Source organism: Nocardia sp. NPDC056000, from assembly GCF_042269265.1.
Classification (GTDB): Bacteria; Actinomycetota; Actinomycetes; order Mycobacteriales; family Mycobacteriaceae; genus Nocardia.
On sequence record NZ_JBHJXS010000007.1, the window covers coordinates 341,685 to 457,027 of the forward strand.

Consider the following 115,343-nt stretch of genomic DNA (forward strand, 5'->3'; position numbering starts at 1 on the left):
CGAAGGCGTGGCCGAAGGTCTCCGCCCGGTCCAGGTCGGGCTTCTCGAACTCCAGCCACGCCAGGTCCAGCACCTTGACCACGGGATTGCGCGCCCGCCCCGGATGCTCACCCGCTCGCGCCCCCTGGTCGCTGTGCAGCCCGGTGTGCACGTCATGCTGGCCGCTCATCGACCACTCCTTCCAGATACTGACGATATCGTCACTTACGAGCAGCACGTCAGTCAAGAGGTTCTGACGATTCCGTCAATATTGATTCGAGCGGCTACGATGATGAGCCGGAACAGCAGGAGAGGTGCATCGATGACCGCGAGCAACGCGTCCGGACCCAATCGACTGGAACGCCGCAAGGCCCGCACCCGCGCCGCACTGGTGAGCGCGGCCCAATCGCTGCTGGCCGAGGGCAACCTCAATGTGCCCATCCTGGAGATCACCCAGGCCGCCGACGTCGGCATGGGATCGTTCTACAACCACTTCCAGAGCCGCGAGGAACTGTTCCAGGCCGCGGTGGAGGAGGCGCTCGACCGCCACGGCGCCCTGCTCGACCTGCTGTGCGAGGGCATCGAGGATCCGGCCCAGGTCTTCGCGCAGAGCTTCCGCCTCACCGGCCGCCTGCACCGCCGCCACCCCACCCTCAGCAAGGTCCTGCTCAATGACGGCCTGCGCCTTACGAGTTCGGATCGCGGGCTCGCGCCCCGCGCCCGGCGCGACCTCGAGGCCGCCGCGGCGGCCGGCCGTTTCGATATCCGCGACCCGGAACTGTCGATGACCATCGTCGCGGGCGCGACGCTGTGCCTGGGGCGACTACTGCACGACCATCCCGAACGCGACGACGCCGAGGCCACCGATCAGGTGGCCGAGGACCTGCTGCGCATGTTCGGCCTGCCCGCCGACGAGGCCCGCGAGATCTGCCGACGCCCACTGCCCGCTCTCGACCTGCCGCGCACCGCATCGACCGCGTAGCCCGCGAACCGAAAACCTTTGCGCCGGTGGCCATCCGGCCAATGATCAACGCGTCACATCTACCTAAATGAACAAATCGTCAGTATTGACCCGATCGTTCAAGTGACTTAGGGTGCGAGAACCTTCGCTGACAGGATCGGGTTCCAGTGCCGAACGACAATGCTGCACACAGCATCGGATTCATCGATGTCCACGCCCACTACCTCACCGACTCCTACCTTCGGCGCGCGCGGGCGGCGGGGCACGAGTTGCCCGACGGCATGCCGGAATGGCCGACCTGGTCGGCCGAAGCGCACGTGGCGGTGATGGATCGCAGCGGAATCGCCACCGCGATGCTGTCGCTGTCCTCGCCCGGAGTGCACTTCGGCGATGATCGGCAAGCCCGCGCACTGGCCCGCGAGATCAATGAGGAAGGCGCACAGGCGGTTCGCGATCACCCCGGCAGATTCGGATTGTTCGCGTCACTGCCGCTGCCCGACATCGACGGATCCCTCACCGAACTCGCCCACGCCTTCGACGTCCTGCACGCCGATGGGGTGATCTTGATGACCAATGCGCACGGCGTCTACCTCGGCGACTCCCGCCTCGAACCGGTATTCGCCGAGCTCGACCGCCGCAACGCCACCGTCCTGCTGCACCCGACCTCACCGGTGTGCTGGGAACACACCGCGCTCGGGCGACCACGGCCGATGCTCGAATTCCTCTTCGACACCACGCGGACGGTCACCGACCTGGTCTGGGCCGGGATCGTGGAACGCTATCCCCGAGTGCGCTTCATCGTCCCCCACTGCGGCGCCGCCCTGCCCGTGATCGCCGATCGCGTCAACGGCTTTCGACTCCTACTGGGTGACCCCACCTCCCCCGACGTGGTCGATCAGCTGCGGTCCCTGTACTACGACACCGCCGGAACCGCGTTCCCCCGGCATCTGGAGGCACTGCTGCGGCTGGTCGACCCGAGCCAGCTGCTCTACGGCAGCGACTACCCGTGGACACCCGCACCGATCGCCGAACTACATACTGCGGCTTTCACCGCGATCCCCGGACCCTCGCCCGCGCAGTCCTGGCTCAACCTCACCACCACCAACGCGTCGCGACTCTTCCCGCGACTCGCGAATCCCGAATCCCCTCGCGCGGAACGGTTCTCATGATCTCGCATGTCACATGCCGACGGTAGAGGGCTGACGTAGTCGCCCTATTTCCGGTCCGCGTGCGCATCATTCGGCACAGAATCGGCCGCATAGTCGAGAGTGTTTTCACCTCGGATACGCGAGCGATAGTTAACCACCGGATTCCCTCCGGTCAGCCCATGACGACGCAGGTCCCGGCTCAGGGGATGGACAACCGCCTCCCGGTGTCCGCCGAGGCGGCAATGGTGTCGAGCAGGCGGTGCACGCGGACCCCATCATCAAAGGTCGGGACCGTTGTGGTGCCGCTCCGAACGTCTCGAGCCAGCGCCGCATACAGCCGTGCCACAGTGCCCGCCTCGGTGCCGAGCGACATGTCGGCCAGCGGATCCACACTCGGCAGCGACTCCCATTGACCCGCACCCCGGGAACCCGACAGGACCAGCTCGCTCAGTGAGATACCGCTGGGGCCGCCGGCGGCGGAGACGATCGCGAGATCCCCTGCGGTACCGGAGATCTCGATTCTGGTGCGGCCGTTGCTGACCTTGGAGTCGTGGATGTGAGCCGAGACCACGACTCCCCGCGCCGTGATGGCGTCGAGCAGCAGATGATTCGGGCTGGTGACCTCGATCGTCGCTCCGGTGTCCTCGATGAACGCCTGGCGATGAGGAGTGGCGAGCCGTGCCGACACATCGATGACATCGCCGATCAGGTACTCGACCACATCGAGGGTGTGCCCGCCGAGAACCTCGACCACTCCGGCACCGGTGTTCCGGTCGAGGGTGTAGGCCGCCCAGCCCGGCACATGGGTACCCGCGCCCAATTCCCGTGCGCTGTACACTGTTGCCGAAACAGGCTCTCCCACAAAGCCTTCCGCGATCAGCTGACGGGCCCGCACCACGGCGGGCGCGTATCGGGTCTGTAGTCCGACCACGTGCTGCACCCCCGCGTCCTCGGCAAGCCGGGCCAGCGCCTCGGCTTCAGCTACGTCGAGCGCAAGCGGCCATTCGCAATAGACGTGTTTCCCGGCCGCCACCGCGGCGCGGATCAGCTCCGCGTGCGCGGGCACCTTCACCGTGATCGCCACGAGGTCGACCTCGGGATGCGCGGCCAGTTCGCCGGGATCGGTGAACGCGTGCTCCGCGCCGAACAACCGTCGTGCCCGCTGCGCGCTGTCGGCGCGGCTGGTGCCGACCGCGGTGATCCGGAAGTCCGGGAGTACCCGCAGCGCGGGCACATGCGCACGCGCGGCCCAGCCACGGTCGGGACTCGCGCCCACGATGCCTACTCGAATGGGATCCACCGCGTACTCCTCACATAAACGGACCATGCGAGTCCGTTTATACCTAAACGGACTCGATGAGTCCAGTTGCTAAGCTGACCCGCGTGACCAGCGCCGTAAACCGACTCCTTTCCAGCGAGGGCGGACCGACCCCTCGCGCCGACGCGCGCCGCAACCTGGAGCGCCTGATCTCCGCGGCACGGTCGGCTTTGGCCGAGGTCGGGGTCGAGGTGACCGCGCAGGAAATCGCCCAGCGCGCCGGAGTCGGCAAAGGCACCTTCTATCGGCGGATCCCCTCCCGGGAAGCGCTGCTGCAGGTGGTGCTGGAGGAAGTGCTGAATGAGATCATCGGCACCGCCGATAACGCACTCGCCGACCCCGACCCCTGGCACGGTTTCGCCGAATTCGCCTCGGTCTATGTACGACTGCGCGCGGAGAGCTGCGGCGTCAACGACGCGCTGGGCGGCGCCGGTATGCCAGGTCTGGATCAGCTACTCGCCGAAATACGCACGCGGATAAAGCTTCTGGTCGAAAGCGCACAGTCCGCCGGGCAGTTGCGGCGGGATATCGCGTGGCCGGATGTGGCATTTGTGCTGGCCGGGATCTCCACCGACGCGGGCACCATCGGCCTGCAGCCCGACAGCGATCAATGGAGCCGCAACCTTCGCATAGTTCTGGCGGGACTGAGCACGCACGACAGGTGAGCGCAGGACCCGACCGGGTTCGTCGATGCCACCACCACATCCGGCGTTCGATGCGTGAGATGCGCTGTGCCACAACGTGAGTGCCCCGCGCGGGCGACGGCAGACGAGGTCATCGGTGCGCGCCCGGACGCGCCGCGCGAACCGAGTCAATCGGCGCGGCGGTCGTATTCGGCTTGCGCGGCCGCGATGGCGCCGCGGTGCCGAGTTGCCCACCCGGTGAGCATCAACAGCGACTCGTGCAGCTCCTGCGCCATCTCGGTGAGGGTGTATTCGACCTTCGGGGGCACCGTCGGATAGACCGTGCGCGTCAGCAATCCGTCGCGTTCGAGTTTGCGCAAGTTCAGCGTGAGCATGCGCCGACTGATGCCCTTGATCGATTTCTCGAGTTCGGTGAACCGGACCGGCCCCTGCGCGGCCGCGACGAGGATCCCGATACTCCACTTCCCCGACACGTGGTCGAGGACCTCCGAAACCGGGCACGCCTGATCTGCCAGGACTGACACATCAATGTGACTGTGGGACAAGAAAGTGCCTCCTTCCGCGCGTGTCCATGGTGACCGAACCTATACCCCGTAACAAATCGTGCACTCAGAAGACGAGGTATCCACCGTGTCCCCCTCCCTCGAACGGATCCAGCAAGTCATCGATCGAGCCGACATCTCCGATGCGGTGGTGCGGTACGCGACCGCCGTGGACACCCGGGACTGGAGGTCACTGGCCGCCCTGTTCACCGACGACGCCTACTGGGAATACAGCGCCTCCGGCGAGCGAGTCGACGGCCCCGCCGCGATCACCGACCGAATCCGCAGCAGCATCGAACGGCTCGATGCCACGCAACATTTCAACACCAATCACGTCGTCGCCCTGAGCGGCGACGAGGCCGAGCACATCTGCTACTACTACGCACAACACATCCGCCGCGGTCTGGCGAACGGAGCGACCTTCCTCGCCGGGGGCATGTATCGAGACCGATTCCGGCGCACGGCACAGGGGTGGAAGTTCACCGCACGCACGCTGAACTCCAGCTGGAGCGAAGGCAATCCCGCTGTCATCGGGCGGTAGGCAGCCGGTGCACGGCGACGATATGTGGTGCACGGCACTAGGTTCGGGCCACTCGATGCCATCGGCCAGCCGTCGCGGGTCACGGAGGTGGGGTAAAGCCACGGCTACGGACGAGCTCGTGGGTAAGCCTGATGAAGGCGCGGGTGGCCGCACTCCGGTATGCGCCCTCGCGATGTAGCAGAGCTGCGGAGACATGGTCTGCGGTGGTGCGGCCACCACCAACTTGTTAGCGCTGTACGAGTGCGCTACCCCGGAACCCCTAGTGGCGAAATCAGACGCGAAGTGAGCCGACCAGCATCGCAATCCCGGCCCCGGCGGACAGGACGGTGGACCCCGCCAGAACGAAGAACTCGAAATTCGGCTCCGCCCCGTTGGCAAGCACGGTCGGCACGAACACCCCGAGCGGCATGACTCCGGCGAAAGACCACGCCCCCAGCCGGAAAGCCCCTATGAACACCCCCGGCATCTCGAACCCCGCTGCCAACGCCACCCCAATCCCTATGAACGCCAGCCACAGCCACCTCCCCAGCTGCCCGGTCTGACGCGGGTTGTACGAATCAGACTGCCCGTCGATGACGATTCCGACGACCTGCCCCTCCCACATCCGCAGCGTCGCCTGCCCGCCTTCACGGGCCTTCCCGAAAAGCTCGTCGTTCACCTCGTGCAAGTGCTTCTGCCCGTCGCGCGCCCAACTGATCTCGAAGTGATCCGTCGTGCTCGTGCTGATGGTCCCATCGCTGTTGTGATCAGTGGAAGTCGTTGTGTACGTACGCTTCTCGGTTATGGTGACGACCTCTTCGTCGAAGCAGTTCCCTACGTACTTCTCACACGCCACCTGATGCCGATACTCCCGCGTCTGATGAAACGGATCCACGGTATGCACCAGCGCGAATACCGCCAGGCCGACTCCGACCAGGAACACCAGCACCCGACCAAACATCGCCCCTCCGAACAGCTTCCGATGACGCGCCTACAGCAAGCTTGATCCCGCGCTCTCCCGAAGAGCCTCCAACACTACCGCCAAGCAAGGACCTTGCCGAGAATCCAACGGTGTTCGCCATAACAAGACCTCGATCTCCCCACCGACCAACTGCTCGCCCTCGCAATATCACCGGAGCGGCAATTTGTGCTGACCACAACGAAATTCGACCGATTCGCGCACAATCTGGCCGAGGCCGGCGAGATCCTGACCGGTCCGCGCCAGCGAGATGTCCTGTTCGGGCTCGGCAGCCAAATCTACGACTGGGCTGCCCCTTCGGCAAACCGTTCCTGAAAACCTCGCCATGGTCGTCGAATTCGAGGCCAACCCGAACCAGTTCGCCGAAATCGCGAGGGGGTTCAAAGGTTCAGTGCGAGTTGATCATTCATGTCGCTTCTCAGCGCTGGCCGTTCGGTCAGCACGGTATGCGGCATACGCTTGCGTTGGGAAGCCGCTGTCGTCCAACCGGTGCGGATGGCCGACCAACGCACGGGTCGCGGCAGTTCAGTGCGTTCGGTCGGCTGCGGTCGGTCCGAACGGCCTTGTAAGCGGCAGATTAGTACGTTCACCGGATCAGCCAGGAGCCGAGAGCGGTTCTGTAGCATTCGTTGTGTGCCCATAGATTTCAGCGATCAGGCTCTGGTGCTGAAATTCGTCGTTGCATCAATCTTGTTGTTCATGCTGCCGGTCACCGTCGGGAGTGCTGCACAGGCGATGGCTGCGGCCGTAGTGATGCTTGTCGTGGCGATCGCCGTTGCGCTGATCGGTGGTTCGACTCGATCCACGAGTTCTTCGCAGGTCGGAGTCCGCGATGGCGCGCTGACGACTGTTTCATGTAGGCACAATGATCCCGATGCAGCCGGACATGTTCGAGCGCGCGCTCCAGGTCTGAGCACCGCGGCGGCCTAGACCTTCTCCGGCAGAGGCTCGGAGAGGATCGGTGGCGGCCGGATTCAGTTCCGTACCTGTTGTTCTGCACCAGCTCTGATGAGTATCGGCGTGTCTGCCGCGGTGCACATTCCTGGGGTTTCTGATGCTTTTGGCGATCTTGTCTGTCTTTGCACGATCCATGCGGTATCTGCGCACCGCAGTCACCCGCACGATTGGACTCCTCTCCGTTGCCTATTACTCTGCTGCCCAGGCGATCTCGTCGATCAGTCTGTGGGCTGGCGCGTTGTTACTGGTTGCACTCCCGATCGCCGAGATCGCCATCGGCCTGGATGTGATCACGATGGCCGCACTCATCGCACCCGGCTGGGGTGTACTGATGGTGATCGTGTCGGCAGTGGTTTACATGTATCGCCGTCGGCGGCGCCGCAACCCAGCCGAGTAACTAGTCCCGCATCCTGACCGCCTCCGTCAGCACGACCAGCGGCTGAAGAGGGCATTTCAGGGGTGGCAAACTCCTGGGTCGCATGATGTTGCGCTCCATCGCCTGATCTGCGGGTTGAACCAGGTCTCTCCTGCTCCGTCTCACCTCCAGCCCACCCTTGTGTAAGAGTGGAGTTGGATCATGAATCCGGCTCCGCTGGTATGGATCTGAGTCTGTTCGAAAGATGATGGGGAGGCATGATGGACACTGCGCTCGATATAGGCGGACTGGTCGGCTACCGATACCGTGCCGCCGACTACTACGAGGTCGGCAGGGAGAAGATTCGCGAGTACGCACGCGCGGTTCAAGACTTCCATCCATCACACTGGAGCGAGGACGCCGCGCGCGAATGCGGGTACCTCGGGCTGCTCGCGCCGACCACGTTCACCTCAATCGTGGCCATGCAGGCCGATGCCGTTCTGCTCGGAAACGTGCTGACCGGATATGACACATTCGTGCACACAGACCAAGTTTTCGAGATGCACAAACCCATCGTGGCCGGTGACCGCTTGTTCATCGATGTCGAATTGACTGCGGTTCGCCGTATCGCGGGCAGAGATCTGCTGACTGTCACCAACACATTCACCGACCAGTCCGAGCGCGTCGTGCAGAGAACGCACACCACACTGGTCGGGATCACCAGTGATGACGCCGATGTTGCCATCGGTGATGCCATCGGGCGCGTGGTCATGAGCGGGCTGGACGTCGCGGCCCCCGCAGAGTCGGCACGGTACGCCGAACATGTGACGACCCAGCAGGATCTGCAGACCGTCCCCGATTCGCATTTGTCACGAACACGGTTGCCACATACCGCGATCCGCTTCCAGGACATCGCGATCGGCGACGAACTACCGGCGCGGACTGTCCAAGTGACGCGAGGTGACCTAGTGAACTACGCAGGAGTGGCCGGTGATGTGAATCCGATCCACTGGCACGAGCAGGTGGCTACACTAATCGGCCTTCCTGATGTGGTCGCGCACGGCATGCTGTCCATGGGTCTCGGGGCCGGGTTCGTCACCGACTGGCTCGGCGACCCCGGCGCGATCCTGAGGTACGGAGCCCGGCTGTCGAACTACGCCGCTGTCGACGCTCTCGCTGCGGGAGAGGTGGAGTTCGGCGGTCGGATCAAATCCATCGACGCAGAGACCAGAACCGCCACCGTTGTCCTGGTCGCGAAATCTGCTGGCCGCAAAATCTTCGGCCTGGCCACGATTGACGTCCGCTTCAGTTAGTCAGGCGCTGCAAGAGCAAGCTGGGCGACCGCACGGATCGTCGATTGATCCGAACATCGGCAGTAGCGGACACCGGAACGGCCCGATTCGCCTCGGGCCGTTGATCTTTCGAGGGTCCGCGATGGCCGTTTCGGTCCGCCAGGTATGCGGCAAGAGCGGACGTTCTCGTGAGCGGACTACAACGCCTTGATCCGCACGTCAAACCAACAATCTGCCGGGTAAGAGTCGGAGTCCATCGGATACACGCAGACACCGGAAAACGTCACCCCGCGCGATCGATTGGAACGCGCGGTTGTGGCAATGCAGGACGTTTGGTGTGGTCAGGGCAACACCGCATGGCGCTTGAGCTAGGGCAGGAACTGTCCTAGCTGGCTTCTACGGTGGTTGATCACCAGCAGTTGGTCGAGCCGCTAGCGTGAGGGCTGTTCCACTGCAAGCTGACTGGTTCGGTCCCTGCGGTATTCGGCAGACGAACACGTTCACTGGATCGGCGGCAGCGGAGGAGTCGGCGCGGCCTCGAGGTTCCAAGTGTCCTAGGAAAACCTGAGGTGCGGGTGCTGGTCGACGATGATAATCTCCACGCCCATGGGTGGAGTGGGAGACTCGGGGGGCCTGTTAGTCATCCCCGAAGATGTGCAGGCATTCGGCAAATACGCGTTGGATGTGGCCGATACTATGCGCTCGGCTCTGAAAGCTGTTGAACGGGAAGTGGATTCGCTGACGACTGCGGGCTGGACTGGCGCGGCGGCGAAATTCTTCAGCACGGGTTGGAGTGAATGCTCCGAGGGCGGGCATTCGACGATCGATGCACTGACAACCTTGGCGGGCAAACTCGGTGTCACCGCTGAGACGTACACCAGTCACGACCTGCTCTCCGCGGACGGCTTCACGAACCTGGATCGTGCATGACCTCCGAATTCGGTGTGAACCTCGAACAGCTCGATCAAGTCGTATCCCAGCTCGGTAAGTTGGCCGACTTTCTGCGAGGCCATTTGGATGATCTCGACCAAAGGGCCAAGACCCTGACCGGAGGCAGTTGGGAGTCGGCCGCTGCTTCCGCATACGCTGATGCGCATACCCAATGGGTCACCAGCGCACAAGAATTCGCTGACGGGGTTGCCGATATGAGCGAGGCTGCCAGGCTGGCCCACAATAACTACACCGCAGTGATCGGCCTCAACAGCATCTCCCAGGGCTGACGTGGTCAAGGTCAACACGGAGGCGTACTACCACGCCGCCAGTGAGTGTCAGTCGATCGCAACCGCTTTGGCGACAGCGGTCAAAACGCTGATACCGGCGCTGATCGGTTCGAACCCGGGGATGGCTGGGGACGGTTCGGCCGCGACGTGGGCGTCGAAATGCGATCAAATGAGCATCGACGTGCTCAATACCATCGGGGCACTCGGCAATGCCTTGACCAAGTCGGCTGACGTGTTCAACGCCTGTGGCTACAACTGGGACTTGGCCGAATGGATGAACGCGGGAAAGGCCACACCACAACCCGACAAACCCGCCGCTAGTGGTGGATGGGCTTTCCTGTCGGGCGATCTGAGCCTGATATCGCCCTCCGGCGGAAACAACGGCGCGGGCTTGATCGCTCCGCCGTCGATGGCCGATATGGTGCGGGCGGCCGGTCAGGTTCCCAACGGGGACACCCAGAAGCTCTCGGCGATGGGCGCCGCGTGGAGTGGCTTCGGCTCGGCAGAGGTCGTCACCGCGGCCGGTGGACGCCTGGATCAAGCCGCCGGCAAGTTCCACGGTGTCGAAGCCCCCGAAGTCGGTGACCTTCTCGCCGTGCTGAGCACCCTAGCCAGCGGTGCGCGGGCCGTCGCAGGTGTATCCGCCGCGATCGGGAAGGCCGTGGACAGTTACGCGAACGACCTTGGTGCCGTGCGTGAATTGATCGCCAAGAACCTCCAGCCGCCGTTCATCGAAGGCGTGACGGCGAGCATCGGGAACACCTCGGTACAGGTGTCGTTGACCGGTGCCGTTCTCAACACCGCCACGCTCATGGCCATGGGTGCCGTTGTCGCGAGCGATATCGCGGTCAGCCCGGTCGCCACCGACCTTGCGAAGCCGGATTTCGGCAGCACAGACGGTCTGGAAACCCAGCCCATGCTGCTGTCCATCGCCGCACTGTCGATTCCGAAGGAACTCGGCAACACCGATGACAACAAGCCAGTCTTCGCGGTCATCGATTCGAAACGGTACGACTCCGCGCGCGTCCACGCATCGGCCATGGCCTTCGCGCAGATCTTCGGTCATCCGCCGCAGAGCGGGACCGACTGGGAAACCGCCGAAGTGCTCAATCCCAATAGCTACGACCCGAGGTATCACGGCAAAGGCCCAGAGATCCAGGTCGTCCGAATCAATCCGGTCCCCGGTCAAGGAGTGGTGCGCTCGGATCAGTTCATTGCCCAATACGATGTCAGCGACCCACAGTTTCACAACCCGTTTGAACGCGACCTCGGCAACAACCGCACATTCGACCCCAACTTCGACCCCGAACACGCAAAGGTAGCAACGTACGTGGATTACGAGAACGGGATCGTCGTCATGCGGCAGGATCCCTCTGTACGGCAGGACACCGGGGAGACGAAGGTGGGCAAACCCACCGGCCAGGTGACGCAGGCTGGCGACGGCTCGGTGAGGGTCACCTACGACGCGGGCAATCCGCTCGCGGAGACGACATGGATGCCCGGCAACCACAAGGTCACCGTCAACGGCGATCTTGTGTTCACGCCTGGAGCCGACGGCGTCTCCATCAGCGGTACCCGCACGGACTACCCCTCCATGGAGGCATACCAGGACCACGGTGTCGGCACCCCGATACGCACCGTGGGTATCGATCCAGCAGCGTCGGGAAGCTCACTCGGACCCGCGACGAACCTACCGTTCCATCACAACATCGGTGCTGGGCCAACCGCATTCGACCGGTTCAACAATTTGCCGTCCACCTCGTTCGGGTCGGTGCAGAACCCGCCGTCGGTTCCGGGACGATGATGAATACTGCTCAGAAACGCGGATTGAGCCGCACCTCGTCAGGGGTCGCGGTGGTAGTGGTTGTACTCAACATCCTCCCGATCGCGGTGCTGCTGGGTGCTGCTTACATCTTGGTCCTTCCCTATGCCCTGGAGCTTGTGATCGCAGGCATGCTGTGCCTGTTTCGCGGTCGAGCTCGGCAGATCGGGATCGGCATCCTGATGGCGCTGGGCGTGACAGCAGCCGTGATCGGCCTGGCGATTGTGGTGGTATCCCTATGGGGCTGAAAGATACTCGGACGAATGATCGATCCCTGGCGGACAGTCGATGAGCGCTGAGGCTGAACACATCGCTGCCCGTAGCGCACGAATCCAGAGCGCACTTCTGCAGGTTCGAGGTCGAGCCCAAACCTCCGGTGGCGCGGTAATGGTAGAGACCGATGTGAACGGGACGATCACCGACCTGCAGATCTCGCAGGCTGCGATGTCCGTCGATCCCGGCCGGCTCGCGCAGACAATTGCACAGTGCCACGGGACTGCCGTCGAACGGGCCAAAGATGAAGCCCTCAAAGCCATCGAAGACCTCCAGGATTCACCGCACCTCTCGCCACACCAAGCCATTCACGGCCCTCACACTGCACCGAGTTCCGATGACTGGGAGGAACCCACACCGCTTCGCATCACCCATTCGATGTGACCGTTGGAGCCCATCCACACCCATCTAGCGCTCGCTCCTTAGGCCGTAGTCAGGTTCGATCACCGGCTTGCCAGTGAGAAGATGCTGGTCATTCCCGTTCGAACGATGAGGCCGCGCTGAACGGTGCGGCACACGACAACTCGCGATGTATCGGAGAATCGAGGTGACCAGCTGGGACGAATTCGCACGTGGGCTTGCCTACCAGTTGGCCATCCTCGCGGACGGGGCGATCCTTCTGATCGATACCGACGAACCGAACGTTCAGCCAGGTTTCGCCCAATTCGCTCAGGACGGAGACAATCTGCACGCCGAACTCGTCGGATACGCCGACCTGGACCGTAACGCCGGACTGCACAATCCCGGCCACCAGCTGTCACTGCGAGCGGGCTGGCACCCTCCTGACAACGACTGGGAAAACTGGTGGTTCCAGATGCCTCGAGCGGAGCAGCCGACCGCTGGTCCAAAGTTGGCCACCATGGTGAGATAGTCGGTCTGCGGGACGCGTTCCGCGTTCCCAGTCCCGATCGGCTGGTGTACACCGCGTGGAATGCAGACGCTGGCAACCGTCCACTGGATCTTCCCTTTGCTGGGGATCGCCAAAGGGTAAGCACCAGACTTTCACCACAGCGCGTCGGTCGAGCATTCATACTTCACGGTCGCTCATCGGCATTTCCGCGCACTGCTGAGGCCGAGCAGCGCTCAGCCCGTTGATCTTCCGGTGCCACGCGCTGGCCGGTTCGGTCAGCGCGGGAAGCGGCAGGAGAGGATGTTCTCCACCATGCCGCCATCCGGCTGACCGGTGCTCAAGTAACAGCCTTGCCCAGCCAATGATGGGCGTAAGGATCGAGCGGCTTGCCAATGATTGTGGAGACCGGGTCGAGGTGTGGTGGCTCTATCCGCATCCCCAGCGCACGTGGCTGCGGATTGCCGACGATGGCGTGGATCCTGGCGATCAGTTCATCAGGGATCTGCCATATCAGACGTTTGATGGTCTCGCCGTTGATCGTTCCGTCCGCGGTGTAGGTACTGGTCATCTCCCATACGAATGGCGCGTCGGTGGGTTGAATCGAGGGATCGCACAGACGGCATCCAGCCTCACCCTGAAAGACCATGTGCCAGATACACATTTCGAGGAGATACGGCTTCGGCGCGATGGTCCAGTCTCCCAGGTAAGAGTCGGTCGTCGGACTGGCACGAAACGTGGTGAGCATCTGCATGAATGCACCGAGGTTGTAGTCGGCCGTGGGGGTGTAATGCAGTTTCTCCCAGCCGGTCCGGTGAATCGCGCGGTCGAGCATAACGATGAAGAAGTCTTGCTCGGCTTGGTGGTCCCGGGTCCACGGAATCTCAGCCAGGTCGAACCCGCCCATTCCGAGGGCGTATCGCACCAGGTCGCAGAAATGCAGCACCAGGTTCTGCTGCCATGCTGTTCTAGCCACCGAAGAACCCGCCAGTGCCATCACGTCGCAGAACACCTCGGTGCTGCCGTTGGTCATATAGACGTCCAGGCCAAGCGCCTTCGCGCTGAAACGGTTGCCCACGGCCACACCCTAGCGGCGCTCAGATGCCCGACATGTCGCGACACTTTGCACGGCATTCGGCAATTCAGGATGTTCCATCGGCCGCAGATCGCCTCGGCCGCTTGATCTTCGAGAGCGTCGCGTTGGCCGCTTGGGTCAGCGCGCCATGCGGCATGACAGTACGTTGGAGGCCCGGGCGATTTTCCATGCTCCATTCGCCTGCGGATGATCGTTCGGGTCAACGGAACTGCCCGACAAGATCATTCGACACCGGAGGCTGCGATGCTGAAGGCCCGGACAGCCCTGTCGTACTGGTCGCGGTCGAACAGAAATGGACCGAAGGTGCGGTAGAGGTGATTGGTGTCGGTCCGCGAGCCGAAGTTGTCCCACACAACCAGGTTGCCTGTCGGTGTGATGCGTGCCCACAGCCCGCCGCCGCACAATTCTCCGCAATTACACATGAGCACGGGCGTCCTATGGTCTGGAACGAGGTCCAATGACCCATGGAAGCGGGCCATACCCGACTCGGACCGCAGGGAACGACCCGCAAGCCCGATATACCAGCCGCCCGCGGGCCTCACACCCGCGTTTATCTCGCACGTGTCGACGAGATCGGTCAGAGGAATCGCGTCGATATGGGGGACGACCCGGAAGACGCCGTCAGGTCCACGAACATAGTCGAAGCTGATATCGCTGGCAGCGGGTACGTTCCTGTGCTGTGGGCGCTTTCGATCCCGGGTGACCGACCGAACCGCGTTCGTACTACAGGACTTTCCGACGGTCGGGGGCCGTCCGGGAGTCACCGGCTATGGCGCACGGCGCCCTTCCCACTCGAGGTGATCACGGCCTCACCGTAGTCTGCTGGCCACACCTCGTAAAGGCGATTCCGCACAGCACCAGTCGACCATTGGTCGCTCATCGGCCTCGTCGAGCGTCGGAAAGTGCTGTCGGCCAGTCGGTTCGGATCGATGTCGAATGTGCCGGTCGCAACAAAGCGATGTCGATTGAGATCGTGTCTGCCGTCGGCCGCGAACCCGCACTTGCCGATTTCCCTGCCCCGGCTTCGAAATCGAGTCGCGTTGGCCAGTTCGCCCTGCGATGGTGTGGACGTGTCAGAGGATGTGCAGACCGAGTGGCCCGAGGACCGGAAATGGACAGCGGGCACGATTCTGGTGAAGAGCCGAACGGTGAGCGCGAGCGAAATCTCAGCGCGCCTGGGGATCACCCCGGACAGGCAGTTCGAACGAGGCAGCCCGGTGAGTCGCCATAATCCGACGGGTGCCCGACGAAAGAACAGCGTGTGGGCCCTGAAAAGTGGACTCGCCAACGACAGCGATCTCACCGACCATGTCCGGGCACTGATCGGTTTGGTTGGCGGGTGTCGTGACGAGTTGGCGCAGTTGGCCACCGACTGCGAACTGACGTTGTCGCTGGGCTTCGGCAGCGAGAACGGGCAAGGAGGCTGTGTGCTTCCCGCCGACCTCCTCGCCGATGTCGCAGGGTTGGGGCTTGACCTTCTGCTCGATCTTTATCCACCCCGAGCGCCGGAATTCCGGTGAGATCGGTACCCCGAGGCCGAGCGACCTTCAACCCGTTGATCTTTCGGGGTGCCAGGCTCGCCGGTCCGGTCAGCCCGCCATGCGCCATGAGCGGACATCCTCGCCCCCACCCCCCTCTAGGGAAGCAGGTATGTTTCTGATCGGGCTGCCCTCGTAGCTCAGGGGACAGAGCGACGCTCTTCTAAAGCGTGGGCCGCAGGTTCGAATCCTGCCGGGGGCACCGTCAATGCAGTCTTTCACTCAGATCGGCTGAGCCGCTAGATCTTCCATCGCACTGCTCGGCCGCTTCGGTCAGCGTGGTATGCGGCAAGTAAGGGAAACGTGTGTTCGTGGAGACCTACTCTGGTGCCAGCCCTGTGAACGTACCGGTTCTGCTCAGGTCGCAGTTCACGTCTTAGTGACACATCATGTGCAGGTGGATCTAGATCAAATCAGCACGCAGGCTGAGCAGTTGGCGTCGCGACTCGGAGTGCTGACTCCGCGTGCCGAGTCGGGCAGAACGCCTGACTGGTGTGCTGATGGTGTGCTTCCCCGCATCAGGAAGGGGCGGCCGGTTCTCATCATCGGGCCTGCCTTCGATTCCCTCTCGCCAATGGAACAACAAGGCGTACTCGCGGAGGCGATGCTCAGCGTGGATCTCCAATGGGTTGGCAGATACAAGCCCTTGATTGCCGTCGTGCTTTTGGTGCTGGTGCCCTACCTGGCGCTCAGCGTGTTTGCGGCCGAAGCGATCATGTCTCGCATGGCGTCCTGGCAGTGGGGACTTCTAGGCCTGACGGCCTACATAGTGGGCCTCGTCGTGACGCGGATCGTGTGGGCTCGACACATCATCTACGCTCTCGATCGCAGAATGATCGAGGCGTTCGGGCGCGACGTGGTCGACGTGATGTTCGATCTCGATGATCGCAGCCGAGCCCGAGCACGGGGCTTGCTCGGGGTTCTCGTGAAGTGTGGAATGCCCGACAAGGCTCGACGAGCCGAGCGCCTCGGCGCGGATCAGTGAGGTTTCACTGAATTCGACTAGATAGAGACTGGTGTCAGGATCGGATCGCCACCGCCAGTTGGTCTTCCATTGCTCGCGCTGGCCGTTTCGGTCACCGCGGTATGCGGCAAATAGTGCGCTTCTGCTCGGACTAACGCCACGTCGACCGATCACGATCGTGCGACCGACCACACTGCAGAATGTCAACCATGTACCTTCGTGGCGGTCTCCCTTTTCGTGGCGAGATCAGCTGACTCACTCCCGAACAAGGTGGTCGCTCCTCGGGCCCACCGGCCACACCCGCCGACCAGGACTGCGCCGCAACCGCATTCGTGCCTCCGTCCACCATGGACGATGGTCCGGCATCGTTCGTCCTGCGCGTGGACGATCGCACGGCATGGCCTTCACCCACAAGCTCAGGATGGTTGGTTGTCGACAACCGTCTAGCCTCGAACTCTCTGGTTCGTCATCAAGCCGGTCGATCCAGCAGGATTCTGGGATCGGTACGGACTCTCACCGGCCATCCGTCAGGTTCGATAGGCGCGTATCCGGTTGCAGTGCGTGTGGTTTCGTCAATGGTGCAGGCTGCACAGATGTATATGGGGCGATCGGTGACGGTACGTGTGCGTCCGGGCGCGAACCGGCCCCAGGGCTGCTCACACCGTGGGCACTGTGGTGCGGTGACCCCGACCCCGAAAATCGTGTCGTTCACCCGTTTGCCCATCCGGTGATAGGGAATCTGCGCGATGGCGTACTGCGGGATTTGCATCGCCGTCAGCGCGGCGACTGGATCGTTCACCGCCACAGCTATTCTGCGTCCGCTGATCAGGTACACGCGCAGGATAGGGCCGCTGCGCGGAGACAGGGACCATCCGCGCTTTCGTGACCAGGACGCCCCGTGTTGGTCTCCCCACCGGTGCATGATCTCGACGTGGACGATGTTCGCGCGGGCAAGACTGATGCGCGGCAGGCCGAACCATCCCAGATTCACCGTCAGACCGGCAAGACCAGCGCTGATGCGCTGATTGGACTCCATCACCGCTTTGACGAAACTGAGAAACAAGACGACGACGAGGACATGGTCGATCACTCGCCCCTGATAGAACGTCGCGAAATTGAATGTCTGGATCGCTACGAGGGAGAGGCTCAGCCCCAGCATCCTCCAGTTGGTGACGCGGCAGGTGTAGACCGTCGCGGCCGCCATTTACATCAACTCCTCGATCATGCCGAGTACCTCGGCCTTGCTGTACCCATGGCTGCGTGCGGCGTCGATCAGCTGGCGCACGGCCTGTTCCACCGGCGCCGAGGCCGGCGCGGTCGCGGTGACCCGCACGCCGCGTCCACGCCTGAAGTCGACGACCCCTTCCGTGCGCAGCCGCCGGTAGGCGGCCAGCACGGTATTGCGGTCGACGCCCAGGGCAGGCGCCAATTCCGTTGCCGGTGGCAGCTGTTCGTTGACCGTCAACTCCCCGGTGGTCAGCGCACGCCGGACACACGCTGCGATCTGGTCCTGCAACGACTGACCGGAAGTCTGATCGATATGCCACAACATGGTGACAATGAAACTAGCACCATATCCGAAGGATGTCGCACCAGAAATCATGGCGCGAAGCCAGCGAGGTCCGCTGCTGTCCGACGCTAGCGGCGCGCCGCCGATGCTGTGACGCCCCTATTCGCCGACACCGCAGCGTCGGTCTGTATCCGCCCGGGCCACCGGCGGATCGACAGCCCAGATACCCGAATCGGCGTAGCTTCCGGCCTCGCCAAATATCGTGCAATCGGCATTATCGTGCACTGCCGAAGGCCGGACTGTGTTCAGCCCGCTGATCTTTCGGGGTGCCGGGCTGGCCGTTCGGTCCGCGCGGTATGCGGCTGGTTGATACAACGGGCTGGTCCCTGACGTTGGTACGCGATCCGCGTTCACATGGCCGATTATGTGCAGGTGGATGTGGATGAGATTCGTCGTCGCAGCGAGGAACTCGCGGCGCGGCTTGGTGTGCGAGCTCCCGACGTCGAGTCGGGCGGTGTGCCGCCGTGGTGTGTGAACGGATTGCGGTTGCGTCGGAGCAAGCGGCGCGTCGTGCTGGTGGTCGGGGACGCGTTCGATGGTTTGTCCGCCTTCGAGCAGGAGGGCGCGCTCGCGTATGTGGTCGCGGCAGCGGGCGATGTCGCCGCGGCGGCGGGCAGCAGGAACAGTGGGTTCAATCGGGTATTTCGACTCATCGGTTTCGTTGTCGGGGTGACGATTTCGCTGACGTTTTTTCTCGCTGTGATCGGCTCGCCGGCGGTGATGGGGGCTGCGGCGGTCCTGGCGTTGTCGGGGTGCGCCTTTGTCGTGGTGAGCGTGGTATGGACTCGTCGAATGATCTATCGGACAGATCAATTGATCATCGAGGTGATGGGTCGGCCGACGATGGACATGTTGTTCGCTCGCGAACGCCGTGGACCGCGCCCTCCGGGGGTTCGTGGTTTGTATTCGAGGGTGGCTGTTCCGAGCGATCGGCAACGTCTAGAACGTATCGACGTAGGAGTGCGTTAGTCGAGCGCCCTTGGCCGGTGGGCCGGGATCAGACAGTCGTCGGCCGGGGTGCTGGCCCAACGAATACCTCTGACGACCCTCGACCGCTACGAAACCATCACCGAGTGCACGGAGAAAATTGAGCTCGTCTATGCCGCAACATGTTTCACCGCCTTCGGGCCTTCCCGCACGGTTCGACCGGACATTCGTGGTTCTTCGTCTCGGGCCAGGTCATTCGCGGCTGGTGCTGCGAAGCACCGGCTTCGACACACCCGACTGTCTCGAGATCACCTTCGGTGGCGTAGCCGCAATGAAACTGCACACCTCCTACACGACCCTGACCGTCGATACCGCGGACGCGGCACAGACCGAGGAGATGTCCAGGTTTTCGGATGCGGGTCCGCGAGCGCGCGATAGGCAGCTCTGTTTCGCACTCAAGTCCGATCGCGAAGACGGGCTGGTGTTGTGTGAGAGCCTCGGTATCTGGTCCCATCCCCGAAGCGCGATAGTCGAAGGGCAATACACCGTTCCTCATCCGGACTCGGAGTTGATCCACTCGAGAGTTCGCTCGTTCCATTGACGCTCGAGCCGTCGATGGAAGTGCGTGGTGCCAAGTATCGAGGCCAACTCACGGCCGCATTTCGCCCGTTGTCGCGACTCGCAGACGCTACTCGACGAGCCTGGCTGAAGGTCCGGCCACCAGCCACCCGAACTAACATCGCCCCGGACCACATGTCACCGATCCGATCAACCCTGTGGTGAATGTCGTTGGAATACAATGATTCCGACTGCTCGGGCGTGAAGGTGCAGCGCGCGCTCGAGCAGATGCGAGGAGTAGGTGCCGTCAACGCAATTCCGTGCGATGGTCGATGCCGAGGATCGGCTGCTGCCAGTGACGGTCGACCAGGAAGCCGTCATCGTGTCCGCCAATCGAACGGCGGTCGACGACAAGCGCCCCAAGACCGACGAGGTGTTGCGGGAGTCATTGGCCAATACGACCTTCGAGACTGTAACGAGCGATAACCGGCATGCCGGTACGTTGGCGCCATGTGCGGGGGTTCCGATCGGCACGTCCAGTTGATCGTCCGTCCTCTCGAATTGCGGATTGTGCATGGTGCATGGTGCCTACAACCGCTGGCAAGACCGGTTCGTGCCGAAGGGACGTATGTCGGTGGTGCTGTGCAGGATAGGCCCCGTGGGATACGACCTAATAGTCTGGGAAGGCGAGCAGCCGATCACCGATGCCGCACTCAGTCAGAAGCTCAACGACATCACTGAGATGCGTGACAACCGCTACGAGCGGAATGAGGAGCCCGAGCCGCCAACCCCGACGATTGCAGATTTCATGCGGGTTCTACTTCGTCGATGGCCGGAGGACGATCAAGACGGAGGCCCCTGGAAAGTCGGCGGCGGTGGCGATGCCGACGGCCCGACCGTCCATATCGGCATCATCGGAACCAGGGCCGGGGAGGTCGTTCCATTCATAGCGCTTCTGGCGCAGGCATATGGATTAGTCTGCTTCGACCGCCAGACAGGATGTCTCATGCCCTAGGCCTCGCGGCGACCTTTCAGCGCCGGCCTCGCCGCTCTCCACCTGCTGGTGACCACCACGGTCGGCAGCAGATGACGCGGACGCGGAGTGACATCCGGAAATCGTGCGGTCTCAGGCGGTCATCGTGACGGCCCCGGGATCATTGACCTTCGACTAGGTCGCGTTGGCCGCAGCGGACCGCCTGAGCCGCAGGCAGCGACGGATATTCAGCGCATGAAGAGCCGGATTACTCTGGCCACCCTCGTGCGAAAGATCAACGGAACGAACACAATACGATGTCTGAACTCTGGAGGTCGAGGTGGTCTAGTGGGCGGCTTCCAGGAGTAGTTCGCCGAGTTCGGCGGGCATGGTGATCATGCAATCGTGCCCGGTCGGCAACTCCCGGACCCGTGCGGGAGAACCGTTGGGCTGGATCGCCGCGATCGGGCGGCGGGCGATGCCCTGCGGTTTCGCGCCAACGCAGTGGATGTGTGTGCGCGCCACGGCATCTGCCGCGGGGTTGTCGAGGTGGACCGGTTGTTGCAGGCAGCGCACCGGATGATCGGACAGCATCGTGCGCAGCCATGTGGTGTCGGCCGGGTCGGTGACTCCGAACAGGCCCAGCGGCGCCGGGAGTTCGGGCAGCGGCGGGATGCGCCAGCTGATGCCGGTGTCGGCGGCGGCATCGATCAGCTGCTGGGTGATGGGTTGGACATCGACGGCGGTCTCGCCGTCGCGCGGGACCATCGCGTCGAGATAGACCAGGTGCCCGATCCGGTGCGGAATCTCGTTGGCCACCACCGAGATGACCAGGCCCGCATAGCTGTGTCCCACCAGGACGACGTCGGTGAGGTCCTCGTCCTTGATCAGCTCGACGATGTCCGCGACGTGGGTGTCCAGGCCCACCCCGGGTGCGAGCAGATGCGCCTTGTCGCCGTAGCCGCTCAGCGAGGGCGCGTACACCCGATGCCCGGCCGCCTCCAGGAGCGGGACCACTCGATCCCAGCATCGGCCACTGTGCCACGCGCCGTGGACCAACAGAAATACAGACATGTTCACCCCTTGTCGATAGGTGCCGAGGCGCCCCAGCCGAGCTGGTTACTTTTAATGCCTCGGTACACTTCAGGAACCACAGCCAGTGTGGTGCGCTCGATCCGAATCGGGCAATACGGCACATTCATGTGCCTCGGTTCCCAGGAGGTAACCATGAACGTCGAGCCCGGCGAGCTTCCGCCGAGCGCGGCCGACGCGTGCCGGACACGAGAAGTCCTCGACATCGTGGGCGACAAATGGTCACTGCTGGTCGTACGCCACCTCAGCCAGGGATCGCGCCGCTTCAGCGAACTCAAACGCGATATCGACGGCATCAGTCAACGCATGCTCACAGTCACCCTGCGCGCCCTCGAACGCGACGGCATCCTGACCCGCACCGTGCGCAATGTCATGCCGCCCCACGTCAGCTACGCACTCACCCCGATGGGGATGAGCCTGCGCACCGCGACATTGCCGCTGCTGGAGTGGAGCATCACGCACGTGCCCGACATCGATACCGCCCGTGCACAATTCGACACCCGCACCCAACCCGACACCTAGCCTCACGGCGGATACCTGGATGAAAGACGCGTCCATCGCAACCTCGTTCAATCAGGGATTCCACGAACACTGGGCCGAAGACATCCACGACCGCGGCGTGGTGAGCGGCGTTACGCACGGCTTGGGCAATACGTTCTCCAACACCGGCCACGACATGGCTGATCTCGGCGGCAGCGCCTGGAACGCAACAAAGCGCGCGACAACCAGCCTGTGGCACAAGGCATTCGGATGAGCGTGAACGATCAGACGTGGAGCGTGCCACAGGTCGAGTCGATCAAGGGGCTCGGGACCTCGTGGTATCGCCGCGGACCGAGTTACTGGGCCAGGCGGGTACTCGCCTCGGTTCTGTGGGCAATCGTCCTGTGCATCGGAGCCCTCCTCGTCGGCGGCCTGGTCATGGCAATCAACAAGGACGCGAACTCGATTGGGCGGATTATCCTGTGGGTCGTGGTGGTCGTGGTGGTCGCAGCCAGCCACTACCTCGGCTTCCGTGACATGAACCCCACACGACAGCAAATCCCTCCTCGGGATCGGCATCCCGGTGTCACTGGCACCGGACTGGGTGCCGGGGTTGCCGCGTTCGGTGGTTCCACGCTGGGGGCCGGGCTGCTGGCGATCGGCATGTTCGTCGGGGTGGGCTGGTTCACGGCCATGTTCGTGTTCTCGCTGGCTCGCTACACCTCCGCCCCCGAACACCAAGCCGCACAGAAGATGCGCGAATGGTATTCACAGCACCCGGAGATCCCCGATAACCAGCGACCACGCCAATTCCGGCGCAAAGCGCTCGGCGCAACAGCCTGACGAAGCGACCTGACCGCCTGTCCGTTTGCGGGAACGCGAGACGGGCGACATCGAGAAACGTGCATCTGGCAGGCATCAGCGCAGAAGCGAACAAACCGGACCTAGCGCATCAACACGGGTGAAGCGTCGCCTGGATCTCCCGGTCGCTGCATGCTCGCGCATTGCGCAAACAGCGTGTATTCGCGACTTACAACGTTCTGACTGGACCGCTGGCACTGGGTCAGCGGAATCACCATCGTCAACCCATTGTGGCTCCGATCCGGTCCCTGGCACGGATGACTTCGCTGGTCATTCTGCTGGCCGATTCTCGCCTGCAACGTACAGGCTCACGACAAGCGCGTTCGATCATCATCCAGGGAAGGCGCTGAAATCTGCTGGTTAGACACTTGCTGTCAGGATCGGGTCCCGGTCGAGGCTATCCGTACCTTCGACCTGTAACCGACCACGATCCACGGCGCCACGATGGACATGGACCGGATCGGCTTCGACGCCGGGATAGATCAGCGATTCTCGACATAGGATCGTGACAATCGTCTTGAAGGGGTCAAGGTGGATTCATCACGCACAAGGGTGCCGGGCTTCGACGAGTCGTTGGCTACGAAAATGGATCGGCTCGCGGATGCCTTGGGTAATGCGCGCGCGGAACTTCGGTCCGATGGCGTCTATGTCGACGTGTACGCCAACGGCACAGTCAGAGCCATTGTTCTCGATGAGCAGCTCTTTCCGGGTGCAGGCCGACTGGGAGGGGCGATCGTCGATCTCATCAACCAGGCTCGCGAACAAGCCCAGGCGCACACCGCCGAGCTAGTGGCTGAGGTACAGAACGATTCACGGATCGCCAGCGTGGTCGAAAGGCTCGGCGATGCCCCCGAGCGCGCCGAACCACGACCAACTGGCGCAGATCGATGGGATTACGACGACGACCCTTACCGCCTCAGGTCGCGAATCGCTGATTGAGAAACCGGCAACCACTTGCCGGTCCGTGGACGCGAGTGGGGAGTTCGGCCACGCCGCAATCCGCACCGCTGAGAGGCTGCCACGCTTGAAGTAAAGTTTCACGAAACACCAAGATCGGCACTGACCCATCAGGGGGATCAGCCAGTGAGCGATGACTATCTATATGTGGAGCCCGACCGGGTGCGCGCGTTGGCTACCACGATGAGCAGCGGCGCCGATGCCGTCGGCGCTATTCATGTCGACCAGCAGGCCGGTGCGGTATCGGGCGCGGTTCCGGGCACCGGAGTTGGTGCGGCGTGTTCCGAGGGCGCGTTGTCCGCGGCCACCGCGATCGAGGCGACAGTCCAGCAGGTCCGGGCGATGGCGTCGGCCACGACGACTGGCCTGGCCACTGTGGTGTCGACCGACCAGCACAACGCGGTTCAGTTCCCGCCGGGGAAATAAGAGTATGGGCGAGGCGGCGACACCGACGGTGTCTCAGATCAGCAGCTGGCAGCTCGGCACTCTCGATACCCAGGCGACGACGTGGAAGCAGCAGTCGGTCACTCTCAAAACCGAACTCGACGGCATATCCACCAACGTCGGCAACTCGGTGGACTATCTCGTGGGCAAGTTCGGTAATGGCCTGCGGGACAAAGGTGTGGTGGTTCGTGACGACGGCTACAAAACTGTCGGTGCGCTCGAGGCCGCGGGCACCGCGATCGCGGTGGGATCGCCTGGAATGCGTTTCGCGCAACAGACGGTGAAGCACACCCTGGCCACCCTCACCGCCGAGGGATATCTCCACGGCGAGGACGGAACGGTCACCCTGTCGCTCGCACAGACGGCGAATGCGTTGTCGGACAAGGACAACAGCAACGCGGCAGTCAAACTCGCTGCGCTGCAACGACAAGCCGACCTCTATTCAACCACTTTGAAGGGCGCTCTACACGCGGGCGGTGTTGCCGCACAAGGAGTCTCGGACGGAGTAAGCAAAGCGTTCGAGGAACTACCCAAGGCTGCACAGGGCGCCAAACCGGGCTCGTTGACCGACCCGGGCGCGGCCAAGCAGCAGGGCACTGACGACGGCAAGCTGGTCGCCGGCGGAAAGGCCACCGACGAGCAACTCCAAGCGATCTCTGCCCGGCTCGCTGCGGCGGGCATCACCACCGACGATGTGCAGGCGATCAACGCTGGCAAGCAAGTACAGCTATCCGAGACGCAATGGAACTATCTGCACGAGTTCTACAACACTGCCGGTGTCAACGGGCTGACCTCGATGACCGATCGCCTCAGCGGCATTCACGACACCAACGCCGCAGCGACCGTGGCCAATCAGTTGAACACCTTGGCGAACCCGAAAGTGCACTCCGCGGGCACGGAAACGGTGCAGGGCAAGCAATCGCACCCTCAAGGCGGACTGAATCAACTGCCCGCTGACCTGCAGACCGTGCTGACCAAAGAGTATGAAGTCCGTCCCGGAAGGCCGTACAACAACCTCAATGCGTACGGCCTGTCCCAGGTGACGAAGATGATGGGCTTTGCCGATTCACGCTCGGCCCCCGGCAGTGACATCAACAAGCAGTTGCTGCTGCAAGCGACCAACATCGCCCCGCAAGCCAACTACGGGGTCAATGTCGACACCGACTACCGCCATGGCTCCGGGGAGGGACTTCTGCAAGGGTTGGTCGATGTCGGGGGACGCGACAAGATCGCGGTGCACGACCTGCTCACCAATACCGGTGTTCCCGCGGGTACCGCCGACACCGCGATGACCAATCTGCTGCACCATCATTGGGCCAACGATGGTGCCGGCGTGCAGAAGATGTTGTCGTGGGTGCAGTCCGATGCCACCTATCTTGATCCCACGAATACCGACAACCCGATCGCCTCGCGTGCGGGACAGACAGCATCGACCCTCGCCGAATACGTCGCGACGCACAAAGACGCCCTCCTGAACATGGACGGCGGTTCTCTGGGTGCGGTCAATCCGCTTGCGGCGCAAGGAATCGGTTCCGCGCTGAGCCCATACATCGCAGACCTGGCCGGTGTCGATCACAAGTACGTCAACACTCACGACTTCACCGCACCCAAAGGCGATCTCCACACCCCTGACCGCGATGGGGCCCGCGCGATATTCACGGTCATCGATTCGGACAAGAACGCGGCCGTCGCGTTCAACACCAAAGCCCTGGAAGTGTCCGAACAACTCCAAAGCACCTGGGTACATTCGCTTCTCGCCGACCCTGCCAACCCGGACTGGGGGCTCGCGACCAAGTCGGGCACGATCATGGGATTGGTCGATCAAGGACTCGCTGGAGAGACCGACGCACGCAAGGCCACTGAAATCCGTGCCGCCATCAAGGACTTCGCCCAAGACGGCGCGAACTGGGACACCGGTAAGGGGATCCTGACAACCGGACTCAAAAATATCCCGTTCATCAACCCGATCATCAAGGATGTGTTCGCGCCGGTCATCGACGTTTCGAATTCATACGCCAAGATGAACATGGTCGGATTCGCCTACACCGCACCCGATCCCGCCCAGACCAACCTCGACACCTCCCATGAGTACGCTCCCGCCCGCGCGTTCTACCAGGTCGCACAAGTACTCCAAAATGGCGACGGGTTCTTGCCCCATGACCCGCAATACAGCGAACTATTCACCGACGGCAAGCTCAAAAGCTACGACGAGGCCGTCAACACCTCCGGCGATCCGACTCAGCTGGAAGGCAAGCTCGAAAACATACTCAACGCCTACCGAGGAGGAGCGCTCAAGGCCGACCTTCAGAGCCTCAAACTCCACATCTTGGAAGGCAGACTCGCAGTCAAATGAACATCCGAAATCACCTCCCCCAGCGCCTTATTCGACCAGGCATCCTCGTCTCAGCCCTACTGATCATCGCTGCGGCGACCACCGGGTGCGGGAGCGATCACTCCCAGCCCGCCAAGGCCGGCCACACCGCGCAAAGCTTCTGCGCACCGTTCCTGGACTACTTCCATTCCGGATTCCCGATCGACGGGGTGGCACTGTCCTATGTGGGCGGGGCAGCTGACCAGTCCATCGATACAGGTGTCACCTGCGCCTTCTCGCAAACTGGCGCGCATTCGGGTCCCTCGCTCAGCGCGTCGGTCACCGTGCGACCGACAAAATCCGACGAAGACCAAAACGGTTTGCAGGTCGAACTGAAGCAAATGAACTATGTCCTCCTGCCCGGACATGCCAAGGAGATCTGGATCAAGGACTCCCGCGTCAAGAACGGTCCTGACCAAACCAAGGGCACCGTCGAATTAGCTACCCGCATCGATCCCTGGGTGAGCGGAATGGACATCGTCAACAACAACGACACCCTCGCCATCACTGACGCCCAGGTCGGTGCAGCTGCAGACGTGCTCATTCAGAGAACAGAAGCCCTGCGCCAATAAGGTGTCCTACGACAAGTGCGAACACCGAATACAGCGCCGTATGCCCGACCGCGTTCGGCGTCTGCCCGCACCCAATGCGAACTCGGGCAACTCACGGTTCACCTGAGGTCTACTCATCCCCTGGGCATGGATTGCCAAGCACGTCGCGCAACCGCTCAGGGGGCATTTCCTGCATCGCACCACATGCTCTACGGCGTACTGCACTCGAACGATTGAGGACACAACGCTCACCGTGCAGTTCTGTCACGGAGGATGGCGGTCAGCAGGGCGGCGGATGCGGCGATGGCCGCGGTGACGGTGAACGCGGTGCCGTAGGCGTGGGCGAGGTGCGCCGGTGTCGGGTGGTCGCCGGAGTCACCGGCCGAGGTGGTGACCGCGAGTAGTCCGGCCAGCCCCAGTGCCCCGCCGATTTGACGGGTGGTGTTGATCAGCCCGCCCACGAGTCCGATGTGTTCAGCCGGTACGCCAGTGGTGGCGTGTGCGGTGAGAAGAACGAATGCGATACCCAGCCCGGCGCCGATGAGTAGTGAGGGAGCGGTGATGTCGGTGAGGAATCGACCGTCGACGGGAGTGCGTGCGAGCCAGGCCAGCCCGGCTGCGAGCAGCGCCAGTGCGGTGGCCAGCAGAGCGCGCGTGTTCAGGTGGCGAGCCAGGGTCGGGGTGATCGTGGAGGCGGTGGTGATCATGATCGCCAGTGGCAGTTGGGTGAGGCCGGCTCGGATCGGTGAGTAGCCGAGGACCTTCTGCTGGTAGAGCGGCAGGAAGAAGAACAGTCCCAGCCACACCGCGCCGAGCAGTGTCATGACGATGTTTGCGGTCAGTACCTCGCCGGTGCGCAGAATCGCGGGTGGAACGAGCGGGTGCGAGAGCCGCCGCTGTGAGTCGGCGAAGAGTACGAGCAGTAGTACCGCCGCGATCAGCGGGGCGATGACGCGCGGTGTGGTCCAGCCGTACTGTCCCCCCACCGACAGTGCGTAGGTGAGTGCGGCGAGTCCACCGCTCACGGCGACCGCGCCCCAGAGATCGATCCGACCGCCCGCCGGAGAATCCGCGGGCACCAACGCAATCGTGGCGGCCAGCACCGCGATTGCTACCGGTGCGCCGATGAGAAATACTGCGCGCCAACCGAATACGCCGGTTACGATGCCGCCCGACACCACACCGGCGACGCCGCCGATTCCCGAGACCGCGCCCCATACCCCGATTGCCCGCGCGCGGCCCGCGCCTGCGGGAAAGAGTGTCAGTACCAAGGCGAGTGCGGTCGGGGCTAGCAGCGCCGCGCCCACCCCCTGTCCGACTCTGGCAGCGAGCTGCACCACGGCGGTGGGAGCCAGTCCGGCCACGATCGAACCGGCCGTGAAAACCGATGTGCCGATGAGGAATACGCGCCGACGCCCGAATACGTCGCCGAGCCGACCGCCCAGCACCAGCAGGGCACCGAACGCGAGTACGTACCCGTTGACGACCCAGGACAGCCCTACAGGCGACAGCTCGAGCCCACGCCCGATATCGGGCAGGGCGACATTGACGATCGAGGTGGTCAGCACGACCAGGAACTGCGCGGTGGCCAAGACGGTGAGCCCGATCCATTCCCGGGCAGTCGGCGTATCGGTTCGGGTGTCGGGAGCGAGCGGTGGTTGGGTGTTCATGAGCCCTCTCCAGTGCACAGGCGGTCATCCGACGGCTCGCCGGCCATCGGACGACCACGCTGTTCTGACGAATTCGGTTGTGCCGCAGGCAGAAGTGACGATCAGTCCGCGATCCAGGATCCGTGGATGCCGCCGGGCACGTGCCGGGGCAATTCGACCGCTGCGACCGGCGGCGCGGTGAAGTCGCGGGCGTCGAGGACGAGCAGCTCCGACGCGGTGCCCGCGCGATCGCCGACGAGGGTGAGCAGATAGCCGTCGTCTTCGCTCGTGGCGTCGGTGGCGGCGACGAACACAGCTTCCCCGGGGATGCGGCCCGCACCGGTCGGGGCCAGCAGGCGGGCGCCGGTGTCGTTGTCGTACTTGACGATTCCGACGCCGTCGAATCCGGAGCCGGGGTAGGCGACCGCGTAACTGTACCGGTTGCGCCGCCCGGCATAGTCGTCGTTGATCGTCGGGAACTCGGTGACCAGCGAATCCATCATTTCCTCGCGTGCGGCGCTCTGACCGGGTTCGAGGACCCAGCGGTGCTGCAGGGCCCCGGCGACCGGATCGGCCGGGTAGCCGGGTGCGCCGATCCACCACTTCCACGATGTCTCCCAGGCCGACCGGTCCAGCCGCGGGCCTTCCACGACGACCCGCCCGGCCGCGTCCTCGTAGGCATTCGAAACATGCAGCATCGCAGCGGGTTCCACGTCGAACCAGCGCACCGGGCCCGCGGCGGTGCGGGGCAGGATGCCCATGCGCGCCTGGTAGGTGTCGTCCCACCGGTAGGGGATGCTGGCGGTTTCGGCGGGGTTGAAGGTCACCGACAGATCCAGCCACACCGCGTAGTGCTCGGTGATCGCGAAGTCGTGCATCATCGACGGCCCGGCCCCCTCGACAACCTGCTGGTGACGAAGGTCGCCGTCGGCGGAGGCGATGTAGTAGATCAGGTGTGGCGCGACCGGCGAGTAGGCGAAGAAATGCAGCTCGCCGGTGACCGGGTCCACCTTCGGGTGCGCGGTCATCGCGGTGGTGAGCTTGCCGCCGAAGTCGGAGGCGCCCAACGTATCCAGCTCCGGGGACACCTCGAATGGCAGGTTCGCCTCCTGCAATGCCAGGATGCGTCCGGCGTGCTCGATGATGTTGGTGCCCGCCACACTCGCGGTCAAATCGATGCTGCCGTCCTCGCGGAGGTAAGGCGCGCCGTCGAGTGCGGGCGTCTTCACCCACCGGTTGCGATACCACTCGGCCTGTCCCCCGCGCAATCGCAGGCCGTGGAGCATGCCCGCACCTTTGAACCAATGTGTCGGTGTGTCACCAGGTTTCGGGTTGTGGCCGTTGCGGAAGTAGCGGCCGTTCAGTTCGGGCGGAATCGTCCCGTGCACCGGCAGGTGGTGTGCGGTCACCTCGTCCGGCACAGGTTGGTAGTGGCCGGTCAGATAGGGCTTGGCGAGAGTGATGTCGCTATCCATCGGGGTACCTCGCGATTCGATCGTGCGGCGGGTCGCGTTACAGGAATGCTTCCCTGCCAAGGGGTTTCGTCATCAGTTCCACCGGGCGGGGGACCGGGATTCGCTGCATTAGATAGACTTGTCTTTCTTACTGCGCCGACGATAAACCGATACAATAAGAAAGGCAAGTCTATCTAAATGGAGGTTGGGTGATGGTTCAGCGCCGCAGAGGAGCCGAATTGGAGAAGGCGCTCCTCGATGCGGCCTGGGAGGAACTGGCCGACAACGGCTACGCGCGCTTCACCATGGACGGTGTCGTCAAGCGAGCGGGCACCAGCCCGCCGGTGCTGTATCGACGCTGGTCCGACCGGGACGAACTGGTCCGGGCCACCATCGTTCATGTCCTGCACGAGTCGCGCCCCGCGCTACCCGACACCGGCAGCCTGCGCGGAGACATCCTCACCCTCATGCGCCAAATCAACACCGCGCACGTGGAATTGATCACCGTCATGTACTCACACCTGGCCAGCTACTACCGCGAAACCGGCCGCAGCCCCGCCGAACTGTTCGACCCCAGTGCGCCCAGCCGCGACGCGTCCCTGGACACCCTCTTCGACCGTGCCGTCGCCCGCGGCGAGATCCCCGCCGATCTCCCCACCGAGCGCATCAAGACCTTGCCCTTCGTCCTGCTCCGCCACGAGATCCTCTCGGCGTTCGCCTCGGTACCCGAACACGTCCTCGAAGAGATCGTCGACACGATCTTCCTGCCGCTCGTGCACTGACGCACCCCGGCCTAGGGTGAAACCCGGTCGACACACCTAGCGAAGATCGGCTATCCAAGGGCAACAAAGGAATACACGATGGCAATGCATGTTGTGGTCAGCGTGGGCACACGCTGCCTGCGGTCGTATGGCGCTCGGCTTGTATATCTTCCGCTGCTCAGCGCTGGCCTTCTGGGGACTGCCCGCCGTGCGACCGATGCGTGGCGTCACCCCGGGAGTCTCTGACATACACCGCGCGGCGTCAGCCGCTACGCCACAATTCGACGCGGAGGCCGAGCGCCGCGGACAAAGTATCCAGCCGGTCCACGGCCTGCGCGTCGATGAGCGCGGTTCGACCATGACATCGTCAGCGGCCGAGGTGAATTCGGTGAGTTCAACCAGCGCGGTACCGACTCGCCAACAACGATCACCGATCTCACGCAAGAGGTCGGCGCTCTCTCCGACCCGTCATCCGGCATCACTGAGAGGCTCGACGAAGCCCGAAACCCATTCCCACGTCAGCGATTCCGGACATGAGCTCAGTGCCTGAAGTCCACGGCGGAGGCCCTCTGAGGGCTGTCCAGCGAAGGTTTCGGCACCGACCGGTGCGCTCATCGCCATGCTCGCGCACCACAGCCGGCCATAGGGTGTACTGCCCTTTTGAACAATTGGACCTAAGGGGAACCCGCAAAGTCAGAGCGCAGGAAAGCGCCCTGCCGCAACAGTTCTCGTTGGACGGCGGTCGCGCACCCGTCGGAACCGGCGGCGATCATCCCGGCCGCCACGCCCGCGGCCTGTCCGGTCACGAACGCGGTCCCCATCACGCGCAACGACGCACCCGCCATCCGGTCGCCGTCCACCGTCCGCCCGGCGCTCAACAGGTTGACGGTGTCGGCGCTGCGCAGGGCGCGCAGTGGGATGTCGTAGTGCCCGTCGCCATCGATGAAATGCCATTCGGCGCTCGCGCCGGGTGTGGTGTGATACTCGACCGGCCAGGCGCCGAGTCCGATGACATCGGGGAATCGCTTGCTACGCAGCACTTCCTGACCGGTGAGCTGACGTCGGCCGACGACATGCCGGGACTCCCTGGTGCCCAGTTCCGGACCGGTGCTGATGATGTGCGCACCTGCCCACCCCCGCACCTGGCGCACCGCCGCCAGGTAGGACCACGCCCGCGCTTGGGCCCGGGCCTGCGCCCGCGAGGTATCGCGCGCATCGCGCGCATCGTAAGCCTCGTCGATCAGATAGGCGACCACATCGCCGGAGACCGGCAGCCGGGCAACAAGGCCGCAGGCCGCACCGAGCGCGGCGGTGACAGCGTCACGGGTGAGGTCGGCGTCCGGGTCCACACCGCCGAACCGGACACCGAGCGTGCCGTTCTGCACCCGGCCTTCGTTGCCGTAACGCACTCGCGCCGAACCGAATTGAGCAAGATCAGCCTCGCCGGTCGCGTCGACGAACGCGGCCCCCGCAACGGTGTGCACGCCCTGGTGATCGGCCACCGCGGCCGAGGTCAGAGTTGCGCCGTCACGCTGTGCCGCCATCAACTGACTGTGCAGCCGCACTTCCACACCGGCCCGCGAGCACAGGTCATCGAGCACGATCTTGACGGCTTCGGGATCGAAAACCACTGTGACCGAGGTGAAGCGGGTCGCCTGGGTGACCGCGTCCAGTGCCCGCAGGCCGTGCAACACCTCGTCGGCCACACCGAACGCGACCTGCTGCGGTGGGTCCGCGCGGGTGAATATGCCGCAATAGGTCAGCACGTTGCGCAGGGTCGCCGCACCGCCAAGACAGGGGCCGCGCTCGATGAGCAGGGTGCGAGCACCGATCCGGGCCGCTCCAATCGCCGCCGCGACACCCGCCGATCCGCCACCCGCGACAACGACGTCATAGCGTTCGCCCATCTACTCGACATCCCTTCCGGGACTCTGTTCGAGCACGATATGGGCATTGGTGCCGCTGATACCGAACGACGACACCGCCGCCCGCCGCGGTCGGCCGGTGCTCGGCCAGGCCATCGGCCGGGTGGCCAACTGAATAGTGCCCGCCGACCAGTCCAGATGCGCGGACGCCGGTTCAGCGTGCAGCGTGGCGGGCACCAAGGCGTGGCGCAGCGCCTGCACAAGTTTGATGGCCCCCGCGACTCCGGCCGCCGCCTGGGTGTGCCCGATATTGGATTTGACCGAGCCGAGCAGCAACGGCCGTCCCACCGGCCGAACGCGGCCGTAGGTCGCCAGCAGCGCCTGCGCTTCGATCGGATCGCCCAGCGATGTGCCCGTGCCATGTGCTTCGACCACATCGACGTCCACCCCGCTGAGTCCGGCATTCTCCAGCGCCCTGTGAATGACCCGCTGTTGGGCGCTGCTGCTGGGTGCGGCGAGACCGTTGGAGGCGCCGTCGGAGTTGATCGCCGAACCTCGAATCACGGCGAGAACCCGGTGGCCGGACCGCCGCGCATCCGAAAGGCGTTCCAGCACTATCATTCCCGCGCCCTCCGCGAACGCGGTGCCGTCCGCCGCCGCGGCAAACGGCTTGCAGCGGCCGTCCGGGGCCAGACCGCGCTGCCGGGAGAACTCGATGAATACCGTCGGTGTCTTCAGCACGGTCACCCCGCCCGCCAGCGCCAAGGCACACTCGCCTCGGCGCAGGGATTCCGCGGCAAGATGGATCGAGACCAGCGACGAGGAGCACGCGGTGTCCACAGTGAGCGCGGGCCCGTGCAAGCCCAGCGTGTAGGCGATCCGGCCGCTGGCCACCCCCGCAGCGCGCCCGGTGGACAAATAGGTATGGACGCCGTGTGGTAGCTCGAAATCGGCGACGGAATGATCCTGGTGCATCAACCCCACGAAGACGCCGGTCTCCGAGCCGCGCAGCGTGGTCGGGTCGATTCCGCCGTGTTCGATTGCTTCCCATGCTGTTTCGAGCAATACCCGGTGTTGCGGATCCATCACCAGCGCTTCGTGCGGTGAAATACCGAAGAAGTGAGCATCGAAACTCGTTGCGGTGTCCAGGAATCCGCCGGACCGGACATATGCGGTGCCTAGATGATCCGGGTCGGGGTGGTAGACATTTCGGTCCCAGCCCCGATTCTCGGGGAATGCGGTGATCACGTCCCGGCCCTCGGTCAGCACCTGCCAGAACCGCTCCGGCGAATCGATGCCACCGGGGTAGCGGCAACCGATCCCCACGATAGCGATCGGCTCGGTGGGCGCCATGCCGGACCGCGCCGACCGACGTGGTGCCGCCGACTCGACAGCGGCTGGACTGTCCAAATGTTCGGCCAGGCGGGCGACGGTCGAGAACTCATACAGCGCGGTTCGGGGCAGGTGCACTCCGAGGGCTTCGTTGAGAAGCCGACTCAGCTCGACCGCCGCCAAGGAACCAAGGCCCAGCTCCGCGAAAGGAACGTCCGGGGAGATCTCGGTCGGGGAGCAACTGAGCAGTCGCGCAGCCAGTTCGGTGATGACCTCGGCCGCGGAGCGCCGGGCGCCGACGGTCGGCCTGGCCGGGCCGGGCTCGGCAGGTGCAGCGAGGTCCCCGCTGGTCAATGCCACCCGCAGTGCGACCTTGTCGACTTTGCCGGTGACAGTGCGCGGCAACTCGGGGATGTGCACGACGCGGGTCGGCAGTTTGTGGGTGGCGAGCTCGCCCTCGCAGAATCGGCGTACCTGGCTCAGTCCGGGGCGCGGGCCGGCGTCGCAGCGCAGCACGGCGACTACTCGTTCGCCCTCGATCGCGTCCGGTATCCCGACAATGGCCGCTTCGAGCACACCCGGGTGACGGGCAACTACCCGTTCCACCTCCGCCGAGTACACGTTTTCCCCGCCGACCAGGATCATGTCCTTCAATCGGTCGACCAGGTGGACGTAACTGTCGTCGTCGAGATATCCGACGTCGCCGGTCCGGAACCAGCCGTCATTGTCGAGGGCCGATTCGGTAGCGGCGTGATCGCGCCAGTATCCCGGCGTGACGGTCGGACCCTGTACACAGACTTCGCCGCGTGCACCAGGCCGCCGTAGTACCGCGCCGTTTTTCGGATCTACCAAGCGCAGCCGCGTGAACGGCAACGGAACACCGACAGAGCCGCTCGCCTGGGTGGCGTCGGCCAGCGGCACGCAGGTGGCGAACAGGGTTTCGGTGAGCCCGTAGGCCTGCCGGATCGGCAGGCCGCGCAGACGGTATCGGTCGATGAGGACCGGGTGCGCCGGAGCGCCGGCGGTGACCGCGAGCCGGACCGCCGAGAGGTCCGCGCTGTCGAACTCAGGCAACGCCGCGACGGCCTGAAACATCGCGGGTACCGCGAAAACCGTGGAGATCCGCCCATAGACGAGTTCGGACAACATCTGCTCGGGCTCGAAGTTCGCGTGGATGAGGCAGGTGCCACCGCGCAGCAGACTGCGCAGCACGAAGCAGCCGAAGGTGGCGGTATGAAAGAGCGGGGTCACCACGAGGGTGGTGTCCTCGGCGGTGGTCGGTATCAGCAGATCCAGATTGGCGCAGTTCCACCACAGCGCACCATGGGTGATCATCACACCTTTCGGCTTACCGGTGGTACCGGAGGTATAGGCCAGCATCGCGAGCTGGTCCTCGGTCAGCCGGACCGGGCCGGGGAGCTGGTCTTCGGCCCGAATAGGCGGGGCCGCACCGATATCCAGCACCGCAGGACGCGGCCGGAGGTCGGTGATCGCGGCCCGCGCCTGCATGCCGCGATCGGGTTCGATCACCAGGGTGTGTGGCGCGCTGTGCTCGAGTACGTAGCCCAATTCCCCGGCGGACAGGCGTGCATTGAGCGGCACGAAGACCGCGCCGAGCCAGGCGCAGGCCAGATATGCGGTGACGAAGGCGCCCCCGTTGGAACCGAGATAGGCGACGCGCACACCGCTGTGCACACCACCGCCCGCGAGCACCTGGGCCAGGCCCGCGGCGCGATCAATCAGGCTGCGATAGTCGACCGACTCGGCATCGTCGGTGACGGCGGGGCGGTCACCGGCGTATCCGGCCAAGGCCAGGACTCGTCGGACCGGATTCACATCAGTCACGGTGTCCTCCGGAGACTTCGGACAACAGGGTCGACATCCGACTGTGCGGCGAGCCCCACGTGGTCGGCGAAGGCGTCGATGCCCGCCTGCTGGCGCGCACCCAGGTCGTAGCTGAGCGCCTCGGTGTAATAGCGGTGCAGGACACTGGCGTCGAACTGACACCACCGGGCGATCCGGTGGCTGAGCTCCTCGATCTCGCGCAAGGCCAGGTCGCGTGCGTCTATCAGAGCCTCGTGCACCTCGGCCACCGCGGCGGGATGGGCATCGGCGAAGTCTCTGCGCGCGGCCATCACCGCGAAGACGAATGGGTGGCCGGTCCATTCCCGCCACATCTGACCGAGGTCGTGCACGGTGATGCCGAGCCGCTCGGTCTCATAGGTGGCCGCGTGCAGTGCCGCATCGCCGATCAGCACTGCGGCGGGGGCCACCGCGAGCATCGCGTCCAAGTCGGGAGCGCACCAGAAATAGTCGGCTTCGACGCCCACCAGTTGTTCGAGCAGCAGTCTCGCGAGCCGGATCGAGGTACGGCTCTGTGAGCCGAGCGCAACCCGGGCACCATCGAGTTGATCCAGCGGCAGTCGGCTGACGATGATGCAGGACATCACCGGACCATCGCTGCCGATCGCGATATCGGGGAGCGCGACGAGCTCGTCACGATGCTGTAGAAATTCGATCAGACTGACCGGGCCGACGTCGATGCGACCCTCGATAATTGCTGTAGCGAGCACATCCGGGGTGCCCTTTATCAACTCCATATCGAGCAGGCTGCCGTTGCGAGCCAACCCCCACAGTAGTGGTGTGCAATTCAGGTATTCAATGTGCCCGACACGCGGACGAAATTGCTTAACCGCTGTTTCTGACAATGGTTTCTCGGCCATGGTTCCTCCGTTGAAAAAGGTGCCGCAAACGGCCATTGAGGGGAACCCCTATCCGACCCCTAGCTACGCGAACCCCGAGAACCGGAAGGCGACTCGGCGGTCGCCGAGCCGCCGCGGCGCTTGCCCCCACAAATGGGGGCAGGCCGCCAAACCTGCTGTTGTCCAGCATTCTTGATACGATCTGCCGGTCGGTAGCGGTCCGCGAACCGACGGTGGCAGGCCGGTTGACACCGATCCTTCCCGTCGGTACAGGACCCTCATCGCCTGTCCGCTCTGCCACCTCACGGCGGAGTGGCAACACAATGGTTATTCTCTCCACAGAGGGGCGGCGCGTGTCGAAATTATCATCTGAGCGTTACCCCATCGACCGCGTAAGGACGACTCCGGGCCGAGGCGCTAAATCGTCTGCAGAACTGATCCAAACCTTGCCTCGGGAGCATTTGAGGATATGTCAAGCACTTGCGATCCTGGATGAACCAGCAACCCTGGATTTCATCGCCGAACTTACAGAAAAAGAAGACCAGTCGGTACAAATTATGCTGGAGCATCTTCAGCGTACCGGTGTACTTCGCGGGCTGCGGTTCCGTAACCCCGCAGTTCGGCGCATGATCCTCAACCGCACCGCACCGGAGCTGATCGCCTGGTTGCACCATCGGATCGCCGAATTGCTGCACAGTCGGGGTGCCGAATCCCGCGCGGTTGGCCGCCATCTCGTGAAAGCCGGTTACGCGCGCTTTCCCGGCGCAGTGACGATTCTGCGAGTGGCCGGTGACGATGCCTTGGTCCACGACGAGCCGCACGTGGCGGTCGAATTTCTCGAACTGGCATATCGCGCCTGCGCGAACACCACCGACCGCACCACCATCGCCGCCGCGCTGGTGTCCACCGAATGGCGGTTCAACCCGTCCACTACAACCCGCAGTTTCACCCGCCTGCTGACCGTTGCCCGCAGTGATCGACTACCCGTGGGCTACCTCCCGCAACTGATCAATTACCTGGCCTGGCACGGGTGCGAAGCCGAGGCCCGCCAACTATCGATCGCCTTGGCCCGGCGCAGCGATCAGGCCAATGGGCCGATCGTGCCGCAGGTCCAATTCATCTGGAAATGGATGACATTCACCCATCCGGAGGTACTCGACGGGCTCGGAGTCGTGGACCTCACGCACGCACCCCCCGCCTCCAACGCCTCGCCGTACCTGCTGGCCACATCGGTCCTCGCGGGTCTGCTGCCGGGCGGCGGCACCGAATCAGCGGTGCTTGCCGCGCAACGTGTGCTGAGCGGCCATCGGCTGGGCACCACCACGGTGGCCGCACTCGTGGTCGCGGTCGAGGGGCTGATCTATCTGGATCGGCTCAACGACGCCGCGGCATGGTGTGACACGTTGCTGGCCGAGGCGAGCGCGCGCAGCGCACCCACCTGGCAGGCGCTGTTCGCGGGCCTACGCGCGGAGGTGTTCCTACGCAAGGGCGATATGTCCAACGCGGTCCAGATGGGCTTGGCCGCACTGAATTACGTGCCCGCCCGCCATCTCGGTACCCGGATCGGCCGCCCGCTGGCGTGCCTGATCATGGGCCTCACGGCCGCCGGAGCGCACCAGGAAGCGCGCAAACAGTTGGAACGGCAGGTGCCCTACGAGCTGTTCCAGTCCCGATTCGGCCTGCACTATCTGCACGCCCGCGGCCACCACTATCTGGCGACCGAGCAGTATCGGGAAGCGCTGCTCGATTTCCAGCGCTGCGGCGAGTTGATGCGCCGCTGGCGACTCGACCTACCGCACCTGGTGCCGTGGCGCAACGACCTGGCCCAGGTGTACCTGGCGATGGGTCGGCCCGACCGCGCCCACGAACACGCCGCGGCTCACCTGCGCCAGCTCGACGGAGCTGTGGAAACACACCGGACCACCGGTGTTTCGCTGCGACTATTGGCGTTGGCCGCAGAGCCCGAATCCAGGGTGCGACTGCTGACCATGGCCGCGAAGGTGGCCCGTCGGCACGACGACAAATACGAACTGGCGACCACGCTCGCGGCGCTCGGCGCGGCATATCAGGACGACGGGCGCGGCGCGCAGGGAAAGTCCTTGCTGCGCACCGCGACCCGGCTGTTGCGAGAAGCCACCGCGGTAACCGCCCACGGCGTCGCCGAGGCCGAACGACCCTCCGCCGAGAGCGATACCCCGGCCGAGCCTCGCGATCTCAGCCCGGCCGAGCGGCGGGTCGCGGACCTGGCGGCGCTGGGCCGGCGCAACCGGGACATCGCGGATGAGCTCCGGATCACCACGAGCACCGTGGAGCAGCACCTCACCCAGGTGTACCGCAAGTTGCGGGTCCGGCGGCGGGCGGAGCTGCAATTCCTGTTGCGGCCGACGGGCAGCATGGAACCGCGTTCGGCGGAGATCACGGGGTGAATTCCCCGATCACCTCACCGGGCGAGCGCGGCGACGGTGGCGCGCAGCACCCGCGCCACCGGTCGGACCCGTTCGGCGAGATAGAAATGACCACCGTCGAAAGTCCTTATGTCGCAACCTGATCGAGTGTGCCCACGCCATGCTTCGAGGTCGTCGACGCCGACTCTCGGGTCCTGATTGCCGGCGAATACACTGATCGGACAGTCGAGCATCACATCGGCACCGCAACGGTAGGTTTCGATCGCCCGGTAGTCGCTGCGAATCACCGGCAGCAGCGCACGCGCCTGCTCCTGGTCGTCCAATATCTCACTGTGCGGGCCGCCCAGCTGCCGCAGTTCCGCCAGGAGCACCGCGTCGGACTGCTGGTGCAGCACCTCGATGCGGTGCCGGGATGGGGCGCGGCGGGCCGAGGCCAGCAGACGCCGGACCGGCGTGCCCTCCTGTTCCAGTCGTCGCGCGACCTCGAATCCGACGACCGCGCCCATGCTGTGCCCGAACAGTGCCACGGGCCGAGATGTCCAGCGCCGCAAGGTGGGAAGTACCTCGTCCACCAGCTCCGCGATCGATTGCAGAGGTGGTTCCGCATGCCGATCCTGGCGACCGGGCGGCTGCACAGCAACCACCTCGACCTCACCCTCCAGCGCGGCCGCCAGCGGCCGGAAGAATCCGGCAGAGCCGCCGGCATGCGGGAAGCAGATCAGTACGGGTGCGTCAGTGCGGGTGGCCGGAAAGTGGAGCATCGCCGAACCCTTCGGGGTAGTAGAACGAATCCGTCGCCGCGGCACCGTCGATCGGCGCTACGTCGTCCATCAGGCTGGTGACCGGTGTGCCACCTGCGGGATCGAGCCAGATGTGGGCATCCCACATGCGCGGATGCGGAATGCCGAACGGGATGGGTATGAGCGACTCGAGCGCACCGGGATCCTGCCCGCGCGCCGATTCGGTCGGCGGGTCCATCCGCATTTCGAACGAGGGCAGCACGTGCACGCCACGCTCGTGCACCGCCCAATCGCGGGCGTCCAGACACATGTCCGAGGCAGGCAGGACACCGGGCGTGTACTTCGCCAGATGCGCCCATCCGGCGAGTTCGTACGGAAAATGCGGTACATAGGGATCTGCGAGATCGCCGCTTTGCGCCAGCGAGCGATAGAACAGCACGAGCGGGCGACCCGCGAAAACCGTCTGGGGTGCGGGCAGACCCGAGGTCACGCCCGCGATCGAGGTACCGACGATCTCCGCCGACAAGATCGGATCGGCCATCGTCATGCCCATTCCGGAGTAGGTCACCATGCCGTGCGAGGGCACCGCCCATCCTGCGGCGACCAGCGACATCATCTCGGCTGGATTCCGCAGGGTACGAAGCGGTCCCAGCCGTGCGAGCAACAGGTCACGATCCCGTTCCAGTGAACTCGCGCGTGCTTGATCCGAGCAGGGCACGGGTGCCGGGTCCGCCGGCCCCGCCGTGCCGGTGCCGGACTGCATCGCGGTCAACGCGGCACCTGCCGCGACGACGAGGGTTGTTCGCCATCGGCGCCCGCGCGTTCGGGAGATGGTCATTCGACGCTCCTTTTCATAGTTTGTCAGCGACCCAGCAACGCGGCCAGCACATGCCGTAGTTCGGCGGCGGGGTCCGGGTGCGCAGCCCGTGCGCGCCAGCACACGTGTTGATCCGGGCGGACCAATATCGCTCCGTCATCGGCGATTTCACGGATCGAGGTCCACGTTCCATCCACGTCGCACCATTCGGTCTCCGGTCCGACGGCTACGGTCCGCAACGGAATCGCCAGCTCGGCGGCAAGCCGCTGCGCAGCCGCGGTCCACGGCTCCGCATCCGGTCCTGCGATCAGGCAGAATTCGCCGGGACGAACGAGATCCAAAGTGGAGCAACGCTTTCCGGAGTGCTGCAACCAGGCGTGTGGGAGCCGGTGGCCGGGCCGAGTGGTCGGCGCGTAGTGGTCCCCCATAGGTGCCGTGGGTGGCGCCGGGCTGTCGTCCGCGACCAGGGCTCCGTCCGCGTAGGCAACACCCAGCTCCAGATCGATTGCCTGGCAATCGGATCGGCAGGTGTCCAGGATTTCCGCCGCGCGGGCCCGCGCGCTCGCCCCGTATCCGTTGTGGGCGAAATAGTTGCGGAAGAAGGCCGGGCGCGCGATCCGTGGCACCCGAGGTCCGATGCCGATGGCCGCGTCGAAGACCGCCTGCGAGTTGGTCAGGATGCCCAGTGCCCAGTCGAGATTTCGACGCGCCACCGGCTGGCGTTCGGGTTCGTAGCTGTCCAGCAGACCGGGACCAGCACTGCCGGCTTGGATCGCCGCGATCTTCCACGCCAGGTTGTGTGCGTCCTGGATGGCGGTGTTGAGGCCGAGTCCGGCGGCGGGGGGCATGCGGTGCGCCGCGTCACCTGCCAGCAGTACCCGCCCTGCCCGGAATCGATAGGCGATCACCGCGTCCAGCTCCCAGTGACTGACCTTGTGCACTCGCAACTCCAGGTCCGCGATCCCGAGTACGGCACGGATCCGCTGGATCGCGTCGGATTCGTCCAGCGAATCCGGTTCGATCGGAGTCGAAATGGTGTGCAGGCCCCACTCTTCGGAGAATCTTCCCCAGGTCGGTCCCATCTGCACCAATACCGATCCGGTGTGCTCCGGATTGTCCGGGCTGATGAAATACGTCAGCAACGCGCCATCGTGTTGCCACTCCGAAAGGTCCGCGGAGAAGTGCACCGTCGTCATCGTCTGAATGTGTTTGAGTCCGTCGAGGTGAATACGCAGACGGCGCCCCACCGTACGCCCGCCGTCGGCGGCGATCAGATATTTCGCGTGCACCCGCACCGTGGCGCCGGTGCCGAGATCACGAACCTCGGCTTCGATTCCGGCGTCGGTTTCCAGCCAGCCGAGCAATTCATGGGAGTACCGGACCCGACCCGGGTTGCGCTGTTCAGCCAGCTCCCGCAGGATCGGCTCCAACCGGATCTGCGGCAGATTCGTCGCGGCGACCGGACTCGCCTCGGCGTACCGCTCCGACAGCGCACCGGCGCCGAACGCGTCCATCTCGTGAATGAGGCGGCCATCGAAGGGGCCGCGCCCGGAAAGTGAGGTTTGCCAACAGACTTTCCCGAATTTCTCCAAAGGCGCGCCCGCGGCGATGATCGGTTCCGCCGCACCGTATTGGCGAAACACTTCCATCGAACGCTGGCTCAGATAATGCGCTTTGGGCAGTGCGGAGGTATTTTCCCGGCGTTCGATCAACAGATGGTCGACACCCGATCCGGAAAGAAATATCGAGGCGGACAAACCACATCCGCCGCCACCGACAACGAGCGCAGTCACTTCGATCGCGGTCATCTTGTTTCCCTTTTCGACGATGACGCCAATTCTCGCGACCAACGTCCGGGGCGGGTACCCCTAGCTACCCCTAGGGCGTTCGCACCTTGCCGTCCACCATTTCGATGGTGCGGTCGGCCGTGGCCGCGGCGTCCTTGTCGTGGGTCACCATGACGACCATGCGCGGCCGGTCGGTATCGTGCGCCAGACTCGTCAGCAATTCCAGAATCAATTGTCCCGATTTGGAATCCAGATTTCCGGTGGGCTCGTCGGCCAGGATGAGCGGCGCGTCGAGCATGAGAGCCCGGGCGATCGCGACACGCTGCATCTGCCCGCCCGAGAGTTCGGTGGGGCGGTGCTCGGCCCGATCGCCGATGCCGACCAGATCCAGCAGTGCCAGCGCGTCCTTTCGCACCCGGCCGATCGGGGATCCGTCGAGCACCCGGGGCAGTGCGACGTTCTCCCACGCCGACATGGTCGGCAGCAGGTTGAAGAACTGGAAGATGAAGCCCACACTGCGCAAACGGAATCGGGAGCGTTGGTCCTCGGTGAGTCCGGCAATCTCCGCGCCGTCGAATTCGACCGAACCCGAAGTGGGCGCGTCCAATGCCCCGACTATGTGCAGCAGGGTGCTCTTCCCCGCTCCGGAAGGCCCTACTACCGCGGTGAATTCGCCGAGATCCAGATCAAGGCTCACGCCGTCCAGCGCCCGTACCAGTTCGCCACCCAGCCGGTATTCCCGGACCACGTCGCGTAGTTTTATCATCGGTCGTCCTATTCGTCGCGTGGAATCATTCGAAAGACACGGCGGCGATGATGTTGGTTCGCGCCGCGCGCAGCGCGGGCAGCAACGCCCCGAGGAAGCAGGCGAGGATACCGCCACACAGCGTGTAGCCGACTACCACTGCGGCGGGCCGGAATCCGACGGTGATGCCGATCGCCTGGTCGCTGATCACGCCGGCGAGGTAGTGCACGCCGAGGCCGAACACCGTGCCCCACGCCGCACCGACCAGTCCGATCGCCGCCGCTTCGGCCAATACCATCCCGGTCGTGAGCTTGCGGGAGGAGCCGATGGCACGCAGCACGCCCAGTTCGCGCCGCCGTTGCAGGACCGCCAGCGTGAAGATGTTGGTCAGTGCCGCGACCACGACCGCCGCGATGATCCACTGCAGCGCGACCGTGAGAACGCCTGCCTGCTCGATGTTTCCGACGGCGTCGCGGTAGGCCTGCTCGCCGGTGAAGACATAGGCGGACTTCGGTAGCGCCGCCGCGACCGTATCGCGAAGGGACGCGGGGTCGATACCGGGTGCCGGGGTGAGCGCCAGATAGGTGGCGCCGGGGCGCGCGAACCAGGACTGCATATCAGACAGACTCATGGCGATGGTGCCCGCGTCCAGGGACAACACATCGACGGTGCCGATGATCCGCGCCGGGTGCGGACCGGTGGGCGTGCCGAGGGTGATCTCGGCACCGACGCTGTAGCCGAGCCGCTCGGCCAGCTGTCGGGACACCGCGATCCCTTCCCCGCGGTCGAGTTGCCGACGTTGGTCGGGCGAAAGACTATGTGCGGTAGCGCTTCCCGTGGACGGTGAGACACCTTCGACGGCGACCCGCAACTCCCCCACGGTGACATAGGCCCACTGCCCTTCGCCGACCGCGGCCACGCCCGGCACCGCCTGCACCCGCGTGCGCCAGTCGGCGGGCAGCGGGCCGACAGAAGGTACGGCCTCGCTCGGGGTGTTTGCGACTATCACCTCGGCGTCGCGCAGACCCTCGCTGGCCGCTACGGCGGCCGCGGTGGTATCGGTCAGGGAGCCGTGGATACCGATCGCGACGGCGACCGCGATCGAGGTGGTCACCGCCGCCGCCCACGCCCGGCCCGGGGCCCGCCGAATCGCCGCTGCCGCAAGCAAACCCGGCCGCCCCATGCTCTCGGCGATCCGAGCAGCCAGCCGTGTCGTCGGCCCCATCGAGGCGATGCCGAAGAGGATGCCCCCGACCATGAAGATCGCCGCCGCGGCGAAAGCGAGCGGACCGTGCAGCAGGCCGGCCATCACGAAAGCACCTGCCAAGCAGGCGATAGCGACCGATCCGAGCAACAGCGCGGTCCGTCGGCTCAGACTGCGCGAGATGGTGATGGTCGCGGTCTGCAACGCCTCCAACGGCGACACCCGGTAGACGTCGACCGCGGCATGCGCGGCCGCAGCGACACAAGCCAGCACACACGCGAGAAACACGATCGGGAAAATCGCCCACGGTACCGACAGCGTGAGTTCGGCGGTCAGCGACTGCACCAGAATCGGCGGCACCTGACCGATGGCCCAGCGCCCGGCCAGATACCCGATCGGGCTGCCGATCAGTGCGCCGATCCCCCCGATCAACACCGCCTCGAGGATCAGATCCGCGGTGAGCTGTCGGCGGCCCGCGCCGACCGCCCGCATGACCGCGATTCGCGATCTGCGTTGGGCCACCATCATATTCATCGAGTTGAAGACCAGGAATCCGGCGACCACGAGTCCGATCGTGGCGACGAGCAAGGTGGAGCTGCGGCTGATCGCGACCGCGTTCTCCGCCTGCGCGGTGCGCAGATCCGGCCCGGAGACAACCGCACGCTGGCCCACCACCGCCACCAGGTCCGTGCGCAGCCGCCCGAGGTCGGTGCCGGGACGTGCGGCGACGAGCACCATGCTCACCCGGCCGGGCTGCGCGGTCAGCTTTTGCGCGAAACCCAATGGGGCGGCGATGAATCGGCCGCCATTGAGTTGCCCGCCCGCGTCTGCGGAAAGCACCGTCGCCACCGTCGCGGTTTCTCCACCGAGCGAAATATGGTCACCCACAGCGAATCCGGCGCGATGACCGACTGCTACACCGTTGTTCGTATTCAGTAGCGGGCCTACCGCAGCCTGCAAATCCGTCTGCAGGGCAAGGATGCTCGCGTCGAATCCGAGCAGCATCAGCGATTTGCCTTCGGCATTGACCTGCTGCTGCAACACCGGCGCGGCAGCGGCCACGCCGGGCGTCTTCGCGATGTCTCCGGACGCGGCCACTTCGAACCCGGAGTCGGTATATCCGGTGACGATCAGATCAGCTTTTCCCGCAATGCTTTTCGAGAGCCGGTCGACCGAGTCGGTGATGGAGCTGTAGGTGGCGAGCACCGCCACCACCAGTGCCGCCGACACCGCCACCACCGCCAGACAGGCGGCCACCCGGCCCCATTGCGTAACCAGCTCCCGAAGGCTGATCAAACGGAATCTGCTGATGCCGGCGCCCGCCATGCCAGTCCACCCTTTGTTTCGGATGGCCCGCGGCGGCAACCGGTATCGGTCGGCAGCGAGACCATCATGATCGTACCGATCAGTCGCACTCGGCGGTGCGGTGTTCGGCGTATTGTTCTGCGACGCAACGACGTAACCGCGTATCGACGACGCCGAGCGCTGTCTGGACGAGCGGCGCCATCAGTTTGCCGACGGCGCGGTCCGTACCGCGCAACCGTGGATGCCCGGTCTCGATCAGCAAAGTCGAATCGGCGGCACCGACGGCGGCGAACCGCAGGCCGAGACACAACTCCGGTTCCGTAACGCCGGTGACCCGGATCAGTTCGTTCCGAACCCACTCCACGCAGACCAATTCCAAGGTGCGGATCAGCGGCCCGAAGGAGACCGCGACATCGAACACCGCGCCGACCCCGTATTCGGGCGCGCCTACCGGTTGGAACCGGGAAATCCCCACGGCCCACTCGGGCACATTCCGATAGTCGTTGACGAACTCGAAGGCGAAATCGACCGGAACCGCCAATTCACATGTCTGCTCGATGGTGGCCACGACTCAAGCTCCCCGCACACTTGCCAGCAGATACTGACGATCCACCTTCAGTTCGTCCGGGCACAGCAGGTCCAGGTCGGCCAAGCCGGAAACCTCGTAATTGCGTGTCATCGTGGCCCATCCGACGTATCGGCTGAGTAGCTCGTCGTAGACACCGAAATCGTGGGCGGCAGCGAATTCCTGAGACGAGAACGAGCCGACACCGCTGGGCCCGAACTTGATTCCGAACACGTCGCCGAGCACCTCCGACAGCATGGCCAGCGGAACGTCATCCTGATTCACCAGATGATAGAAATGCAACCCGGTCGGCGGGCGGCGCTTGATCGCCTCCACCATGGCGTAGGCGGCGTGCTCGACCGGGATCAGATTCGCCCGCCCATCATCGGTCACCAGCGGCAACGGCAGCATGCCGCCTCGCTCGCCGATGAAAGCACTGAACATTTCCAGAATCGATTTGCCGATGCGGACCGCCATCTGCAGCGGATGCTCCGGGCAGCGCGGGTACACCGGACCGCGCGAGATCAGCCCGCTGGGGCGGAAAATCACTGTTGGGCGCTCGTGCTCCTTGGCCCACGTGCACACCACGCGTTCGGCCTCGAATTTGGACTGCTCGTACACGGTCTGGAAGCGCGGCGTGTCCACCACTTCCTGCTCCAGGACCATGCCGTGCTGTTGGTCACCGACCACCGCGATGGTGCTCACATGGCACAGAAGCGGTTGGCGCGCACCGAGTTCCGCGAGTGCGGTCATGCTGCGCGCGCCGGTCACGTTGGTCCGGATAATGTCCGGGTCGTCGCTGAACGCGATGTTCGCCCCGCAATGCCAGATCACCTCCGCCAGATCGGCGAGCCGCCGAAATCGCTCCTCGGACAGGCCGAGTCGCGATTCACGCAGCTCGATGTCGACGGTGCGAACCCGCGCCAGGGTCGCGGTCAGTCGGTCGTCGTCATAGCCGGAATGGCGGAGGAATTCCGCGATCCGGACCATCGCGGGCCGTGCGTTCGGGCGGGCCAGCACCGTGACCTCGCCGCCGCGTTCCAGCAGTTCCTTGACCAGCCGCAGGCCGAGAAAGCCGGTAGCGCCTGTCACTACGTTCGTCATTGTCGGGTCCTCATCAGTTGGGGTATCGGCTCGGGCCGGGCAGCTGTCGCAACGGTGGTCGACAGCTGCCCGGCATCGCTGGGTTGCCGGACTACACCGGCTCGGGACGGTCGCCGTCGATCAGCGCGAACAGATCGCTGTCCTCGGCGTTGAGGATCTGATCCGAACTCGGCAACCCATCGGATCCGCCGCCGGCCGCCTCCTCGACGCGGCGCAGCTTGCGGGTCGCCGAATCGAGGCGGATCAGCACGTCCTCCCCGACGCCGTCCGGAACCACCTCCGCCAGGCGCGCCAGCAGCAGTTCCACCTCAGCGACAATCGGATCACTCAGCGAAGCCTCTTCCGGTGCGATCTGGGTACGCAGGAATTCCGCCAAACCCGCCGGTGTCGGGTAATCGAAGATCACCGTGGTCGGCAGATTCGACGAACCCGCCACCGACTTGAGCCGGTTGCGCAGTTCCACCGCGGACAGTGAATCGAATCCCATATCCATGAACTTCTGTTCCGGATCGACCGCATCGGTCGTGGAATGTCCCAGCACTGCGGCGATGTGGGTGCGAATCAGATCCAGGACGATCGCACTCTGCTCCTTTTCCGTATGTCCCGCAAGCTGTTTCGCCAGCGCCGAGGCATCGATGCCGCCCGACTCCACCCGTCGCCGGGTGTGCACCAGTGACCGCAGCAGCGGTGGTAGCTCCGCCGAGCCCGCCATCGACTTGAACATCGCCGTGTCGACCCGAGCGGTGACGAAATGCGGTCGGCCGTTGGACAGACCCAGATCGAACAGGTCCAGGGCCAGTTTCGTCGACATCGCCTGGAAGCCACCGCGATTGAGCCGCGCCAGGTCCTGCTGATCGAGGGTGCCGGTCAATGCGCTGGCTTCGGCCCACAGGCCCCAGGAGAGCGAGGTGGCGGGCAGTCCGAGGTGGTGGCGGTGGTAGACAAGCGAATCCAGGAACACATTCGCCGCCGCGTAGTTGGCCTGACCCGGCGCGCCGAGCGCACCCGCCGCCGAGGAGAACAACACGAACGCGGACAGGTTGTGCTCGCGGGTCAGCTGATGCAGATTCCACCCGGCGTCCACCTTCGCCGGCATGACGGTGTCCAGTTGCTCGGCGGTCATGGTGGTGAAGACCCGGTCGTCGAGCGCACCGGCCAGATGCACTACCGCGGTGAGTGGATGTCCGGCCGGAATCGCCTCCAGTACAGCCGACATCGCGCCGCGGTCGGCTGCATCACACGCGTGCACCGTCACTGTCGCACCGAGCCCTTCAAGCTCGGCCGCCAACTCCGGCGCACCAGCCGCCGCGCTACCGCTGCGGCTGGTGAGCACCAGATGCCGGGCGCCGTGCGCGGTGACAAGATGTCGGGCCACCAAACCGCCGAGCGTTCCGGTGCCGCCGGTGACCAGCACCGTGCCGTCCGGATCGAATGGAGCCGGCCAGGTGAGCACCAGCTTGCCGATATGGCGGGCCTGACTCAGGTGGCGCAGCGCCGCCGCGGCCTGCCGGACATCCCAGGTCGTAATGGGCGGCGGCGTAAGCACTTCCGCGTCCATCAGCGGGCCGAGCTCCTGCCAGATCTCGCGCAGCCGGTCCAGACCCGCTTCCCACAGCCCGAAGCACCAATAGGTGACACCCGGATACTGCTGGGCCACCGCCCCGGGATCGCGCGGCGCGGTCAAACTCATCTCCGCGAACCGACCGCCGCGCGGCAGCAACCGAAGCGAAGCGTCGATGTAGTCGCCGGTCAGCGAGTTCAGCACGACATCCATGCCCCGGCCGTCGGTGACCTCACGGAACTTGTCCTCGAACTCGAGGGTGCGCGAGTTGCCGATGTGGTCGTCGTCGAACCCGTTGGCGCGCAGTACATCCCATTTGGGCTTGCTGGCGGTCACGAACACTTCGGCGCCGAGATGGCGGGCCAGCTGTACCGCGGCCGAGCCCGTCCCGCCGGTCGCGGTATGCACCAGGATACGTTCGCCGGGCTGCAACTTCGCCAGGTCGACCAGGCCGTAGTACGCGGTCAGGAACGACAGCGGGACCGAGGCGGCCTGCACGAAACTCCATCGGTCCGGCTTGTGCGTGATCAGCCGGTAGTCGGTCACCGCGGTGGCGCCGACGCCCGGGAACAAGCCGAAAACCGCGTCGCCGGGGGCGAATCCGGTCACGTCGGGCCCGACCTCGACGACGATGCCCGCGGCTTCGTTGCCGACCGGCGCCTCCGGATCCGGGTAGGTACCCAGGCAGATCAGCACATCCCGGAAGTTCAGACCGATCGCCTGCAACCGGACCAGCACCGTGCCCGAAGCCAACGGCTCCGACTCGGTCAGCGTCGGGTCCGGGGTCTCGATGATGGACACATTGTCGAAGGTGCCCTTCTCGGAGATCTGCAACTGCCAGTGCCCGCGGGACGGATCTGGCTGTGCGGAGGGCGCGGACCGGATCAGTCGGCGGCCGAGGAAGCCGCCGCGGCGCAGCGCCAGTTCCGGTTCCTCACTGGACACCGCGGCAGCCACGGTCTCCACCGTCAGCGGCCCACCATCCAGGTCGACCATGCTGATCCGGCCCGGATTCTCGGAATTCGCACTGCGCAGCAGACCACGCACGGTTGCCGCCACCAGGTCGGACACATCCTCGGACGCATCCACCGCGACCGCTCGGCGGCTGACGAAAAGGATTGTCGCCGCGCTCAATTCGGGCGCCATCAGCAGTGCTTGCACCTGGCCCATCAGCCACGCGGTTTCCGCGCGGATCTGCCGCGGCCGGTCGGCGTCGTCAAGATCGCCTGCGGTCGACAGCACGATCACCGACGGGGCGGTCGTGCCTGTGGACACCGCCGTGACGAGCGCCTCGGCATCGGTGTGCCAGGGAATCTCCACCCCGCTGGCCATGGCCGGGAAGCCGCGCAGCGGATCGTCCGCATCGGTGCCGACGACGACCCATTCACCCGAATGCGTCGGCACTCGAATACCGCTGGCAGACACCGGAACCCAGTCGATGGCGAACAGCGATTCGGCGGCCTGGCTGCCCAGCGCGGCCATACCCGCCTTGATCTTCTCTTCCGATACCGGCAGCAGCACCAGCGAGTCGACGGTGGCGACGACGGCCCCGGACGCGTCCGCGAAGATCGCCGAAACCCGGTCCCGCCCAGCGGGCTTGAGCCGCACCTTGAGTTCGGTCGCGCCCACCGCGTACAGCGACACACCTTCCCAGGCGAACGGCAGGCGCAGTCCCGGCCCGTCCTCGTTGGGCAGCAGCGAGGTCAAGCCGCCACAAGCCTGCACGCCGGCATCCAGCAGCGCTGGGTGCAGGCCGAAGCCGGACACGTCGATGTCGAGTTCCTGCGACAGCGAGATCTGCGCGAACACCTCGTCACCGCGCTGCCAGAGCTTGCGCAGGCCACGGAACACCGGACCGTACTGGTAGCCGAGGGAATCCATCTGCTCATAGGCATTGGACAGATCGATCTCGGTGGCACCGACCGGCGGCCACACACCCAATCCGACGGCCGCGGTGGGGCTCGCGGTATCGCTACCGGGGATCAGCACGCCCTCCGCGTGCGCCGTCCAGGGCGCGCGCACATCGCTGTCCTCGCCCTGATCCGGCCGGGTGTGGATGGCGATCGACCGGGCGCCGTCCGGGCCGGGTTCACCGACGGTGATCTGCAGATGCAGCGCGCCCTGCTCCGGCAGGATCAACGGTGCCATGATGGTCAGCTCCTGCACCCGGGTGCAGCCTGCCTTGTCACCGACGTGCAAGGCCAGTTCCACCAGGGCCGCGCCCGGAACCAGGACGGTGCCCATCACCGCGTGATCGGCAAGCCACGCATGGGTTTGCAGCGACAACCGACCGGTGAACGTAATGTGGCTGCCGTCAGCGGATTCCACGACCGCACCGAGCAGCGCGTGCTCGGCGGCGGTGATGCCGAGGCTGCCCGCGTCACCGTATCGGGGCGGCACATCGAGCCAGAACCGCTGCCGATGGAAGGCATAGGTCGGCAGATCCACCGGCGCACACCGCTGTGGATAGCGGGACCGCCAGTCCACCTCGATCCCGCCGACGAAGGCCTCGGCCAGCGAATACAGCATGCGCTCCCAGCCACCCTCGTCGCGACGCAGCGAACCGGTGATGGTGCACGCGTCGACGTCCACGTCGGCGCTCTCCAGAGACTCCTGCACCGCCATGGTCAGCACCGGATGCGGTGACATCTCCAGGAAGGCCCGGTAGCCACGGCTGTGCATATTCTGCACGGTTTCCTGGAAGCGCACCGGCAGGCGCAGATTCCGGAACCAGTAGTCAGGGCCGTACAGGTCGGGGTCGGCCGCGTCGGCGACCACCGCGGAGAAGAAGTCGATCCCGGTGCCGCTGTGCCAGCTCAGGTCGGCGAAATCGGATTCGATCTGCGTGCGGATCTGCTCCACGTGCGCGGAATGCGAGGCGTAGTCCACCGGAATCCAGTGTGTTCTAACGCCGTTCAGTTCGCAGGCGGCGGTGAACTCGCGCAGGGCATCGGGATCGCCGGAGACGACAGTGGCGGACGGGCCGTTCATCGCGGCGACGCTGATGCGGTCGGCCCAGGGCGCGATGCGGTCGCGAACCTCCTCGGTGCCTGTCGAAACCGACACCATCGCTCCGGTTCCGGCCAAGTCGAGGAGCCTGCGGCTGCGCAGGCACACGACCTTCGCCGCATCCCGCAGGGAGAGCGTGCCCGCGATGCAGGCCGCGGCGATCTCGCCCTGCGAATGCCCAACCACGCCATCGGGCGTCACACCGAACGATTGCCACAGCCGCGACAGCGAAACCATCACCGCGAATAGCACCGGCTGCACCACATCTACGCGATCGAGCCCTGGCGCGCCCTCGACCTGGCCGACGACATCGAGCAGTGACCAGTCGACGAATTCGTCGAACGCCGATGCACACTCGCGCATACTGGCCGCGAAAACCGGCGCGGTCTCCAGCAATTCGGTCGCCATGCCCGCCCACTGCGCGCCCTGTCCGGGAAAGACGAATGCCACCTTTCCCTTTGGACCGGCTTTTCCGGAAACCACTCGGGTACTCAGTGATTCGCCCCCCGCCAGCGCGCGGGCGCTCTCGGTCAGGCTCGCCAGGTCGGTGCCGAAAAGCACGGCCCGGTGGTTGAATCGGGCCCGGGTGGTGACCAGCGCGCAGCCCACGTCGCGGGGATCGAGTTCCGGATCGCGTTCGACGAAGCCGGCGAGCCGTTCCGCTTGCCCGGCAAGGGATTCCGGGGCACGGGCCGAGACGATCCACGGCAGCACCACATTCGATTCCGGTTCGGCGTCGCTCACCGGCGCTTCGGGAGCGCTGGGCGCCTGCTCCAGGATGACATGCGCGTTGGTGCCGCTGATGCCGAACGAGGACACCCCGGCGCGGCGCGGCCGGTCGCTGGCCGGCCACTCCCGCGACTCGGTGACCAGCTCCACATTGCCGACCGACCAATCCACGTGCGGTGTGGGCTCATCCACATGCAAGGTCGAGGGCACCACCCCGTGTCGCATCGCCTCGACCATCTTGATGACACCGGCCATCCCGGCCGCGGCCTGCGCGTGACCGATATTCGATTTCACCGATCCGAGCAGCAGCGGCCGCTCCTCGCGACCCTGCCCGTAGGTGGCCAACAGCGCGTCGGCCTCGATCGGATCTCCGAGCGAGGTCCCGGTGCCGTGGGCTTCGACCACGTCGACGTCCTCCGGCGCGAGCGCGGCAGAGGACAGGGCGTCGTGGATGACCCGGCGCTGGGCCAGACCGTTGGGCGCGGCCAGCCCATTGGAGGCGCCGTCCTGATTCACCGCGGAGCCCGCGACCAGCGCGCGGACCGGATGCCCGTTGCGTCGGGCATCGGAGAGCCGTTCCAGAACCAGCACGCCGACACCCTCACCGACGCCGAACCCGTCCGCGGCGCTACCGAAGGCTTTGCAGCGGCCGTCGACCGAAAGTGCTTGCTGCTGTGAGAATCCCGCGAATACGCCCGGCGTCGCCATTACGGTGGTGCCGGCCGCGATGGCAAGGGAACTCTCCCCGTTACGCAGGGACTGGCAGGCCAGATGCACGGCCACCAGAGACGACGAGCATGCGGTGTCCAGCGACACCGACGGCCCCTCCAGCCCCAATACATAGGAAACCCGTCCGGAGACAACGCTTCCCGTGATGCCGAGCATGAGATGGCCGGGATCGGCGTCCTCGATCTGGCCGCCGGAAGAGAGGGCGGCGTAGTCACCAACCACAACGCCGGCGAACACACTGGTCTTGCTGCCGCGCAGGCTGTGCGGGTCGATGCCGGCGCGCTCCAATGCCTCCCAGGTCACTTCGAGCAGGATTCGCTGCTGCGGATCCATCGCGACCGCCTCACGCGGCGAGATGCCGAAGAACGCCGGGTCGAAACCGCCTGCGTCGGATAGAAACCCGCCACCGCGCACATATGATTTACCGGCTTTGCCAGGCTCCGGATCGTACAGTGCGTCCATATCCCAACCCCGGTCGTCCGGGAATGGTCCGGTCGCTTCCTTTCCCGCGGACACCAGAGCCCACAGAGCCTCTGGTGAGTCCACGTCACGCGGAAATCGACATGCCATACTGACGATGGCAATCGGGTCATTGTTGCGAGATTCCAATTCGCGAACCTTGCGTCGCGCCTCCGTGAGGTCGACTGTGGCTCGCTTCAAATAGTCTCGCAGTTCCTTTTCCGTTGCCATCGAGGTTTCCTCCTGAGATCGCTTGTGCGGCCGATTGTCGACCGGACAAGCGCGGATGGAATACCCCTAGTTCCCCCTAGTACATCGGTCCTCCCGATACCCGTCCTTCGCCACGCGGACAGGTCGCCGGCCTCGACCGGCAGGAGTCCGGATCATGTAGTGGCCCAATGTATCTAGTGATTCGACACACCGGCTTGTCCCCCATGCCGAGTTCCGCTTTCGCTTGGACACCGCACGGTTCGAGCCGGTAACATCCGAACTCATGATGAACGGTCCGGCGCTCTCGGATTGTGGTCCTGCGCCACGAGCCGTTCATCCGCGCCAACGACAACCGGCCCGCAGACGAGCGCGCGAAGCCGTTTGCGCATGAGACGGTTCGCTGACAGCGCTATTCGACGCGCCGGCATGGCCCGATACGCGCAACGCCGGACGTTGACCGCGGTACAGCGACACACCGCCCAACTGCATCCGTTCACGCTGCCGAAATTCGCTCGAATCCTGTTCGAGGCCAGTGGAATTCCAGTGTGGATTGCCGCCAGCACCACGCTGCCACCCGCAGTCGCGGGTCAGTGGCTGCGGACCGATGGGGGAGATCTCATCGAATACGACGCCGCCCTGCCGACGATCGCTCGCATCAATACGGTGCTGCACGAGGCCGGTCACATTCTGCACGGCCACACCGATATCGATCACCGGATCGAGACGGGATCGGCGCTGTGCTCGGTGCTCGGACCCGATGCCGTCACGAACTTTTCGCGGGCCAGATACAGATCCTCGTACGACATGAGCAGTGAACGTGAAGCCGAGGCGTTCGCCCGCCGCACCCTGCGCACCATACTGTGGAGTGACAGCGGAACCAGTGAACGAGCGAAAGTGCTTACCGCGCTCGGCTTCCCGCACACCCGGATCGAGTAAGTCGGTGGTGCAGTTCAGCGCCGTGGTGGGCATACTGCTGTTCGCCGGTATGTTCGCGGCGATATGGCAGCTGCCACCGCAGGGCGCACGCGGGCAATGGACGCCGATCGTCGTGCTGGGGCTGATCGGACTCAGCTACCTCCTGACCGCTCCGACCTCGGAGGCTTTGTTCGACGCGGTCCGAGTCAACTCCGCATACCTGTTGAGTCATCTGTGTGTCTTGACCGCACTGGCGCTTTCGAGCCTGTACTGGCTGCACTACCTATCGGCCGATCCGCCGACTCGACGGCGGGCACTCGCGATGCGACTGGGATACGGCGGCGTGGCGGTGACCCTGCCCGTTCTGTTCGCCGCCTCGCCACAGCGACCGCACGGAGTCGGCTTCGGATGCGAATTCGCCGGGAGCCCAGGTATGCGGATCTACTGGGTCCTGCAGTCGGTCATGGTGATCTACGCGCTGTCCCCGCTCGCCCGCGCGGCGTTCCGCGCATACCGCCAAGAGAAGTCATGGCGGCGCAACCTCTTGGTGATGTTGTCCGGCCTGACCATGGTTTTCATCGCGTACGAGCTGTGGGTGATCCTCGTGGTCGCGTTGTGGCCGACGATGCCGCCGCCCTGGGCGCAGACCGCCACTACGCTGCTTCAGGTCACCGTGGGCGTACTGCTGGTCGCCGGCGCCTTCGGTCCGGTCGTCTCGGGAGCATTCCACAACACACGGCTCGCGCTGAACTATCTCGAAAGGCTTGCGCCCCTGCATCATTGGCTGATGCAGCGCTATCCGCACATCCGATTCCGGGCGCGAACGAGCCTGCGTTTGGAAACCCGCGTCACTGAAATGCTGATCGAAATCAGCGACGGCCTGCGACTGCTACAACGCGACGAACCCGCGCTGGCGGCCGCTCTTCGACTGGATCACAACACCATTCGCACCATGGGATACGACCGGGACCATCACGCCGCCTACGAATTGGCTGCCGCGGCAACGTTCCGCTCTCGAAATCCGGGACCCACGTTGCCCACTCGGGTTCTGCCGGCGCATGTCACGCCGGTCAGCGGTCAGGCGCGCTGAGATCTCACTGGCGTGACTCGGGGATGGCCGGAGGGTCGGCCGGCAGACCCTCCTGCACGCGTAAGAACTTGAGGTAGTCGATCAGCGAGGCCAGAGACTGCTGCGACAGATCGATCGCCCGGAATGCCAGAGCTTCGATATCGGGCGCGGTGGCGAGCCGGAGATATTCGATCTCCTGACGACCGCGCTGCCACGTTTCGTCATCGGTGAAGAATCGAATATCCACGTCGAACGCGGCGGCCAGACCGGCGGCGTGCTTGAGTGAGGGATTCTGTTTCAAGCCCGAACGTAGCTGGGAGACATACACTGCCGAGATCGAGTGTCCGAGCTCGGCCGCACGGCGCGCGATCTCGTCAGCGGTATAGCGGTGGCCTCGGGCATTGGGCATCGTCTGGAACAGATACTCGAGTCGCTCGGAGAAAGCTGCTCCGACATCCATACCGGACACCCACTTCCCCATTTCGCTCGGCGCGGGACTTATGCTACAGCACGGATTTTCCGATCAGCGGCCGCCGATTGCAAGGTGCCCGACATCGACTTCTCAGGCATCTGTCACGCCGCTGCGGACCGCGCTGGAGTTGAGCGAGCGGGTCGAGGAAGTGATGCCGGGGACGTCGCAGGTGGCGGTGTTCATCCGGTCTGGGTACGAGTGGCGGGAACGTCCTGGGATACACCGACAGGTTCTGCATGCTCACGTATGGCCACGATTCAATTGGGAGCCAGAGCATTTGGTGCACAACCCTGTCTGGTTTACCCAACGAACACTAAAAGCGATCCACGCCACGCACTCACCTCCCAGCACGAGGGCCTCCGGCAGGCGATCGGCGAGAGTTGGATCTACTCGCCTCCGCGTGACCAGGACTCGGCAATTACGTACGTTCGATTGAACTCAGACGTTTCCGATTCGACCCGGCACGGTCGGTCCGCCATGGCGGCACTGGGCGAGGACGCACAGGTTGTCTCGTCCTCGCCGGTGCGCGGCTGGATATCGGTCAGGTTCGGTTGGCGGCCAGGGGTGGGACGTTCTGTTCCAGGTCGTTCATGAGTGCGTGGACGGGGGCCCAGCACAGCATGACGGTGTCGGCGTCGAACTTCGGTTGTTCGAGGATTTCCTTGCGAGGGTGGATGAAGTTGCGGAAGTCCCGGATCGCGTGGGCGAAGACGGTGGCGTCGAATTGAACCCAGCGCTTGTCGAAAGCGGTGTCGATGAGGAGCTCCATGGATACTCGGTTGGAGGAAGTTCGCTTGGGGAATCGCTTGTCGGCGGGGACTTTTCGGCGGATGTCGGGAAAGCCGTTGTCGCGGAGGTCTTTGTCGTGTTCGAGGAGTACGGCCAGCAGAAGCCCTTCGATGAAGGTTCCGATCCCGATGGTGGCCATGCGGTAGGCGCCGCCGGCGACGCAGACCCGGGTTTCCTCGATTCGGCCCATCAGTACTTCGACAGTTTGCTGATCACCGACCAGCGATTCGACCCGTTGGCGCAGGTCCGGCGGTTCGGCGAACGTGGTGTCGTTGCCGTCGGATCCGCGGGTGCCCAGGACCGGGCGGCCGCTGACCATCGTAATGATCAGCTGTTCGGATTCGAGGCGGGCGTTGACCTCGGCGCGGAAGACGTCGGCGGTCATGGCCCCGTCGTCATACTCGATCGGATCGCAGACGCGGCACAGCAACCGTTCGACGTCGGCAAGGTCGTCGCGGCGCAGTTCGAGTTGCTCGCGTAGCCACGGAACGCGTGGCGAACCGTCGTAGGCGGGCGGGTCGTCCCAACCTGCGTGGCGAAGCAGGACTTCGAGTTGAAAACCTTTGCGCTCGTATGGCCCGCCGATATCGACGATGAGTTCGGCGAGGCGGTCGAGCGTTTTCGGGTCGAGGGGCAGCATTCAGTCCTCCTGGTCGGTGAGGCGTTGCGCGGTGTCGATGGCCCGCAGCGCCTCGACGAGGCATACGCATTGCCACACAGCCTCTTCGACGCCACACCCGAGCTGCTGAAGTGGCGTTCAGGGCAACCAGCCGAGGAATAGAACCGCACAGTACCGAATTCGTGGCGCTTTCTTGGTGAACGTCCCGTAGGTGACCACACGAAATACCTTCTGCACCTGGGCGATTCACACGCAGAGTCCTTGGAATCGACTCGAATCCTTGGCGACGATTTGGGCAGGTCGAGTCCTACCGAGCGCCGCCGACCATATCGAACGGCAGTCGACCGGTGAGTCTCCGATTCCAGGACACCGTTGCGGTACAGACGAGTTCGAGCCAGCCGACGCTGATCGACGGGCGGCGACTCGACCTCGCGGGCCCAAGCCGCAATTTCGGAAATTACTCGAAACACCTTGATATGCAATGGATTACCTTACTTCGGTGAGGCTCTCTTTGCTGGCGGTGTGCCGGGAAAGTCCGTTACCGTTCGAGACATGAGTACCGATCTCACCGCAGCGGCTCCGGACGGTGGCCTCCGTACCGGCGAGCATGCCGACGAACCGCACAGGTCGGGTACGTCGGCACGGCTGAACTGGTTGCGGGCCGCAGTGCTCGGAGCGAACGACGGCATCGTGTCGGTGGCGGGCATTGTGGTCGGTGTGGCCGCCGCGACCACCAGCCGGGAACCGATCATGACCGCGGGCATCGCAGGCATGGTGGCCGGTGCGGTATCGATGGCGCTCGGTGAATATGTGTCGGTCAGCACCCAGCGTGACAGCGAGCGGGCACTGCTGGACGCCGAGCGCCGGGAATTGCTGGAGCAGCCCGAAGCGGAGCTGGACGAGCTTACCGAGATCTATCGGGCCAAGGGCTTATCCCCCGAGACCGCACGGCAGGTTGCCGAGGAACTCACCGCGCATGACGCGTTCGCCGCCCATGCCGAGGCGGAGCTGGGGATCGACCCGGACGGGCTCACCAATCCATGGCAGGCCGCGCTCTCATCGGCGGTGTCGTTCACCCTCGGCGCGCTGCTGCCGCTGCTGGCAATAGTGTTGCCGGGGCCCGCGTTCCGAGTGCCGATCACATTCGTCGCCGTGATCCTGGCGCTCGCGGCTACCGGCGCGCTCGGTGCCCGCCTCGGCGGCTCGGAACCAGTGAAGGCCACCGCCCGCGTAGCGGTGGGCGGCGCGCTGGCAATGGCCTTCACCTACGCGGTGGGGCACCTGGTCGGGATATCTGTTTGACGAACGGTTGATCACCCACGCGTTCCAGCGTTGCGTGGGCGATTCACGACCAGATCCCGCGCATCGCCGCGAAGTTTTCAGCGGCGGGTCGGCGGCGATTTGGTCGGCGTCATAGTCGCAGAGCTCGGCGTAGCGGTCCCAGGCAATCGCGGTGTCGAAACCATCGACGGCATCGCCCGTCGCGCCCGCGTGACTCGATTGCCCTTGTGCGGGTGGCGCCGAGGGCGGGGTGTCGAAAGACTTCGCGCGGCCGTCCTTGTCGGTGACCGTGATGGAGGTGAGATTGCCGTCCGAGTCGCAGTGGAACCGTTGCGTACCTCCGTCGCCGAGCAGCACCGAGCACTATGGCGCCCTGCGGTGAATTGAGCACCGCGGCACCTCCGCATCCTTGACCCGCACCCGATCCGCCGAGGGCGAGCCTGTACGAGGAAGCAGGACGAAACGGGGGCCCATCTGCCGTCAGATCGATGTTCTGCCAGCAAGGAAGGCCCTACTTCGAAATTTGAGGGGCACAATTTGGGCCCCTACTGTTATCTGTCAACTAATGTGAGGACGGTCCATCGGACTGGAGCAATCCAGCACCCAGGACGCAAGAAGGGGCGGATGCCTGCGGGCACAGGCAGAGCCGCCCACTAAGCGTTCAGGTCAACGCCACCAGAACCAACACAGCAGCACCGGCAGCCAACCTGGACACCCGACGGAGACCTCCACGGCGATTCTTATCCCGTGTGAGGTCTTTCGTTTCTTGTGATGGCGCTTTGCCATCCAATCACCTCCTTCCTTTAGAGGAAGCAACGACCGTTCCAGGACGGACATTGCTCTCCCGAGAGGACGAGGCGGCTACAGGCTATCGGCAGAAACGCACTCGCACAGCGGGATTGAGGACCCTCACATCGATCTCGCTCAGGTCGTCTTGAACAACCGCCAAACCTAGCGCCACACTTGGCGCTCATAGGGCCGATCTTGACCGCTTATGGGCCAACCTTGGCCAATCGGCAGATCCGCGGGCTAGTTGTCGTTGCTTTCGAGGCAGAATGCGACGGGATCGGCAAGCACAGCGCGCTCCGCATGCGCTGCCCGACTAGAAGGTCTCGCTCGCCGTTGCGGGCACGGGTCTTGCGAGAAGCACAACGTCGTGGGTTGGCCAGGGAGGGGTGTGACTACGGCCCGGCGCCACACCCCGCTGGGCTCACAACGCCACGATAACGATGCCGTACAGGAGCGCCATTACACCGACCGTGCCGGCGAAACCGGCGAAGCCTTGCCGGATCGCGGTAGTCCAGCAGTTTCCGTCGTGGCGGGACATCAGTACCGCAGTAGTCGCGCCAAGCAAGCCGATCAAGATGATGATCAGCGCCGCCAGAACGCGGAATGCGACGGTGGTGGAAATGGTCATGGGCTCTGTCCGTCCGATAGTAGGTTTCCCGAACGGACCAGAGGTGAAGATTGCGCTGGCGTGCCGACGGGTTGATGCCCGCCAGAAAGCCTTAACGATTCGACGCTGTACAACATGATGTGTTGGATACGCTGGTGAAAACCCCTGTCGGCGACGGTTTCTCAGCGATCCGAGTCGGATCGAGTCGCCGCCGAGTCGGGTTGGAGGAGAGTGCGCGGTGGACGAACGTGCGACAGGACAGGGTCTGGCGCGCGCGCAATTCGCCGCCGAGTTGAGCGCGTTGCGGAAGCGGTCGAATTTGTCCGCTCAGGATGTTTCCACCTGGGTCAGATCGGTCAAGCACACGCCCTTATCCCCGTCGACTATCGGCGACTGGTTCAAGCCAGTACCCACTGTCCCACGCGACAATACGAAGTTCCTGATGGTGGTGGAGTGCCTGTACAGGGCAGCCTCGGAGACCTGGACACGCGCGGCAGAAGAACATTGGAAGCAACTGCGCGCTAGGGCTTACGAGGAACCGCAACCTGTCACCAACGTATTCGGTCGCGCGGACCACGGACCGGAACCTCTTCGAGGACCTCTGCCTGCTGCGGAGACAAGCACCGCGAATCCCTCCCCGCAGAAAGCGTCTGAATCGGAGCGTGACTCGGGTCAGCTGAAACTCTGGGCAGCAGCTGGGGTTGTCACCTTTCTCGTACTGGCGGCAGGTTCGGGTGTCGGTATTTGGAAGCTAACCAGGCCAAGCTCAACCGCGAACCACAGCGTCGTACCCACCACCAGTGAGCAGCAAGCGGCACAGTCGGATCTGCTCGTCTCGACGGAGACCATCGTCAGGGGGCACTGCTCCACCATCGTGTTCACCGAATCGGCAGCCGAGCTAGGCACTCCACCAGCTGACCCACATGACTACGCCCTATGGGCGCGCGATCACAACGGCGCGGAAGCCCTGCCCTGGGCTGGCTTCCGTCTGGGACAAGTGCAGCTCAACCTGAGCGGCACAAGTTCCAGGCCCGTCACCATCACCAGCGTGACGGCCGAGGTCGTCGACCGCCAACCCGGCCTGCGCACGGGAACCACCGTCAGCGGACAGTGTGGCGGTGAGACCACGGGACGTCTCGCTGAGATCGACCTCGACACCGACCCACCCAAGATCACCGGCTCCAACGCCGACCCGAAGGCCATCTGGGGCTCGGATGACCGGGCAACACCGCTGAAATTTCCCTACACCGTCACCGACCGCGACACCGAGCTGCTTCTGATCTGCGCCGAAGTGCGCTCCGAGGACACCGTGTCCTACAGACTGCACATCGGCTGGACCGACGGACAACGTTCCGGAAACAAGACCGTCGACAACGGCGGCAAACCGTTCAAAGTCGCGACCGCCAATCCAACCAACCCCATGTACAGACCGAGTGGGGCCAAGCTGATCAAAATGAACTAGCCCCACCGCTGTTCGGGAATGATCGAGTTGGCATCCCGCAGCTCCTGGGACTCGTTGCCATAGTGTATCTAGGTCGCCCGAGGTGCCGAGCCGTGCTGACGACCAATGCCTGAGTGATTCTGTCCCACAACCAGATTCGGTGTGCAACGTGCCATCACGAGCAGATGACTGTCGCCGAATCCACGCGTAGGTTCCGGTACTGTCACTTCGGACTGCGACATGCGTTCTGAGGGTGCAGGCGCCAGTCCGATGATCGGAGCGTGCAGAGGGGCGGTGGATGGGAGCGGGCGTGGAATTGGACCTCGGCGCTATCCGCGCCTTCATCACCGTCGCCGATCACCTGCATTTCGGTGAGGCCGCGGACAGCCTTGGGCTGACTCAACAAGCTGTTTCCAAACGCATCGCCAAGCTCGAGGAGAGTCTGGATACGCGGTTGTTGTCGCGGACACGGGGCGGAACGCGACTCACCGACGAGGGCTCCGCGTTCCTTCCGCATGCTCGCGCTCTGATCGCTCTCGCGGATCAGGCCGTCGAGTCGCTCTGCGGCGGCGTACGCCCTCTGCGGGTCGATGTCCTCGGTACCCGTTTGGCCGCAACGGATTTGATCCGCACATTCCATGAGACCTATGACGGCGTGGAGATCGATGTGGTGACCTCGAGTGGGCTCCGCAGCGGCCGTGCCGCGCTCACCGAGGGCAGCATCGATGTCGCGTTCGCGCGTGTCGTCGGTGCACTCGATGCCGCCATCGAGCACATTCCGGCCTACCTCGAGCCGCTGTACGTTTTGGTCGGGCGCAACCATCGATTCGCGCATCAGCGGACGGTCCGGCTCACCGACCTGGCGGACGCGATCGCGCGGATGCCCGGCAACGAACCAGGCAGTGAATGGGCGCAGTTCTATGACGACCTCGCGGCGGAATTCGGATTGACCATCGACACCTCGGGGCCCGACTTCGGCCTGGACCACCTCCTCGACGAGATCGCGCATTCGGACGGGAGTTTCGTGTTCTCGGGCGAACGATTGCGCGTCCCGTGGCATCGCGACATCGTGCAGATTCCGATCGTCGACCCGACGCCGACCTATCCGCACTCAATGCTCTGGCACCGCCGCAACCCTCATCCCGCGCTTCCGGAGTTGATCAACCACGTCACCACCGCCTTTCGCCCCTTCGATCCCAGCCGTCACTGGCTTCCAGCCAGTGACATCGAAGCGGGACTGTTCGAGGCATACCGCGGCAGCGTGGGCTGACCCGCCACCGTATCGCCGAGCGGGGCGGTTCCCATTCGGCGGCCGGGTGAGCGATTCGGTGAAGGATTGCGACGCGCAGCAAGCCGTCAGTTCATCCTCATCGACATCGGCCGTTCCACTATCAATCAGCCAGTCCTGCAACAGGATTGCCCTGCGGGTAGTTCGACCGGCGACTGCGAACGCAACACCCATACCCGTGAAAGAGCGCGTGCGAGGACGGACTGTCCTATTCACAGGTGACGAGTTCAATTGTCAGGTAAGGATCTTGACGCCCCGAACGGCCCGGAGCTCACCGAACAACGCCGAGCTGACAGTCACCGGATAGTTGTCGACTGCCAGCGGCGTGCGCCGCTCGCGGTAACACAACACCAGACGCACCGGGGTCTCGCCGGGGTGCGACTGCAGTGCGGACCGGAGCTCGACCACGCTGTCGCGGTCGGTGCTTTCGGCATTGATCTCGAGGGTGAGCGGTGGGATGTGGTCGCCGCGTTCGATGGAGCCGATGTCGATTGCGGCCAGATGGACCCCGAAGACGCCCAGCTTGTCTTCCCGCCAATTGACCCGCCCCTCAACAACTACGACCGCGTCCACGGCGAGATCGGCGGTGAACACGTTGTAGCTCTTGGGAAAGAACAGAACCTCGACCGAAGCATCCAGATCCTCGATCACGGCGATCGCCCAACTCTCGCCCTTCTTGTTCACCCGGCGCTCGAGCGCGGAGATCATCCCCGCAATGGTGATCGTTCCTTCGCGAGGGGCGTTGGCCAGAACGGTCGCGATCGGCTTGGGCGCGGCTTTGCGCAGCAGATGACTCGCCCCGTCGAGCGGATGGCCGGAGACGTACAGGCCCAACATCTCTCGTTCCAAGCCCAGCCGGGTCTTTCGAGGCCATTCCTCGCCATCGAAGCTCAGGTGGCTCAGCGGAGACGAGTCCGAAGCGACCTCCTCGGTCGCGTTCTCGATCCCGAACAGATCGAATTGCCCCATCGCCTGTTGACGTTTGAGCCCGGTCACCGCGTCGACAGCCTGCTCGTGAACCTCGATCAGCGCCTTGCGCGGATGACCGAACGAGTCGAAAGCGCCTGCCTTGATAAGGGATTCGAGTACCCGCTTGTTGCAGCAGACCAGCTCGGACTTCTCGACGAAATCGGCGAAGGAGGTGTATTTCCCCTTCCTGCTGCGGGTGTCGATGATCGACTCCACAACATTGCCCCCGACGTTGCGAATCCCTCCGAGCCCGAACCGAATATCGTTGCCGACAGCAGAGAACCGCAGCGAGGACTCGTTGACGTCCGGTGCCAGCACCTTGAGACCGAGCTGCCTGCACTCGGCGAGGTAGATGGCCGACTTGTCCTTGTTGTCCGCTACCGAGGTCAGCAGAGCCGCCATGTATTCGGCCTGATAGTTCGCCTTGAGGTAGGCGGTCCAATAGCCCACGAGCGCATATCCCGCGGCATGGGACTTGTTGAACGCGTATCCCGCGAACGGCAGCACCGTATCCCACAGTGCCTGCACCGAGTCATCGGAGAAACCGTTCTCGCGCATCCCCGCGCGGAAACCTTCGAACTCCTTCTCGAGGACATCGAGCTTCTTCTTGCCCATCGCCCGCCGCAGCACGTCGGCGCGGCCCATCGAGAAGCCCGCCACCCGCTGGGCGATCTGCATGATCTGTTCCTGATAGACCACCAGGCCGTAAGTTTCGGCGAGAATATCGCGCAGCGGCTCAGCGAGCTCGGGATGAATCGGCTCGATCGCCTGCCGATCGTTCTTGCGGTCGGCATAGTTGTTGTGGGTGTTCATCGCCATCGGGCCCGGCCGATAGAGTGCGTTGACGGCGATGATGTCCTCGAAACCAGTAGGCCCCAAACGGCGCAGCAGGTCGCGCATCGCGTTACCGTCGAGCTGGAAGACTCCGAGGCTGTCGCCGCGGCCCAACAGCGCATAGGTTTTCGGGTCGTCGGTCTCGAGCAACTCGAGATCCACCGTTTCGCCGCGGTTGGCCTCGATATTGTCGATCGCATCGCCGATCACCGTCAGGTTGCGCAACCCCAGGAAATCCATCTTCAGCAGTCCGATGGCCTCGCACGAGGGATAGTCCCACCCGGTGATCATCGCGCCGTCCTCGCGCCGCCACAGTGGGATCACCTCCGCCAGCGGTTGCGAGGACATGATCACCGCGCAGGCGTGCACACCTGCATTGCGTATCAAACCCTCCAGGCCCCTTGCGGTTTCGAAGATGGTGGACACGTCCCTGTCGGTCTCGACGAGTGTCCGAACCTCTGCTGCTTCGGGGTAGCGCTCATGCGTGGGATCGACGATGCCCGACAGCGGGATGTCCTTTGCGGCGACCGGCGGCGGAAGGGCCTTGGAAATCCGGTCGGCGATGGCAAAACCCGGTTGGCCGAAGTGAACTCGTGCGGAGTCCTTGATCGCGGCCTTGGTTTTGATCTTGCCGAAGGTGATCACCTGGGCGACACGATCGGAGCCATACTTTTCGGTGGCGTACCGAACCATCTCGCCACGGCGGCGATCGTCGAAGTCCATGTCGATATCGGGCATGGACACCCGTTCGGGATTGAGGAACCGTTCGAACAGCAGGCCATGGCGAATGGGATCGAGGTCGGTGATGCGCAATGCGTAGGACACCAGGGATCCGGCGGCCGACCCGCGGCCGGGACCGACCCGAATACCTTCCTGCCGTGCGTAATTCATCAAGTCGGCAGTGATGAGAAAGTACGCGGGGAATCCCTTGTCGACGATGATGTCGATCTCGAACTCGGCGCGGTGGAGATATTCCTCGGGCACACCGTTGGGCAGACGGCGAGCCAGGCCGCGCATGACCTGCTCCCGGAACCACGAATTCTGGTCGTAGCCCTCGGGTGCTTCGTAGATCGGCATGCGATCGGTGTGCTCCCACACCTCGGCGTAGGACTCGACGCGTTCGGCGATCAGCAGGGTGTTATCGGCGGCACCGGGGACCTGGAGGTCCCAATAGGCTCGCATCTCCTGCGCCGATTGCAGGTAGTAGCCATCACCGTCGAACTTGAACCTCGTGGGATCGTTGAGAGTCTTGCCTGCCTGCACACACAGCAACGCCGCGTGGGCTTCGGATTGGCCTTTGGTGACATAGTGAGAGTCGTTCGTGGCCAACGGAGGTAGGTCGAGTTTCGTACTGATCTCGAGCAAACCCTCGCGTACCGATCGTTCGATCGGCAGGCCGTGGTCCATCAACTCGACAAAGAAATTGTCCCTGCCGAAGATGTCTCGGTAATCCGAGGCCGCCTGCAGCGCTTCGGCATACTGCCCCAGGCGCAGCCGCGTCTGCACCTCGCCCGACGGGCACCCGGTGGTCGCAATGATCCCCTCGGAGTTCTCGGCGATCAGCTCACGATCCATCCGGGGCTTGCGGTAGTAACCCTCCACACTCGCCAGCGACGACAGCTTGAACAGATTGCGCAGTCCGCGACCGTTCTGCGCCAGCATGGTCATGTGTGTGTAGGCACCACCGCCGGACACGTCGCCTCCGACACCCTCCCCGTTCGAGCCCCGCTGGTTGGACTGCCCCCAGAACACCGGCTTCTTATGCCACCGGCTACCGGGAGCCAGATAGGCCTCGATCCCGATGATCGGCTTGATCCCCATTTTCGTCGCGACCTGATAGAACTCGTCCGCGCCGAACATGTTTCCGTGATCGGTCATACCGACCGCAGACATCCCCAGGCGCGCGGCTTCCTCGAACAGCGGGGTGATCTTCGCCGCCCCGTCCAGCATGGAGTATTCGGTGTGAACGTGCAGGTGAACGAATGAGGACAACGGACCCTCCAGCAGCGATGCGAGCTCGGATCGACCTATTCGAGCCGAGCCGCGGAAGGGGGGTCAAACAATCGACACGCGCTGGGAGCCAACCGATGGTTGTCGCCGCTGGTTGGGCGCTCCGTGATCGATGACCTGCGAACGACATTCGCGAACATCACTCCGAACACCGAGCGAGCGCCGCCAGAGATGAGTGGTTCGCTGTCGTCATAGAGGGCGGGTAGCGCCAACCCTTGTCGATGAATAGTTAATAGACACAACAGTTCTCAGGAACGTCCGGTGGCCCCACGTCAGGTACGGCATTTTGCCCGCCAACGTGGACCGTCAGCGGGCGGACCGTCGGCACTCGCTCGCGTGGACCCATCGCACGCACCGTGTAAACGTTCTCGAGCGTCTCTGTTGACCACAGGGCCTGCCGAACGTCACCGTGCGACGCCTGAATTCTTGGAACCATGGGTCGGTGTCCAGACCGGTGTTCTTTCGCACCGGGGGTGGCGTCGGGCGGATCTGGCGCAGCCCGCTCGGCGGAATCCCGCACGTCCACAAGGTCGCTGAATGTAAGGCGGCACCACAGCACGCTTTGTCAGGCACCTCGATACGTGCTGCGGTAGTAAGGCAGGTGTGATCTCCTCGCCGATCGTTGCTGCCGTGACCCCCTTCGATGAGCGTGGGGTGGTGGACTATGTGGCCCTCGGGGACTATCTGGACCTTTTGATCGAGGCGGGTGTGCAGAGTCTGCTGGTGAATGGGACGACCGGGGAATTTCCCAGCATGAGCTTGGTCGAGCGGCGAGAGGTAGTGGACTTTTGCCGCCAGCGGTGGCCGCGACGATTGATCGCGCATGTCGGTGCGAGCGCAGTCGGTGACACCGAGACGTTGATACAAGCGGCGAACGATTGCGCCGATGCTCTGGCGGTGATCACGCCCTACTTCTTCGCGGACGCACCAGAGGCCGGCATCGAGGAGTTCTTCGAGTGTGCGCTCTCGAGCGCACGAAAGCCGGTGCTGCTGTACAACTTTCCCCGACACACCCAGAACAGCCTCGCCCCTGCTCTGGTGACGCGCCTGAGTGCGAAGCTTCCGCTGTTGTGGGGTGTGAAGGACTCCGGGAAGGACCTGTCGATCACGCAGGAGTTCAAAGCCCGGTGCCCGAGGCTGCGGGTGTTCGTGGGTGACGATCGGATCGGCATCAGGGTGGCCGAGCTGGGAATCGACGGAGTCGTGACCGGCGCGGGTGGACCGGTCCCGGAGCTTCCGCTGGGAATCGCTGCCGCCGTGGGTCGCGGTGACGTGGTCGCGGCTCGCCATCTGCAGGCCACGTTCGATTGCTACAGCGACGCCCGAAAGGCAATGCCGTTGACTGACATCGCCTTTGTGAAGGCCGCACTGGCTGCCCGACTTCCAGGGTTTCCACCGCATGTACGACCACCGTTGGTCACCGCCTCGGCCGAACAATGTCAGAGCATCCGAACCTTCATGCGGGACAACATGATCAACAAACTGAGCCCATTCTGACTGGAAGTAACGAGGAGGCGCCTTGGTCGGTCGAAGCACGACCTCAGAATCCGAGGGACAATCCTTACTACAGACCTGGGCGAGTCAGTTCTCGATGACCAGATCGACTACGGAGTGGGCGATTTCGCGGAGACCGCTATCCAGCACAGCCGTCTGATAGCCCTCCCAGTCGGCGAGTTTGGGTGCGTCTCGCTCCTCGCCGCGTGCGGTCATTCGCGAGTGGATCTCCGCTGCCGAGGAGTCCACCCATATCGTTGTTACGGGCAATGGTGCCGATGCGCTGGCCAAGGTCCGCAAGTATTCACTCAGCGACATGCCCGCGTTCGCGGCTTGGGTGATGGCGGCCAGGAAAGGCGCATCGAGTACGACTGGGTGTTTCATCGCGACGATGAAACCGGTCCGGACCAGCCCTTCGTAGATGTGTGGAGCGACAACGGTTTTGTAGCTGTCACTGTCCCGGTCGTACGGGTCGCCGGTCAGTTGAGCCATCACTGCCTTTTCCAGGTTCGGCGCGAAGCTGTCCTTGTCCAGCACGCTGGCACCGGCAGCTGCGGCTAAAAACCACGCAGCCGTGGATTTCCCTGATCCGGGAAATCCGCACACTGCCAGCACACCGTGTCCGTCGAGTTCTTTCGCGCAATCCCGCAGCACTGCTTTGACCTTCGCTGAGAGCACCTCGACGTGTACTATCACGCTCCCGAGCATATCCCTTGGCGCACAATAGAAGTGGGGCAACGTGACGGCACCAGACCCCTCGGCAGCGACAATCGACTACCGTACAGACCCGATCGGCGCGGCCCGGCTGGGCACCAACCCGAACGTGTTGGGCCGAATGCGCACCGGCTGGGCGGTTATCGGAAACACCCAACACCTGCCCGGCTACTGCCTGCTTCTGCACGACGGCACCGCCGATCAGCTCACCGAGCTTTCACGCCCGGATCGCGTCGCTTTCATGCACGACCTCGTCTTGCTCGGTGAAGCCGTCGAAAAGGCCTGCCGCGCCTTGGATCCCGCTTTCTGGCGGATCAATTACGAGGTGCTCGGCAACTTCTGGCCGCACCTGCACGGGCACATCCACCCCCGCTACCAGTGGGAACCTGAACATCCTCGACCCGACCGGACGCGGCCGGGCACGATGGATGATGCGGTGGAAACCGGCCCTCAACGCGTTCGCCATCACCTTCGAAGGCCGGATCACCCCAACCGGAAACTAACCAACACCGGGATCAAGATCCGCCGTTAATCCGACAGTCCCGCTCTTCAAGAAATCGTTGATGAGGACGCGCGCCAGTGACGCCCAACAAGGCAAGTGGGGCGCCAGTGCCCTTGTAACGATCGGGGACAACAGTCTACTGAGGCCGGTTCGGCATTGGTGAGCTGTAGTCGGGTTATCTCTGGTAACCGTCGGCGACGGCTACGACGACGCGATGATGGGATCGTTCTGGTCAAGCATGCAGATCAAGCTGCTGAGCCGGAAAGGTGGCGAACTGTCGGCGCAGATTCTCCACGTGGATACTCTGTCTCTGGTCTATTTCTGTTGGTAGAGAAGCGCTTCAGTTGTTGGCTACCCTGACGCTGACTGCCCCCAGTTCGACAGCTACACCGAAAGCTTCGAGTCCATCTGGGCTGGTGCGAAACCATGGAAACCCTGACGGAGGCCGATCATGGGCAGGATCGAGTACTACAACGACCCGAAGGCACCGAAGCCGAATTCCCTGGTAGTCGCGTGCAACCTGCTTGTCACCGATGAGTCCGGGGCGATCCTGCTTCAGCGCCGTCGCGACACAGGTCAGTGGGCGTTGCCGGGTGGGGCCATGGACTTCGGCGAGACGGCCGGTGAGTGCGCGGTACGGGAGTGCCGGGAGGAAACGGGGATCACCGCCCAGATCACCGGATTCCTTGGCGTATACAGCAATCCGAATCACATCGTCGCCTACACCGATGGCGAGATTCGCCAACAATACGAGAACTGCTACATCGGTCGACCAGTGGCAGGCAAACCCACCATCAACGACGAGGCGGACGGCGTGACCTTCGTCCAGCCGGATGACTTGGACAAGTACGACATCCACCCGAGCATGCGCCAGCAGATCGGGGACTACCTGTCGGGGAACTATCCCTATCTGGGATGAGCTGCCGTGGCCAGATCGATTCGGGAGACCGCCGCGAGGATCTCCGGCTCCGCTCGCTGAATGAACTTGCCGACCACCGTGTTCGGGCCGTAGCGACCAACGATCTCGGCGATGCGGTTCGCCGCGGTTGTTGGTGTCCCGTCCGGTGATGTCGTTATATCGCAGAAGGTCAGAGCATCGACAAGCACCTGGTCATCGAGGATCGGGAATTCGACTGCGAGTTGTTCCCGCAGACCGCGTTCCTCGGCTTCGAGCAGCGCGAAGGTGTGATTGGCAACCAGGCGAGCAAGGCGCTCGTCAGCATGATGCTCGTCCCGGAGGAACCGCGCACCGTCCAATGGATGGAAGCCGGTCACAGCTGCATTGGGCGAATAGCCCACATCGTGCAGGATCGCGGATGCCGCGAGCAGCCTGCTGTCACAGGTCAGATGCCGTGAAAGGTCGAGGGCCTTACGAGCCACACCCACCGAGTGTGCCCACCTCCGAGGAAGCGCCATCTCCAGTTCACTCCGGGCCAGGCACCACGCCCAGGACGACTCGTTACCCACCATCGCCCGACGCTACAACCGTCCGGAGTCCTCGAGGGTAGGTTCTGTTCGGTTGCAACCTGATGTCCAGCCGCCCCCACTACTGGCGATCACATCGACGCAACATGCCGAGCGCACCACAGTTCCCGCGGAGTGCAGGCTGGCGAAAACGGATGGGTCGGTCCGGTGAACGGAGTGGACAGCGATGTCGGTCCCGGATTCCCTCGCGATCTGCCGAGAAGCTCTGTCGGTGACATCCGCCCGGGAATGCAGATGCCTTGGCTTCGACGAAACCGGTACCTGTCATGTGCCTTCTCATTCGCGATCGGCGAGCCACTCAGCCGAGATTGATTCGCTCGCAAGTGATTCCGCGTACCAAATCGCTCATCGCCAGGTCGTAGGCACCGCGTATCTCACGACGCATCCGTCTCAGCGCTTCGGGATTCAGCGAGGAGACATTCCTGTACTGACCCACATCAAGGCCAGAGTGGTAGTTCCCGTCGTGGCCAAAGGACGTCTCCGTAAGCACGATTCCCGGGAAGAACTCTTTGCGGTTGTAGTAGTACAACGCCAAGAGGTCATGGGCTTGATGCCATCGCAGAAACGGTGCCAGGCCCTCTGCCGCTCTCACCGGGGCCGCGCGGACAACACCGAACCTTGCGCCAAGGACCGTCTGAAGTTCAGCGGCTTCGGTGGAGAAGGCGAGGAACCTTTCGTCAAGCGCGGCCAGGATCTCTGACCGCTGTGCAGCCCCGGTCGCTTGAATGAGCTGGCGCCGCGTGTGTTGAAGAAATACGTACATTCCTTGGCCGATTCGAGCTGCATCATGCAGCAGCTTGGTCCGTACCTCGAAACTCTCGCGCCTGCGATCGTGACGTCGCGACCAGCTGGCCGCGGCGATGCTTCCGAATCCCGCGACCAACAACGCAGTAGACGACGTTTGAACCAAAGTCACCAGCAGTTGCTGTGTGAAGGTCATCTGGCATCCCCTGATTGGATTGCGCTGCAGGCGAATCCTGGCTTCGTCGAGACCTAGTGTCGCAGCCGGGGGCTCGCTGCACCTGAGCGTTGCCCGAAAGTAGTGGCGGTTCGCTGAGCGTCCGCGACGGGGCGTTGCGCTTTGTCCGTATTTGCCGACCTCGTTGCGGGGCGCAGGGCAGCGCCTACGATTCGTTCAAAACCGCGGTCGGGACCGGCGTCAAATACATTCCGATCGCGAAAGACATCCTCGGTCCGATGATCGATGCGGCGAACGGCTACTCCAAAGCCAATATCGTCGGTTACTCCTACGAAGCCCCGCCGACTCCGAGTAACACTACGAAGACCCCGACTACACCTCGGCGCGACAGTTCTATCAGATCGCCCAGGCTCTGCAGGACCAAGACGGAACTCTCGCGCACGACCCGTCGTACAGCAGTTCTTCGATTCCGGCGGCCATCTGAAAAGCTACGAGGACTCAGCGCGGTCGGCCGGCGACCAGAAGGAACTGCACAGCTGGCTACAGAACATCCTGAACTCCTACCGAGGAGGAGCTCTGCGAGATTCATTGCAGGACATCGCCACCAACGTCCAAGCCGGCCGTTCGGACATCCAATGACCACACACCGCATCCCGCACCGGACCGTCCAAGTGACGGCCATCGCCTTGACCGCGATATCGATCGCCAGCGCTGTCGGGTGTGGTCGGTCCACGCCCGCAGAGCCGCCTCCGCACACCCTGAGCCAGTTCTGCGCTCCTCTGCTTCAGTATTTCGATCGGGATCTCAAACTCGAGAACGTCAAACTGACCACCCTCGGCATCGCCGACAAGAAGGGCCTCAACGACTCCACCACGAGCGAGAACTGCAGCTTCTCCGGTAGCTCCGGCACCGTGAACGGCTCGGCCTGGATCAACCGGCTCTCCGACAACGCCAAGCTCACGAACTCACCCCAATGGTTCAAGGACCAGGGGTACAAACCGCTTCCCGGGCACAGCGCCGATATATGGATCAACGACTCCCGGACGATCACCCAGCCGATTCAGAAGAAGGGCACCCTCGACCTGATCACCCAAGTCGGGGTCTGGCAGGGACATATCGAGATCGTCGACGACGCCGGTCCCTTGGCGATCACCGACGAACAAGTCGGCAAAGCGGCTGACGCCATCATCGCAGCCACAACGGCGGTCGACCGGTAGTTGGGCCCGACTCCCAGGCTGCAGCCCGGCCTCGACGGCGTCGTCACCGAGGTCCGCAACGGTGACGACCTCGGTTCGGTTGCGCCGCAGTTCCTCCCGTCGTCGGTTCAGAAACGTGGTTTTGCCGGTGGAGTGAGTGCCCATCACAGCAACCGTGACCGGGCGTTCCACCTCATTCGGTGTGCTCAAAACAACCCGTCCGGCTCGGGCGGCGTCAAGAACTCGGGCAGGCCGGAGGTCCGAACGATTGCGTCCCAGTCGAGTTCGCCGTCTCGGACGAGGCGGCACAGCAGTTGCCAAGCTGCCCAGGCGTCGTATCCGGCCCGGTGATATTCCTGGTCGCCGTCCAGTCCGCGCATGTCCAGCTCGGCGTGCTCGATCAGTTTGTCGAGCGCGTAGCTCTTCAAGCCGGGCCACACCGCCTTGGCCAGGCGCAGCGTGTCCAGGACCATGGGTGGCTTCCAATCGGGCAAGTGGTTGGTCAGTACCTTCTGCTCGACGTTTGCGTTGTGTGCCACCAGGGTTCGCCCGAACATGAGACGGCCAATCGCCGGAGATACTGTCGCCCATTCCGGGCAGTTGGCGACATCGCCGTTCTTGATGCCGTGGACCTTGCGCGTCACGATCGGAGTGATCGGGTTCTTCGGCCGGATGAGCCACGAGCGGGTCTCGTCCGGACTGACTACCGCTCCCGCCACTGGGATGATGGCGATTTCGATGATCTCCGGCGGATTCTGCCCGTTTCCCTCGACGTCCACGACGGCGATGTCGTGGCCGCGCAGGGCGGCGGGGATCTCCGTGTACGCGGTGGTCACAGCTCCTCCTTGGTCGCGGGCCAGCCGATTCCAGCTGTGTCCGCGCGGGGTGCTGGAACCGTTCCAGACTTATCCCGTCACTGGACCTCATGTCAGGTGACTCGGGCAAAGGTCGCGGCTGGAATGCATGGCGCGCGACGGCTTCGCCAGTCAGATCAGGCGCAGTACCAAGAGTAGGGGTCGGATGTGTTGTTCGTATACGCGCCGCCATATCCCGTCCCGACAAAGTAGGCCCAAATGTTGAGGCCTTTTCTCACTGCGCCGTATGGCGGCACCCAGCAGCGCCATCCATATGCCCCTTGTGACGGATAATCGAGAGTGGCGGTCCATCCCGCCCCATAATTCATGTGGCAGACCTGTACATACTCCCATTGCTGCATCGCCGACGCTGAGGGTGTAACTACGAGAATCGGCCCGAATGCCAAAGTGGAAGCCAGGAACAGCTTGGTTGCCAACCTATTCATGATTGATCTCCTTTTCGGGGCCTCCTTGCCGGAGTGTCCTGCAGCGAAAGCCTCGAGCGGCAGGAACTAACGGTAGCGCGTATTGCAGTGCCGCACAGCGCTATTGGACTCGAGGGTGAGCGTGAAGAAAGCAAATTGCAAGATGTAATTGGCGTGACGGCGTTTCGAATCGAGGACTCTCAAAATATCCAGCGATCAGGTTGGCTCATTTCTCTCTGGGGTGGTTCTCGGTCGCACGCGCCGATGGGCTTGCTCAGCGAGGAAATCCACTCCGGGCGCCTGGGCAGTTCAGCGGTCAAGAGGATCACACGCCCCCCTGGCCAGGCCCGTCGCGGTCGAGCGGAAGCCAGCAGGCAGCGTGACGGGCGCCGCCTTATCCGGCACACCCACTACCCCGGGTCGGTAGCGGAAGCTCCCAATCATCTCAGTCGGTCTGTCGCCACATCGCCAAACCTTGATCGAATAGGATTCCGGAGCCGATCTAGTTGGTTCCCAGGCAGCAAGAGGCCACCGGAACTGTTCGTGACGGTTTCCCGTTATGGCCCAGCCGGTGCGCCAAGCGCCGGGCGATGTTGCAAAACGCTAGAGTGCCCACACGGTGTGGGTGAATCGTTCGGTGGTGGTGAGCATTTCAGTGTAGTAAGACTGGTCGGTGCTGTATCTATCTGCACACTTGAGCGGGTGCGCTCCCAGAACACCTGGAACAGTCGACTTCGACCATCCGCCAAGGGAAGTGGCGATCTCCTGGATACAGTCGGTCGGGCGAGGGGCTGCCCGCGACCCCGGTGCCCAATGGCGCGCGAGGGGAGACCTGGACTCACCTGGCGGAGTTCAGGTCTCTTTCCACATCTCTCCGCGAGCCAGCTGACTGATTCTCTTTACGCCCAGACCTCATCGGCGAAGAGGGAATAAGGGTATGCGGCAACGCAATCCAGAGGTCGGAAACGTGCAACCTCAACTTGGTCTTGGCTAACCCAGGTTTCAGTCCGGGCGCATGGTCAGCAATAGTTGTGCCAGCGTCGGCGAAGTGGATGGTTCGCGCACTCAGTGCCGGCAGCGCCAGGAATAGGCGTTGTGTTCATCGAGGACCACGGCCACTGTCTGAGGCGTGTACTGATCACGACATGCCTTGGCGACATCGATGTTGTTGGACACCGCGATCGCCGTGCACCGCCACGACCGCGCATTGTGTGTATCGAGCGGCTTCGCGATCAAGGGAAGATGATATTGGGTGTCGCATGCCTTCTGCATGTTCACACCGTCGTCCGTGGCCCACGCTGGTGGAGCCAGTACTGCGGACGCGAATGTGAGTGCTGCGGTCACACCCAGGAGGGCTGCCGTTTTGTGCAAATCATGGTGAGTCTCTCTCGGTTCGGAGCTGTCAGCTCTGTTGACTCCCTCGAGCCCGAGGGCGGTCGGTAGAGGCTTTAGGATCCAGCAATGCGAAGGTCGGCACCGCGTGTTGCTGACAGATCGGAATGGCGCGCCCCACAAGTAATCGAATCGTCGGGATCTTGTGGCGCGAAAGCGCTTCCCGACGCCGTCGAGACATACCGCACGGCTTGTATTTTCGTTCACAGTGAAAATAGTCGGGCATATAGGAACAGCGTCGCACGAATCGGTTCGTGTCAGCCACACATCATTGCTCCAGGTCCATGTTCTTGATCTCCATATAACCAAATTTTGGAGATCGATTGGGAGCACCGGAGTCCGCTTGTTAGGGCGTCTCTGCCGTCAGTACAGAGCGGTGGTGCAGCGCAAATCCTGCCGTAGTAGATACGGTTATGTACGAATGTGCCGCATCGCTACCGGTAAATTGCGGCCAAACGCCCCTCGGGGGTGTCAAGGGCGAGGCTGTTCGGGCTTCACTAGAGTATGAGGGGGCGTCTACACCCGGCTGCTTTGCGATATATGAGGTCGTGCGTAGTGGTGACGAACGTGTGGCGCAGCATGTGCGGAACTCATCGGACACGACTCCGGCACAGATCCTGGTGACTCGTGCTCGCGGTTGATCTCCACGAACATCCGGACAGCCTGCTCACGCCGGTCTTGCGGGCACCTCCTCGAACCCGACACGACGCCATCCTTCCCTGGGGCCTGAAGCCTCCCGAGATCCTGAGGCAATTCAGAACACGTTTAGCGCTACGCATGAGTGCTTTCGATCAGTCGATGCACTACCCCGGCGAGCCAAGAATCCAGACGCTTTGCACGAGCTGAGCGACCGTCATCCCAGTCGTGCGTTATCTGGACATACGCGGCGCGCCCATCGGGCATGATCCCAAACCAGGACTTGCCAAAACCGCGCTCGGACAGGCGCGAAAGAATCTGGTTAACCCTCGCGCGGTCCCCCGAGCCGACTCCGTCTACCTCTTCGAGCGCAATTAGCGAGTCCATTCCTGTCTGGCTCTCTACCTCGGACGCGCGCCTGTCCTCTACGAAGACCGGGTAGCCGACGAGTCGCAATCTGCGATCAAGTCGATCGCGCCGTCTCTTGTGTCGCTTGCCTGCATTCGTAACGATCTCGCCGCGGCCGCTTACGAGCTTTACGTTGGCCGGAGTGCCGGCCTGTGGCGCGAAGAACGTACCGGCCGTGCTGAGAGCGAGCCCATCGACTGGCCAGGCATATCCGACGATTCGCGACATCCTGTACGGGTTGTCTTGGACTTCTATTTCGCCGAATTTGAAGTGGAAGGGCGTCGGATCGAAGGTGACTACTTGTCGGGGTGCGACGTTGGCGTCCAACAGCTTCCGCACCGCGGATGCTGCCGCAGACGCGATCTCGTCTGCGACAGCTTGGCCGTACTTGATGCCAAGGTTGAACCGCGCCTGTGCCAGTTGTTCTCGCTGGTTCGATGTGCGCCGTGATGCTTGCTGCAACTCGTCGAACTGCTCATCAAATCCCACGAACGAAGTATGGGAGCACCCGCAACTGCGCGGCGGCCGATTCAGCAAAGCTCTTCGTTCGCAGTGATTTTCAACGTCATTGCCACCATCGGCCAAACATCTGAGGGTCTGCTCGTTCTGGATCTCCTGCCACAGCAGGTACCTGATCCATGCCGAGTCGAGTCGCAGGGCGAGATCGTCTGGGCCGTAGCCCATCTCGCACAGATAGATATTGACGACGCTGTTGATCCGGGCTCAGTTCAATTGGTCAGTGTCTGTACCCGCACGGTTCGCGAAAGGGGGTGGCCGCGGATGTCCGCATCACGGCCCGGACTATCGATCGTTGCTGCCGTTGGCATTCGGATCATGGCATGCCGAGGTAGAGACTCGGAACCTCGGGCTCAGGTCCATCGGAGGACCTGGAAGTCATGCAGGACATTCTTCGGATACTGCAGCTGGACAGGCGATTTCCCGCCGTCCGTGTCGACGATGTAGAGATCCGCGCCGTTGTAGGTGAACACCAGTCGTTTGCCGTCGGCGCTGACGACAGGGCTGGTCACAGTGGCCTGGTTTGTCGCGGGCAGGAGGTCAACCTTCGGACAATCCGGTGGTGTGTTGGTCACTTTGGCGATCTGAGTGCCGTTCGCGATGACGTAAGTGGTCGCGGATACCCAACTCACCTGGGTCATCGCGTACTCGCAGTTTCCCTTGGCGCTATCGTCGCCAGCTCCGTACACACCGATCGAGCCGTCGGCTTCCCGCCATGCGACTACGGTCGCAAACGGGCCCAACGTCTTGACGAACTGGCCGCCAGAGGTAGCGCCAGCAGGGAGCCGGTAGACATCGAACTGTCGGTCGCTCGTCACCCGGGAGTAGTAGAAGTCGCCGTTGCGCCCAAAGCCGATCGAGTCGAAGGCATAGGACTGCTCGAAGGGACCCGGCTTCTGGCCTGCCGTGACGTCAGTGAATCGGCCGCTGCTGTCAACCCAGCCCGCGTGGCCCTGGCCGTCCACTGCCTTGCTCATGGCGAAGCGGTCCAGTGTTGGCGAAAGCACCAACTCGTAGCTGTAGAAGTAACCAGTCCAGCCAGCGATGTCGAATTCCCGAACCTTCTGGTATTGGCCGGTTTTCGGATCCAGGTAGCCGACGGTCTCCTTGTTACGGATCCCGTTCGAGCCCTTGCCGCTCGTAAAATGCACCAGGATGCCCGACGTCGCCGTACCTGCGGCTGTAGTGCTGACGGTCCCAGATGAAGCTGGCACGCCACCATTGGCGAGTGGCACACCGCCTGGCAGACGATTGGCACCATCGTTGCCGTCGCTGCTCGACACGACGTTGGCAGCGACGAGGATGATGATCAACAGGATGACGAGCACGGCCACTCCGCCAAAGAGCACTCGCTGCGGGTGCTCGTTGGCGTAGGTGACGGCCTTGTTGATTGTCGTATTGGCCGAATTATCAATCTCAGTAGGACCATGGAATTGCCCCGCCACCATGCCGCCGTGGACTGTCCCGGTGTTGGTGGCGCCACCGATGGTGGTGATGTTGGGAGGCGTGTATACGCGCGCCTGGTGTACGGCTGCTTCGACCGCAGCAGTTCCCGCCGCAAGCTCAGCCGCGAAGCCCGGGTCACTGCTCGCGGCCTGTTCTAGACTCTGTTGCACCTGTTGACGCGTACTGGCAGAGACAGGCTGTCCCGTCTCTGCTTCCTGCGTCAGCTGCTGAATCACAGGAGTCATGTGAAGTTTCCGGGATACGACACCCCATAGGCGATCAACTGCGGCATCGACTGCCTGATCTGAGTGCTCGTCCAATCGCCCCGCTGCCCGGTTCGCCTTGGTAACCAGCCATCCGGCGACCATCCCGACAACGACTTCCATTCCCGTCATGCTTCATCTTCCTGCCGATATTCCCTGCCGTTATCGGTCTCTATCGGGATGAAATGCAGCACGTAACGTGCGGTGCGGCGTGTTGGGCCTGCGTGTTCAATCCAGCTCTGTTGCTTGGTTCTTGATCCACATGGAAGGGGGTGGTGCGCCTTGGGTATCTGCGCGCAGGGAACGGGTCTAGATCACGCACGATCCGATCAATGACACAGAAAAGCGCAGCATAATCTGACGTCGGAAGGAATAAGCCGAGGCGAAGGGAGTGACAACGGACAGAAACCAAAATCAACGCACTCTCTGGATCAGCTCGGACTTCCCCAGATTGTCGGGAATCGCCAGGCACACGAGGGCCACTCGCTCATCGCTCGACAGTATGGGTATCACGCCGGTAATGCTCCCCAGCCCACTCGACTGATATTTTTATTGACGGTAGCAATTAACTGGCGAACGTTACCGCCATCGATGTCCATCACGCAGACGGCGTATGAACTACCGTTGCCGTGTCGCATGAAGGCAAGTTTGGTTCCGTCCGGCGAGAATACTGCGCCGCCGCTGTCACCAGTGTTGGTGATTTGCCGAATGTTGCCGCCGTCTGCATTCATCACAAAAATGTCGGACCGCTTGCCGTCCCACGAACCACGATAGAACACGATCTTGGATCCGTCCGGCGAATAGGCAGCGGCAGCACTGTCCCCGGTATGCGTGAGCTGCCGCTCGCTACTGCCGTCGGAATCCATCACGAAAATGTCAAATGCACTGGAACCAGAAGAACTCGGTGAGAGACGGTTGAAGGCGAGCCTTCGTCCGTCTGGAGAGTAAGTCGCGCCGATGCTGTCGCCGGTGTGGGTGAGTTGCTTCGCGTTGCTGCCGTCAGCACTCGACACGACGATATCGGTCTTACGATCAGGGCCTGGTAGCTCAAGGGTATACGCGAGCATTGCCCCGTCTGCGGAGAGAGCAGGTGCACCGGCAACGGGTAACTGACCGATGATCTGCCGTGAGTCTGTGCCATCCGTGTTCGACACATAGATACCGGACGCGGTACCTGCACTGTTGCGGCTCTACGCGATCTTGGTGCCGTCGAGCGAAGCAGCGACGATGCCGTTATCGCCGGTTGTATTGGTGAGCTGTCGTACATCGCCACCGTCTGCGTCGGCTGTGAAGATCGCCGTGTATGTAGTGCCGGGGTCCGCCTCGTACACGATGCGACCGTTAGCTAACTGGCGAGTCGTCAGGTCCGCGGTATTTGTACCTGGCGCCGATTCGCGATTCGAACAGCCTGCCACCAATCCGATTGTTGTCAGCAGCACGACCGCTGCCAATCGAGAACGATTCAGAGCACTCGGCGATGCGATCGGAGTCCAACCAACGAAGGTGAGCAATGCTATCCACTTCCTTGCTGCGTGGTGCGTCAGTTCCTATGCGGTGCGCCGAGTAACGAGTCTATTCGTCAGCTCGACTGTGTGAGCACGAAATCGTCCGACTTTGCCGGTTGACTCTCCGAGATCAATTGGACTTCTGCGCAATTCTTGCAAAGACACCGCACGGAGTGTGAAACCGGTACCCGGTTGTTCGCGGATCACGGTTGCCCTTCAGTAGAGTTCGCGGAAAATCGGCGGATGGCATAAAATTCTAGCGGTTTATCACGGAGATACTTGACCGTGCTATCCATCCCCGAAGGCGATCGATCGGAGTTAGCGGAGATTCTGCTCTCCAAGCGGATCCCTCACTCATGATGGTCGGGCTTGAGGCTGAATACACCTCCCGCTTCATCGAATTCGGGATTTGTCGACACGGAAGACGAAGTCGTTCATATAAAACGGATGCCAACGGCGACCGACCTGCACAAGGCCTAGTTGCCCAGACCACCGCCTGATCTCCCTCGGCGTGTGAAATGACGCGCGCGGCGTCCAGAATTGGTCAGCGAGAACATTGATCAACTGCTCATCGTTCAAGCGCTGCCTGATCTGGAACGTGACGAACGCTCTGGTGACCGCCATGACCCAGGACGGCGTGTGGTGGAGGCGCGCGCTCGGTACGCGTGCTCTCAGTCGACTGGTCGCGAGGTACGCGAGATGGTAGGGAGTCCACTTGCTGTACAAGCCGACAATGACGGTCCCTCCGTCCGCGGTCACGCGAACCATCTCCGCCAGGCCCGCGCGACAATCCGGCGTGTGATGCAGAACGCCCAGTGCCAGAGAATGATCGAAGGCGTTCTCACGGAAAGGCAATGCCAGGGCGTCGCATTGGACGGTACGTATACCGCCCGAGGCCCGCGCCCGCTGCACTGCCACTCGGGTGAGATCGACAGCTACGACCCGGGCACCCCGCTGGGTCAGGGACCGGGCAACGTCGCCCGAACCACATCCAACATCGAGCACGGTCGAATTCCGAACCCTGAAGTCGGGTAGGACAGTGCCCAACCGTCGACACCAGAGGGCTACTCGTTCGTCGCCGCCCGCGATGAACGGAAATTGCTCGTAGTGGGCCTTGGTCAGCGAGCGGAGTTCATTTCGGCTGACGGCAGAGGAAGCCGTTGTCGGCGCCTTCGCGCGAACCAGTGAGCCAGCACGGACGAGCACACGCTCCACGCGTATGTTGCGACGCATATGCCGAATACCTCCCAACGTGGGCACAGTGAGATCGCTGTCGCCAGAGTCGCGACATTCATCGGAAAAAGGACACGGCGGATGAGCAGCCGGAGGGTGACCGTAGTACGACGCAGAGCGTTGTACAGCCCCACGATGCTCGCGATGATGAATACCATTGCGACCGTGAACAGGCTGATCTGAACGATGGACTGACGGGGACGACTTAATTCCGCGATCCCCGCGCACATCAGCAAGACCACCGCTGCGGCGAACACGATCCCGCAGTACCGCCTGAATGCTCTGGTGGTGAGAATGTCCTTGTCAGGCCCGACGGGCTCCACGCCCAGAGACAATGCGGCTGTGTGGGCGTTCACCATTCGATCGTGTGTCAGATCCTTCAGATTTCCACGCATCATGTTCAGCGTCGGCCCCTGGGCAACCAGGCTCGCGACGAGCAGGAGAACCGAAAGGGTCGGCCTACCGCCGCAGATCACGATCCCGAGGACAACCGGGACGCCGATGAAGATTCCGAACAGCCAATCCACGAAGAATGGATGCAGGCCACCGAACTTCTTCTGGAAGGCGTTCCCATACACACCGACCCCGAGCAACGACAGCAAAGGAACGATGGCGTGGACCATCTCCCGCGAGAGCCAGACCGCCACGACTCCCGCGCAGACCGCAGCGACGCAGGTGAATGTGAGGGCCTGGCGACGATCACAGTCGCCCGTAACCAACGGTGCGCGCGTGCGTAGCGGATTGAGCCCATCGGTCCGTGAGTCCGCTATGTCGTTCACCGCGCACCCGACGCAATGGGTCAGGATCCCGAAAACATAGAAGCCCGCCCCTTTCCCGATGGGCGCATTGGGCACCATCAGAACTCCCATGCCATAGGGAAATGCCCCGACGAACGCTACGTTGACGCGCCCCAGTGCATAGAACGCCCGCACCAACCGCACCGTCGCACCGAACGCCATAGCTCAGCCGCTCCGTCGAACTGATGCGCTCCGGTGTCGGCGGATAGCGAACACCAGCTCCCAGAACAGCATTACAAGCGTGGCGCTCACGAACGTCGACCCGTCGGCGTTGAGCCCGATGGTGAGGAGCATGAGCACGAAGCCGGCTGCGAAGTAGACCTCCCGGCCGCGTCGGGAAGGTCGACGCGAGCCAACCAGGAGCCTGTACAGATCGATACAACCGACCGAGGTCACCGCGACACAGATCGCCACCACGGCACAGTCGGTCCACCCGAATCCTCGCAATGACAAGACAATTCCGAACAATCCGCAGGAGACGGTGAGCGCATGCAATGTCACGCAATACCGCCGATAACGAGGCCCTGGTGCCAAGTGACCGTCTGAGGTTGCCGTGGCTCCCAGCACGACCGCGACCGTCCGAAATCCAGTCACCAGGTCCGAGGAGAGGTCCTTGAGGTTGCCCGCGATGCTGTTGAGCTCCAGGGCAAGGAAGAACATGAAGACTGTCGCGATCCACACGATCGCCGGTATGCGGTCGGTGTAGGCAACCGCAGCGACGGGTACAGGTGCGGCCATCGTGACAGCGAACAGCGAGTCCATGAGAATCGGTCTGTCGGTCGCTTTCTGATACACGTTCACAACCGCGCCGAGTATCAGACAGAACGCGAATGCGATCACCGCGGTGGGTGGCCAACCAACGGCGACGATGACCGCGAGCGCGAGCACTGGAAACGAAATTGACAAGATCAGCGCGATTGCGGGTGAGATTCTGCCGGAAACCAGCGGACTCGCCACCCGGGCAGGGTTCTCGCGGTCCCGCGGCAGATCGACGAAATCGTTCAGCGCGAAGATATACCCGTTGATCAGTAGCCCGAGCAACCAGAACAAGCTCAGCTCGACGATCGACAGTTCGACACCGGTCAGCAGTGGTCCGATGGCGAACGAGAACCCTTCGAATCCCACCGCTTGGATCCGGACGAGTCGAGCGAAATCGTCTATTCTGGGTCGAATCGGTTTGTCGCACAACTCTTCTCGACTGTCGGCGGCTTCCCCGGTCGTCATGATTGGCCCCTCCCAGCCGAACCACGCCGCGGATCACCGGTTATCCGGACGATCACATCTGTGGCAATCTGCCCGAGTGCGCGAACAATTCGGTTGGGACGCAGCGCCTTCAGGAAGGCGGCGCGCTGCTCTGCGTCCCATTCGCTGATGGCCGCCGCGTCCACCGACGCGCATGGTCGACAGCGCCTGCGGATCACTCGTCCTTCGCGAACCGTCACGCCAGGTAGGCGCGCGATCCGACGCAATCGGGCACCCGAGACCCACAGCGGATGCAGCAACAGCACGCCAGTCGGGCGCAATACCCTTGCGATCTCGCGCACACAGACATCGACATCGTCGACGTGCAGCAGCACCCACACAGCCACGACGATGTCGAAAGTATCGTCAGCGAACGGAAGCGCAGCGCAATCACCCGCCACCGCGATCTGATCGTGCACGGGCCGGGCGCGCGCATAGTCCCGATCCAATGTCACTGTGCGCCAACCGAGTTGCTGTAGTTCGTGACCTAGGGGAGAGTCTCCGGCGCCCAGATCGAGCAACCGGCTCCCCGGTCGTTCCCACTCGGGGCCGAAGACGAACTGGGCGAAGGCGCGATCCGTGCGTCCGGTTCGAAGCACGTTACGTCTGGGGGTAATTCGACTGTCCGACACTGGTAGCCGCTTCATCTCGATCGTCCTGACCGAACTGTTCTTCTGCCGAATCGGCTCAACTCCGACACGCACGAAACCGTGTCGTCTATACGCGCGTTCGAGCCGTTCGTCATCTGTCCGTGCCGAAGTGAGCAGCACGAGCTGATGCGCATCAGCGACCGAAAGCAGCAGGCGCGACAAGGCCACCGCAGTACCAGCTCCCCCACGCCCCTTAGCCGGATCGGCGGCGAAGTTGATCACACGCCATTCCAGGGGAATCGGCATGACTCCCCGCGGGAACTGCGATCTGTCGAACGTGTGCCCCTGTCCGAATAGCGGCCACATTAGCGCCCACCAGTACCGCACGAGCTTGCATTCGGGCACCATGCCGATCACAGCGGTTGATCCCACCGCCAAATGCGGAGTGCGGACAAGTTTGAGTGCGTAACGCCATCGTGCACGCCGGTCGGTCCGCCCGAACTGTGCGACAAGAAGCTGCGACAGTGCGCGACTGTCACCTATCCCGACCCAACGCTGCGGCAAAGTGGAGGACATCGGACAGTCAGATCGATTCGCCGCTGAGCTCGAGGCGATGCCCCACTCGAACAGCCCACGCATCGCACAGTTCAGCGAGCGGCGTGGCTTCCACTTGGTCAGCAAGCTCCTTCGCTACCGCGAACATACGAAGCGCCATCTGGCAGGACACTCGGCTGACGCCGCTCACTTCGGCCGCGAACAGGATGTCATCGACCTCGGCGGAACGATGCTCCAATCCCGCGTCCTTCAAGTGCAACAACGTATGCGAGAGAGCCATTGTCATATTGCCGTCGGCGTGATCGATTGCCAGGTCGCTCAGATCATCCATGAGTTGCAGGCCCGCACAGAAATGCTTCACTGCCTCGAGGAGGACAGGGATGCCATCCTGTCGCCCGGCTCGCGCGGCTACAACTTCAAATGGCGTATTGCAGGGTGCGGCTTTCCAACCCAGGTTTGTTATCTCCGGAGGTGTGTAACGGTACAGATTTCCTCGATGGAGGAGATCGTTGGAGATGGCTGCCGAGTACAACAGATAGTTCCGCCGATGCGACTCCAAAGCATGAGATAAATCGGACATTGGTGAAGCATCAGGCCACCCGATCACGGCGATTCTCCGCAGGTATTCGAATAGGGCTTCGTGCGCGATAATGCAAAGTTCCGGAGACGTGACGCCACCGTCGACTATCGAGTCCTGATAGGCAAAGAAGACGTGTCCCACAGCCAATGCCACCAAAAACTCTTCCATCGGAATCGAGGCAGCCCACCCCGATGCCAGAGCTGGAGGCAAATAGAAGAACCCGCTGTTCAGGCCGAAGATCGACAGCGGAAGCCTATCGATCTCGGCCTGGAAAGCTGGCACCGCTGCAGCGAGAACAGACTTAGCCGATCTCTCGAGACTCGACCACGGATAGTTCTCCTGCATCGATACGATGCATTCCGGCAGTACAAGCTTACCGCCGGAATGACTCGAAATCTCTACCATCCGTCGTCGGCGTCGTTCGCCCTCGGCTGTCGCTCGATGAACTTTCGACGAGTGTCTGGGTCATCGAACGCTTCGATGAGTCCAGTCGCCGAACTGCTCGCCATCAGTGCATCGATCTCACGGTCCAGTTCCATACGCGAACTAACTTGCGTTGTCATGAATTTCCTTTCTCTGGAGCCAACTGCGAGCATACATCGACCTGCGGGCACCCGCATTCCCAATCGGAAATCAGGAGTAGCTGTTCGATGTGCAATTGGCGCGGCGGCCCGCGGCGCATCCATTTGCTAATGCTAGCTATTAGCCGAATTAAAACTGGTCGTTTGATTAATTTGCCGCAAAGTTCTTTGTTTAGGCACAACAACCGACCCGAAACTATTAATTACCGCAAACAACCGTCCAGTTCGAAATGAGGTAAATCGACGCTCAGACCCCGAATCCTGCGGCGAACCACAATGGCTTAAAGAGACCGCTCAGGCATATTGCGCAGGCTGGCGTCGCTGATCTTGGGGCCTTCGATCGAACCGTCACCGCCCGCCCTCACCGTCGTTGACGCGAACGTATCGACGCATGTGAGAGGCAGTTCGTCGTACAGCTGCTGATGACAGGCAGACCGAACCCTTGATTGCTGAAAGACCAAGGAAGAGAACCCTGCTCAGGGACTTGCGACGGTCGTGTTGCGAACCTGTCGCCTGTGGAGGGCAGCGCATACGATCTCCAAGAGCCCCCTCCCGGTCAGCAGATATCGCCCAGAAATACGAGGGTCATTGGGTTAGTTGACTTCTGGCTCCGTCGGGCGCGGGATGGTCGGCCGCTCCCCTGGAAAGAAGGCGGCTGGCCACGTCCCTGGAATTCTGCCTTGGGACCTGCGCACGGCGGTGTCCAGACGGTCGAACCTCTGCAGGAGCGCTATCCCGTCCGTCACAGTCTGACGGTGTGACTCGATCGCGGCATCGAACCCAATGGGCGTGTCTTCGTGCTTGAATACCCTTGCGATACCGTGCATTGCGTCGTTGCGCTGTCCGGCCCACGTACGGATGTCGGCGGTCACTTCGCGGAAGTTGGGATCGTGCTCCACACCGCTGGTTTCTTTGCCCCCTACGAGCTTGATGCAGAGCGGACCGATCGCAGTTACCGGGATGGTGGCGACGCCCTGCAGGTGGCTGAGGCGGCTCGCCAGACGATCCCCGATAAGCGAGTCGAGAATCGCAATCGCCTCGAGATGGTAGCCCTGGCTGGTACAACGCTCGATTCGGTCGAACGCCTCTGCGTAGCGTTGCCAGCGCTTGTTACCGAGTCCATTGCCTCGGGACTTTTCACGCCTTGGCGTTTCCATAGTTCCCCTCCGTGGAGCATGCGGAGCGAGGTGGTTGCGCCGCTTCATGATCTTAGGCAGCCATCGGTCACCAGATCTACTGTCGTGCAGATGATCTCATCAAGCGAGCGGTCTGGCGTCGGGCTTCGCCAGCCCTAGCTGGCGCTCGGCCCTTCGACCGAGTTGCGGGCCTGTCGAGGGGGATTCTGATCAGATCTCGCGCGGCATCCGCCAGTGACAGACTGGCTCGCCAGAAGGTCGAATGCCCGTCCATAGATGGCGATCTCCCTGGACTGTTTGATCCTCAATTCGACGCTGGCGCCCTCCACGACCATCAAACCCCTGTCGTACATTACGAAGTTCATCGCAGCGCGGGGCTATAGGCTGCGGCACCGGCAGATCCCGAACGTCACCCGAGGCCTGTCACCCGGCGAGCTCGGTATGTTATGAAAGATCTTGAGCAGCAGTCACCTTCGACTACATGCCCGAGCCCGGCTCGCGGTCTGAGCCTGTGTTCGAGCCCGCGTGGCATTGCCCGAACAATCTGAAAGCGATCTCTACACCGTGCGACTGCGCAGCAACAAAGAGACCACGTTCCGAGCGAAGCTGGCTGCCTGGGTGGTTGGGCTGAGCCTGGCGGCGATCACCGGCCTATCCGCCCTGGTCGTCGCCATGGCCGACACCGGCGACAGGGACCGTGTATCGCAGCTGGTGTTCTCATCCGTGCTCCCCCTGTTCGGCACATGGGTGGGTACCGTCCTGGCCTTCTACTTCGCGCGCGAGAACTTGGAAGCCGCAACACAATCCACGTTGCGACTCTCAGGTGGGTACAAAAAAGACGACTCGGTCTCCGCTGTGATGATTCGCCGCGAGCAGATGATCGTTCGATCGACCGCCCCCGGCGAGTCCGCAAGCGACATCACCCTCGAGTCCATCGCCACGATCATCGCCGTGACAGGTAAGAAGCGGGTACCCATCCTCGACGACACCGGAACCGTCAAGTACGTCGTTCACCAATCGCTACTCGATTCCTACGCACGCACAGTGACGCCGGAGCAATACTCCCACGCTCTGCTGGGTGAGCTGTTGTCCGGCAACGAGAACCGTCGGCTCGCCGAGGCGATCGGCTTCGTCTCCATCACTACCACCGCCGTTGAAGCAAGAGATCAAATGCACCGGGTCTCCGACTGCAACGATGTCTTCGTGACATCCTCTGGATATCCCGGCGAGCCCGTACTCGGCTGGCTCACCAACAATCTGCTGGCCACTCTTCAATAGCTCACGTCAGCTACTCGGCAAGCTTTCTTGGATCTTCGGGTCGGACTCATCCGATACGCCGCAGAATGGCCTGTTCAGAGGACAGCGCTGACGAGCTGCGGTCAGCTCCGGCTGGTGCCGTCCGGCTTCAGATTGTTCTGATCAACTCCGGTGCGCTGGGCGAACGCGTGAAGTCCGGGCAACGTGGTCGCTCCAGGCTGACGAAGCAGGCTCAGGGTTATCTTTTGTATCGGCTTGCGGTAACGGACTTCGTCCGGAGCGATTCGTTCGGCCGCCAAGAGCGCGCGATAGCTCTGCTCGGGCTTGCCCCATTGATGGAAAGCGCGGGCGACGTCGGCCCAGTATCGTGCGCGCCGCTCAGCTGAGACGATGGCCGCGGGATTGATTCGCCGCGCCGTCTCGATCGCCACCCCAACGTCGCCGAGCACCCGTGCGGAACTGACTCGGTACAGCGCTACGGCAGCGGGGTTGTTGTCGTCCAGTCTGGAGGTGGCATCGGCGGCTTCGGCAAGCAGCGAAAAGGCGGTGTCACGGTCGCCGTCGCTGGCAGCGGTGTAGGCCGCGGTGGACAGTAGCGATGCATAGGTCACGAGATATGCAGGGCCGCTGCCCAATTCGCGCTGCAACGTCGCCGCTGTATCGACGACGAGGTGTTGTGCGACCGATGTGTGGCCGGTACGGCGCAGCACGATCGCCCATGCGCGCTGAGCGTCCGCGACAGTGCAGATATCGTCGCTACTTTGTGCTGTGTGCACGGCACGATCGGCTGTCGTCCAGGCAAGTTGGTCACGACCGAACTTGATCATCAGTCTGGACGCGAGCAGATAGGTCTGGGTCAGCAGGATGTTGGCTGCGGCAACGTCTGCGCGGGCGCGGGTTGTCTCATCGCGCGTGGCGATTGCGGTAGGAAGCAGATTGGGCAGGCGGGCGGCAAGGTCGCTGTAGTGGCCGAAGTCGAATGCAGTCCGCGCCGCAGCCAGCTCACGCGCAAGCTGGTCGACTCCGACTGGCCGGCTCCCCGACGGTGGACTCAGCAAGACCGCTTCGAGCTGCCGCAGCGGATCGGTGCGCAGCGTGAGTGGCGAGGCGGCGCCGAGTGCAGCGGCGGTGCCGACCAGTCCGGTGAGCAGCGTTCGACGCCGCATGTCGGTCTCCTCCTCTGGTGTGGAGATGACGCCGACGATAGCTGCGGGCCAGGATGTTCGCACCGCTTGCGAGGAAGTGTCGGCCAATCCAAGCAACTGCGGTGGGATCGCAAGCACCTCGGAAAGACCGCGCAGGACGCGAACATCGAAGAGGTTCTGCTTGCCGGTTTCGAGCCGCGACAGGCTCGCGACCGAGTAATTGGTACGGCGAGAGAGGTCGGCGAGAGTAAGGTTGCTGGCTCGCCGGACTGCCCGGATGACGACACCGTAATTGCCGGACTGAGCAGCTGCGCGGACGGCGTCGGTGTTCCAGTTCGCATTGGCCTGGTTCATTCCCGAGTCCTTCGCCTATGCCGGGAATTCGAGCGTAGCGGCCCAATCATGGCGGCCGCCAGATGATTTGCGCAGCGCGCAAAGTATTTCCATGCCGCGCAAGGACAATGGCGCACACACCTGTGGGAGTCGTGTGATGGAGGGGTCGCGACAGTTCATCCCATCCCTGCCGCGATGGAGGCACACCGATGATCATCCCCACAACCGGCGCCGCGGCCCGTACCACGTCACTCCGGTACGAAATGACCACTGCCGAACTCGAAAACGCCGGGCTCCTCCATGCCGACGAGAACACAACCATCAGTCGGTTCGCGGTGTTTGTTCCTGCCGACGAGTTCGGAGACCTGCGGCCTGTCGTGATCGGTCGCGGTGCGGTGATCAACGCATTCGCGGTTATCCACGGTGGCACCAGGCTCGGTGAGAATGCACGGATTGAGGAGTGCGCCGTGGTCGGCAAGCCCGAACGCGGATACGCCGTCGGACAGATCCATCCCGGGCACGGCGGTTCCACTGCGATCGGCACGGATGCGGTAATCCGTTGCGGAGCAGTTGTTTACGCCGCAGTCGAGGTCGGATCAGGGACGGTGGTCGGGCACCACAGCCTGCTACGGACCGGCACGCGTATCGGTGATGAAAGCCAGCTCGGCCACTACCTCAGTGTGGAACGAGGCACCACCATCGGACGGCAGGTGCGGTGCTCGCCGGGCTCGCACATCACCGGTTCCACGCAGGTGGCCGACCGCGTGTTCCTCGGGGCGGGGGTACGCACGATCAACGACAAGACACTCACCTGGCGCGACCCACACCGCGAGCCGGTCCTGACCGCACCGCGATTCGATACCGGCGCGAAAATCGGCAGTGGCTCAGTCATCCTCTCGGGGGTGACCATCGGCGCCGAGGCTCTCGTCGGCGCCGGCTCGCTGGTAACCCACGACATCCCGGCGGGTGCGCTGGCATACGGGCAGCCCGCGCGCGTCCATGGGGAGGCACCATGAACGCCCGTGCGCTCGTGGAGGTCATCGAAAGCTGGTTCGAACCGCTGCGTCCGATTCTCGATCAGGATGACAGCCTGGACTGGCGGCGGCTGAAAATCCTCGCCACTACTCTCGACGAAGCAGTCCAAAGTTATCTCCTCACAACAGAACTCACGTCTGGACCCGAACGTAGTCGCGCGCTGCAAGAGATCCGGTCCGAGTTGGCGCTACGCGGCATGCTCGACACCACGGGTCAACCGATGGTGTTCGCGGCGCTCGCACAGTTCCTGTGTGGCTATCGCGACATCGATCTGCGTGATGCGTTCGGTCTCGGGCACGGTGTTCTCATCGATAGGTACGGCAAACCGCGCGCCCGTCAGCGCTGGGTCCCGCAGCTGCTGGCCGGACAGTTGGCCGGAATCGCGATCACCGAGTCACACGGCGGTTCCAATCCGGCAGCCACCCGCACGACTGCAACCGCGGCGACTGACGGGACGTGGCTGGTCACCGGCCGCAAAACGTGGATCAGCCGGTTGGCCGAAGCGGCTGTTTTCATTGTGTTCTTCCGCGCACCAGACGGAACCATGGCCGCTGCGACGATTGACGCGACATCGCCTCGCCTGCACAGACACCCGATCGAACCCGCCGGACTTGCGGGCTGGGCCTGGGGCGTCCTCGACCTCGACGCCGTGGTGGTACGCCCAGAGGATGTGCTGTGTGGCGAGGGGATGGCGATGCTGCGCCAGCACTTCGCCCGATACCGGCCATTGGTCACATCCACTGCCCTCGGCGGAGCCGCTGCCCTGTTCGACGAAGTGACCGAATCCCTGGCCGCCCGGCTGGCAACCCCCGCCATCACACGGTTGCGAGACTCGGCGCTGGTGACAGTCGGGCGTTCCCATGTCCAGCTCGTCACCGCACTACTCGGGGCTATTGCCGCCGGCCAACTCGCCGAAACCGCCCATCCCGACACCGAGAGATGGGGCGCCGCAACGAAGGCCCACGGCATCGATATCGCCAACCAGACAGCTGCCGATCTCGCGCTTCTGGTTGGGGCAGAAGGATTCCGCGCTCACGGGCGCCTGGCCAAGATCCGACGCGACCTGTCCGGGTTGCTCTACGCCGATGGCATCCACGACAGCCTCTACCGAGCCGCCGGCAAACAGCACACGGCTATGAGAAAGGAAACGACAACGCCTGCGCGAGCATCCGGGCCCCTGCTCGAATCCCTATGAGTCACACAGCAACAGAGCGAGGGTGACCCGTCACTACATGATCGGCCGCCCCTGCTCACACAACACAGTCGCTCCGTCTCGTGCGCCAGCCAACCCCGCAGCGAGGCGATCGAGCAGCAAAGGTTTCACCAGAGCTGCGGCCTCATCCAAGGTATGGAAGGACGCCGAGAGAATCTCTCCGTCTCGCAGCCTCATTCGCGCAGACGAGTCGTCCGGAAGGACGCCTCCGTCGAAAACGAAAACTACTCCTTCGGGCCTGGAGTCTTGCGGGCGAACGTAATCCACGACAAGCAGCCGCCCCAGCGGAATCCGCAGTCCCAGCTCCTCGCCAACCTCGCGCTGAGCTGCCGCCCACGGCGACTCATCGGCTTCCACGGCACCACCGGGAATCTCCCAGTTCGGCTTGTACGACGGTTCGACCAGCAACACGCGGTCTGCGCTGTCTCGGAACAGGACTCCCGCTGCCATCCGCTTGCGGGCCAATCTCGCCACGTAATCCGCGACAGGCAAATCCTCAGCCGCGGAACTGCCGGAATCAGGCCGGGTCACCTGAGCCACCTTAACGACGCCTGCACACCAACGCGCGGCGATCGCGCCGCAACGCGTCACGAACACGTCGTGACAAGGCCTGCTGTCTCCACCCCATGAAAGGAACAGAGTGACCACTTCACCCACAAGACATGATATGAACGATGATACCGTCTATATCATGGCCACGAAGCAGATCTCCATCACTGTCGACGAGCAGATCGTCGCCGCCATCGAACGCATCTCCGGCGGCAACAGATCAGCGGGATTCGAGCACGCCGCGCGGGTGTACCTGCTCACCTCGCAAGCCAAGGCGATGACCAGCGAAGAAGATCAGCAGCTCGCCGACTTCGATGCGACCTGCGAGCAGTGGCGCGCCAGTGCATAGAGGTGACGTCTACAAAATCAGCACGGTGACGGGTCGCGCGATGAACGCGCTCGTGGTGTCCGACATCGACGTAGCCGAGCCAATCGGCTACGTCTTCATCACCCCGATCGTCGAATCTCCTGGTACGCGCCAACATGTCACCGCACCGATCTCCGCAGTGGAGAACGGATCCGCGGTCGTATGGCGTACCCAGTCCGTACCCTTGGCCAACCTGGAAAAGGGCGAACTGGCAGGCCAGGCCACCGACAGCGAGATGGCCGAGGTTGATTCGCTGCTCAAGGCCCTGTTCGGGCTCTAGCGAACGGGCCCCGCGAGATGAACGAGCCCCGACCTCCACGGTCGGGGCTCGACCACTGGAAGGCCCAAATGAGCCACACATCCTGGAAGGCAGGGCCGCCGTCAAGTGAGAAGCCGAGAAATCCGTGCCCGTCGTGCTCGTTCAGGGCGACTTGTCGCTGCGATTGCTCTCCTGATCGTCACCGCGTCCGTTGCAGGGTGCGATAGCAAGACCGACACCAGCAAACCGCCACCAACTGTCGAGGACTTCTGCACTCCGTTCCTGAACTACTTCCGCACCGACTTCCCGATCGATACCGTCAAACCGTCCTACCTCACTGGCAAACGTCAAGCCGATCAGCCTGTGAAGGACGCGTTCACCTGTGTCTTCGACCCGGTCAAGGCCGGCAACCCATCGCTCACCGCCAGCGTCGCACTAAGGCCGACCCGAGCCGACGAATCAGATGGCGGCCTGACTCCCTATCTGAAGGAAAACCACTTCGCACCCCTTCCTGGGCATGGGAAGGAAATCTGGATCCGAGACGCACGCACCAAGACGGGTCCTATCCAAACCAAAGGCGTCGTCGAACTCACCACCCGAATCGATCCGTGGGTCGGTTCCATGGAAATCATCAATGAAAACGACACCCTGGTGATCACCGACGAACAGATAGGGAACGCCGCCGAACTCCTCATCAAGAACACCGAGGCCTTGAGTCAGTAGCAGAAAAATCACCGGCGACCTCGCATCGAAGTCACAGACAAACACCGGAACCACGTTGCTTACCCGACGTTGTGCAGCCCACACGTCCGGGTCGTCAGGATCCAGGCCAGCGTCTACCAGTGCATGACGACTGATACCGGCGTCCATGTTGTCTTGGACGACAGTGTGCCCTTTCAGGTTCCAACTTTCCGACGACCGCGGCCCACCGGTTTCATCGGACCAGCCACGACAGTCCGTCAAGCAGCGGGCAAGTAGCACCCGTCCTGCGCGGCCTGCAGCGATTTCCTCATAGATGTCGATTGGAACCGCTCGCTAATGCGGTGCGCGATCGACCTACCATGCTCATCCAGCAAGCCGACCGCCCACTCCCAGGGCTCATCCCCGCGCGTAAGCCCCCGAAGTAGCCCTGGTCAGCAAACCCGCATCCTTCGCCGTGACGGAATCGCCTCCGTCACGGCGTTTTTCGTCTCCACCCTCATCGAAAGGCGATCCACCATGCCCGAAATCGATTGGCCCGCAGCCCCTTGCGCGATCTGCGACTCGGCCGTCAACGATGACCACGCGCAAATGCTGGACTCCGAGAGAATCTGCCCCTCATGCGCGGCTCGACTGCCGCGCTGCGACCGGTGCCGCGGGCCGAGTCGGCGACTGGCAGTGACCATCGAACTCGGACGACTCTGCCCGCGATGCGCCGCCGGGTGGCGGGAGTGCGCGCGCTGCCGCTACTACTCCCCGGCGACCTGGCCCACCGACACCGCCGACTATGTCTGCCCACAGTGTGTGGACCGGTTCTACGATCACTGCGCCGTCTGCAGTTTCTACACCGCCGAGAGCCGATATGTCTCGGGCGGTACGCGGGTGTGCTCGCGGTGTGCGCCGCGCTATACCGCCTGTGAGCACTGCGGCACGCTGTTGCCCCGCTACACCGACTGCGATAGCTGCGACGCGGGTGGGCGCATCTGGAACTACAACTACAAGCCCGACCCCCGATTCTTCGGCGCCGGACCGGTCTTCCTCGGCTTGGAGCTGGAAATCGTTGTGCCGGAACATCATTACCAGCTCAGTGCGCAGACCGTCAGCGACCATGTGCATGAGCTGGCTTATCTCAAGCACGACTCGTCGATCGAGCCACTGGGCTTCGAGCTGGTCACCCATCCCATGGACTACACGTTCGCGATCGAGCACTTCCCGTGGCCACTGCTCGAGCAGCTGAGCGCATTGGGGTGCTACTCCGATCACACCGTCGGAATTCACGTGCACCTCTCGCGCGCTGGCTTCACCTCGCCCGCCCATATCTATCGCTGGGCCAAACTGATCTACCGCAACGAATCCCACACCGTGGCCCTGGCTCGGCGCCGATCGCCGTTCGCGCAGTTCTCTGCCACTGCGCGCGAGCGCGTCAAGCACACCGCCAAGGACGATGTGCGGCGCTTCGGGCTGAACCGATACTAGGCGATCAATCCGCATCCGCGCGCGAGCCTGGAATTGCGGGTGTTCGCCGGATCCCTTGAGAGCCACCAGGTGCAAGCCGCGCTCGCCTTCGCCGCAGCCACCGTCGAATACACCCGCGGACTCGATTCCGCCGCCGTCATCCAGCACAGCGGCTGGGACTGGCATCGATTCACCGCCTGGGTGCGCCGGCATCCGGAATACGCCCCGTTGCAGGCCGAGCTGGAGGCGCTCACATGTGCCTGCTGACCTTCCTGCCCGGCGGAGTAGCACCCGATCTGGGCGCACTGCGCAATGGTGCCCGGGCCAACCGGGACGGTCACGGGTTCGCTGTGGTCACCGAGTCCGCCATTCTGGTCGGGCGCAGTATGGACGCGGGAGTCGTGCTCGACAATTTCGCGGCAGTCCGCGCCCGCCATCCGCGCGGACCCGCGCTGTTCCACAGCCGCTATGGCACCCACGGCGCGGTGAGCATCGACAACTGCCACCCGTTTCGCCTCGGCGGTGATCGGCGAACGGTGGTGGCGCACAACGGTGTTCTGCCCCGGCGTGTGCAGCCCGCACCCTACAACCCGCGCTCGGATACCCGCATCGCCGCCGAAACCTATCTGGCACGTATGCCGTTCGGATCCTTCGACACCCCGCGCGGCCGACGGGACCTGGAAGCGTGGCTCGGGGCCAGCAAGATGGTCGTGCTCACCATCGACCCGGCGTTCGAGCAGAACGCATATGTGTTCAACGAATCCGCCGGGATCTGGGATGACAGGATTTGGTATTCCAATCGCGGCTATCGCTCCGATTCCTCAGCGGCACTGCTCGGTTCGCGCGCATGGCTGTACGTCTGCGAGGCCTGCGATGAGGTCGACTTCAGCCGGCGCGGCCGCTATTGCAGCCGGTGCGGCTGGTGCTTCCACTGCGCCAACCACTTCCCCCACTGCGACTGCGACACCGGTCTGAACCCACCGGTGCCCGCCCTGGGACGCAGCGGCCGCTAGCCAGCCGAGCTTCACCGGCACCGGCGACCACGGTCCCTGATCGACCTACCCACCGCCGATCGCTCGCGGGGCGAACACGCTCGCATGCCACAGGCGTATTCATCCCGATTTCCCACCCGCACAACATATTCGGCTCACGGAGATGTCCCGCGAGCCCCGCCGCGCTGCGCCGAACACCCGCGCGGTCCGCACCTCACCTCCCCCGCTGTCCGCCCACCGACAGCGGGTCCCGACCCCTTTCCTCATCAGAAAGGCATACCCATGCCCACATCCAGATCCGGATCCAGATCGACTGCGGCACAGGTCCTCTGCCAGTTATGCGCGGCCCACGTACCCGAACCCCCACCTGATCACGGCGGCGAGCCCTTGTGCTCGGCCTGCGAGGACCTACCGCTCTGCGAAGGCTGCGGCGACCGCGCCCACGAGGTCCACAGCACCGTCGATGACCGATTACTGTGCCGCCAGTGTGTGCGGGCGTGGTTCGAATGCGAACTGTGCCAGCGCTACACCGCCACCGGCACCCCCACCATCGACGACGGTATGGCGTGTGATCGCTGCGCCGATCTGCGCTACTGGCGCTGCTCGGACTGCCGCCTGCTGGCCCGCTCGGTGCGCCACGTCGACAACGGCGAGCAAGTCTGCGTCGATTGCGAGGACGACTACCGCGAATGCGCGGAATGCGATCACCTCACCAGCGGCGGAACCTACTGCTCGCACTGCGCTGTCGACGACCACGACGATCGCGTCTTCGACCACTCCTACAAACCCGACCCCGTATTCCACGGCGCGGGCCCGGTCTATCTCGGCTTGGAACTCGAACTCAAGACCTCCGGTCACGCACTGGAAGACTGCGTCGATGCCGCAGTGAGCCAGTTGCGCGGCCTGGGCTATCTCAAAGAAGACGGATCCATCGGCTACGGCAACGGATTCGAACTCGTCACCCACCCGATGAGCTACGACTGGGCGCTCGAGCACTTCCCGTGGACCGTGTTGCGGGAAATGCGAAGCCGCGGAGCCTATATCGACGACGGCGTCGGAATCCACGTGCACGTCTCCCGCGAAGGATTCACCTCGCCCGCCCATGTGTACCGGTGGATGAAGTTCATCTACCGCAACGAGTCCTGGGCCACCCGCCTGGCGCGGCGCAGCAGCGATGAATGGGCGAGCTTCGATCCCGATATGCGCGCCGAGATCGCCCACTTCGCCAAAGGCGACCGCCTCGGCTACGGGCGCTACCACGCGATCAACGTCTGCCCGCGCGACACCTTGGAAGTGCGCATCTTCGCCAGTTCCCTGGACCCGCAACAGGTTCAGGCCGCCTTGGCGTTCGTGGCCGCCTCGGTGGAGTACACCCGCACCCTCACCTCGGGCGATGTGGCCAGCCGCCGCGGCTGGGAATGGACCGCCTTCGTCACCTGGGTGCGCCGGCACCCGATCTACCTGCCGCTGCTGGCGGAAATGGAGGCCCTGCAATGTGCATCCTGAGCTTCTACAAGCCCGGCATCGCCCCGGATCTGGAGGCGCTACGCGATGGCGCGGCGGCCAATCCGCACGGGCACGGGTACGCGGTCGTGGCCGATGACCGCATCGTGGTGGGCCGGGGACTCGACGCCGAGGCGGTGATCACCGAATTCGCCGCCACCCGAGCGCGCTTCGCCGATCAACCGGCACTCTTCCACTCCCGCCTGGCCACCCACGGGGTGATCAACGACCAGAACTGCCATCCCTTCGCCGTCGGCGGCGATGTGCGAACAGTATTGGCGCACAACGGAATTCTGCCCGAAATCGTGCACCCGCAGCTCGACGATCCGCGCTCGGATACCAGGGTCGCCGCCGAGGACTTCCTCCCGCACGAGCCGTTCGGGCCGCTGGACTCCTGGGCCGGGCGCGCGCGACTCGAAACCTGGCTCGCCGGGGACAAGATGGTGCTGTTGACCGTCGATCCGCGCTACAAACACACCGCCTATCTGTTCAACGAACACCACGGCTACTGGTCCCACGAGGGCATCTGGTATTCCAACCTCTCCCACCTGTGGCGCCACTCCCCGAGTCCAGCCCGCCCCGGCGAGTACTTCACCGACTACTGCGATTGCTGCGGTCATGTCGATGACGAACGCCTCGGACCGCACTGCACCGCCTGCGGCTTCTGTGACCACTGCTGGCGCGAATTCCCGCACTGCGAATGCGAATTCCTCACCGGCACTGACCGTTACGGCGACCTGAGCTTCTCCGACGTCGCCTGAGCTCCACCACACAGCTGCGCCGCGCGTCCCCGCGGTGGAGTCCCGACCGATAAGGACCACCACTCATGACTCCCTTCCCGCGCTACGTCACTCACCCACTCACCCTGCTGTTGTCGACGCGCCGACCTATCTCGCGTCCGGCTCGGGGAGCGGCGAGGTGAACGCCCATGCCGCGCGGTTGCGTGTGCACCCTCGTCACCGTGGCACCGCACCCGCGCCACCCGCAGCCGAGGTTGTGGTCATCGGCTACCGCGCGCGTTTCGCCACCGCTCCACCCGCCGGTGCGGTGGTGAAGTCCTTCACCGACATCACCCCGACCACCACCGCCACCTCCCCAGTGCCCTGCATGGCGTTGGTTTCGATTGAACCCGCCACCCAGGTCGTACGCCTGCGCGACGACGGCACCAGCGAAATCAGCTGGGAGGAACACGATTTGGGTCTCCTGGGTGTCACGGGCATCCGCTGGTGTCTCATGCCCGTCGAGCTGTCGTCCACCGGCCGGTTCGTCATCGCCGACGGAACCTGGGCCGCGGGCGGCTACGAAGCGATCCTGGCCCGATCCACCATCGCGAACGCTCCCACCGCACCGATCGTCGTCCCGGTACACAATCTCAATCCGCGCACCGGGCGTCACCGATGGTGATCCGCGACGCGGCCGCGCTGATCTCTTGGATCGAATCGGCGCTGCCCGCAGTCGATTCCACCATGTTCGGTCCCTGGCTCACACATTCGCCCACTCCCGGCGCACGGGTCGCGGCCGTTCATCTCCGCGTCGAATCGCCACCCCTGCCAACGCAATCGATCACCGTGAGTTTGGCCGCTCGACCGATCACCGGAGATCACGCCGCTTCTCAGGCACCTGTGCTCGCGAAGCGATCAGGGATCCGAGGAGAACCATGAATTCCGATGGACCGTCGTCGAATTCGTCCCGTCCATCCATTCCCGCGCGTCTGCACGACAAGCCGACCGCCCAGGGTTTGACCATCCCGTATCTGACGCTGTGTCACCGTGGACGCCTCGCACCGGTCTGGGGCGCGATCGATCCCCATCGGTATGCACTGGTCCTGACGCTGCGCCTGTGTCAGGTCTGCGGCGAAGATCTCGGCGACGGTGAAGGGCCGGGCAACCGCGTCATCGTCTTTGTCCGGCCGCAGGATTGGCTGCGCGGGGTGGGTCCCGAGCCCGGTGTGCATCCCGAATGCGCCGCGTATTCCATCCGTGCGTGCCCGATGCTCGCAGGACGATGCCCACCTACCGATCCAATGCCGTCGCCGCGCGCATCACACCATGTCAGGACACCGCATGTGAGTGTCGCCAATGGACAGCGCCCGGCCCCGACTCCGAGGAAGCGGTGCGGGCGGGCAAGCCCGCCGACGCGTGGTACTCGGTATTGATCGACGCACGGGACTACCGGATCGTGCACGAGGACGGCGAGCAATCCAGCGATTCCGGATACGGTGTCGCCCTGCGCAATCTGCCGATCGTGCGGCTGCGCAGAGTCGGCGATGCGGCTCACGCCCAGCCGACGGCGCTGGACAGGTTGGCAACGACGCTGACGATCAATCGGCTCAGCGGCCGCCTGTAGCCCAACACCGCAGGTGCCATTTGTGTTCAGCAAGACGGTTTGATCCGACGCAGTCGGTCCGTCGATGAGCACACCAGTCGGGGCAACATTCGCGGCGATGAAGAAGAATCCGACGATATCGCGGCTTGCGCGGATGAGGCTGTCCTGCAGCCCATTACCGCATAGACGCGACGAGTCGACTACGCCTGCAAAAGAATCCCTCACTCAAGACGGGGATTGGGGATGATGCGTATCAAGGCGCTATGCGACGTTTGGGGCGCGCAGCGTGCCGAGCCGCTCGTCAGCGGAGATGCCAGATGTGCCCTGCAGATGGAGGCAGTTTCGCCACTCAATGGTTGGACGTGCGGCTCTGACATTGGGTATCGGTTTCCCGAAATAATTCAAAGCACAGATCCTCCAAGGGAATCGAGTGCAACGAATTGACGGAAAACCGGAACCACCAACAGATCGACATCAGATTCTCCGGACGTTGCCGAGTCAGTGGGGCAACCATCAAGAAATGTGTCGCCAAGGTCTCCGCGGCCTTGGTGCTGATGCTCAGCGGGTGGATCCTGCACACCGACGGGCAGATCACCCCGACCAGCACGACACAGCAGCAGGGCTGCGTTACAGCACAGGGGCCCAACTTGCAGAGATAATTCCGAAACGACCCTGAATCACGTTGCCCGAAAACATGATCGGATGAGCCTGGGTTACAGCGGCCACGCCAAGCCCAGGCTCATCGCCGTCGCCGCCTGTCGCGTTGCTCGCGCTGCTCGCGTTCGCGTTTGGTATGACGTTCTACCAGCCCTGGCAGTTCAATCGCGGTAAAGAACATCCGATGCAAACGCGCGAACTTGTCGACCACCCGCAAGACGGACCGAGGTTTCCCCCGTACGGCCGATTCGTAGGAGCCGAGCGATACGCACTCCCCGGTACGGGCGAATCCGGGAGCATCGGCCACGATAGCCTTCTCGTAGTCGACAATGGCTTCGTAGTATTCCTCGATTCGTGTGCGTGCTGTCTTGCTGGCGATGGCGCCTTCGGATCCGAGATCGTCGTAACCAGGCTCTGTGGTCGCAAGCGAGCGCCACATCCGGGCATCGTAGGGGCGGTGAAGGATTCGGCGCATGAGGTCGCCGGTGCCTGGTACGCCGGGATAACAGCGAACCAGCGACGGCGACGGTGGGACATGGCGACCGGCGGTTGTGTTGATCGCGTCTAGAAGGCGGATCAGCTCGATCAGATCGGCATCGTTGCGTGTCACCCACCCGGCCGGCGGCCGTTCCATGAGCTGACAAGCGGCGTATTTGAACAACGATCGGGATTCATCAGGTTGGCAGTACCCAATGGCTGGTGGCAAGTCGGGTTTGGCCAAGGCATCTAAAACCAGAAGTCCGCTGTGAGGCGACACCATGTTGAAGTGCATGTCCACCAGTACGGCGGCAATGTCAGAATGTTCGGCAAGCTTGTCGGCAACCTTCGTGGGATCGGTCAACGGGATGAATTCGAAATCGTTGACTCGATCGGGAAGCTGGGATTGCAAGTAAGCGTATGGAGCCGCGACCGCAATCATCGTGTTGTCGTCAACTACAAGTATTTTCACAGCTCTGCCTGTTCGTAGGGAGCGTTGGCGCACCAACGAGCGGTGGCGATGACGCCGGTGGTCGGTCTGTCTTGGATCTGTAGATCGCCGCCATGTCGCCGAAGCACAAGTTGGAGCCGTTGAAGCGATTCACCCATCGTCCAGTTCACAGGTAGGCCTGGCCCGTCGTCGGTGACCACGATCTCGATCATCCGCAGCCGACTGTCGCCAGAAGCACGGTAGCGGGAGGTGACACGCACCGTGACTGTCGGCCAGGCTGCACCGTCATAGCTTTTGAGCGCATTGCAGCACAGATCCGAGAGCACACCCCGCGCCACTGGCGCATCGGCGTTGCCTACCGGCCGGCTGTCGCTGCCGTCGATGACCCGTAGCCGTCCACGGGCTTCCTCGGGCAGGAACTTGAGAATTCCAGCGATGAGGTCGTCGACGCTGAGAGGTTGATTCGGTTCACTTATGTTGAGCATGCAGCTTTCGAGCTCGTTGCGCATATACGCCATCAGATTCTCTACGTCTTCAGGTCGATCCTTCGCGGCTAAACGCATGTAGTGGATGGGTGCACCGATTTGGGCGTGAACGAGCATTGCATCGTTGATTCGAACCCTATACAGGGCAGGCTTTCTGGCGCGATCTGCCGCACCCAAGACTGCCTCATAGGTCCGCACAATGGGGTAGATCAACAGCAATGTCGACGCGAGCAAGGGCACGTACCTCGAACCTTCGTGCGCATCCAAGCTGAGCAACACGCCACAGACGACAGCTCCGACAACTGGAACGAATGCACGTATGCCCCGGGTGACGGTTAGGTTCATAGCGTCGGTGTCGGTTCGGTAGATAGAAGAATCCGTCAGAACCTGAGTCCAGCTCGAGGCGACATAGATCACGGCGGGGACGGCAGCTAGCACCATCCGCTCGGGGTAGGCGTCGAATGGTCCACCTGGCCAACCTGTTACGAGAACAAGCAGGAATCCTCCGAGCGCCTCGCTGATTCCGGCCAGGTTAGCTGTACCTTTCCAGCTCACATCGAGTAAGTGGTTGGCGATCGTTCGCGCGAGCACGAACCTGGATTCTGCCCAAGTGACCAGAAGGTCCTCGCGAGTGTGCAGGTAGGCCAAAACTGAGCCGAGAGCGGCAGGGACGACGGCGACGACCCACCATGGTTGACCACACCAGATGGACAGTGCGCCAAGGAGAATCGCGCACCCAGAGCGCACGATGGCATTCGTGCGACCGATCTCCAACGATGTTCCTCGCGCGGTGTCGTAGATGTCGGCAGAGCGGAGTCGAACATTATGCAGCCAGGTAGTCATCGGCATTCCTTCGCACCCGCGATAGTTGATTCAATCAGTCCAGCACGAGGCCACGGCCCGAAACATGGCACAAGTGACCGAAATTAGCGGGCACATATGGCTGGCCAAGGTGGAGCGAACAACCTACCGCGTTGTGGGGGACACGTGGCGGGACCGATGCGATCATCGGGAAAGAGGATTGAGCACGGCGCCAGGTCAACTCGATGGCTCGACCTCATCCCTTCCATAAGACGTAGGCGCTGGCGCTGCGGCGATCGAGTGGGCAGGACCGGCAGACCTCTCAGCGCTCGAGCTTCCAGGTGATGTCATCGCGGTGACCGGTGAACGGACTGCGTCAGAGTCAGCCGATGAATTCGCACTACGACTCTGACCCGCAGGTGTTGCGCGATGAACCGCGAGCAGCTGACGCACACGCGTGCGGGTGATCTCGAGCAGATCGGCTACTTCGGCATCGGTGTGCACCTGAGCCCGGATAGCCACGGCGGCCGAGGCTTGGGTGCTTTCGTGCGCGGCGACTTCGGTTGCCGCATGCGCGATCACGCTCTCGATCTGCTCTTGTAGTCGCGCCACCTCACCATCGCGGCGCTGCTCGATGCGCACGATCGCGTTCCACGCGTCGAGGTACGCCCCCACCGCGGTGGTGATGTTCTTTTCCCGTTCGGCCTCGGCGGCACGGCGCGCGAGGCTGCGTTGACGTGAGCGCTGCAGGCGCGCAATGAGTTCCGGTGAACTATTGCGTCCGCGCGAGCGGCGCGGGGATATGTCTTCGGTCATGACGAGTTGCTCCTGACACGGTGCGACAACCGGTCAGTCCCTCGCACACACCACGATACCGACCGGACATCGCCTAATTCCGGCCTCGCATCAGTCCACGTCGCATTTCCGGTACACGCTCCCGCGCCTTCTGCGCCTTAGGCGCACGACGGCAGCGGCGCGGATCTCACCGTGTTCGCCCACCGCGCACGCGCGCGCAACGCACCTGCGCATTCCGTGCCGACCCGCACGCTCGCACCTCACTTCGGCTCTGCCCGAGCCACTTCCCACTTCAGGAGGCTTGCCATGCCTGTGTCCATACACATTCACGATCCCGCCGACCTCATCGCGGCGGTGCCTGCCATGCTCGGCTTCACCCCGATCCGCTCACTGGTGCTGTTGTTCGTCACACACCACCCCGAGGTCGAGGGCAGCGCGGTGGTCCAGTTCCTTGTGCGGATGGAGTCACCGCTGCAGGACCATCGCCTGTCCGATGACGATATCGCGCAGTACGCCGCGGATATGTGCTCCCGCATGGACGCCCATGCCGTACTGGCGGTTCTGGTGGATGACCGCCTCTCGCGGCCCACCCACACCGATGCCGCCGACGCGCGATGCCGATCGGCGCTGCAGACCCTGCGGACCCAGCTGGAGTCAGTAGACCTCGCACTCGCCGGAGCATGGTGCACGCGCGCCCTCGCCGCACACACCGAATGGTGGAGCGAGGCCACACCCGAGCAATACGGATATCTACCCGACCCCACGGCCTCCCGCATCGCCGCCGAATACACCGCCGCGGGCCGTCCCATCCACGCAACGCGCACCGACCTGATCGAGCTCCTCGACGTCGATCACGCGTTGCGGCACACCGTCACCGCCGTTCTCGATGACGCGGCCGTGCAGGCACATCAACGGTTCGTGCGCGCGGTGCAGATCGGCGATCCGAGCGCCTATTCGCGTCAAGCGCTCTGGCAGGTGATGCAGACCATCGCGCACACCTCCACCCTCGAGGTGCCCACCCCACGAGCACTCGCCGACGTCGCTGTGGCACTGCGCGATTCGGCGGTACGCGAAGCCATGTTCGGCGTCGCCGACGGCGAGCATGCGCATCGCGCCCACCAGCTCTGGACCATCCTGACCCGGGCACTGCCCGATCCCGACCGCGCCGAAGCCGCCATGCTGCTGGCCTTCAGCGCCTACCTGCACGGCGATGGCGCGCTCGCCGGAATCGCCCTGGACACCGCACTGGCCTCGGATCCCGATCACCGCATGGCGCAATTGCTCGACCTGGCGCTCTCGACCGCTATGCCACCGCATCGCCTGCGCCGACTGTGCGAGGCAGGGATCGAGTCCGCCACCGAACTGCGCATCGATATCGGTGTCGCAGCACACGACTCACCCATCGACGAGAACCCCTGACTGCCGTCCATAGCCGACGCATCGACACCGCAGCGGTTCCGCACCCCCGAAGGAGCCTTCCATGACCCAGGGCTACACCGTCATCGGAAATCTCACCGGCGACCCCGAACTCCGGTTCACCCCCGCGGGCGAAGCGGTCGCGAATTTCACCGTCGCCTCCACACCCCGCTACTTCGACCGAGCGACCGGGCAATGGCGCGACGGCGACGCACTGTTCCTGCGCTGCTCGATCTGGCGTCAGGCCGCGGAGAACGTCGCCGAGAGTCTGCGCCGCGGCGCGCGGGTCATCGCCTCGGGCCGACTCAGGCAGCGCACCTACCAGACCCGTGAGGGTGATAAGCGCTCGGTCATCGAACTCGACGTCATCGAAGTCGGGCCGTCACTGCTCAACGCCACCGCGACAGTGCGGCGAAACGCCCCCACCCACGGCGGATTCGGTCCGCACACCGACGCGGGCAACGGATCTCGTGGGCACGCCGAGCATGACGACACCGCCCGCACCACCGCACCGGCCGCCGCCGCCGACCCGGCCGAACCCACCTTCTGACCTCTCCCCCGACCCTCGCTCGCCGCATCGGCACGGAAAGGGTCGCCGGGATGGCTGGTCCGCACGACCAGCCATCGACGAGGGCTACCGGACCGACCGCGCCGCGCCGCACAGCCCACGCCCGGCGCAATCGACTATCGGTGCGCGCGAGCGTGTTCGGTGACCCGCCGATCACCGGTGCGCGCGCACCGATAGTCGCTTCCGCACGCCCGGCGTGTTCTGCGCCCGCGCCGCGCGCCCGGCCCGGTCGGACGCCCTCGGCTGGTCGCACCGACCAGCCCGCCATCCCGGCTGTCGAGTTGCTCACGCGCCGGATGCGCGCCGATTCATCGCCCAGACAGGACAATCCGTGACCGAACACAGCGCCTTCCTCGATGCCATCGCCACACTCGAGATCACCTTCACCACCGACCGCCGCGCCGCACGCCGCGCATTCCCGGCCGTGCTCGCCCTGGCCACCCCCGACGAGCGCGCCTTCCTCGACCAGCTGGTGCACACCTTCACCCGGTACCCGTTCGCCACAGCACTCAAAAGCCTTGCCGCGCAATATCCGAATCAGCCACAGCGCCTGAGAGCCCTGATCCCCGATACCGATCCCGGCCTGTACCTGCGAGACCGCGCCGACCGGCTCGCCGACATGCAGGCCCGCGCCGCCCGCAACAACACCAGCATCGACGACGAATACTCCGCACAGCACGCACAATTGCCCACCGCCGAACTCGCGCGCACCCCGATGCGCCAGTGGCGCAACCCGCCCACGCGCACCTACCTCGCACCCAGCCGCGACACCGACGCGTCCCGCCGATCTGCCGAGCAAATCAAATACCGCGCCGCACAACGCGGCAAACGTCGACCCGTCGACACCGAACCCGAGATCCTCACCCAGTACTGCCTGCAGCACCTCTACACCGACACCGTCGACCACGAACTCACCACCGCCCGCACCGCCGAACAACGCGCCCGCGACCGCGGACTGCTGCGCGCACCCGGAACCGGCACGTGGACACCACGCTTCCCGGGCGACAAACCACCGCTCGACAGCGACCACGCACGCACACTCTGGAATCACACCTACGTGCACTACGTCGCCGAGCAATACCAACACGCCCTGGCCCTGGACGGCACACCAGCGATCAGCGACGACGCGGCCCTCGCGCGCGCGGCCACCCGCACCACCCTGCACGACTACACCGACCGGCGCACCGCACTTCCCTTCCAGGGCAACGGCCTGGACTACGACCACCACGCCATGACCCCCGCACGCGGATGGCGCTGCGTGTGCTGCTTCATCGAACGCAGCGATACCGACCAACACCTCATCCACACCCGCGCAGGACAATTCCGCAGCGACGACGGCCTGTGCGATATATGCCGCAGTGACAACCGGCCCGGCCTGCCACCGCTGCCCGCCGAATTCACCGCGCGCGACCTCGCCCGCGCCTACTGCGGATACTTCGCGCGCGTCTACCCGCACGCCGCGCGCGGCCTACTCGCCGACGTGCGACGCCGAGCACCACGGTGGCTGATCGCCCTCATCGACGAATTCCTCACCACCGCACACCTTCCCGGCGGCGACGAGCCCGACCCACAACCCCCGCTCGCACCCGCACAGCGGCCGCCACGACGACCCGGCCCAGTCCTGGGCGCGGGTCAACGCACCGGCCGCTGCGACGCCTGCACCCGAATCACCGCCGTCAATACCGACAGCCTCTGCACGCAGTGCCTGGTCTGGATCGGCGTGGGCACACCCACCCTCCGCCAGCGCGCCGCCTGACCGTCCACCCCCCATGTTCTCCAGTCCGCCGCGGTGCCACTTCCTGCGGCGGACTGGGCACCACCCTTCATCGAAAGGTCACACCAATGTCCACTGCACGCGCGATTCTGCGGTACACCGCGATCTACCTCGGCATTTTCGTCACGTTCTACCTCGCCGGATACGCAATGCTCCATATCCTGCCCGTCGACCTGAATCCATCGATCCAGATCACCTGCCCCTCCGGCGATCCCGTCCTCCACCAAGCGTGAGCGCGCCCGCCACGAACTGACGTAGGCAGGTAACCGAACCACCGGCTACCTGCCTACCACCACCAAACATTCACCCCCACCGAATCATTCGCACATTCACAACCACCAGTACCCAACTCCACTGATGTACATCCTCCGCTCGCTCCCCTACTCCCCTTCTTTCCTCATCGCCGCAATCAGACCTCTTGCATATCGGGGCACAGTTCCGTAACGACCAGCAACAACGACACAATTGGCAATTCCGGTACCAGCTGTGCCCGTAGACGTTCACTGCCGCATAGGGTTTCGATGAACGAGTGACAGCGACACTGCATAAGGTGTTGGCTGGCAACAGTTATCTGTATTACCTACGGCAGGTCGCCGCTGACGATTCCACCAGCCGCGGCCCCGGCACGCTCGCCGACTACTACTCGGTGCGAGGCGAGTCACCTGGCAGATGGCACGGCAGCGGCCTGGCCGCGCTGGGCCTCGAAGCCGGGGACCTGGTCACCGAAGCACAAATGAAACGCCTATTCGGCGAAGGACGCCACCCCGACGCCGATGCCATCGAGACCGCGGTCATCGACCGCGAGATCACCGCCGGTGCCAAAACCAAAGACGCGCTACGCGCGGCAGACCACGCCACCCGCTTGGGGCGTCCATACCGCGTGTACCAGGGCGGCAACGAATTTCGCGAACGGTGCGCGGCAGCCTATGCCCTGCACAACGCCGATCACGGCCTGCCTCGATCCGCAGCGATCGACGACGATGCACGAGCCGGCATCCGCAGCCGCGTCGCCATCTCGATGTTCACCGAGATGATCGGGCGAGCGCCCCTGGATGCACGAGAGTTATCGGGATGGGTGGCCCGAAACTCCCGCCCGCAATCGGCCGCAGTCGCCGGATTCGACATCACCTTCAGCCCCGTCAAGAGCGTGTCAGCACTGTGGGCGATCGCACCGAAGCCGGTGTCCGACGCAATCTCCGCCGCGCACAACAAGGCCATCGATGATGCAGTCGACTGGCTGGAAAAGCACGCGATCTTCTCCCGGTTGGGAACCAACGGGGTACGGCAGGTCAATGTCGAGGGGATCGTCGCCGCACGGTTCGATCACCGCGAATCACGCTGCGGCGACCCTGATTTGCACACACACGTGGTGATTGCCAACCGAGTACGTACCCTCGATGAGCGCTGGCTCACCCTCGATGCGACAGTGATCTATCGGCTGATGGTGACCGTGAGCGAGATCTACAACTCCCGCGTGGAACACCACCTCGAACACGACCTCGCTCTGTCCTTCGACGAACGACCAGGAACCGATCCGTCGAAGCGAACAATCCGCGAAATTGTGTACATGCCAACGGCATTGATCGACCACTGGTCCCGACGAGATGCCGCGATCACCACACGCCTCGATATGCTCGCGGCCAAGTTCGAGCGTGAGGTCGGGCGTGAACCGATACCGAAGGAGATGTTCGTGCTCGCGGAGCGCGCCACCCTCGAAACACGACCCGCCCGACACAAATCGCGGTCCCGGGCCGAACAACGTGCGGACTGGAGCCAACAAGCCGAAACGGTCCTCGGCTCGCCGGAGTTGCTGTCGAAAACGGTGTCGACGATCTTGTCGCACATGCGTGCACCACCCCACGATCTGACCTCAGCAGAGATCGCGCAGATCGGGCGGCGCATTGTCGCGACAGTGTCCGCGGAGCGGTCGAGCTGGCAATGGCATCACGTTCGCGCCGAAGCCGAACGGCGAACGCGCGGGTTGTTGAGCCGAGACCAATGGGCCACCACTGTCGAAGCCGTTGTGGCCGAGGCACTCTCACCTCTCAATGTGGTCGCACGAGGCGATCCGGATGTCACCATGGAGCCGACCCTCGCCGACATTCCACCGCTGTATCAGCGCATAGACCGCACAAGCGTCTACACCGACGTCGGCACGCAGACCTACACCACAGCACATCGGCTGGGCACCACCGAGCAGTTGATCGAGCTGTCACTGCGGCTCGGCGCCCACACTCTCAGTGACGAGACCGTCAATACCGCGGTCCGTGCCTATCACCTCGACCCGGCCAACTCCGGTCGTCGACTCAACTCCGGACAGATCGCGGTAATCACCGATTTCGCCCGATCGCCATGGTTCATCACGACCACAAACGCACCCGCCGGTGCCGGCAAGACCACGGCGATGCGCGTGCTGGCCGATGCCTGGCGCGCCGATGGCGGCACGGTCCTGGGTCTGGCACCCACGGCGGCCGCGGCCGCCGTGCTCGGCGAAGCGATCCACACCCGCGCCGAGACCGCCGACAAACTCCTCGATGTTCTCCATAAACACTCACCCACTGCGGTGATTTCGGCCGATCGACCGCTGCCACCGTCATTGCCGCAGTGGATGCTCGAGATCGATCAACACACCCTGGTCATCATCGATGAACACGTGCGCCTTGGCGATGACAAGCGACTCGAGCTGTTCGACTTCCTCCTCACCCGCCAGGCCGCGGTCCGTTGCCTCGGCGATGATCATCAGCTACCCGCCATCGAAGCAGGGGGCTCGGCAGCCGATACCGCCGATGCCGCGCGCTCGTCGACCATGACGCAGGTCGTACGGTTCGCCTCCACCACCGAGGCCTCGGCCAGTCTCGCCCTGCGGGAGGGTGATCCGAGCGCTCTGGGGTTCTATCTCGACCACCGGCGAGTGCGAGCGGGATCATCGGGCGCGGTGCGCGAGCAGGCCTATGCCGGATGGATCGCCGACCGGCTCGCCGACCGTGACACCGTGATGCTCGCAGCCACCAACAACATGGTCACCGCCCTCAACGACCAGGCTCGCGCCGACCGAATCGCCCGCTCCGACAATGCCGTTGGCGCCGAGACCACTCTTGCGGACGGGTTGCGCGCATCGGTCGGTGACATCGTCAGCACCCGCCGTAACAATTCGAGACTTCGCCTAGGCCAACGAGACTGGGTACGCAATGGCTACCGGTGGACGGTCACCGCAGTTCGGCCCGATGGTGACCTCGCTGTCACCCACCTGCGTTCCGGAGGCCGAGCGGGCGAAACTACCGTACTGCCAGCAGAATACGTGCGCGCACACGTTCGGCTCGGATACGCGATGACGATCGACTCCGCGCAGGGAATCACCGCCGATACCTGCCATGTCGTGCTCGCCGGGAGCGAATCTCGCAACCAGCTCTATGTCGCGCTCACCCGCGGCGCGAGCGCCAACTACGCATATGTCACCACCGCCATCGACGGCAGCGAAGCTTCCTTCTGGACCGAACCCGGGCTGTTCCCCCGTACCGCTGTCGAAGTCCTACAGCGGGTGCTCGCCCGTGACACCACCAAGGCTTCGACGTACACCGAACTGCGCGAGGTGCTCGATCCACATCGGCGCCTGGGGCGCGCCATCGATACCTACCACGATGCCTTGGCGCTCGCCGCCGAGAATGCGTTGGGGGCAGCAGGTTTGATTGCCCTCGACGCCAGCGCTGAACGGGCGTGGCCAGGACTTACCGATGCTCCCGCCTACCCGGCGTTGCGGGAAGTCCTGTCCTTGATCGCTTTGTCGGGAGGCGATCCTGGCGACGCGTTGGCCGATGCGCTCGCCGCACGGGAATTGATCACTGCGGCCGACCCCGCCGCGGTACTGCACTGGCGCCTGGACACCTTGCACGCCTGTCCGCGCGAAATCCAACCACTGCCGTGGCTGCGTTCTCTGCCGAGGAATCTGCCAGAAGGTCTGGTGGGCAACCATCTTCGAGCCCGAGCACGCCTGATCACCGGCCTCGCTGAAACGATCCGAACCAGCGCTCGAACGTGGACACCCGCCACAGCGCCGGTCTGGGCACGCCCACTGCTCGGCAAGGACGCGCTATTGGGCGACCTCGCAGTCTGGCGAGCGGCGAGACATATCGTCGATACCGACCTACGACCCACCGGCCCAACTGCTTTCACCATTCGCGAGCAGGACCATCAGCGACGGTTGGATACACGGGTCGCCGACGTTCTTGGGAACCCGCATAGCCCAGTCTTCGTGTGGTCGCCGGTGGTGAAACAAATCGAGGCGCGCCTCCTCGATGACCCGTGGTGGCCGCAGCTCGCGGACAAAATCGACGCTGCCGCCCGCGCCGGCCTCGATATCGACGCCTTGCTGACGCACGCCGCAACCGAACGGCCCCTGCCCGACGATATGCCCGCTGCGGCACTGTGGTTCCGGCTCGGCCTCGACCCCTCAGCCCTGCAAGCCACCACCACTGCCAAGCATCTGCGCCCGGACTGGATCACTCACCTGTACCTGCTACTCGGCACCGAGTTCACCGACACAATCCTCGCCGACCCTTCGTGGCCACGACTGGTAGCCGCAGTCGATCACGGTACCGAGGCGGGATGGCAAGCGCACGAACTGCTCACCACCGCCCACGAATTGATCACCGCCTCGACACACGATGATCCGGGGCCACCACCGGACCAGTACGCGACCGCTCTCGCATGGCGGATCGAAGCCCTCCTACATCCCGTAACGCCGTCGCCAGCCGTCGACTCACCTTTCGAAAACCACAGCACAGCACCCGATTCGGACGAGTTCATGACCCATGAGGATCGCCACAACACTGCACCGGCCACCGACGAACCGAGCTCCTCCGCGCGTCCCGACACCAGCGAGGAGCTCTCCGGGGACCTTCTCGCCATTGCCGGACTGGTCCACACGGGCCAGCTCAAGGAGGCCAAGGAGGCACTGGTCCGGGCGTCGCACTCGGCAACCGACGAGGAACTCGACGTGCTCCATCGCGTCGCGACCACGCTCTACCGGTACAGCTTCCCTGTCGCCCAGGCACGGCTGCGGTGGGCCGCACAGCAGATTCCCCGGCACCGCGCACTCATCGAGGCCGCCACACCCGAGACCGATCCACACACCTACGGCCCGGATCTCGATAGCTACCAATCGAATACCGGCACCGATAGCCGCTACGCGGCGCGCGACCACGAAACGCGGTTCGACGACACGCCACCGCGCCCCCGTCCCAGCGATACCGAAATCGCCGCCGCACAGGCAACTGCGGAATACCTCGACACACGCGCCGACATCGACGCCCGACCAGAACATCTACCGCTCCCGGACGGCGCGCCCCACCGCTACTACACCTCACATCCACGCGATCCGCGCCCGAGCCACCATCCGCTGGACTACGACCTTGCCGCCGTGCCCGATACCCGCGGATTCGGTTGCGTGCACTGCGGTCTCGAACGCGCCGTCGTCGACTCCATCCCGCGCCCCGGCCGCCGCACTGACGATGGGCTGTGCGGTACATGCCGCGAAAACGGTGCCACCGCCATTCCCGATCATGAACCGCACGAGCATATTTCGGCCCGCTGCGCACACATCGCCGAGACTTACCCGGTGCCAGCCGCGTTGACGATGCTTCGCCGCGACTGGCGCGGCACGCTCAACCCAAATGTCCGCAAGCAGATCCACAACTGGGTGACACGACACCTGACCGATCCAGACCAGCGCCCCCACGCCAAAACTACTGAGGGAGTTGACTCCGCGAACCCGCTCCACTCACTGACCGACGACGAGCTGGTTCACCGCGTCGAGCACATCGCCCGCCGCCTCGCACTCGCTGATGACGAAATGCTGCTCTACGGTCCTGCTCGCTCCCAGCCCGACGCTTCCACGACCACCGCCACCACCGACTGGCTCACTGGCGAGTTGGAGCAACTCGAGCTCGAGCAGCAGCGGCGTGCCCTCCTGATCACAGGGAAAGCCGAGACCGGGAGTCACCTCGATGACCACTCTCCGAGCCACGAATCAGAGAGTCCCGCAACCGATATCGGTCCAACCATGGTTGACCCTCATGCTCCGGGACAGGGTCTGTAACAACGACCGATTACGCATCGATCACGCCATCACGGTTTGATATCCAGCACTTTTGGGCACCCCCAAGGCATGATCATCACCCCGCGTAATCGAACAACGACTACGAGGACAGATCTGGCCTCGGTTACCCTCACCATGCTCACCTGCGCGGTCTTCTTCCTCGGGTTGACCGCGCTCACCGGCTCCTTCTCCACCGCCGCGACCGGCGCCATCGGGTTGTGTGGCGCGGTTGTGCTGGCGATGAAAATGATGGCCCTGCCGAACGATTCGATGTAACTCCGCGGCAGAGACGGTTCGAAATACAGGCATCCCCTAGGGCATTTGCCCGATGTCGGCCGCGGTTGGATTCTCCTAGCGTTGACCACATGTCAGTCACGTTGAATCCATCGATCATCGGCCAGGCCGAGAAGGTGCACACCGCGATCCTCGAGGTCGCCCTGGCGAACACCGGGCTGGATGAGAAGCAGTGGATCACTCTCAACCAGGCCATTGCCATCGACCCGGTCGATACCGCCGAACTCCGCACCCACGTCGTCACCGCGACAAAGCGCACAACTGCCGAAATCGACTCGGCCATAACGCGTTTGAACGAACGCGCCCTACTGGATGATGCCAGGCCGACCGCGGCCGGCCGAGCCCTGGTGGCCGATATCCGCGCAGGCATCGCGCCTGCGCTGGATCGGGCCTACGGCCAGGTGTCGTTGAAGGACAGCGCAATCGCGGCCCAGGCACTGGCCACCATCACCGCCGCACTCTCGCAGGAGCTGAGC

General features: G+C 63.7%; 101 protein-coding genes and 1 tRNA gene (2 of these 102 cut by a window edge). 57 read left to right on the forward strand and 45 right to left on the reverse strand.

Annotated features, from left to right (window positions below; genetic code table 11):
- Positions 1 to 169: the beginning of a VOC family protein gene (locus tag ACFC4D_RS22600; protein WP_376066205.1), read on the reverse strand. The gene continues 965 nt to the left of window position 1, outside the view; only the first 169 of its 1,134 coding nucleotides appear in the window; it begins with the start codon at positions 167 to 169; the stop codon falls past the left edge of the window.
- Between the two features lie 132 nt (positions 170 to 301).
- On the opposite strand from ACFC4D_RS22600, the gene ACFC4D_RS22605 reads away from it, so the two are divergent.
- Positions 302 to 961 (forward strand): TetR/AcrR family transcriptional regulator, encoded by a 660-nt coding sequence (locus ACFC4D_RS22605; protein WP_376066207.1) that lies wholly within the window; start codon positions 302 to 304, stop codon positions 959 to 961.
- Positions 962 to 1,107: 146 nt separating this feature from the next.
- Positions 1,108 to 2,109: an amidohydrolase family protein gene (locus tag ACFC4D_RS22610; RefSeq protein WP_376066210.1), complete on the forward strand. Its 1,002-nt coding sequence runs from the start codon at positions 1,108 to 1,110 to the stop codon at positions 2,107 to 2,109.
- A 178-nt stretch (positions 2,110 to 2,287) separates the two neighbouring features.
- Here ACFC4D_RS22610 and ACFC4D_RS22615 read toward each other — a convergent pair whose 3' ends face one another.
- Entirely contained in the window at positions 2,288 to 3,388 is a 1,101-nt protein-coding gene (locus ACFC4D_RS22615) for a Gfo/Idh/MocA family protein (RefSeq protein ID WP_376066211.1), read from the reverse strand.
- Positions 3,389 to 3,471: 83 nt separating this feature from the next.
- On the opposite strand from ACFC4D_RS22615, the gene ACFC4D_RS22620 reads away from it, so the two are divergent.
- A complete protein-coding gene (locus tag ACFC4D_RS22620; RefSeq protein ID WP_376066213.1) occupies positions 3,472 to 4,071 on the forward strand; it encodes a TetR/AcrR family transcriptional regulator in 600 nt (199 codons plus the stop codon).
- 146 nt (positions 4,072 to 4,217) lie between these two features.
- Here the strand turns inward: ACFC4D_RS22620 and ACFC4D_RS22625 are convergent, their stop codons facing one another.
- The gene (locus tag ACFC4D_RS22625) at positions 4,218 to 4,574 is read right to left on the reverse strand and encodes a winged helix-turn-helix transcriptional regulator (RefSeq protein ID WP_376066215.1); all 357 of its coding nucleotides are present in this window, start codon (positions 4,572 to 4,574) and stop codon (positions 4,218 to 4,220) included.
- A 106-nt stretch (positions 4,575 to 4,680) separates the two neighbouring features.
- Here ACFC4D_RS22625 and ACFC4D_RS22630 point away from each other — a divergent pair, with 106 nt between their 5' ends.
- The gene (locus ACFC4D_RS22630; protein ID WP_376066217.1) at positions 4,681 to 5,133 is read left to right on the forward strand and encodes a nuclear transport factor 2 family protein; all 453 of its coding nucleotides are present in this window, start codon (positions 4,681 to 4,683) and stop codon (positions 5,131 to 5,133) included.
- A gap of 271 nt (positions 5,134 to 5,404) precedes the next feature.
- Here the strand turns inward: ACFC4D_RS22630 and ACFC4D_RS22635 are convergent, their stop codons facing one another.
- Positions 5,405 to 6,061 carry a hypothetical protein gene (locus tag ACFC4D_RS22635; RefSeq protein WP_376066218.1) on the reverse strand — a complete coding sequence of 219 codons (657 nt, stop codon included), beginning with the start codon at positions 6,059 to 6,061 and terminating at the stop codon, positions 5,405 to 5,407.
- A gap of 663 nt (positions 6,062 to 6,724) precedes the next feature.
- On the opposite strand from ACFC4D_RS22635, the gene ACFC4D_RS22640 reads away from it, so the two are divergent.
- From ACFC4D_RS22640 to ACFC4D_RS22680, 9 genes are all read left to right on the forward strand, one after another.
- Positions 6,725 to 7,021 carry a DUF6412 domain-containing protein gene (locus tag ACFC4D_RS22640; protein ID WP_376066221.1) on the forward strand — a complete coding sequence of 99 codons (297 nt, stop codon included), beginning with the start codon at positions 6,725 to 6,727 and terminating at the stop codon, positions 7,019 to 7,021.
- Between the two features lie 124 nt (positions 7,022 to 7,145).
- A complete protein-coding gene (locus ACFC4D_RS22645; RefSeq protein WP_376066223.1) occupies positions 7,146 to 7,445 on the forward strand; it encodes a hypothetical protein in 300 nt (99 codons plus the stop codon).
- 236 nt (positions 7,446 to 7,681) lie between these two features.
- Positions 7,682 to 8,716: a fused (3R)-hydroxyacyl-ACP dehydratase subunits HadA/HadB gene (locus ACFC4D_RS22650; RefSeq protein WP_376066226.1), complete on the forward strand. Its 1,035-nt coding sequence runs from the start codon at positions 7,682 to 7,684 to the stop codon at positions 8,714 to 8,716.
- Between the two features lie 585 nt (positions 8,717 to 9,301).
- On the forward strand, positions 9,302 to 9,625 hold the full coding sequence (locus tag ACFC4D_RS22655; RefSeq protein WP_376066228.1) for a WXG100 family type VII secretion target: 324 nt from the start codon (positions 9,302 to 9,304) through the stop codon (positions 9,623 to 9,625).
- On the forward strand, positions 9,622 to 9,915 hold the full coding sequence (locus ACFC4D_RS22660; RefSeq protein ID WP_376066231.1) for a WXG100 family type VII secretion target: 294 nt from the start codon (positions 9,622 to 9,624) through the stop codon (positions 9,913 to 9,915). The genes ACFC4D_RS22655 and ACFC4D_RS22660 overlap by 4 nt, the downstream gene beginning before the upstream one ends.
- 1 nt (position 9,916) lies before the next feature.
- Positions 9,917 to 11,719 carry a hypothetical protein gene (locus ACFC4D_RS22665; RefSeq protein ID WP_376066233.1) on the forward strand — a complete coding sequence of 601 codons (1,803 nt, stop codon included), beginning with the start codon at positions 9,917 to 9,919 and terminating at the stop codon, positions 11,717 to 11,719.
- Entirely contained in the window at positions 11,716 to 11,985 is a 270-nt protein-coding gene (locus tag ACFC4D_RS22670) for a hypothetical protein (protein ID WP_376066235.1), read from the forward strand. The genes ACFC4D_RS22665 and ACFC4D_RS22670 overlap by 4 nt, the downstream gene beginning before the upstream one ends.
- 40 nt (positions 11,986 to 12,025) lie before the next feature.
- Positions 12,026 to 12,394 carry a YbaB/EbfC family nucleoid-associated protein gene (locus ACFC4D_RS22675; RefSeq protein ID WP_376066237.1) on the forward strand — a complete coding sequence of 123 codons (369 nt, stop codon included), beginning with the start codon at positions 12,026 to 12,028 and terminating at the stop codon, positions 12,392 to 12,394.
- Positions 12,395 to 12,557: 163 nt separating this feature from the next.
- The gene (locus ACFC4D_RS22680; protein WP_376066240.1) at positions 12,558 to 12,881 is read left to right on the forward strand and encodes a hypothetical protein; all 324 of its coding nucleotides are present in this window, start codon (positions 12,558 to 12,560) and stop codon (positions 12,879 to 12,881) included.
- A gap of 316 nt (positions 12,882 to 13,197) precedes the next feature.
- Here ACFC4D_RS22680 and ACFC4D_RS22685 read toward each other — a convergent pair whose 3' ends face one another.
- Positions 13,198 to 13,935 (reverse strand): hypothetical protein, encoded by a 738-nt coding sequence (locus tag ACFC4D_RS22685; RefSeq protein ID WP_376066241.1) that lies wholly within the window; start codon positions 13,933 to 13,935, stop codon positions 13,198 to 13,200.
- Between the two features lie 1,088 nt (positions 13,936 to 15,023).
- Here ACFC4D_RS22685 and ACFC4D_RS22690 point away from each other — a divergent pair.
- From ACFC4D_RS22690 to ACFC4D_RS22700, 3 genes are all read left to right on the forward strand, one after another.
- Positions 15,024 to 15,473 (forward strand): DUF4279 domain-containing protein, encoded by a 450-nt coding sequence (locus tag ACFC4D_RS22690; protein ID WP_376066243.1) that lies wholly within the window; start codon positions 15,024 to 15,026, stop codon positions 15,471 to 15,473.
- A gap of 147 nt (positions 15,474 to 15,620) precedes the next feature.
- Positions 15,621 to 15,693: transfer RNA gene (locus ACFC4D_RS22695), tRNA-Arg, on the forward strand.
- A gap of 195 nt (positions 15,694 to 15,888) precedes the next feature.
- Positions 15,889 to 16,476 carry a hypothetical protein gene (locus ACFC4D_RS22700; protein ID WP_376066244.1) on the forward strand — a complete coding sequence of 196 codons (588 nt, stop codon included), beginning with the start codon at positions 15,889 to 15,891 and terminating at the stop codon, positions 16,474 to 16,476.
- A 448-nt stretch (positions 16,477 to 16,924) separates the two neighbouring features.
- Here ACFC4D_RS22700 and ACFC4D_RS22705 read toward each other — a convergent pair whose 3' ends face one another.
- Together ACFC4D_RS22705 and ACFC4D_RS22710 are read right to left on the reverse strand one after the other, a co-directional pair.
- Positions 16,925 to 17,659 (reverse strand): hypothetical protein, encoded by a 735-nt coding sequence (locus tag ACFC4D_RS22705; protein ID WP_376066246.1) that lies wholly within the window; start codon positions 17,657 to 17,659, stop codon positions 16,925 to 16,927.
- Positions 17,660 to 18,007, reverse strand: a complete 348-nt coding sequence (locus ACFC4D_RS22710; protein WP_376066249.1) for a GntR family transcriptional regulator — start codon at positions 18,005 to 18,007, stop codon at positions 17,660 to 17,662. It abuts the gene before it with no gap.
- Positions 18,008 to 18,379: 372 nt separating this feature from the next.
- On the opposite strand from ACFC4D_RS22710, the gene ACFC4D_RS22715 reads away from it, so the two are divergent.
- The 3 genes from ACFC4D_RS22715 to ACFC4D_RS22725 all read left to right on the forward strand — a co-directional run bounded on the left by ACFC4D_RS22715 (position 18,380) and on the right by ACFC4D_RS22725 (position 20,525).
- Complete coding sequence (locus ACFC4D_RS22715; RefSeq protein WP_376066251.1) at positions 18,380 to 18,994, forward strand: hypothetical protein; 615 nt, start codon at positions 18,380 to 18,382, stop codon at positions 18,992 to 18,994.
- Positions 18,995 to 19,835: 841 nt separating this feature from the next.
- Positions 19,836 to 20,054: a hypothetical protein gene (locus ACFC4D_RS22720; RefSeq protein ID WP_376066253.1), complete on the forward strand. Its 219-nt coding sequence runs from the start codon at positions 19,836 to 19,838 to the stop codon at positions 20,052 to 20,054.
- Between the two features lie 30 nt (positions 20,055 to 20,084).
- Positions 20,085 to 20,525, forward strand: a complete 441-nt coding sequence (locus ACFC4D_RS22725) for a hypothetical protein (protein WP_376066255.1) — start codon at positions 20,085 to 20,087, stop codon at positions 20,523 to 20,525.
- 303 nt (positions 20,526 to 20,828) lie between these two features.
- On the opposite strand, the gene ACFC4D_RS22730 is transcribed toward ACFC4D_RS22725, so the two are convergent.
- Positions 20,829 to 21,557: an alpha/beta hydrolase gene (locus tag ACFC4D_RS22730; protein WP_376066257.1), complete on the reverse strand. Its 729-nt coding sequence runs from the start codon at positions 21,555 to 21,557 to the stop codon at positions 20,829 to 20,831.
- Between the two features lie 153 nt (positions 21,558 to 21,710).
- Here ACFC4D_RS22730 and ACFC4D_RS22735 point away from each other — a divergent pair, with 153 nt between their 5' ends.
- The 7 genes from ACFC4D_RS22735 to ACFC4D_RS22765 all read left to right on the forward strand — a co-directional run bounded on the left by ACFC4D_RS22735 (position 21,711) and on the right by ACFC4D_RS22765 (position 27,260).
- On the forward strand, positions 21,711 to 22,097 hold the full coding sequence (locus ACFC4D_RS22735; protein ID WP_375956240.1) for a winged helix-turn-helix transcriptional regulator: 387 nt from the start codon (positions 21,711 to 21,713) through the stop codon (positions 22,095 to 22,097).
- Between the two features lie 19 nt (positions 22,098 to 22,116).
- Complete coding sequence (locus ACFC4D_RS22740) at positions 22,117 to 22,329, forward strand: hypothetical protein (protein ID WP_376066260.1); 213 nt, start codon at positions 22,117 to 22,119, stop codon at positions 22,327 to 22,329.
- The gene (locus ACFC4D_RS22745) at positions 22,326 to 22,898 is read left to right on the forward strand and encodes a hypothetical protein (protein ID WP_376066262.1); all 573 of its coding nucleotides are present in this window, start codon (positions 22,326 to 22,328) and stop codon (positions 22,896 to 22,898) included. The genes ACFC4D_RS22740 and ACFC4D_RS22745 overlap by 4 nt, the downstream gene beginning before the upstream one ends.
- A gap of 549 nt (positions 22,899 to 23,447) precedes the next feature.
- Positions 23,448 to 23,855 carry a YbaB/EbfC family nucleoid-associated protein gene (locus ACFC4D_RS22750; protein WP_376066265.1) on the forward strand — a complete coding sequence of 136 codons (408 nt, stop codon included), beginning with the start codon at positions 23,448 to 23,450 and terminating at the stop codon, positions 23,853 to 23,855.
- A 144-nt stretch (positions 23,856 to 23,999) separates the two neighbouring features.
- Positions 24,000 to 24,299, forward strand: a complete 300-nt coding sequence (locus ACFC4D_RS22755) for a hypothetical protein (protein ID WP_376066267.1) — start codon at positions 24,000 to 24,002, stop codon at positions 24,297 to 24,299.
- A gap of 4 nt (positions 24,300 to 24,303) precedes the next feature.
- Positions 24,304 to 26,670, forward strand: a complete 2,367-nt coding sequence (locus ACFC4D_RS22760; RefSeq protein WP_376066269.1) for a hypothetical protein — start codon at positions 24,304 to 24,306, stop codon at positions 26,668 to 26,670.
- On the forward strand, positions 26,667 to 27,260 hold the full coding sequence (locus tag ACFC4D_RS22765) for a hypothetical protein (protein WP_376066270.1): 594 nt from the start codon (positions 26,667 to 26,669) through the stop codon (positions 27,258 to 27,260). Before ACFC4D_RS22760 ends, ACFC4D_RS22765 begins: the two co-directional genes overlap by 4 nt.
- A 227-nt stretch (positions 27,261 to 27,487) precedes the next feature.
- Here the strand turns inward: ACFC4D_RS22765 and ACFC4D_RS22770 are convergent, their stop codons facing one another.
- A complete protein-coding gene (locus ACFC4D_RS22770; RefSeq protein ID WP_376066273.1) occupies positions 27,488 to 28,909 on the reverse strand; it encodes an MFS transporter in 1,422 nt (473 codons plus the stop codon).
- Positions 28,910 to 29,010: 101 nt separating this feature from the next.
- On the reverse strand, positions 29,011 to 30,363 hold the full coding sequence (locus ACFC4D_RS22775) for a carotenoid oxygenase family protein (RefSeq protein WP_376066275.1): 1,353 nt from the start codon (positions 30,361 to 30,363) through the stop codon (positions 29,011 to 29,013).
- A gap of 191 nt (positions 30,364 to 30,554) precedes the next feature.
- On the opposite strand from ACFC4D_RS22775, the gene ACFC4D_RS22780 reads away from it, so the two are divergent.
- Complete coding sequence (locus tag ACFC4D_RS22780; RefSeq protein ID WP_376066526.1) at positions 30,555 to 31,124, forward strand: TetR/AcrR family transcriptional regulator; 570 nt, start codon at positions 30,555 to 30,557, stop codon at positions 31,122 to 31,124.
- 653 nt (positions 31,125 to 31,777) lie between these two features.
- On the opposite strand, the gene ACFC4D_RS22785 is transcribed toward ACFC4D_RS22780, so the two are convergent.
- Genes ACFC4D_RS22785 through ACFC4D_RS22795 form a run of 3 tightly spaced genes read right to left on the reverse strand, consistent with a single transcriptional unit; the run spans position 31,778 to position 37,023 of the window.
- The gene (locus ACFC4D_RS22785) at positions 31,778 to 33,010 is read right to left on the reverse strand and encodes an FAD-dependent oxidoreductase (RefSeq protein ID WP_376066277.1); all 1,233 of its coding nucleotides are present in this window, start codon (positions 33,008 to 33,010) and stop codon (positions 31,778 to 31,780) included.
- A complete protein-coding gene (locus ACFC4D_RS22790) occupies positions 33,011 to 36,145 on the reverse strand; it encodes a beta-ketoacyl synthase N-terminal-like domain-containing protein (protein ID WP_376066280.1) in 3,135 nt (1,044 codons plus the stop codon). It lies immediately after the preceding gene.
- Positions 36,142 to 37,023 carry a menaquinone biosynthetic enzyme MqnA/MqnD family protein gene (locus ACFC4D_RS22795; RefSeq protein ID WP_376066283.1) on the reverse strand — a complete coding sequence of 294 codons (882 nt, stop codon included), beginning with the start codon at positions 37,021 to 37,023 and terminating at the stop codon, positions 36,142 to 36,144. Before ACFC4D_RS22795 ends, ACFC4D_RS22790 begins: the two co-directional genes overlap by 4 nt.
- A 605-nt stretch (positions 37,024 to 37,628) precedes the next feature.
- Between ACFC4D_RS22795 and ACFC4D_RS22800 the strand changes: the two genes are divergently transcribed.
- On the forward strand, positions 37,629 to 39,428 hold the full coding sequence (locus ACFC4D_RS22800; protein WP_376066284.1) for a LuxR C-terminal-related transcriptional regulator: 1,800 nt from the start codon (positions 37,629 to 37,631) through the stop codon (positions 39,426 to 39,428).
- Between the two features lie 14 nt (positions 39,429 to 39,442).
- Here ACFC4D_RS22800 and ACFC4D_RS22805 read toward each other — a convergent pair whose 3' ends face one another.
- The 8 genes from ACFC4D_RS22805 to ACFC4D_RS22840 form a co-directional block, all read right to left on the reverse strand.
- The gene (locus ACFC4D_RS22805) at positions 39,443 to 40,168 is read right to left on the reverse strand and encodes a thioesterase II family protein (protein WP_376066286.1); all 726 of its coding nucleotides are present in this window, start codon (positions 40,166 to 40,168) and stop codon (positions 39,443 to 39,445) included.
- A complete protein-coding gene (locus ACFC4D_RS22810; protein WP_376066289.1) occupies positions 40,140 to 40,985 on the reverse strand; it encodes a hypothetical protein in 846 nt (281 codons plus the stop codon). The genes ACFC4D_RS22805 and ACFC4D_RS22810 overlap by 29 nt, the downstream gene beginning before the upstream one ends.
- 23 nt (positions 40,986 to 41,008) lie before the next feature.
- The gene (locus ACFC4D_RS22815; protein WP_376066292.1) at positions 41,009 to 42,772 is read right to left on the reverse strand and encodes an FAD-dependent monooxygenase; all 1,764 of its coding nucleotides are present in this window, start codon (positions 42,770 to 42,772) and stop codon (positions 41,009 to 41,011) included.
- Between the two features lie 70 nt (positions 42,773 to 42,842).
- Positions 42,843 to 43,517, reverse strand: coding sequence for an ABC transporter ATP-binding protein (locus tag ACFC4D_RS22820; protein WP_376066293.1), 675 nt, complete (start codon positions 43,515 to 43,517; stop codon positions 42,843 to 42,845).
- A 25-nt stretch (positions 43,518 to 43,542) separates the two neighbouring features.
- The gene (locus ACFC4D_RS22825) at positions 43,543 to 46,026 is read right to left on the reverse strand and encodes an ABC transporter permease (RefSeq protein WP_376066295.1); all 2,484 of its coding nucleotides are present in this window, start codon (positions 46,024 to 46,026) and stop codon (positions 43,543 to 43,545) included.
- A gap of 79 nt (positions 46,027 to 46,105) precedes the next feature.
- Positions 46,106 to 46,573 (reverse strand): SRPBCC family protein, encoded by a 468-nt coding sequence (locus tag ACFC4D_RS22830; protein WP_376066298.1) that lies wholly within the window; start codon positions 46,571 to 46,573, stop codon positions 46,106 to 46,108.
- A 3-nt stretch (positions 46,574 to 46,576) separates the two neighbouring features.
- Positions 46,577 to 47,674, reverse strand: coding sequence for an SDR family oxidoreductase (locus ACFC4D_RS22835; protein ID WP_376066301.1), 1,098 nt, complete (start codon positions 47,672 to 47,674; stop codon positions 46,577 to 46,579).
- 91 nt (positions 47,675 to 47,765) lie between these two features.
- The gene (locus ACFC4D_RS22840; RefSeq protein ID WP_376066302.1) at positions 47,766 to 54,392 is read right to left on the reverse strand and encodes an SDR family NAD(P)-dependent oxidoreductase; all 6,627 of its coding nucleotides are present in this window, start codon (positions 54,390 to 54,392) and stop codon (positions 47,766 to 47,768) included.
- A 366-nt stretch (positions 54,393 to 54,758) separates the two neighbouring features.
- Between ACFC4D_RS22840 and ACFC4D_RS22845 the strand changes: the two genes are divergently transcribed.
- Positions 54,759 to 55,307, forward strand: coding sequence for a hypothetical protein (locus tag ACFC4D_RS22845; RefSeq protein ID WP_376066304.1), 549 nt, complete (start codon positions 54,759 to 54,761; stop codon positions 55,305 to 55,307).
- Between the two features lie 4 nt (positions 55,308 to 55,311).
- Positions 55,312 to 56,376, forward strand: a complete 1,065-nt coding sequence (locus ACFC4D_RS22850) for a DUF6545 domain-containing protein (protein ID WP_376066305.1) — start codon at positions 55,312 to 55,314, stop codon at positions 56,374 to 56,376.
- A gap of 4 nt (positions 56,377 to 56,380) precedes the next feature.
- Here ACFC4D_RS22850 and ACFC4D_RS22855 read toward each other — a convergent pair whose 3' ends face one another.
- Positions 56,381 to 56,824 carry an XRE family transcriptional regulator gene (locus tag ACFC4D_RS22855; RefSeq protein ID WP_376066306.1) on the reverse strand — a complete coding sequence of 148 codons (444 nt, stop codon included), beginning with the start codon at positions 56,822 to 56,824 and terminating at the stop codon, positions 56,381 to 56,383.
- Between the two features lie 544 nt (positions 56,825 to 57,368).
- Positions 57,369 to 58,256: a hypothetical protein gene (locus tag ACFC4D_RS22860; protein WP_376066307.1), complete on the reverse strand. Its 888-nt coding sequence runs from the start codon at positions 58,254 to 58,256 to the stop codon at positions 57,369 to 57,371.
- Between the two features lie 531 nt (positions 58,257 to 58,787).
- Here ACFC4D_RS22860 and ACFC4D_RS22865 point away from each other — a divergent pair.
- Complete coding sequence (locus ACFC4D_RS22865) at positions 58,788 to 59,537, forward strand: VIT family protein (protein WP_376066309.1); 750 nt, start codon at positions 58,788 to 58,790, stop codon at positions 59,535 to 59,537.
- Positions 59,538 to 60,726: 1,189 nt separating this feature from the next.
- On the opposite strand, the gene ACFC4D_RS22870 is transcribed toward ACFC4D_RS22865, so the two are convergent.
- A complete protein-coding gene (locus ACFC4D_RS22870; protein ID WP_376066312.1) occupies positions 60,727 to 60,933 on the reverse strand; it encodes a hypothetical protein in 207 nt (68 codons plus the stop codon).
- Between the two features lie 217 nt (positions 60,934 to 61,150).
- Between ACFC4D_RS22870 and ACFC4D_RS22875 the strand changes: the two genes are divergently transcribed.
- Together ACFC4D_RS22875 and ACFC4D_RS22880 are read left to right on the forward strand one after the other, a co-directional pair.
- Positions 61,151 to 62,374: a hypothetical protein gene (locus ACFC4D_RS22875; protein ID WP_376066313.1), complete on the forward strand. Its 1,224-nt coding sequence runs from the start codon at positions 61,151 to 61,153 to the stop codon at positions 62,372 to 62,374.
- Between the two features lie 277 nt (positions 62,375 to 62,651).
- A complete protein-coding gene (locus tag ACFC4D_RS22880) occupies positions 62,652 to 63,623 on the forward strand; it encodes a LysR family transcriptional regulator (protein ID WP_376066316.1) in 972 nt (323 codons plus the stop codon).
- Positions 63,624 to 63,875: 252 nt separating this feature from the next.
- On the opposite strand, the gene dnaE is transcribed toward ACFC4D_RS22880, so the two are convergent.
- Positions 63,876 to 67,394 carry a DNA polymerase III subunit alpha gene (gene dnaE, locus ACFC4D_RS22885; RefSeq protein WP_376066528.1) on the reverse strand — a complete coding sequence of 1,173 codons (3,519 nt, stop codon included), beginning with the start codon at positions 67,392 to 67,394 and terminating at the stop codon, positions 63,876 to 63,878.
- A gap of 663 nt (positions 67,395 to 68,057) precedes the next feature.
- Between dnaE and ACFC4D_RS22890 the strand changes: the two genes are divergently transcribed.
- A complete protein-coding gene (locus tag ACFC4D_RS22890) occupies positions 68,058 to 68,951 on the forward strand; it encodes a dihydrodipicolinate synthase family protein (RefSeq protein WP_376066319.1) in 894 nt (297 codons plus the stop codon).
- An 84-nt stretch (positions 68,952 to 69,035) separates the two neighbouring features.
- Here ACFC4D_RS22890 and ACFC4D_RS22895 read toward each other — a convergent pair whose 3' ends face one another.
- A complete protein-coding gene (locus ACFC4D_RS22895) occupies positions 69,036 to 69,644 on the reverse strand; it encodes an AAA family ATPase (RefSeq protein WP_376066322.1) in 609 nt (202 codons plus the stop codon).
- A 43-nt stretch (positions 69,645 to 69,687) separates the two neighbouring features.
- Between ACFC4D_RS22895 and ACFC4D_RS22900 the strand changes: the two genes are divergently transcribed.
- Together ACFC4D_RS22900 and ACFC4D_RS22905 are read left to right on the forward strand one after the other, a co-directional pair.
- Positions 69,688 to 70,194, forward strand: coding sequence for an HIT family protein (locus tag ACFC4D_RS22900; RefSeq protein WP_376066538.1), 507 nt, complete (start codon positions 69,688 to 69,690; stop codon positions 70,192 to 70,194).
- Positions 70,195 to 70,615: 421 nt separating this feature from the next.
- A complete protein-coding gene (locus ACFC4D_RS22905; RefSeq protein ID WP_376066325.1) occupies positions 70,616 to 71,083 on the forward strand; it encodes an NUDIX hydrolase in 468 nt (155 codons plus the stop codon).
- On the opposite strand, the gene ACFC4D_RS22910 is transcribed toward ACFC4D_RS22905, so the two are convergent.
- Positions 71,071 to 71,634, reverse strand: a complete 564-nt coding sequence (locus tag ACFC4D_RS22910; RefSeq protein WP_376066327.1) for an HD domain-containing protein — start codon at positions 71,632 to 71,634, stop codon at positions 71,071 to 71,073. The genes ACFC4D_RS22905 and ACFC4D_RS22910 overlap by 13 nt on opposite strands.
- A gap of 313 nt (positions 71,635 to 71,947) precedes the next feature.
- Complete coding sequence (locus ACFC4D_RS22915) at positions 71,948 to 72,589, reverse strand: hypothetical protein (protein WP_376066330.1); 642 nt, start codon at positions 72,587 to 72,589, stop codon at positions 71,948 to 71,950.
- A gap of 614 nt (positions 72,590 to 73,203) precedes the next feature.
- On the opposite strand from ACFC4D_RS22915, the gene ACFC4D_RS22920 reads away from it, so the two are divergent.
- A complete protein-coding gene (locus tag ACFC4D_RS22920; RefSeq protein ID WP_376066333.1) occupies positions 73,204 to 73,785 on the forward strand; it encodes a hypothetical protein in 582 nt (193 codons plus the stop codon).
- Positions 73,786 to 73,970: 185 nt separating this feature from the next.
- Here ACFC4D_RS22920 and ACFC4D_RS22925 read toward each other — a convergent pair whose 3' ends face one another.
- The 12 genes from ACFC4D_RS22925 to ACFC4D_RS22980 all read right to left on the reverse strand — a co-directional run bounded on the left by ACFC4D_RS22925 (position 73,971) and on the right by ACFC4D_RS22980 (position 87,944).
- Positions 73,971 to 74,600, reverse strand: coding sequence for an exonuclease domain-containing protein (locus ACFC4D_RS22925; protein WP_376066336.1), 630 nt, complete (start codon positions 74,598 to 74,600; stop codon positions 73,971 to 73,973).
- Between the two features lie 1,508 nt (positions 74,601 to 76,108).
- Positions 76,109 to 76,321, reverse strand: a complete 213-nt coding sequence (locus tag ACFC4D_RS22930; RefSeq protein ID WP_376066339.1) for a hypothetical protein — start codon at positions 76,319 to 76,321, stop codon at positions 76,109 to 76,111.
- Between the two features lie 885 nt (positions 76,322 to 77,206).
- Positions 77,207 to 77,968, reverse strand: coding sequence for a hypothetical protein (locus ACFC4D_RS22935; protein ID WP_376066342.1), 762 nt, complete (start codon positions 77,966 to 77,968; stop codon positions 77,207 to 77,209).
- Between the two features lie 380 nt (positions 77,969 to 78,348).
- The gene (locus tag ACFC4D_RS22940; RefSeq protein ID WP_376066344.1) at positions 78,349 to 79,836 is read right to left on the reverse strand and encodes a hypothetical protein; all 1,488 of its coding nucleotides are present in this window, start codon (positions 79,834 to 79,836) and stop codon (positions 78,349 to 78,351) included.
- 377 nt (positions 79,837 to 80,213) lie between these two features.
- Positions 80,214 to 80,858 carry a TolB family protein gene (locus ACFC4D_RS22945; protein ID WP_376066346.1) on the reverse strand — a complete coding sequence of 215 codons (645 nt, stop codon included), beginning with the start codon at positions 80,856 to 80,858 and terminating at the stop codon, positions 80,214 to 80,216.
- A gap of 36 nt (positions 80,859 to 80,894) precedes the next feature.
- A complete protein-coding gene (locus ACFC4D_RS22950; protein ID WP_376066349.1) occupies positions 80,895 to 81,155 on the reverse strand; it encodes a hypothetical protein in 261 nt (86 codons plus the stop codon).
- A 447-nt stretch (positions 81,156 to 81,602) separates the two neighbouring features.
- On the reverse strand, positions 81,603 to 82,442 hold the full coding sequence (locus ACFC4D_RS22955) for a class I SAM-dependent methyltransferase (RefSeq protein ID WP_376066351.1): 840 nt from the start codon (positions 82,440 to 82,442) through the stop codon (positions 81,603 to 81,605).
- Positions 82,328 to 83,401, reverse strand: coding sequence for a UbiA family prenyltransferase (locus tag ACFC4D_RS22960; protein ID WP_376066354.1), 1,074 nt, complete (start codon positions 83,399 to 83,401; stop codon positions 82,328 to 82,330). The genes ACFC4D_RS22955 and ACFC4D_RS22960 overlap by 115 nt, the downstream gene beginning before the upstream one ends.
- Before the next feature lie 3 nt (positions 83,402 to 83,404).
- Positions 83,405 to 84,463 (reverse strand): UbiA family prenyltransferase, encoded by a 1,059-nt coding sequence (locus ACFC4D_RS22965; RefSeq protein ID WP_376066356.1) that lies wholly within the window; start codon positions 84,461 to 84,463, stop codon positions 83,405 to 83,407.
- On the reverse strand, positions 84,460 to 85,479 hold the full coding sequence (locus tag ACFC4D_RS22970) for a class I SAM-dependent methyltransferase (protein ID WP_376066530.1): 1,020 nt from the start codon (positions 85,477 to 85,479) through the stop codon (positions 84,460 to 84,462). The genes ACFC4D_RS22965 and ACFC4D_RS22970 overlap by 4 nt, the downstream gene beginning before the upstream one ends.
- Before the next feature lie 175 nt (positions 85,480 to 85,654).
- Positions 85,655 to 86,551, reverse strand: coding sequence for a hypothetical protein (locus ACFC4D_RS22975; protein ID WP_376066359.1), 897 nt, complete (start codon positions 86,549 to 86,551; stop codon positions 85,655 to 85,657).
- Positions 86,552 to 87,380: 829 nt separating this feature from the next.
- The gene (locus ACFC4D_RS22980; RefSeq protein ID WP_376066361.1) at positions 87,381 to 87,944 is read right to left on the reverse strand and encodes a hypothetical protein; all 564 of its coding nucleotides are present in this window, start codon (positions 87,942 to 87,944) and stop codon (positions 87,381 to 87,383) included.
- A gap of 504 nt (positions 87,945 to 88,448) precedes the next feature.
- On the opposite strand from ACFC4D_RS22980, the gene ACFC4D_RS22985 reads away from it, so the two are divergent.
- Positions 88,449 to 89,201, forward strand: a complete 753-nt coding sequence (locus tag ACFC4D_RS22985; RefSeq protein ID WP_376066364.1) for a hypothetical protein — start codon at positions 88,449 to 88,451, stop codon at positions 89,199 to 89,201.
- Positions 89,202 to 89,302: 101 nt separating this feature from the next.
- On the opposite strand, the gene ACFC4D_RS22990 is transcribed toward ACFC4D_RS22985, so the two are convergent.
- On the reverse strand, positions 89,303 to 90,679 hold the full coding sequence (locus ACFC4D_RS22990) for a helix-turn-helix domain-containing protein (protein ID WP_376066366.1): 1,377 nt from the start codon (positions 90,677 to 90,679) through the stop codon (positions 89,303 to 89,305).
- Between the two features lie 188 nt (positions 90,680 to 90,867).
- Here ACFC4D_RS22990 and ACFC4D_RS22995 point away from each other — a divergent pair, with 188 nt between their 5' ends.
- Both ACFC4D_RS22995 and ACFC4D_RS23000 read left to right on the forward strand, forming a co-directional pair.
- Positions 90,868 to 91,674 (forward strand): hypothetical protein, encoded by an 807-nt coding sequence (locus tag ACFC4D_RS22995; protein WP_376066369.1) that lies wholly within the window; start codon positions 90,868 to 90,870, stop codon positions 91,672 to 91,674.
- Positions 91,671 to 92,888 (forward strand): acyl-CoA dehydrogenase family protein, encoded by a 1,218-nt coding sequence (locus tag ACFC4D_RS23000; RefSeq protein WP_376066371.1) that lies wholly within the window; start codon positions 91,671 to 91,673, stop codon positions 92,886 to 92,888. Before ACFC4D_RS22995 ends, ACFC4D_RS23000 begins: the two co-directional genes overlap by 4 nt.
- Before the next feature lie 33 nt (positions 92,889 to 92,921).
- Here ACFC4D_RS23000 and ACFC4D_RS23005 read toward each other — a convergent pair whose 3' ends face one another.
- On the reverse strand, positions 92,922 to 93,437 hold the full coding sequence (locus ACFC4D_RS23005; protein WP_376066374.1) for an NUDIX domain-containing protein: 516 nt from the start codon (positions 93,435 to 93,437) through the stop codon (positions 92,922 to 92,924).
- 160 nt (positions 93,438 to 93,597) lie between these two features.
- Between ACFC4D_RS23005 and ACFC4D_RS23010 the strand changes: the two genes are divergently transcribed.
- The 10 genes from ACFC4D_RS23010 to ACFC4D_RS23055 all read left to right on the forward strand — a co-directional run bounded on the left by ACFC4D_RS23010 (position 93,598) and on the right by ACFC4D_RS23055 (position 101,076).
- On the forward strand, positions 93,598 to 93,804 hold the full coding sequence (locus ACFC4D_RS23010) for a hypothetical protein (protein WP_364647276.1): 207 nt from the start codon (positions 93,598 to 93,600) through the stop codon (positions 93,802 to 93,804).
- A 25-nt stretch (positions 93,805 to 93,829) separates the two neighbouring features.
- Positions 93,830 to 94,102: a hypothetical protein gene (locus ACFC4D_RS23015; RefSeq protein ID WP_376066376.1), complete on the forward strand. Its 273-nt coding sequence runs from the start codon at positions 93,830 to 93,832 to the stop codon at positions 94,100 to 94,102.
- Between the two features lie 105 nt (positions 94,103 to 94,207).
- Positions 94,208 to 94,804, forward strand: a complete 597-nt coding sequence (locus tag ACFC4D_RS23020; protein WP_376066378.1) for a hypothetical protein — start codon at positions 94,208 to 94,210, stop codon at positions 94,802 to 94,804.
- Positions 94,805 to 95,458: 654 nt separating this feature from the next.
- Positions 95,459 to 96,256, forward strand: coding sequence for a hypothetical protein (locus ACFC4D_RS23025; RefSeq protein WP_376066381.1), 798 nt, complete (start codon positions 95,459 to 95,461; stop codon positions 96,254 to 96,256).
- 69 nt (positions 96,257 to 96,325) lie between these two features.
- The gene (locus tag ACFC4D_RS23030) at positions 96,326 to 96,502 is read left to right on the forward strand and encodes a hypothetical protein (protein ID WP_376066383.1); all 177 of its coding nucleotides are present in this window, start codon (positions 96,326 to 96,328) and stop codon (positions 96,500 to 96,502) included.
- Positions 96,490 to 97,248, forward strand: coding sequence for a hypothetical protein (locus tag ACFC4D_RS23035; protein WP_376066385.1), 759 nt, complete (start codon positions 96,490 to 96,492; stop codon positions 97,246 to 97,248). Before ACFC4D_RS23030 ends, ACFC4D_RS23035 begins: the two co-directional genes overlap by 13 nt.
- Before the next feature lie 468 nt (positions 97,249 to 97,716).
- A complete protein-coding gene (locus tag ACFC4D_RS23040) occupies positions 97,717 to 98,733 on the forward strand; it encodes an amidoligase family protein (protein WP_376066388.1) in 1,017 nt (338 codons plus the stop codon).
- Entirely contained in the window at positions 98,721 to 99,491 is a 771-nt protein-coding gene (locus ACFC4D_RS23045; RefSeq protein ID WP_376066391.1) for a class II glutamine amidotransferase, read from the forward strand. Before ACFC4D_RS23040 ends, ACFC4D_RS23045 begins: the two co-directional genes overlap by 13 nt.
- A 157-nt stretch (positions 99,492 to 99,648) precedes the next feature.
- Positions 99,649 to 100,134, forward strand: coding sequence for a hypothetical protein (locus ACFC4D_RS23050; protein ID WP_376066394.1), 486 nt, complete (start codon positions 99,649 to 99,651; stop codon positions 100,132 to 100,134).
- A gap of 600 nt (positions 100,135 to 100,734) precedes the next feature.
- A complete protein-coding gene (locus ACFC4D_RS23055) occupies positions 100,735 to 101,076 on the forward strand; it encodes a hypothetical protein (protein ID WP_376066396.1) in 342 nt (113 codons plus the stop codon).
- A gap of 718 nt (positions 101,077 to 101,794) precedes the next feature.
- Here ACFC4D_RS23055 and ACFC4D_RS23060 read toward each other — a convergent pair.
- The 3 genes from ACFC4D_RS23060 to ACFC4D_RS23070 all read right to left on the reverse strand — a co-directional run bounded on the left by ACFC4D_RS23060 (position 101,795) and on the right by ACFC4D_RS23070 (position 104,742).
- The gene (locus ACFC4D_RS23060; RefSeq protein WP_376066399.1) at positions 101,795 to 102,661 is read right to left on the reverse strand and encodes a hypothetical protein; all 867 of its coding nucleotides are present in this window, start codon (positions 102,659 to 102,661) and stop codon (positions 101,795 to 101,797) included.
- The gene (locus ACFC4D_RS23065) at positions 102,658 to 103,968 is read right to left on the reverse strand and encodes a hypothetical protein (protein ID WP_376066402.1); all 1,311 of its coding nucleotides are present in this window, start codon (positions 103,966 to 103,968) and stop codon (positions 102,658 to 102,660) included. Before ACFC4D_RS23065 ends, ACFC4D_RS23060 begins: the two co-directional genes overlap by 4 nt.
- Positions 103,969 to 104,163: 195 nt before the next feature.
- A complete protein-coding gene (locus ACFC4D_RS23070; protein WP_376066405.1) occupies positions 104,164 to 104,742 on the reverse strand; it encodes a hypothetical protein in 579 nt (192 codons plus the stop codon).
- Between the two features lie 285 nt (positions 104,743 to 105,027).
- Here ACFC4D_RS23070 and ACFC4D_RS23075 point away from each other — a divergent pair, with 285 nt between their 5' ends.
- The 7 genes from ACFC4D_RS23075 to ACFC4D_RS23105 all read left to right on the forward strand — a co-directional run.
- Positions 105,028 to 106,140 (forward strand): DUF4192 domain-containing protein, encoded by a 1,113-nt coding sequence (locus ACFC4D_RS23075; protein ID WP_376066407.1) that lies wholly within the window; start codon positions 105,028 to 105,030, stop codon positions 106,138 to 106,140.
- A 61-nt stretch (positions 106,141 to 106,201) separates the two neighbouring features.
- Complete coding sequence (locus ACFC4D_RS23080) at positions 106,202 to 106,687, forward strand: single-stranded DNA-binding protein (RefSeq protein WP_376066410.1); 486 nt, start codon at positions 106,202 to 106,204, stop codon at positions 106,685 to 106,687.
- Between the two features lie 349 nt (positions 106,688 to 107,036).
- Positions 107,037 to 108,461, forward strand: a complete 1,425-nt coding sequence (locus tag ACFC4D_RS23085; RefSeq protein ID WP_376066413.1) for a hypothetical protein — start codon at positions 107,037 to 107,039, stop codon at positions 108,459 to 108,461.
- An 86-nt stretch (positions 108,462 to 108,547) separates the two neighbouring features.
- Positions 108,548 to 108,712: a hypothetical protein gene (locus ACFC4D_RS23090; protein WP_376066416.1), complete on the forward strand. Its 165-nt coding sequence runs from the start codon at positions 108,548 to 108,550 to the stop codon at positions 108,710 to 108,712.
- 317 nt (positions 108,713 to 109,029) lie between these two features.
- On the forward strand, positions 109,030 to 114,573 hold the full coding sequence (gene mobF, locus ACFC4D_RS23095; protein ID WP_376066419.1) for a MobF family relaxase: 5,544 nt from the start codon (positions 109,030 to 109,032) through the stop codon (positions 114,571 to 114,573).
- 69 nt (positions 114,574 to 114,642) lie between these two features.
- Positions 114,643 to 114,849, forward strand: a complete 207-nt coding sequence (locus ACFC4D_RS23100) for a hypothetical protein (protein ID WP_376066421.1) — start codon at positions 114,643 to 114,645, stop codon at positions 114,847 to 114,849.
- Between the two features lie 89 nt (positions 114,850 to 114,938).
- Positions 114,939 to 115,343, forward strand: partial view of a hypothetical protein gene (locus ACFC4D_RS23105; protein ID WP_376066424.1) — the 5' portion only. Its footprint extends 15 nt past the window's final position; only the first 405 of its 420 coding nucleotides appear in the window; its start codon is at positions 114,939 to 114,941; its stop codon lies beyond the right edge, outside the window.

Coding starts and splice junctions, on each gene's coding strand:
- ACFC4D_RS22605 (WP_376066207.1), top strand. CDS start 302: ATGACCGCGAGCAACGCGTCCGGACCCAATCGACTGGAACGCCGCAAG.
- ACFC4D_RS22645 (WP_376066223.1), top strand. CDS start 7,146: ATGCTTTTGGCGATCTTGTCTGTCTTTGCACGATCCATGCGGTATCTG.
- ACFC4D_RS22650 (WP_376066226.1), top strand. CDS start 7,682: ATGATGGACACTGCGCTCGATATAGGCGGACTGGTCGGCTACCGATAC.
- ACFC4D_RS22655 (WP_376066228.1), top strand. CDS start 9,302: ATGGGTGGAGTGGGAGACTCGGGGGGCCTGTTAGTCATCCCCGAAGAT.
- ACFC4D_RS22660 (WP_376066231.1), top strand. CDS start 9,622: ATGACCTCCGAATTCGGTGTGAACCTCGAACAGCTCGATCAAGTCGTA.
- ACFC4D_RS22670 (WP_376066235.1), top strand. CDS start 11,716: ATGATGAATACTGCTCAGAAACGCGGATTGAGCCGCACCTCGTCAGGG.
- ACFC4D_RS22675 (WP_376066237.1), top strand. CDS start 12,026: ATGAGCGCTGAGGCTGAACACATCGCTGCCCGTAGCGCACGAATCCAG.
- ACFC4D_RS22705 (WP_376066246.1), bottom strand. CDS start 17,659: ATGGCGGCCGCGACGGTCTACACCTGCCGCGTCACCAACTGGAGGATG.
- ACFC4D_RS22710 (WP_376066249.1), bottom strand. CDS start 18,007: ATGTTGTGGCATATCGATCAGACTTCCGGTCAGTCGTTGCAGGACCAG.
- ACFC4D_RS22715 (WP_376066251.1), top strand. CDS start 18,380: ATGGCCGATTATGTGCAGGTGGATGTGGATGAGATTCGTCGTCGCAGC.
- ACFC4D_RS22720 (WP_376066253.1), top strand. CDS start 19,836: ATGGTCGATGCCGAGGATCGGCTGCTGCCAGTGACGGTCGACCAGGAA.
- ACFC4D_RS22725 (WP_376066255.1), top strand. CDS start 20,085: ATGGTGCATGGTGCCTACAACCGCTGGCAAGACCGGTTCGTGCCGAAG.
- ACFC4D_RS22730 (WP_376066257.1), bottom strand. CDS start 21,557: ATGTCTGTATTTCTGTTGGTCCACGGCGCGTGGCACAGTGGCCGATGC.
- ACFC4D_RS22735 (WP_375956240.1), top strand. CDS start 21,711: ATGAACGTCGAGCCCGGCGAGCTTCCGCCGAGCGCGGCCGACGCGTGC.
- ACFC4D_RS22740 (WP_376066260.1), top strand. CDS start 22,117: ATGAAAGACGCGTCCATCGCAACCTCGTTCAATCAGGGATTCCACGAA.
- ACFC4D_RS22745 (WP_376066262.1), top strand. CDS start 22,326: ATGAGCGTGAACGATCAGACGTGGAGCGTGCCACAGGTCGAGTCGATC.
- ACFC4D_RS22760 (WP_376066269.1), top strand. CDS start 24,304: ATGGGCGAGGCGGCGACACCGACGGTGTCTCAGATCAGCAGCTGGCAG.
- ACFC4D_RS22765 (WP_376066270.1), top strand. CDS start 26,667: ATGAACATCCGAAATCACCTCCCCCAGCGCCTTATTCGACCAGGCATC.
- ACFC4D_RS22770 (WP_376066273.1), bottom strand. CDS start 28,909: ATGAACACCCAACCACCGCTCGCTCCCGACACCCGAACCGATACGCCG.
- ACFC4D_RS22775 (WP_376066275.1), bottom strand. CDS start 30,363: ATGGATAGCGACATCACTCTCGCCAAGCCCTATCTGACCGGCCACTAC.
- ACFC4D_RS22780 (WP_376066526.1), top strand. CDS start 30,555: ATGGTTCAGCGCCGCAGAGGAGCCGAATTGGAGAAGGCGCTCCTCGAT.
- ACFC4D_RS22785 (WP_376066277.1), bottom strand. CDS start 33,010: ATGGGCGAACGCTATGACGTCGTTGTCGCGGGTGGCGGATCGGCGGGT.
- ACFC4D_RS22795 (WP_376066283.1), bottom strand. CDS start 37,023: ATGGCCGAGAAACCATTGTCAGAAACAGCGGTTAAGCAATTTCGTCCG.
- ACFC4D_RS22800 (WP_376066284.1), top strand. CDS start 37,629: ATGATCCTCAACCGCACCGCACCGGAGCTGATCGCCTGGTTGCACCAT.
- ACFC4D_RS22805 (WP_376066286.1), bottom strand. CDS start 40,168: ATGCTCCACTTTCCGGCCACCCGCACTGACGCACCCGTACTGATCTGC.
- ACFC4D_RS22810 (WP_376066289.1), bottom strand. CDS start 40,985: ATGACCATCTCCCGAACGCGCGGGCGCCGATGGCGAACAACCCTCGTC.
- ACFC4D_RS22815 (WP_376066292.1), bottom strand. CDS start 42,772: ATGACCGCGATCGAAGTGACTGCGCTCGTTGTCGGTGGCGGCGGATGT.
- ACFC4D_RS22820 (WP_376066293.1), bottom strand. CDS start 43,517: ATGATAAAACTACGCGACGTGGTCCGGGAATACCGGCTGGGTGGCGAA.
- ACFC4D_RS22825 (WP_376066295.1), bottom strand. CDS start 46,026: ATGGCGGGCGCCGGCATCAGCAGATTCCGTTTGATCAGCCTTCGGGAG.
- ACFC4D_RS22835 (WP_376066301.1), bottom strand. CDS start 47,674: ATGACGAACGTAGTGACAGGCGCTACCGGCTTTCTCGGCCTGCGGCTG.
- ACFC4D_RS22840 (WP_376066302.1), bottom strand. CDS start 54,392: ATGGCAACGGAAAAGGAACTGCGAGACTATTTGAAGCGAGCCACAGTC.
- ACFC4D_RS22845 (WP_376066304.1), top strand. CDS start 54,759: ATGAGACGGTTCGCTGACAGCGCTATTCGACGCGCCGGCATGGCCCGA.
- ACFC4D_RS22860 (WP_376066307.1), bottom strand. CDS start 58,256: ATGCTGCCCCTCGACCCGAAAACGCTCGACCGCCTCGCCGAACTCATC.
- ACFC4D_RS22865 (WP_376066309.1), top strand. CDS start 58,788: ATGAGTACCGATCTCACCGCAGCGGCTCCGGACGGTGGCCTCCGTACC.
- ACFC4D_RS22870 (WP_376066312.1), bottom strand. CDS start 60,933: ATGACCATTTCCACCACCGTCGCATTCCGCGTTCTGGCGGCGCTGATC.
- ACFC4D_RS22880 (WP_376066316.1), top strand. CDS start 62,652: ATGGGAGCGGGCGTGGAATTGGACCTCGGCGCTATCCGCGCCTTCATC.
- dnaE (WP_376066528.1), bottom strand. CDS start 67,394: ATGCTGGACGGGGCGGCGAAGATCACCCCGCTGTTCGAGGAAGCCGCG.
- ACFC4D_RS22905 (WP_376066325.1), top strand. CDS start 70,616: ATGGGCAGGATCGAGTACTACAACGACCCGAAGGCACCGAAGCCGAAT.
- ACFC4D_RS22910 (WP_376066327.1), bottom strand. CDS start 71,634: ATGGTGGGTAACGAGTCGTCCTGGGCGTGGTGCCTGGCCCGGAGTGAA.
- ACFC4D_RS22915 (WP_376066330.1), bottom strand. CDS start 72,589: ATGACCTTCACACAGCAACTGCTGGTGACTTTGGTTCAAACGTCGTCT.
- ACFC4D_RS22920 (WP_376066333.1), top strand. CDS start 73,204: ATGACCACACACCGCATCCCGCACCGGACCGTCCAAGTGACGGCCATC.
- ACFC4D_RS22940 (WP_376066344.1), bottom strand. CDS start 79,836: ATGACGGGAATGGAAGTCGTTGTCGGGATGGTCGCCGGATGGCTGGTT.
- ACFC4D_RS22955 (WP_376066351.1), bottom strand. CDS start 82,442: ATGCGTCGCAACATACGCGTGGAGCGTGTGCTCGTCCGTGCTGGCTCA.
- ACFC4D_RS22960 (WP_376066354.1), bottom strand. CDS start 83,401: ATGGCGTTCGGTGCGACGGTGCGGTTGGTGCGGGCGTTCTATGCACTG.
- ACFC4D_RS22965 (WP_376066356.1), bottom strand. CDS start 84,463: ATGACGACCGGGGAAGCCGCCGACAGTCGAGAAGAGTTGTGCGACAAA.
- ACFC4D_RS22970 (WP_376066530.1), bottom strand. CDS start 85,479: ATGGTGCCCGAATGCAAGCTCGTGCGGTACTGGTGGGCGCTAATGTGG.
- ACFC4D_RS22975 (WP_376066359.1), bottom strand. CDS start 86,551: ATGCAGGAGAACTATCCGTGGTCGAGTCTCGAGAGATCGGCTAAGTCT.
- ACFC4D_RS22980 (WP_376066361.1), bottom strand. CDS start 87,944: ATGGAAACGCCAAGGCGTGAAAAGTCCCGAGGCAATGGACTCGGTAAC.
- ACFC4D_RS22990 (WP_376066366.1), bottom strand. CDS start 90,679: ATGAACCAGGCCAATGCGAACTGGAACACCGACGCCGTCCGCGCAGCT.
- ACFC4D_RS22995 (WP_376066369.1), top strand. CDS start 90,868: ATGATCATCCCCACAACCGGCGCCGCGGCCCGTACCACGTCACTCCGG.
- ACFC4D_RS23000 (WP_376066371.1), top strand. CDS start 91,671: ATGAACGCCCGTGCGCTCGTGGAGGTCATCGAAAGCTGGTTCGAACCG.
- ACFC4D_RS23010 (WP_364647276.1), top strand. CDS start 93,598: ATGGCCACGAAGCAGATCTCCATCACTGTCGACGAGCAGATCGTCGCC.
- ACFC4D_RS23035 (WP_376066385.1), top strand. CDS start 96,490: ATGTGCCTGCTGACCTTCCTGCCCGGCGGAGTAGCACCCGATCTGGGC.
- ACFC4D_RS23045 (WP_376066391.1), top strand. CDS start 98,721: ATGTGCATCCTGAGCTTCTACAAGCCCGGCATCGCCCCGGATCTGGAG.
- ACFC4D_RS23055 (WP_376066396.1), top strand. CDS start 100,735: ATGCCCACCTACCGATCCAATGCCGTCGCCGCGCGCATCACACCATGT.
- ACFC4D_RS23065 (WP_376066402.1), bottom strand. CDS start 103,968: ATGACTACCTGGCTGCATAATGTTCGACTCCGCTCTGCCGACATCTAC.
- ACFC4D_RS23070 (WP_376066405.1), bottom strand. CDS start 104,742: ATGACCGAAGACATATCCCCGCGCCGCTCGCGCGGACGCAATAGTTCA.
- ACFC4D_RS23075 (WP_376066407.1), top strand. CDS start 105,028: ATGCCTGTGTCCATACACATTCACGATCCCGCCGACCTCATCGCGGCG.
- ACFC4D_RS23080 (WP_376066410.1), top strand. CDS start 106,202: ATGACCCAGGGCTACACCGTCATCGGAAATCTCACCGGCGACCCCGAA.
- ACFC4D_RS23090 (WP_376066416.1), top strand. CDS start 108,548: ATGTCCACTGCACGCGCGATTCTGCGGTACACCGCGATCTACCTCGGC.
- ACFC4D_RS23100 (WP_376066421.1), top strand. CDS start 114,643: ATGATCATCACCCCGCGTAATCGAACAACGACTACGAGGACAGATCTG.